A 114,912-nucleotide genomic window follows, 5' to 3' on the forward strand; every position below is an offset into this window, starting at 1 on the left:
GACAGCGCTCGCAGGGGTGGTCGCGGTGGCCAAACAGCTCGTGACAGGCCAAGGCCGTCTCGCCGCGTGTTTCGCCAAAATCGTGTCGAAAGCGGCGGTTGGCGTCCACAATCCTGAATTCCTCATCCACCACGGCAATGGTCGCCGGCACAGCGTCAAAGAGCCGCTGCCACTTTTCCCGGGCCGCGCGCAGATCCTCCTGCAGCCGGTTCACTTCCGAAACATCCACCGACAGCTCGATGACCAGCTCCACCAGCCCCTCTTGATTGAAAATGGGCGCGGTGTGCACGATGACCGGGATGACGGCGCCGTCCCTGTCCACCAGCCGCTCCCGGCTGCGCTGGGCCTTGCCGGTCTCGATGGTCTGCCAGACGGGGCAGGCGTTGCCGCTGCCCTCGCGGCCGTCGTAGGCCTCCCAGGAGTGCCGGCCCACGAGATTGCCCAGCCGTTCCTTGCAAAGCTGGTTGGCGGCCACCACTTCCAGGTATCTGTTATGGATGGAAATAAAGCACGGCAGTTCGTTGAAATAGCTTGGCCCTTCGTCAAAGGCCGCAGCCAGGCCCTTCATGGCCGAGGAAAGCCCCTCCACCACCTGCCCCACAGCCAGCTGGCGCTCCAGCTCCACCAGACGGGCGCTCTTTTCCCTGACAATGCGCTCCAGATTGCGGGTGTGCTCCCGAAGCTGGCGACGCATGGCGATCTTGTCCGCCGCGCGTCTGAGGGCGCTGATGAGCAGCTCGTCACGCACGGGCTTGGTGATGAAGTCCATGGCCTCAAGCTGCAGGCTCTTGATGGCCAGCTCCATGTCCCCATGCCCGCTGACCATGATCACCTCAATGTCCGGCCAGGCGGCCTTGATGCGCTTGAGCAGCTCGATGCCGTCCATGCCGGGCATTTTGATGTCCGTGAGCACGATGCCGGGCGCAAAGGTCTCGCAGAGCGCCAACGCCGCCTCGCCATGGGCCGCGGTCTGCACCTCGTAGCCCAGGTCGGCCACGGACAGCTCCAGCACCTCCCGGATGGGGGCTTCGTCGTCCACGATCAGGACGCGCTCGGACAACCCGTCATGCATGGTCAGCTCCAGGCTGGAGGGTGAACGGATGGTAGGGGGAACCCCTTTTTGGAGAAAGGGGTTCCCCCTACACCCCCCTCCCCAAAGACTTTTACCTGGGGTGATGCGTGACGCGGTGATCGCAACAGAAATGAATCCTTCGGGGAGGGCATTGAGAAACACGCTTGCATCACCAACACCTCAAATATCTTTGGAAGGGGGGTCTGGGGGGGGAAACCTTTCTTTAAGAAAGGTTTCCCCCCAGTTCTCCCAACTCCCTACATTCCCACCATTTCCTTGGCCAGGGCCAGGGTCTTTTGCGGGTCCACGGGCTTGGAGAGCACGGGGACGCTCTTGTTGAGTGCCGGCGGGCGAGGGCCGACGCCGGAGATGACAATGACCGGGATTTCGGCCAGGGAAGGTTCCTGGCGCAGTTTGACGTAGAACAGGGTGCCGCCACGGCCGGGCATGTCCATGTCCAGGGTGATGAGGTCGGGGTTGTGGACCTGGGCTTTTTCCAGGCCTTCCACGCCATTGTTCGCCACGAACGTGGTGAAGCCGGCCTCGTCGAACACGTCCTTGAGGTAGGACACGATATCCGGATCGTCGTCGATGATGAGCACTTTCTTAGACATATGCACCTCGTGATTCGCCTTAGAATCAGGCGGATTACTTCAGTTTCTGGAGAGACTTGGCCATTTGCAGGCCCACGCCCAGGCCTTCGCGCAGGGCTGGGTCGCGCATGGCGGAGACCATGCTCCTGAGGCCGATGGGCTCGGCGTCCTTCAGGTTCATGGCCGCCGGGAGTTCGGTGAGTTTGTTCAGAAACTCCATGAATTCCGGGCTGGACATCTTTTTGAGCAGGCCAAGCATCTCGACAAAGCTGTCGCCCATTTCGGCCAGGTCCTCGGGACCATACTGGGCAGCCACCTTGGCCCGCACTTCGAGCATGGCTTCATAGGTCCGGAACACGCCGCGGGTTTCCAGGGTGCCCAGGAAGCGGATGGCGTTGTGCATGGAGCTCTTGAGCATGGGCTCCATGGTGTGGAAGAGCTCGATGGCGTTTTCCATCTGGTCCAGCATGTAGGCGATGTTCTTCATGTTGCGCAGCAGGCGCTTGAGCATGAGGAACCCGTCTTCCAGCTCGAAGCCGTGATCCACCTGTCCGAGTTCGCGCAGCAGGTGTTGGAAGGACGACTTCATCAGGGGGCTCAAGTCGTCCTTGAGTTCCTGGATCTCCAGCCGGGACTTGCGCATTTCCATGAGCTCGGCTTCGATCGTCTCCAGTTTTTGCAGAATCAGGTCCTCGTTCTTCATGATGCAGGACCCTCCTTACAGGCTGCACGCGCCCATGCGCTTCTTGCCGGCCATGAACATCTGGGGTTCCAGAGGCAGTTCCTTGCCCTTGAGCATGAGGTTGAAGTACACCCACTTGAACATCATCTTGCCCATGTAGTTCATGAAGGACTCGCCCAGCAGATCCATGGGCCCCAGGCCGGGGAAGGGGTATTTTCCCGGCAGGGGTTCAATTTTGTAGTTGAAGTCGATGAGGGTGGCCTTTTCGTAGCCCGTGACGATGAAGCAGGTGGAGTGGCCGTCGAATTCAGGGCGCGGTTCCAGGCCTTCGATCTCGCGGTGCAGGTTCTCGGCCACCACGTCGGATTCAAAGTGGGCCACGGAGCCGGCCTTGGAGGTGGGGACGTTGGTCGCGTCGCCAATGACGTACATATTCTCGTACTTCTTGGACTTCAGCGTGTGGTGGTCCGTGTCCAGGTAGGCCATGGCGTCGCCGATTTCAGAATCCTCGATGACCTTGGAGCCGAAGTTCGGCGGAATGGAGACCAGCAGGTCGTAGTCCACTTCCTCGCCCTTGTGGGATTCGATGACCTTGCGGCCCACGTCCACGCTGCCGATTTCAAAGTTGGGCGTAATCTTGATGTTCTTGTCTTCGCAGAGCTTGCCCAGGATTTCCGCGGCCACGGGCTTGGTGAACGCCCCGGTGAGGGGGGTGACCAGTTCGATCTCGATATTGCAGCGCGAATCGTTGATCATGTAGAACCAGTCAGCCAGGAACACGAACTCCAGCGGGGCCACCGGGCACTTGATGGGCATTTCGGCGATGTTCAGCACCAGCTTGCCCTTGTTGAAGTGCTTGAGCTTCTTGGCCAGGGCCACGGCGCCGTCGGGGGTGTAGAAATCGAAGATGTCCTTGCGCCAGCCGTCGCTCATGCCGTCGATTTCATCAGGCACGATGCGGCAGCCGGTGCCCACCACCACCCAGTCATAGGTGTGGGTGCCGCCCTTGCAGGTGACCTTCTTGGCCACGGGGTCGATGTTCTCGATCTCGTCCTGCACAAACTCCACATTGGAGGGGATGAAGTCCATCTGCGGCTTGATGCAGTCCTTGAGGGAATAGATCCCAAAGGGAATGAACAGCCAGCCGGCCTGGTAGTGATGCTGCCAGGAACGGTCGATGATGGTGATCTTCCACTCTTTCGGATCCAACAGCTTGGCCATCTTCGCGGCGACCATGACGCCGCCGGCGCCAGATCCCAGGATCAACAGCTTTTTCATGTGGTTCACGGCTCCCTGATGAGGATGGTGATTGCAGTGGTGCGCGAGCCGCCTTCCCGGAGCAGCCGGGTGCCGGCCAGCGCATGGAGCCGTATGAGCAAGGGACGGGCCAAGAATTTCCGCATTGAATTTCAGCTTGTTGCGCCAATCTATCCCCCGAGCCCCCCAGCAGGCGCAACCTTTTTTTACTTCTGTTTTGGTATGAATTTAGTTTGGTATTTTATTCCAGTGTGTTGCAGGATCTGTCAACCCGGTGCAAGGCGTCAACCTGGGTTGACGTCGCCCAGGGTCTTGAGGCGCTTGTGCAGGGCCTGGCGGGAGATGCCCAGCAGTTTCGCCGCCTTGCTCTGATTGCCCCCGGCCTGCTTCAGGGCCTGGAGAATCACATCCTCGGCCACGCGAGCCTCAGCCTGCCTGAGGGTGGGCAGGACGCAGGCAGGGCCGCGCTGCAGCGACGGGAGCGGTGGCAACGGGCTCGCGGCCTGGTGCAACCCCTGCCGCACGGACTGCATCCAGTCCACCACCGGCCCAAGCCCCAATGGCCCGCCGCCCCGGTGCAGGGTGCAGGCGTGCAGGAGCATGGACTTGAGTTCGCGCACGTTGCCGGGGAAATCGTAGCGTCGAAGCTCGGCGTAGAGGGCCTCGGGAATCTCCGGCACCGACTGGCCGGTCTCCCTGGCTGCTTCCTCCAGAAAATGGGGGACCAGCAGCTCCAGATCCTCCAGCCGGTCCCGCAGGGGGGGCAGCACAATCAGGTGGGTGCGCAGACGGAAGAAGAGGTCGCGCCGGAAGACGGCGGGATCCAGCAGTTCGGCCACGGTCTTGTTGGTGGCCGCCACCAGCCGGCAGTCCATGGGTCGCGGTGCGTCCGAGCCCAGGGGATAGTATTCGCGCTCCTGGATGCAGCGCAGCAGCTTGAGTTGTGAGGTCAGGGAGAGGTCGCCGATTTCATCCAGAAACAGCGTGCCGTCGCCGGCTTCTTCCAGCAGTCCGCTGCGGCCGCCCTGGGCGCCGGTGTAGGCGCCTTTTTTGTGGCCGAAGAGGGTGTCCGAAAGCATGACATCATCCAGCCCGGCCACGTTGCAGCCGATGAAGGGCCGGTGGCGGGCGTCTCCCGCGCAGGCCTGATGAATGGCCCGGGCGGCCAGCTCCTTGCCCACGCCGGTCTCGCCCACGATGAGCGCCGGCTCGCGGGACCGGGCCACGGCAGCCAGCTGGGTCAGCACCTCGCGCATGGCCGGGCTGCGGGTCAGCAGCTGCGCCCCCTCCTCTGCCGCAACGGCAGCGCCAGGCTTTGCGCCGGCCACCAAGGCACCGCCCCCTGCAGTGAGGGAGGCCCTGTCCGCCTGCCCCCGCCGCTCCAGCGCCTGGGTCACGGCGGCCAGCAGCCGGCCGCGGTCCACAGGTTTGACCAGATAATCCAACGAGCCGGCCTGCATGCAGCGCACGGCCGTCTCCACCTCGTTGTGCCCGGTAAGGACGATGGCCGGCACGTCCAGGCCCTGCTCGCGGATGTGGGCCAGGATCTCCTCGCCGCTGGTGTGCGGCATGGACAAATCCAGCATCACCAGCGAAAACGGCCGGGTGGAGAGCAGCTCGGGCACGGTGCGGCTGTCTGAGCAGAGAATGGTGTTGGTGATGCCGGAAAAGCGCAGGTTCAGGGCATAGCTGGTCAGGGCCTGCTCCTCGTCGTCCACGATGAGGATGGGCGCCAGGGGATGCTTGGTGTCTGCGGCCATGGTCAGCCCCTTGCTCCAGGCAACGGTCCTGGAAAGACCACGGGCAAGGCCACGGGCAGGGCCAGCAGGGCCTGCGTGCCCCGACCGGGAGCGGATTCCAGCTCCAGCCGCCCGCCGTGCTCCCGGGCAATGGACAGGGAAATGGACAAGCCCAGCCCGGTGCCTCCCTGCTGACCTTTGGTGGAATAAAACGGCTGCGTCACCAGGGGCAGGGCCTCAGGCGCGATGCCCACCCCCTCGTCCGTGACCACGATTTCCACCGCGCCGGCCTCCGGGTCATGCCTGGTTTCCACCACAAGACCCTGCCCCTCGTGCTCCAGGGCGTGGCAGGCGTTCTGCAGCAGATTGACCACCACCTGCTCCAGTCGTTGGCGACGCCCGCGGACCAGGGGCAATCCAGAAGCATACCGCACGTCGAAACGCCTGGTGCGGCGGCCGATGTTCTTGTGCATGAGCAGGGTCGCGGCCTGGACCACTTCATTGACGCTCAGCAGCTCAAAGCCGCCATCCACGTCCTGTCGGCTGTATTGCTTGAGTTCCTTGACGATGCGATTGATGCGCGTGGACCCCTCAATCACGCCCTGTAAAAGCTGGGGGACAAAATCCACAATCTCCGGAATGCCCACCTCCCCCGCGCCCGGCTCCAGCTCCTCGCCGCGCAGTCGTTCCAGCGCCGGCTGCAGCCGCCACCAGAGATCCATGAGCAACGGAGCGTTGAGCATGATGAAGTTATTGGGATTGTTGATCTCGTGCGCCACTTCGGAGACCAAGGCCCCCAGGGAGAGCAGCCGGTCCGCATGCAGCACCCGGCTCTCGGCCAGCTTCTGATCGGAAATGTCCATGCCCACGGCCTGATACTCGCGCACGTGCCCGGTTTTATAGAAAAATCCCTGTACCACCCAACGAATCCACATGGGCCGGTCTTCCAGGGGCCCCAGGCTGCCGGCGTCTTCAAGGCGCTGTTCCACCTCGGCTACGGGGCGTTCGGGGCTGATGGAGGCCACGGCGGCGTGGAAGCCTTCCCGCACCGACGGCGGCAGGGCCAGCAGAAGATTCTCGCCCACACATTCATTGCGCCGCCGACCAACGCAACGGCAGCAGGAGGCATTGGCATAGGTGATGGAAAAATCAGGCAGGAAACAGCAAATCGGATCCGGGCGTTTTTCCAGGATGCTTTGGTATTTCTTTTTGCGGTTCAGGAGACCATCAATGCAATCCCGATACCTAGTCACATCTTCCACGATGAGCTGCTGCAGCGTTTGGCCTTCCACTTCCACTGCGCCGCAGTGGATGCGCACCCAGCCAATGGAGCCGTCGGCCCGGGCGATGGAGCGTTCCACATTGAGCCACTTGTTCCGCGGGCAGTTGATCTCCGGCATGGACGCGCACATGCCCAGGCAAAAGATGGACAGCACATCCAGAAAACACATGAATTCCAGGTCCCTGGGCGTCACTTCGGTCACGCGGTGGAACTCGCGGTTGACGAAGACGATATCATCGGCCTGATTGGCCAGGAGCACTCCCACGGGCAGGGCGTCGTACACGGCAGCCAAAGAGGGGGCCAAAGAAGCAGGTGGGGGAGCGCAGCGCATATCAGCCTCGTTTGGTATGAATTTGATCCCGTATCCCAGCCGGCCGCACTTGGCAAGGAGAAACCCCAGCCCCCGGCATCCCTATTTCACCACACCACCGGCGAAACACCTCACAGCCAGTTGCTGCACAACAAAAAGTGCAATAGGGTGTGACTGTGTTTTGCATGGACTTGTCAGGGGGGATGCATGCTGGGGTCGACTCGCTCACGCATTGTGCTGCTCACGGCACTATCCGCCCTGCCTGCGTTATGCATTCTCCTGTATAATGGCTGGGAGCAGCGCCAGCAGCGGGTCATCGACGCGAAAGCCAGCATGCTGCTTCTCGCCAAAGGCATTGCGGAGGTCCAGCAACGTCATGTGGAGTCCACCCGCCAGTTGCTGAACGTGCTGGCCCTGATGGATAGCGTGCGCGACCGCGATGCCGCAGCCTGCGCCAGATTGTTCGCGCAGATTCTGAAGACACATTCCGACTATACAAACATCGTGGCCGCAGATTCCACAGGGGATGTCTTTGCCTCGGGCGTACCTTTTGACCCCATCAACCTGGCCGACCGCAAGCACTTCCAGGAGGCACTGACCACCGGGAGATTCTCCGCCGGAGAATTCATCATTTCCAGGTCCACCCACGAAAATGCCTTTCCCCTCTCCCTGCCGGTATTCGACGAACAGGGCCAGGTTGTGGCCGTCATCACTGCCGCGCTCAAGCTTGATTCGTACGCGGGCTATCTGGATGAGGTCGGCGCACCACAGCAGGTTATCCTGGGCATCACGGACCATGAGGGCATCCGGCTGTTCTATCATCCGCCGGCCCCCACCAATGTACCTGGCAAGCCAATCAATCCAGTGGTCTGGGCGGGCATCTCCTCACCTGCAGCAGATGAAGGCGTCATGCAGCAGACAGGCTCGGATGGGGTGGAACGTTACTTGGGATGGAAGCGCCTGCGACTGCGGCCGGATGAGCCGCCCTACATCTACTGCGTGGCCGGTCTGCCCAAAACCGTGGCCTTGGAGACTACCAAGGAAATTTCCCGGCGCAGCATCGCCCTGTGGCTGCTGGTTGCCCTGCTCGGTTGTGGTGGCGCCTACCTGTATGGCAACGCCGCCGTGGTCCGCCAGCTGACGGCCATTTCCCGGGCGGCCACGGCGTTGGGCCGTGGCGATTTTTCCGCCCGCACCGGCCTGCCGCACCGCGAGGATGATCTTGGCCAGCTGGCTCGCACCTTCGACGCCATGGCCGAACGCATCCAGTCCCACGATGCGGACCGGAACAAGGCCGAGGAAGCCCTTCGTCTGAGCGAGGAACGCTTCCGCAAGCTGCTGGATGTGGTGGAGACCGTGGCCGTGCAGGGCTACTCCATGGACCGCAAGGTGGTGTACTGGAACAAGGCCTCCGAGTTGCTGTACGGCTACACCGCCGAGGAAGCGATGGGCAGGGATCTGGTGGAGCTGATCATCCCGCCGGCCATGCGGCCGCAGGTGCGCGAATTCGTACACCGCATGGGCACCACGGACTTCATCATCCCGGCGGCAGAACTGGAGCTCCAACGCAAGGACGGCACCCTGGCCCCGGTCTTTTCCAGCCACGTGCGCGTGGAGGTGGGCGACCGGCTGGAAATGTTCTGCCTGGATGTGGATCTGACCGGCCTCAAACAGGCCGAGGCCGAAGCCCGCAAGGCCCAGCGAGTGGCCGAGGAGGCCAACGCCGCCAAATCCATATTTCTGGCCAACATGAGCCACGAGATCCGCACCCCGTTGAACGGCATCCTCGGCATGCTGCAGCTGCTGCAGCTCACGGCCCTTTCGGCGGATCAGCACCTGTATGTGGAAAAAGCCATCCACTCCTCACGGCGGCTTACCCGCCTGCTCTCGGATATCCTGGATCTCTCCCAGGTGGAGTCGGGCCGCCTGGCGCTGCATCCGGCCCCCTTCCGGGTGCAGGATCTGCAGGACGCCGTGCTGGAACTGTTCACCGGCCCGGCCTCGCAAAAAGGGCTCTCCCTGTCCATGCGGGTGGACCCGGACCTCCCTGCGGTGCTGGTGGGAGACGAGATCCGGCTGCGGCAAATTCTGTTCAATCTGGTCAACAATGCCATCAAATTCACGGAACAGGGGCAGGTGCGGGTTGAGTTGACCGCCCTCTCTCCAAGCCAGGAGTCCCAGCCACGCATGCTCATCAGCGTTCATGACACAGGCATTGGCATTCCCCCGGATAAACTATCCGATCTGTTCTCCCCTTTTGCCCAGCTGGACGCCAGCACCTCCCTCACCACCCACAGCGCCGACCGGGGCGCCGGCCTGGGGTTGGCCATTGTCCGCCGGCTCACCGAGCTGATGGGCGGCCACATCACCGTGGATTCTCTCCCTGGCGAAGGCACCAGCATTCATGTAATGACTCCCCTGGCGCTGCCTGACCAGTCTGCGTCAGTCGAGACAGCGCCCGCCCTGCCGCCGCGCGAGCACAACCAGCCGCCTGCGGCCGCCCCGCTCTCGCCGGCCACGGCTTCCGACGAGACGCCGCTGCATGTGCTGGTGGCCGAGGACGATGACCTCAACCGCATGGTGGCCCACCGGCTGCTCTCCCAGGCCGGACACCTCGTCACCTGTGCGGAGAACGGAGCGCAGGCCCTGGAGCTGCTGCAGCGCACGCCATGCAACTGCATTCTTATGGATATTCAGATGCCCATGGTCGATGGACTGGAGGCCACACGGCGGATCCGGGCCGGCGAAGTCGGCGAGGCCCTGCGGGACATCCCCATCATCGCCCTGACCGCCCATGCCATGCGGGGCGACCGGGAGCGCTTCCTGCAGGCCGGCATGGACAGCTACCTGGAAAAGCCCCTGGCTGCGGAAAAACTGCTGGAGGCCGTGACCAGTTGCCGGCGCTGGACTCCGGGGGCATAACTGGCCGCCCTCAGGCCGCTGCGGGAGCCTTGCCCACGCCTGCCGGCGCAGCCCCGGGATGCGGGAGACGCACGAACTGGCTGAGCACCAGGGACACAAGCGCCATGCCCGCCCCGGCCAGGAAGGGAATGTGGTAATCGATGGTCCACAGCCAGCCGCCCAGTGCAGGAATGAACACGGCGGCAATGTGGTTGATGGTGAAGCCCATGGCGGAGGACGGCGCAATATCCGGCTTTTCCGCAATTTTTTGCAGATACGTCCGGATGCAGACCACAAAACTGAAGGCCATGTGGTCCAGCACAAACAGCACTCCAGCCACGTAAGGGGATTCTGTGTACGAATAACACAGGAACACCACAATCAGCATGGAGTATTCAATGGTCAGCAGCGTGCGTTCGCCGTACCGGTTGATCATGCGTCCGATAATCGGATTCACAAACCAGGCGATGACATTGTTGATCATGAACAGCCCACTGATGGCCATCAGGGACATCTCAAATTTCTTCACCAGCAGAAAAGTGGCAAAGACCATGAATATCTGCCGGCGCGACCCGGAGAGGAAGGTCAGGGCATAATACAGCCAGTACTTCCATCGAAACAGCATCTTCTTGTGTTGCGGCGGCATGTTCTTGTCTGACGGGTCTTGCAGCATGGCCCAGCAGCCGATTCCCGTCACCACCAGGCCAATGAGCATGAACAGCGCCGGGTAGCCCAGCCAGCCCGAGAGCGCAAAAATCACCCCGCCCACGGCGATGTTGGCCAGCGCCGTCACTGCCCGCAGCCGGCTGAGCATGATCGGCGCGGCCTCCAGACTGAAATACTGCAGGGACAGGGACTGATTGAGTGGCTCAAAGAAATGAAAGCCCGTGGACATGATCAGCGTGGAGAAGACAACCCCCCAGAAGCTGGGCAAAAAACCGGTAATGCAGACCCCAAGTCCCATCACCAGCACGGAAAGGGCCGCCGCCCGATGCTCGGTCATGAACAGCAGCAGGTAAATGACCAGCAGGGAAAGAAACCCGGGTATCTCCCGCACGGACTGGGTCAGCCCCATCTCAAAGGGCCCCAGGCCGGCGCTTTCCACGGCGAAGTTGCTCAGCAGGGTCACCCAGCCCATCATGCCGATGGTGGCGGCAATGGAGGTGACGAGCAAAAAGCGATACATGCGTTGTTGCGAGAAGGTCATGGCGGGAGAAATCCTGCAAAAAAGGAGGGGAACGAGGCGCGTGAAAAGGCCTCTTATCCCAAGCGAGTTGCATTCGCAACCATAAAGAGCAGCCCCCGACCAGCAGGGTGGAAAATCAGCCCAGCAACCGCGCAAACCCCAGCAACAGCCCGGCACACGCGCCAGCGGCCAAGTCATCGGCCATCACGCCCCAGCCAGCGGGCAGATGCTGCAGCCGGCCGATGGGGCCGGGCTTGACGATATCGAAAAAACGGAACAGGGCCAGTCCCGCCAGCAGTTCCCACCAGCCCAGGGTTGCAAAGGGTGCGTAGCCCAGCCACAAGCCCAGCCATTCATCAATGACAATCTCGCCCGGATCATGCCGGCCCAGCAGCACCTCCGCCCTGGTACAGGCCCAGACTCCGGCCCAGACCAGCAGCGGCAGCAGCAGGAGCCGTAGCCAGACCGGGAGGGGCATCCACACCAGCATCGCCGCCACCATGGCCGCCAGCGAGCCCCAGGTGCCCGGCGCCTTGGGGAGCAGTCCTGAACCGAACCCGCGCGCCACCAGCAGGGCTGTCCTATCCAGCGCATGTCCTTTCATCCCGTCCGCCTTGTGTCTTCTTCTGTTGCATGGGAGCGCCGGTGTTCCCGGCCGCATCGTGGCACAGCATACGAGAATGCCTGCCGAAGGCAAGAACATGCGGGCGGGACTTCCCGCCCCATTCTGGCAACAGCTTGTCACATTGCCCTTGATCCGGTATGGTCCAGGGCATGGACTGCCTGCCCTGCATCCGCTCCAGCGCTTCTCCCGGCCCGGTTCCCGATGCCGCCGGCGAGACGGATCGCGGCCTGGTGCGGCCCTCGAATCAGGATGCCTTTTTTGTGGATGCCGATGCCGGACTCTTCATTGTCTCCGACGGCATGGGCGGAGCCAACTGCGGCGAGGTGGCCAGCGCCATGACCGTGGCCTGCCTGCGCCGGGCCCTGCTGGCTGCCCCCGGCCGACTGCAGGAACTCTCCCCCCGCACAGGCCAGCGCCCCCCCCAGACGCTCCCGCCGGACCCGACCCTGCTCCTCCAGGCGCTGGCGCAGGCCAACGCAGCCGTCCTGGCCGAGGCTGAATCCATGCCCCGCTGCCACGGCATGGGGGCCACGGCTGCCGTGGTGCTCCTGTCCCAAGGCTACTGGCTGGCGGCCAATGTGGGAGACAGTCCCATTTACCTCCGACGTGAAAGCGCCGTGCTGCCCCTGTTCACACCGCACACCCTGGCCGCGTTGCTGGCCCGAGAAGACCTCCCGGCAGCTCCCGAGGTCCGGGCCCGGGCGCAGCATGTGCTGACACGCGTCATGGGCGTGGAGCCGGAGGTGGAGCCCGATGTGTTTGTGGTGCCGGCCCAGGAGGGCGACGTGCTGTGCCTGTGTTCAGACGGCCTGTCCAACACCCTGGCGCCGGAAGCCATCATGCAGGTGTGCGCCACCCTGCCCGCAAGCCAGGCCTGCAGCGCCCTGGTGGCCCTGGCCAAGGTCGGTGGCGGGGAAGACAACATCACGGCCGTGGTCTGCAAGCTCGGCACGCGCCCCCGCCACGGTGTGCGCGCCCTGGTGGGCCAGCTTTACACACGCCTGCACGCCGGCCTGCGGCGCGGTCCCCAGCGCCCTCCCGCTGTTGCCCGCCAGGCCGGGTGAAGCCCCGCCCCGCAGGAATGCCCACATGCCCTTCGCAAACACCTGCCGCCTGCATCCAGATCGGGGAACGCCCCTGGAGTTCCGCCTTGCCCCCGGCCAGGCCCTGACCATCGGCCGCAGCCACGAAAACACGCTTGTGCTTGACGATCCCGGTGTCTCGGCCCGGCATGCCCGCATCCTGCACCTGGACGAAGGCTGGCTGCTGACGGATTTGGACAGCAAGAACGGCAGCCTTGTCAACGGATTGCCCATCACCATACACTGGTTGTCGGCCGGGGAGATCCTGCAGCTGGGCGGGCAGCGGTTCCGCTTTGAACCGGTTCCGGAAAACACTGGCCAAGAACACCAATGATCGCTATCAGGTGGATCAGACTCGCGCCGACTCTGCCAGCGCCATCCTGTTTCAACGCTTGAACAAGGTCTGACACGCCCATGGACGAACGGCCGCAATTCGTGGTTCGCCACCACGGCATCACCGACATCGGCAACCGCCGCTCCCGCAATGAAGACTGTTTTCTTGTGGACGAGGCCCTGGGCTTGTATCTCGTGGCGGACGGCATGGGCGGCCACCAGGCAGGCGAGGTGGCGGCCACCCTCACCGCACAGACCATGCACCGCTGCATCCAGGCGGCCTTTGCTCCCGAAGGCCCCCCGCCCGAGGCCATGCTCTGGCCACGCGACCCCAGCTTGAGCGAGCAGGCTAATCTTGTCCGCGCCGCCATTCTGGAAGCCAATCAGGCCGTCAAGGCCAAGGCGCTGGAATCCGAAACCACGCAGGGCATGGGCTCCACCGTGGCCGCCGTCTTTCTGCACCGCAACGTTCTGGTGGCTGCCAATGTTGGCGACAGCATCATCTACCTGCTGCGCGATGACGTCATGCGCGAGCTTTCGGTGCTGCACACCGTGGCGGCCGAGCAGACCGCCCTGGCCAGAGCACTGCCCCCGCAGATGCGGAGCAGGCTGGCGCACATGCTGACCCGCGCCGTGGGCACCCGGGATGAAGTGGTGCCTGATTTCTTCGAGACCATCCCCCGCCCGGGCGATATCCTGCTGCTGTGCACCGATGGCCTCACGGACAAAGTCTCCCCCGAGGAACTGCAGCCCCTGCTGCAATCCCTTTCCCCGCAGGACGCCTGCAGCGCCTTTCTGGCCCTGGCCCTGGAGCGCGGCGGTGAGGACAATATCACCAGTCTGGTCTTGCATCTGCAGACGGCGTAACCCCCTCTCCCCTGGCGCGGTCCCGGCCTGCCCCCCCGGCCTGCCTGTCAGGCCCCCTTCGCCTCAGGCAATGGGCAGCCTGACGGTAAGCGTGGTGCCTGTGGCGGTTGAGGAGGAGAGGGCAATCTCCCCGCGCATGGTCTCAGCCATCAGCCGGGCCGAGTAGCAGCCCAGGCCCGTGCCCCCGGGTTTGGTGGTGACGAACTTTTCGAACAGGTGGTCCCGGATATCGTCCGGCACCGTACCCTGGTTGTGCACGGAGCAGACGACCCAATGCAGGCTGCGCTCCAGGCGCACGGTCACGGTCTGCCCGTTGTCCGAGGCTTCCAGGGCGTTGGTCACCAGATTTGACAGCATGGAGAAAATCAGCAGCTCCTCGCCCAGGGCCTTGAACCGGTCTTTGGCGGATGGCAGGTCACAGGCGCCTTCCTCGCAGAGCTGCACCAGCTGCAGGTTGCGCTCCTGGGCTGCGGGGCGGGCCTGGGCCAGCACGTCGGCGGTCACGTCCACCAGATCCACAGGCACCGGCGTGTACTGGTACACCCCGCGCTCCATCTTGAAGAGATCCAAGGACAGGTTGATCATCCGCAGCATGCGCCAGCCGGTGTCGTGAATCAGTTCCAGGGCCCGGCGCTGCTCCTGGTCCAGGCGGCCCTCGCCCTCCTCCAGCAGCAGCCGGGGCAGGCTGATGATGGCGGCCAGGGGGTTTTTGAGATCGTGCCGGGTGATGCGGTCCACTTCCTCACGCAGGGTTTCCGCTTCCTTGATAGCCGAGAGATCCTGTGCGCTGACCAGCACCTGCTCCCAGGTTTCCTCGCTGCCTTTGGCAATCTGCACCCGGATGCACACGTGCAGGGGCTTGCCCGCCACCGTCCGGTGCAGGGTTTCCACCTCGTGCGAGGTGGCCCCATCGAGGAAGGCGAGAACGGTTTCCAGCACCGCGCCGTACGTCGCCTCACAAAACACAGTCCCCAGGCTTTGCTGCAGGACATGCTCATCTGCCGCGCCCAGCAGCGAGAGGGTCATGGCGTTGACCTGCCGGATTTTCACCAGGGCCACCGCATAGCGCAGGGCCTGGGGCTGGGCCTCGAAATAGGCCCGGAAATCCTGGACACCCCGGGCCCTGAGGCCGTCGAGGTAGCGCTTGAGCTCGGACAAATCCTCATCCCAGAGGGAGACGGGAGAGTTGTGGAACAAAGCCCGGGCCCGCTGCTCGCTCTCCAGGAGGGCGAGCTCGGCCTGCTTGCGGGTGGTGATGTCCGTGAGCACGCCGGCCACCACCCTGGGCAGTCCTTCGGCATTCCATTCCACCACCCTGCCCCTGGCCAGCACCGGCAGCCAGATGCCATCCTTGCGCAGCATGCGCAACTCCAGGCGAAACCGGCCCTGTTCGTCCATGGCCCGCCCGGCGCGCAAGTCCTGCAGGAGCGACTGGTCATCAGGGTGCGTCAGATGTTCAAAGGCGCCCCAGCGGGCAGGCATATCGCCAGGGGTATAGCCCAGGAGGGCGTGCCAGCTGGAAGAAAAATGACAATGCCCGGAAGCGAGGTCGCACTGCCACAAGCCATCGCCGGTGGCGGCCAGGATCATGGAGAGCCGCGCCTCACTTTCACGCAAGGCGGCTTCTGCTTCCTTGCGAAAACGGATCTGCCGGCGCAACCACAAATTCCACAGGCAAAACAACACCAGGAACGCGCCCAGCAGGCTGGCGGCCACCAGCAGGGTGCGGCGGGAAAGGGCGCCCGGGCGCTCCGGAACATCCAGCTGCACTGCGGTCCAGCGTTCCAGAATGGCGGCCTGCTCCTGCGGGGTGATGGTCGCCAGGGTTTTGTTCAGGATGGAGACGAACAGCGGCCAGTCGCTGCGCACCCCCATGGTGAATTCATCCGTGTCGAATTCACTGCGCCCGGCCACCACAAGGTTGGTCAGGCCGTGCTTCTTGATCAGCTGTTCGGTGGTGGCCAGGTTTTCCAGGGCTGCTTCGGCCTTGCCCAGGGCCACGGCCTTGAAGGCCTCGCCCGGTGTGGCCGTGATGAGCAGGGGGATGCCAGGAAAGGTGCTGCGCAGCCGGTCGAAAGAATAGCCACTCTCCGCGGCAGCCATGGTGCGGCCTTGCAGGTCGGCCAGGGTCAGGGCCGGATGCGCCTTGGCCGTCTCCTCCCTGGTCACAATGACCGAGGGCGCGCGCAAGTACGGCTGGGTGACGGCCATGAAATCCCGCCGCCGGTCGGTCTGGATGACGCAGGGCAGCAGATCAAGCTGCCGGGCGCGCAGCAGGTTCACGGCGTCGTTCCACGAAACCCCGCGCAGCACCTGAAAATGCAGATCCAGCCGGGACTCCAGCAGCTGCAGGTAGGCCTGGGTCATGCCCTGAAGCTCGCCGTCCGGGCCGGCATATTCCATGGGTGGGAAGCCAGGATCGAAGCCGACCCGAATGGTCGGATGGCTGGCCAGCCAGGCCCGTTCCGAGGATGTCAGATTCAGGGACGGATCGTGCGCATGCGCCGTGGCGCAGACCATCCACAGGGCCGTCGTCCACAAGACGGCAGCCGTCATCCTCCGCCCCAGTCTGCGCACTGCCTTCCCCCTCTCGCTCATGAACATGTTACCGGCCTTACCCTGCCGCGCGCACAAACAGCCGGCAGCTTTCTACTTGTTGCCGGTCCGTCTTCGGTCTTGCCGCCTTGCCGCAGATACCCTAGTCTTGTGATGCACTGACGAAGGGGCGACGCATCCCTCTTGCGCGCCCGGAAGCCGCTTGTACCATCCCGCATGCCGGAGCGAAAGGGGAAGTTCCGTGTCGCGGCCGTCCGGCCTGTCCTCCTCCCCCATCCTCAACGACCGGACTGTTCATGCAGTTTTTCCAACTTCGATCCGTCCTTGCAGCGCGTCGGCTCAAGTCGCTGGTCACCTTGTTCATCAAATACGGCCTGGGTGAGCTGGCCAGCCTGCTGGGCCACCGGTACAAGATTTTTCCCCGCCGTGAGGAAGAGGCCGGCCCCGTGCCGCACCAGACCATCTGGGAGCGGCTGCGCAACGTGATGGAGGACATGGGGCCCACCACCATCAAGATTGGCCAGATCCTTTCCATGCGGCCGGACCTCGTGCCCGCGGAACTGTGCGATACCCTGCGCGACCTGCAGGAGGATGTGTACCACGAGGAGTACACATCCATCGTCAAGGTGGTGGAAGACAGCCTGAAACTGAAGCTGACCGACGTCTTCGCCTCCTTCAACGTCAGGCCCGTGGCTGCGGCGTCCTTGTCCCAGGTGCACAAGGCCGTGCTCAAGGACGGCCGGGTGGTGGCTGTGAAGGTCCGCCGGCCCAAGATCATGGAAACCATCGTCGCGGACCTGGAAATCCTTCGCTTTCTGGCTATACGCATCCACGAGCGGGCCCAGTCCCTGCGCATGTACAACCTGCCCGAGGTGGTGGCCGAGATCAGCAAAACCCTGACGCGGGAGATGGATTTTCGCAACGAGGCCCGCAACATCATCCTCTTCAACAAGATGTTCGAGGATGACCCGCAGATCATGGCCCCCAAAATCATCCCCGAATGGACCACCGACGCCGTGCTGGTCATGGAGTTTGTGGAGGGCGTGCGCATCGACGAATTCGAGGGCGACCTGGAAACCCGCCGGGCCCTGGCCGAAAAAGGGCTGGATGCCGTGGTCCGCCAGCTGATGGTCCACGGCTTTTTCCATGCCGACCCGCACATGGGCAATCTGAAAATCGTCGGCAAGGATACCCTGTGCTACATGGACTGGGGCATGGCCGGGCATTTTACCCGGGCTCAGCGCAGCGCCTTGGTGGATTATGTGCTGGCCATCGTGGAAAACGACGCGGAAAAGGTGGCCCGCGTGGTCATGACCATGGCCGTCAAGGTGCCGCCGCTGTTGGATAAGGAACGTTTTCAGGCCGATATCATGTTCATCCTGGATACCGTCCGCGCCCCGCTGCACGGCGAGGTGAACCTGGGCCGTTTTCTGCTGGAACTGACCGGGCTTTCCCGCAATTACGGTATCACCGTCCGGCCGGATTACATTCTCATGGCCCGGGCGCTCATTGCCACCGAGGCCGCAGGCCGGGCGCTGTATCCACCCTTCAATGCCGTGCAGTCCCTGCAGCCCGTGGCCCTGCGCTGGCTGGTCAAACGCTATACCCTGCTCTTTTCCGACAAGCCGGTCATCGAGGACATCCAGACGAATCTCAAAACCCTGCTGACCCTGCCCTCGCGTCTGGAACGACTCCTGAGCGTGGTGGAAAGCGGGCAGCTGGGCATGGACGTGCGCGTGGCTGACCATGAGGACATGATGACCAACCTGCGCCGGGTGGCCAACCGGCTGGCCGCGGCGCTCATCGCCGCCAGCCTGGTCATCGGCTCCTCCCTGCTCTTTCTCTCCAACATCGGCCCCCACTGGGGCGAGCTGCCCGTCTTCGGGCTCATCGGCTTTATCCTCTCGGGATTGTTCAGTGTCTGGCTGGTGCTGCACATGGTGACCAAGAGCGGCTAGCCGGGGTAGATTACAGAAACAAAACTCTTACACAGCGTGCATTGACAAGCGCCGCGGAAGCGATACACAGTCCTCCTGCACCATGAATTCCCGAGCGCAGGCGGCCGGATTGCGAGCCGCCGCATGGAGCGAGCCGTGTTCTATTTCTGGGTTTCCGCGGGCCTGTTTGTCGGCGCCATTTACCTGAGCGTGCGGCTGGTCTGGCCGTCCCGAATCTCCCTGCTGTGGAAGCTCCTGTGCATTGGCGTGCTGGCCTTCCTGGCCAGCCTGCCGGCCCTGGTGACGCATCTGCAATGGTATTATTCGGAATATTTTTACAACGATGCCTTTTACTGGGTCATGTACGGCGCCCTGGGCTACATGACCATGCTCACCCTGGCCCAGGCCCTGCGCGATACGCTGCTGCTGGCCCGCGGCGCCCACCGCCGCTGCACGGGCAAGACCTGCACCCTGCCCCCCCCGCGGCGGGCTTTCTTTCATGATATGGCCAGCCTGGGCGTGCTCGGCTCCTCGGTGCTCTTCACTGGCTGCGGCGTGGCCCAGGCCAAGGGCCGGCCCGAGGTGGTGGAGGTGGAAGTCCCCATCGCCAACCTGCCCAGGGAATTCGACGGCTTCACCATCGCCCAGCTCACGGACATCCACATCGGCCCCACCATCAAGCGGCCCCAGTGCGCCGATGTGGTCCGCCAATGCAATGACCTTGGCGCAGACATGATCGCCGTGACCGGTGACGTGGTGGACGGCCATGTCCACGCCCTGGAAAGCGATCTCGAACCCCTGGCCGAGCTCCGCGCCAAATACGGCGTGTACTTTGTTACCGGCAACCACGAGTACTATTCCGGCGCAGCCCACTGGGTGCAGCTGATGCAGACCATGGGCCACCGCACCCTGCAGAACGAGCACGAAATCCTCACCCGTGGCGAAGGCCGGCTGTGCATTGCCGGCGTGCATGACGTGCAGGGCGGCTGGTATCTGGAAAATCACTGGTCCAAGCCCGATGTGGCCCTGGAGAACACCGGCCGGCGCGATGCCACCATCATGCTGGCCCATCACCCCAGCTCCATCAATGATGTGTGCAAATACAACGTGGACCTGCAGCTCTCCGGCCATACTCACGGCGGGCAGTACTTCCCCGGCAACCTCCTGGCCCGCTTCACCCAGGGCTATGTGGCCGGCCTGTACCGGCATGAAGCGAGCTGGCTCTACGTCAGCCGCGGCACGGGCTATTGGGGGCCGCCCATCCGCCTGGGTATTCCCCCGGAAATGACCCTGATCACCCTGCGCCGCACGGGCACAGCCTAGGCATTTCGCTGTCGCCCAGGGCTGTTCCCTGGCCACGCACCCGTCCCCGCTCGATTCGCCATGCGTCTCGTCGGCCTGGCACAGGGTCGAAGAGTAAGACACAGCTCGCTGGAGGACCAGGATGTTCCTTTGGTCCCAGCTCGTTCAACCTGCCAAAGCAACAGGATGAGAAATGATACGTGCAACGAGCTTGCCGCAACACTATGCAACACGGTTCAGCAACGGACAGCAGGAAGGCATCGCCGACACCACCCAGGACAAGGGGGGAGGAAATGCCGGGTTTCGCCCGCATGATTTGCTGGAAGCGGCTGTTGCGAGCTGCATGAACATGACGCTCCGCATGGCCGCAGAAAAGCTCGCCATCGCCATGACCGAGGTCACCGTCATGGTATCCTTGCAGCGCGGCGCGCCTGCAGGGCCGACCTTCGAATACACCGTCGTATTTGCTGACACCATCCCCGAACACGCGAAAGAGAGGCTTCTCGAGGCACTCGAACACTGTCCGGTTCGCACGACACTGTCCATGCCCCTTCATTTTCACCGAAAAGAAGCGGACGCGCCTTGCTAGCCGGTCCACCATGACCTATTACCATGCACCACCTTGCGCAGGCCGCGGACATGCCCGGGCTGCTGGAATCACTTCTCTCCTCCGGCAATGGCGCGGCCGCCGGTTCTCTTCAGCTTCCAGCTGCCTATTCGTACCCGCACGGTGAAGACGCCTTCCGGCGCATCACCGTCTCGCCGCCATCCCCAGGCTCACGCCCCCAGGTCATCCCCGCCGACCGCCACCCTGCCGGCAGCAAGATCGAAGTACGCGCAGCCCACGGTCTTGACCACCGTCAGTCCGGATGATTCGCCAGTGGCACTGCCCGCCGCGCCGTCCAGCAATGCCTCCAGGGGCGTGACCATGGCCCAGTCCAGACCGGCCAGGATGATATCCCCGGCCTCGTGCCGCGCGGCCTCGGGGGCGTCCACCACCACCCGCGCCCGGCGCATGAGGGAGGCGGGAATCTCGGCCTGATCCGCATGAAAACTGCCCACAGCCACAATGCAGGCATCCTCCCGCACCCTGCCCGTGCCCGGCGTGCCTAGCGCATCTGGCGTAATTGGCATATCTGGCAGCACCGGCGTGGGGCTGGTGGTGACGGTGACCACCACCGGACACCGCGGCAGGGCCATCGCCGGCGCCGGCACCACCTCGGCCGCCATGCCCAGTTCCCGGGCGCGCGCCGCCAGAGCCTGCGCAGAGGCCGGAGAACGGGAAGCCAAGTAGACTTGCTCCACCCCCAGCACGTCCCGAAAGGCCTCCAGGTGCGCCGCGGCCTGTGCCCCTGCCCCCACCAGCAGCAACGGCCCGTTCGGATGCACTGCCAGCTGCCGCACAGCCAGCACGCTGACCGCCGCCGTGCGCCGGGCCGTGACCGTGGCTCCGTCCAGCAGCAGGAGCCGGCGGCCGGTGCGGGCATCCATGACGGTCATCTCGCCCTGAATCACCGGCAAACCGGCATCTCTGTTGCCAGGATGCACGGTGATGAGCTTGGTCACGGCCAGGGCTGCATCCGTGGCCGGCATGCACAGCAGCAGCCCGCCGGGCCTCGCATTTGGGGCAAGGGGAACCACCAGCCGTTCCGGAGCCTGGGCCGTGCCGGCCCGTTTGGCCCGCAGCACCGCGGCAATGGCCTCCACCAATGGGCCATAGGGCAGCCGGGCGGCGGTTTCGCTGGCATTGCAGAGAATCATGCCGGCCTCCTCAGGCTGGCGATGCGCAGCAGATTGGCCTGATGGGAATCGCGATAAAAGGGGTCCACGGCGTCCAGCGTGGCGGGGGGGACGGGATCGATACCGTCGCGCAGGGCAGTCAGGTAATGGATGGTCTCGTCCAGGGTTTCGGGACCGCCCATCCGGCCGTGGGACGGAAGCACCAGACGCACCCGCGGATCCTGCCGCCAGCAGGCCAGGGCCTGGATCCAGCGGTCGATGGCCGCAATGTCCGCCTTGGGCCAGTCCAGGCAGGGCCAGGGCGTCTCGGCCGTATCGCCAGCCAGGAGCAGGCCGTGCTCGGGCACAAAGCCCACCAGGCAATCCGCCGTGTGGCCGGGCACATGAAAGAGCTGCAGGGTCAGCCCGCCCAGGTCAAGGGTCAGGGCTCCGGGAAAGGTGATGTCCGGCGGGATAAGTTCCACCGCGTCATAGCGTCCGGGGAACTCGCTGCGCAACCTGGACAGGCGGGCCGGCACGTCATCGGCGAACCTTCTGGCGCAGGCGGCATGGGCCACCACGCCACACAGATCCGGCACGGCCGCCGAGCCCTGGACGTGGTCCCAGTCGCCATGGCTGTACACGGCCAGCACCTGGCGGGGCTCCTGCCCACTTCTCTGATTTCCCGGGCCGGCAGGCCGGGACAACAAAGGCAGAACCGGCGCCAGATCCGCCGGGGCGCAGCCTGTGTCAAAGAGGACCACCCGCCGGGCGCCGGCCAGCACCACCACGCGCACGGCAAAGTCCTCCAGCGGGAGGGTCAGCACATGCACGCCGGGGAAAAGGGTTTCCAGCGCCGCCACTTACTCCCCCTTCCAGACCGGCAGGCGTTTTTCCAGAAAGGCGCGTGGGCCTTCCTGGGCATCGGCAGAGTCGGTGATTTCGGTCCACAGGCGGTCATTCATTTCCCAGAGACTGGCTTCGTCCGCCGTCAGAGCCGCCCGGGCCAGACGCAGGGAGGCCGCCACACCTAGCGGCGCGCGTTCGGCGATTTCCTCAACCAGGGCCAGGGCGCCCTGCAGGGCCTGCCCGGCCGGGACCAGACGGGTCACCAGGCCCAGGCGCTGGGCTTCGGCAGCGTCCATGCGCCGGCCGGTGCAGAGCAAATCCATACCCACCCCGGGTGGCACCTTGCGCATGAGGCGAAAGGCGCCACCCGCCGCCGGGAACAATCCCACCCGCACCTCCGGCACCCCAAAGGAGGCGCCCTCGCCGGCCACGATCATGTCGCAGGCCAGGGCCATCTCAAAGCCGCCGGCCAGGGCCGGACCCTCCACCGCAGCGATGAGGGGTTTGTCCAACCTGTGGGCGGTGACGCCGGCAAAGCGGCCTTCGGCGTCGTTGATGGCCGGCCACTGCCCGTCGAGATAGGCGGCCAGGTCCATCCCAGCGGAAAAGCAGCTGTCTCCGCCAGTGAGAATAACGGCGCGCACGGCCGCATCCGCCTGCACCTCACGCAAAGCTTGCCGCATGGCTTCGGCCAGGGCGGCGTTCACGGCGTTGCGCCGCTCGGGCCGGGCCAGGGTCAGGATGGCCGCCGGTCCACGGCGCTCCACCCTCAGGAGGGAAGGGGATGTCATGAGCAATCCTCGCAGGCTGTAAAAGATTCAGGAGCCCAACGCCAGGCCAGGGTCAGGATACCGCCACCACCCCCCAGCTTTTGAGCACCTCCACCACCTCGGCCAGGGGCAGGCCGACGACGTTGGTGTAGGACCCGCGGATCTCCCGCACCAGGAAAGCCCCCTTGCCCTGGATGGCGTAGGAGCCGGCCTTGTCCATGGGCTCGCGGGTGGCCACGTAGGCGGCCAGCACCTTGTGTGTCTGAATGGCCATAACCACTTCCGTATCTACTGAAAATTCCAGCAAAAAAGGGGAGGGGCCGGGCTCGTCTCCGGCCTTGGGCCGGGCCAGGCAGCAGCCGGTGACCACATGATGACTGCGGCTGCGGCTGGGCTGGTGCGGGTCGCGACCGCAGAGCTTGTGCAGCATCTGCAGGGCGTCCTCCTCGTGCTTGGGCTTGCCCAGAATCTGCCCGCCCAGCGCCACCACGGTGTCCGCCGCCAGCACAATGCTGCCAGGGTACCGGGTGCTGACATCCAACGCCTTGACCCTGGCCGCGCGAATGGCATAGGCATCCGGCGGTTCCCCAGGGTGACGGGCCGGTTCCTCCACCTGGCTGGGCCGCATGGTGAACTCCACGCCAATACTGTTCAAATACGCCCTGCGCCGCGGAGACGCCGACGCAAGGATAAGGGGCAAGGTGGTGGCAAAAAGGGGGGAATGCGCAGTGGTGGACCCGGACACAGCGGCCTCCAGATTGTTTTTTCCAACATGCCGCAATTCTCCGTAAAATTCAACAAGCTGAAATCGCGAATCTTTTTTCTTGTTTGCAGCCCTAAAGACTCCGCTCATGCTGGACGATAGGCAGGAGAAGAGGAAAGAAAGCATGACGCTCAGATCGCTCTACATGCGCAACATGCTCCGGGGCTACGACCGGCAGCTCGTCACTGGCAGAAGGCTGGCTCGCTACACGCGCAGCCTGCACCCGCCTGGCACCGACGAGGAAGCCAACGTGGCCCGGGAACTGAAACGACGGGCGCTGGTGGAGCGGGTGGCACGCGAGATTGTGGAAAACCTGATCCTTTCCGGCAGCGACAACCCCTTGGTGGCGCAGATCACCTCACAGCTCAAACAGGAGTTCGGCAACGGCCTGTCCTTCGCATTCCCACCTTCGGAACAAGACTTGCAGGTGTTCTTCGACACGCCGAGCGGCCCACGTGAGGTGGCGCCGCATGAGAAGGTGCAGATCCTGAATCGTCTGTGGCAGATCACGCTGGACAAGGTTGACGAAACCATGCTGTAATGGAAAGGCCCCGTCGGCGTCATCCGCCGCGGAGGAGGAGCCGTATGGATATCAAAACACTGTTGTCAGGGCTGGATGCGTATGACCCGGCTCGGCTGGACAAGTCGGATGCCGATGCGACGCGCGTGCGGCGCTCCAAGGCCGACGCCGTGGAAAACGCCCGGGGCGACAAGGTGAGTTTCTCCGACGATGCGCGACTCCGGACTGAGGCCTTCTCGTCGGCAATGAGCGCCCCGGATATCCGCAAAGACAAGGTCGCCGCCATCAAAGCCCAGATTGCGGCGGGGGAATACACCATGGATTCCCAGAAAATCGCCGCAAAAATCGTGCAGGATGATCTGGATTTCTTCGGGCTGTAGTCTGGCTGCAGCCTGGCAGAAACAGGTTGAGGCGTGGGTTTCCTGACGCCGCGCCGAATAGTTGACGCCTTCCCGACGCCCTCCCGAAGCCTGAGCCTTCGGGAGGGCGTTTTTCGTGGCCAAGGCCTCACGCCCGGGATTTGCGAGTCGTTATGCCTGGGTTCGCAGGATATGACGCCTGATTCCGCAGGGCTCCCCTACTCCACCCAGTGCAAGGCCGACGGCTCGCGCTGCACAGTGCGATGGTATTCCACTGCCGGCAGGCCAAAGGCCATGGCATAGCCGAGGTCGTGGTCCTCTGGCACGCCCAGGTGGGTTCGCAACTGCGGCAGGGTGGTCAGGATGGCCATGAAAATGCCGTCCCACACCGTGCCCAGCCCGCGGGCCTGAGCCAACAACTCAAAGTACGACAAGGCGATGCAGCAGTCATACGGCCCGCACGGGGCATCCTTGGGCGCAGTGGTCAGCACCACATGCGGAGCCCCGCGGAAAACCATATCCTTGCGTCCGCCGCGCCAGAGCCGGATGGCGTTGATCATGTACGCGCCGCGCCGTCCTTCGGGAAGCGCCTTGCGGGCCGCCGCATCCTCCAGGCCCGTCACGAGCGTCTCCATCAGCCGCTCCAGGGCGACCCGGGTCTTGACCACCGTGAAGCGCACGCGGTGATCGTTGACTCCCGTGGGCGCGCAGGATGCCGCGCGAATCACTTCTTCAATCACCTCGGCAGGCACATTCTCCTGCTTGTACTGCCGCACGGAACGCCGGCCCAACGCCAGGGCCCGCATCTGCGCAAAGGACGGCAGCGCCCCGGCCAGGGGCAGGCTGTCCTCGGGCCGTTTTCCCTGCACGGTGATGGCGGCAGTGGGGCAGACCGTCAGGCAATGCTGGCACCCGAAACAGGCCTCTGGTTTGTGCATGACTGGCAGGCCTTCCCCCATGCTGAGGGCTTCGACAATGCAATCCTCCACGCATACGCCGCACTGGATGCAGCGCGAATCGTCCACGGAAAACTGAGGCATGCTCTTGCTCCTTACGGCCATTGCAGGCCGGGCTGGTCTGATCTGGATACACAGGGCCCACGGTGCGGCCTAATTTCAATACGATTCGTCTCGTATCATATTGCAATTCCCACGGCAATCACTTACATTGCTGTCCGGTAGGCGATGCCCGGTCGCCCCTTCCTGCAAATCTGAAGATCGAGAGCATTCGTGCAGCCATTGTCAGATCCGCATTCCCCCGACTCTTCCGAAGAGAAATCCTGCGGCCGGCCGCGTTGTCTGGAGGCACGGGCGGCCATTCTGGCCGCGACCCTGGAACTGATCAGCGAACAGGGGTTGTGCTCGCTGACCATGGAAGCCATTGCCCGACGCGCCGGCGCGGGCAAGCAGACAATCTATCGCTGGTGGCCAAGCAAGGCGGACGTGGTGCTGGAGGCCATGGCCGAGCGCATGGGCCGGGAGGCCCTGGCGGCGGATCATGGCTCGCTGGCGGCGGATCTGGAGGCGTTTCTCTTGCAGGCTGCGGAGGATGCGGCGGCGTGGTCCGCCCCGCACCTGCGCTGCCTGATGGTGGAAGCCCAGCGGGACGAGGCCTTCCGGCTGCGTTTTTTGGAAAAGCATCTGGCTGTGCGCCAGGAGGCGGCACGGGCGCTCTTTGCCCGGGCCGTGCAGCGGGGCGAGTTGCCGGCCCAGACTGCCCGGCAGCCGTCTGCCATCGGGGAGGAAGCCTGCTGTGCACGCGACACCGTGGACCGGGCGATTGAACTGCTCTTTGGCCTGCTATGGTTCCGGTTGCTGACCGCGCGCCCCCCCCTGGACCCTGCCCAGGCCGCGGCCTACGCCCGCATGCTGGCCCGCAGCGCGGGATGGGGAACTGCGGACAGCCCCCCCGAGATCTGAGACCGGGCTAGCCTTGTCCCTGTTCTTCCGTGCGCTCGTGCAGGAAGAGTTTGGCCGGGTACTTGCTGTCCGGCTGGGGCACCTGCAGGCCCAGGCGGGCGGCGTGGTTCACCAGGATGGGGCCGGCAAGGTGCAGGGCCGTCTTCTCCGGCGCACCGGGGGGGATGGACACCGTGACGAGCACCGCCATCTCCGCAACATCTTTCAGTTGCAGCAGCGCCTGTTCAGCCTCGCCCACCTTGATTTCGTACTCGTCCAGAAAGCTGTAGGGGTCTGCCACCAGCAGGCCCACCCGCGGGTCTTCCAGACTTTGCAGGATGAGAAACGGCGAATCGTCGCGCAGCTGCAGCAGCACGAATTCATGACGCCCTTCCATGCCCACCAGCCCCTTCGGGAACGTAAGTACCTTTTCCGGGGTGATGGTCCGTTCGCCAAGACGGGTCTGGATCACTTTTTCTTGGTGTTGTGCCATAATTGGGTCGCCGCCAGCAGGTCCTCGTCCTTGGATGCCAGGGCCAGTTGATTTTGTTCCTGCACGCGGAGGTAGATTTCCTCGCGATACACGGTCATGTCACGGGGGACCTCCAGGCCAAGCTTGATCTGCTTGCCCTGCACGCCGAGCACCGTGATGCGAATGTCGTCTCCAAGGTAGAGCGCTTCGCCTGGCCGTCGCGTCAAAATGAGCATGGCCTTGCCTGTGCCGTCTGCGCCGGATTGCTCCAGCCGGTTGATTGCGCCAATCCGGCGCGCCGATTCAATACATCGTCTTGCCCGCAACGAGCGTGCCGCCCCGGCAACCATGCGCGGGGTGTTTTCTTCCTCGCACATCGCGGCCGGGGCGTCCAGTGTCGTCTTGTCGGGCGGGTCACCGTGGCAGGTGAGGGGCTTAGATGTATTTCATCAGGCCCATCTGCAGAATCTGGGACGAGGTCTTGAGCACAGCCTGGTACACCAGCTGCTGCTGGGCCACCTTGGTCATCAGCTCGGTCACGTCCACGTCCTCCACGGTGCTCAACCGCTCTTCCTTGTTCAGTTTGAGGGAGCTGAGCATGTTGGCCGAGACTTCCAGCCGGTTTTCCCGGCCGCCCACGCGGGCCGCCTGGGTGAGCACGTATTCGCTCGCCCCGCGCAGCTCCTCCAGGGATTGGGCCACACCGCTCTGGTTGTTCGTTTCCACATAGCCCACCAGCCGGCCCACCACTTCGAACATGTTGCGTTCGTCCCCATCAAAGGGGATGGTGGCGGTGGTGGCGTACGGTTCGTAATAAATGCCCCCGAACACGTCCTTGCCGATGGCATTGACGGTAACGGATTCATTGGCCGAAATCTGGAAGTCCACATCCCCGCGTCGCGGTCGGATGACGAACTGCTGGCCGGGTTCCAGGGTGGCCGGCAAGGCGACATCGGTAATTTCCAGGGTGCCGCCGGGCACCACCAGATGCGCCGGGGTGCCGGGGTTGCCATTGGTGAAGCTGTTTCCAGTGATCCAGGATGCGCCACCATCGGTACTATAGGAATACTCGATGGGACCGTCGGTGTCGGTGGTGGCGGTGTTGTCGATGCGAACCATCACATCCTGCGGAAAATACCCCGCAGCCGAGGCGGTGACGGCAGAGTTGCCACCGTAATTGTCCACCTGGATAACGTCTTCATCGTCGCCCTGGTACACCGCTGTGGGGCGAACCCAGAGCCAGGTGCCGTTGTTTTCGGACGTGTCCTGCACGGTGGTATCCACGGTGGACACCACACTGCCCGCCACCATGGTCACGCGCGCACCGTCCAGATCCAGCACATTGTCCGTGGCCGCCAGGGTGGCGGTGGTCCAGGTTTGCCCGCCGTCTTTGGAATAGCGGTAGTCAAGGGCGTCCGTGCCCACGGTGCCGTTGCTGAGAAACTGCACCAGCGTGGTGGACTCCGAGGCGCCGGTCACATTGAACGAACCATTGGACAGGCCGGCGTCGTTGGTGATGACGGTCAGACCCTGCACAAAGGCGCTCTCGCCGGTCTTGTGGCCTGCGTAAATGTGCCGGCCTTCGTACTCGGTGTTTGCCAGCTGGATGAGCTGTTCGAACTGCTCGCGGATCTCAAAGCCGATCTGCTCGCGGTTGGTGGCATCGTACGTGCCGCTGGCGGCCTGCTCGGCGAGCTCCTTGATCCGGGTGAGCACGGTGTTCACCTGGGTCAGGGTATTGTCCTGCAGGCTGAGCCAGCCGCGGGCGGTGTCGATATTCTCTTCGTACTGAGAGATCTGGTTCAGCTGATGGCGATAGGACAGCACCTGGGCTGAGCCGGCGGGGTCGTCGGAAGGACGATTGATACGCTTCTGGCTGGAGGCCTGGATGTTCAACTCCATCAAAGACGCCAATGAGGAGTTCATATTGGATATATGATGCTGGAACAGCGTCTGCTGAGACACGCGCATGACAGCCATGTCCGCCTCCTTACTGCTTGAGTCCGAGGACGATCTGCAACATTTCGTCCGCTGTGGTGATGAGCTTGGCTGCCGCCTGGTACGAGCTCTGGAACTTGATCAGCGCGGCCATTTCCTCGTCCAGGTTCACGCCGGCGATGGCCTGCTGGCGTTCATTCAGATCGTCTGCCAGCGATTTGCTGTACTGCCAGCCGAACTCAGAGCTGGACGTATCCGCCCCCACGGTGGAAACCAGGGTGTTGTAGTAATCGCCCAGGGTCTGGTTGGAGCTGGAACTGAAGGTGCTGATGATCCTGACGTTGGTATTCTGGAGGTTGGTGATGGCCTGGGCAACGGCATTGTCCCCAATGTTGATCTCGCCCGCGCCGTTGACGTGACCGGCGTTGATGCGGTCCAGACTGCCCAGGATGGTGGGGTTGATGCCGATATCCGAGGCATCGGAGCCAACAAAATACGTATTCATCCCCAGCGCTGCGGCCAGACCGCTCGAATCCCCGCCCAGGGCGAAGGAATAGCCGCTCTGCGCGGTGACGCGCAGCTGGTTGTTGACCACCTCGGCCGTCAGATAACTGGGGAACGTGTTGTTGATGGCATCCCGGACATCATTGAGGCTGTGGATGCTGGGGTCGAAATTATCGATCTCAGGAGTGCCGGTATCGAAATCCAGCGGACCGAACGAGGCCGGCGCGGCATTGGAAGCCAGCTTGCCGTTGGCGATATCGTAAACATAAAAGCTCAGGTTGCCGGAGTTGCCCTTGAGATACTCCGCAAAGGCCAGGCCGGAAGAGTTCGAGCCCAAGGCCAGGGTGGGATCGTTGACAGTATAGGACCCGAGCATTTCCGTCACCTGGACCAGGCCCGCCCCCTGGCTGTGCTGGCGGTTCACATTCCAGATGAGGCTCTTGGCCAGGGCATCCAGCTTGTCCTTGTAGCTGCCGGCAGAGGGGCCGATGAAGTTCATCAGGCCGGCCAGGGAGCCGCCGGTAAGCCGGGAGCCATCCGTTGTGCCATCCCCACGCAGCACCGGGGTGATGTTCACCTTGTTGGACGTGTTCTCGTACCAGTAGATGCCATTGCGGGGCATGATGGAGAACTTGTCCCCGGCAGAGAGGTCCTGGGTGGCATTATCGAACCAGACCTCGATATCGCGGATCTTGACCTTGTTGGACTCGGGCCGGGCCTCGAAGACCATTTGCGCACCGGAGTCGTCAGTCAGCCAGGTCATGCCGCCGTCCAAGGAAACCCGGAACTGGGCGGCGGTGCTGCCTGTGGAGACATCGCCGTCGCTGATCACTTCGAGGGTATATTCAAAATCATCGGAGCCGGAAAATTTGATCTCGCCGTCAAAGGCAGAGGTGGTCAGCAGGGCCTGGGCTGCTTGCCCGCCCTCGAAGGAGATCTTATACGCCACGCCGCCTTCCACCAGGGTATGGCCCGCGCTGGTGGTGACGACCATGTTGCCGCCCAGACCGCCATCGCCGCCCCGATTGGCGATGTGGATGTCCATGTAGCCGGAGAGGTCGCGCAGGGCCTGATCGCGCTGGTCATACAGCGCATTGGCATTGTTCGAGCCCGGCACATCGTACATGCTGATCTGCTTGTTGAGCGCGGCAATGCGGTTCAGCAGCTCATTGACCTCGGTCACCTGCAGTTTGGCTTGTTCCTCGGCCAGGGTCTGAAGCTGGGTCAGGTCGCCGTCGAGGTTCTTGAACTGGCTGAGCAGGCTGGTGGTGTCGCCCACGAGCTGCTCGCGGGTGGCGTAATCTTCCGGACGCTGGACAAGGTCGTTCCAGTCGTTGAAAAAGGTGGCCAGGGCCGCGGAGAGGCCATTGGAATTTGATTCGTTGAACAGACCTTCCGCAGAAGTGAGGTTTTCGTTGAGCGTCTGGTAGTAGAGCTCGCGGGAGTGCTTGTCCAGGTACTGGGATTCGATGAATTCGTCAAAATTGCGGACCACTTCCTTGGCCACTGCCCCGGTGCCGAGCTGGCCGGGGGTGTAATCCAGGGAGATGTTTTCCTGAAAGACCACCGAGCGGCGGCTGTAGCCCACGGTGTTGACGTTGGAAATATTGGAGCCGGTGGTCTCGATGGCCGCCTGAGAGCCGAAGAGCGCCCACTTGCCCATATTGAGAATGGAACTGATGCCTGGCATGATGCGTATCTCCTGATCTCGAAGTGGCCGGGCGGAAGGTTACAGACGTCCCTGCACCAGGGCGGCGTCGGCGCGGCTTTTGCGCATGGCGCCGGAGCGGGAGTACACATCCTGGACATCGGGCTGGATTTCCCGATGCATGAACTCCAGCAGGCCCTTGCTCTGGTCATAGAGCCCCAGGGCCAGGGAAGTGTTTTTCTCCGCCTGCTTGGCGCAGGCCTGCTCCGCATCATCGGCCAGCGTCAGCAGGGTCTGGTACACCTCCACCAGGGGCACGTCCTTGGGGAAGGCCGGCAGCCCCTGAATCTTGTCGAAGTCATCCAGCAGGGTTCTGGCGCCCAGTTCCGCGGGCAGGTCAGCCATCAGCAGCTTGAGCCGCCGGCCCTGCAGCAGCTTGCGGACCTCGTGACGTTCGTCCACAATCTGGCGCATCAGTTCATGAATGGAAAATTCAATGCCGGCCACGGCGTGGGGCTGGCGGGCAACCAGCAGGGCAAATTCTTCCTGCTGCAGTTGATCCAACACCATCAGCGCTTTCCACTGGCGAAGCAGACGTTCGATGAGGGGACGATGCATGGCCGACTCCTGCGTAAATTGATGTATTCAGCTTGAAAATTTAACTCTTTTTTGCGCTGTCCAGCCCGGCGAGCAGGTGTTCCTTGACCTGCAACGGGTCCCAGGCCAGGCCGCCCTGCCGGATTTCAAAGTGCAGGTGCGGGCCTGTGGCTCGACCGCTCTGCCCCACTGATGCAATCCGCTCGCCAGCTTGCACCTTCTGGCCCACCTTAACGTTCAAGTCCTTGGCATGTCCGTAAAAAGTCCGCCAGCCGCCCGTGTGTTCCAGCACCACGGTGTTGCCATACTGCCCGCCATTGCCGGCAAAAATGACCGTGCCATCCCAGCAGGCGTTCACCGCCGAGCCTTCGGGGGCCTTGATGTCCAGGCCCGAGTGCCAGCTGCGCTTGCCGGTGATGGGGTCGTCGCGCCAGCCATAGGCCGAGGAGATCTCCCCCGAGACGGGATCCACAAGGGGCGGCATGCTGGAGCGGCGGCCCTCCGTGCGGGAGGATCGGTCCGCCTTGTCATACGCCTGGGCTGCGCGGCTCTGGGCAGGGTTCACCGCCGGCGGTGCGGCCTGGGCAGGAAGGCCCATGCCCATGCCCGGAGCAGCCTGTGCGGTCTGCTGCATCTGCTGGGCCTGCTGCGGGGGCACCACCGGCGCCCTGGCCAGGCGTTCGCCCAGGCTCAGGCCGTCCGTGTTGGCGGTTTCCGGATTCATGGCCCGCAGGTCCAGCGGCGTAGGCTGGCTGGCATCATGCGGGGCGTCCGGATCATACGAGGCCAGCCCGCTCCCCTCCCCGGCCTGGGAGTCCTGCTTTCCCTCCGGCTTGGAAAGATCAATGTGCGGCATGGGGATGGGCTTGAGCTGCGGCCGGGCCAGCGGCAGTCCCGGATTGGCGAGGTTGCCAAGCTGGGCCTGCGGCGTATCGGTCACGGTCTGTCCATCCACCCCGCCATAGGGCGCATAGGCCACCTGGGTCAGGCCGGGTGTTCCTGACTGGCTGGAGCCAGACGGGGCGGCCTGAAGGGGGTCTGCTGCGGCCAGTGGTTCCGTGGGCACCAGCCCCACTTCCTCCAGGCCGGCCCGCAGCTGGTGCCTGTCCTTGTCATTCAGGGGCAAGGGTTCCCGGGGGCCGATGGTGGCCGTGGTCCGGGAGGCGCGTTCCGAGCTTTCCTTCAGATGCTGATAGAGCATGTCCCCCAGGCCGATGCCGCCATTGCGGGACATCTTGTCCATCAGTTCCTTGTCGAACATCTGCTGGTAGAACTCTTCCTCCTTGCTGTGGAGGTAGCCTTCCTTGGGCAGACTCTGACGCATCTGGGACCAGATTTTGTTCAGGAAGATGGATTCGAAGCCCTGGCAGGCCTCGCGGAGCTTGGCGTCCTTGCGCCGGGCCGCGGCTTCGTCCCCCCCGGCGATCTCATGACGGATCTGATCCACCTGCCGCCGGCGCGCCAGCATGTCCGCGTGATCCGCCGAGGCCAGGGAAGACGACAGGGTAGATGTCAGGGACGTCGCCAGGGACGTATCAAGGGGGGCCTGGGGGCTGCTCATGTTAAATCACCTCCAATTCCGCATGCAACGCGCCGGCGCTCTTGAGCGTGCGCAGGATGGAAATCAGGTCGCGCGGCGTGGCGCCGATGGAGTTGAGCCCGTCCACCATTTCCTGCAGCGTGGCGCCTTCCATGATGACCAGACGGCGGTTGTCTTCCTTGATGCCGATGTTGCTTTCCGGCGTGACCACAGTCTGCCCCTGACTGAAGGGACCGGGCTGGGATACATTGGGATTTTCCTGGATGACGATCTGCAGGTTGCCGTGGGCCACGGCCACCTTGGTCAGCCGCACATCCCGGCCCACCACCACGGTGCCGGTCTTTTCATCCACCACCACCTTGGCCTTGGAATCCGGGGAGATCTCGATGTTCTCCAGGCTGGCCATCAGCGGCACCAGATTGCCCACGGCCGTGGGCGGCAGGTTCAGCTGGATGGTGGAGATGTCCTTGGGCCGGGCGAACTGCCCGCCCAGGGCCCGGTTGATCTGCTCCACAGCGTGCTGGGTGGTGGTGAAGTCGGCCACGTTCATGTGAATGGCCAGCTCTTCCTGATCGTTATAATTGAAGGGCACGGCCCGCTCCACCATGGCCCCGCCAGGGATGCGCCCCACGGTCACCACGTTTTTGGTGGCTGAGGCAGCCGCGGCCTCCACATTGAAACCGCCCAGGGCCAGGGCCCCTTGCGCCAGGGCGTATACGTTGCCGTCCACCCCTTTCATGGGCGTCATCAGCAGGACGCCGCCCAGGAGGCTGGACGAGTCGCCCAGGGACGAAACCGTGACATCCAGCGCGGTGCCCGGTTTGGCCGAGACGGGCATCTTGGTGGTGACCATGACCGCCGCCACGTTCTTGGGCTTGAGGCTCTTTTTGTCCACGGCCACGCCGAGCTGCTCCAGCATGTTGACCAGGGACTGAATGGTGAACTCGCTCTTGTTCGTATCCCCGGTGCCGGAAAGACCCACCACGAGCCCGTAGCCCACCAGGTCGTTGTGACGCACACCGCCGAAGGTGGCGATGTCTTTCAGGCGGACGGCATGGGCCGGCTCCGCAAACAGGATGGCGGACAGGACGGCCACTGCAACGGCGGCCAGAACGGCCGCCGCACCGGGCCGGGCGCATGAGGCAAACAGGTGGGACAATTTCATGACGATGCTCCTTCCTTGAATTCCAACGCAGCGAAGACCATGCCAGCAGGAGCGCCTAGAACGGCCAGGTGTTGTCCAGCAGCCGCGTCAGCCAGCCTGACTTCTGTTTGTCCGCCAGCACGCCCTTGCCGTAGTATTCGATTTTGGCATCGGCAATGTGGGTGGAGTACACGGAGTTGTCCGAGCCGATGTCGCGTGGCCGCACCAGGCCCCGCACCACCATGATCTGCGTTTCTTCGTTGATGCGCACTTCCCGCGCGCCTTCGATCTGCATCAACCCGCCAGGAAGGATCTTGACCACCCGGGCAGCCACGGTGGCGCTGACGTCGGCGTTGCGCTCCGTGGAACCGTCAGCCTTGAGTTCACTGGCGTCGGCATACTTGAGCAAGGGCGAGGTGCCCGTATCGCCGCTCAGCTTCAAGGGGTCAAAGCCCAGCAGCTTGCCCACACCCACGGTGGTGGCCCCGAAGGCGTTCTCCACGGACATATCCTTGGAGCTGTCCTTGCTGCTGTCCGTCTTGGCCTCCAGCTTGGAGGTGGAGCTTTCGGTGATGTTCACCAAGACGATGTCGCCAATGCGGCGGGCGCGGTTGTCGGAAAAGAGATACTGCGCATCGCCAGGGTTGAAGAGGGAGCCGGGGTTGCCGGCAGTCTGGGGGTCCATGTCCTCGGCCGGCGGCGGGGTGAGCGTCGGCATGGATTCCACCTGATTCTTGGAGGTAACGCAGCCCGTGGCCATGAGGCCCATGAGCATGAGGAAGGCGAGGCGGCGGTTCATGTCGCGCTCCTTATTGGACGGTGACCGTCCGGGCGTCCTGCACGGTGGCGTAGACGTCGCGGTTGCTTTGGGTATTTTTGACGAGGATGCGCTGGCCCACGGCGCCATCAGCCAGGGCTGTGGCCGGCACTCGCAGGGTCACATGCGCACCCCGGAAAATCATCTCCACCGACGCACCCTTGACGATGGCCGGCAGGGCTTCCACATCCATGCGGGTCAGGGGCTGCCCCTGGCCCACGCTGCGGGCCAGCCGCCAGGGACCATTGCCCTGCTCGGCGTCCGGGTTCCAGAGATCATTCTTGGCATAGGCCGCGTTCTTGCGGGCCGTGGTCAGCATGTCCGGGACAATGGGCTCGCCCTTGGAAAGCGGACGGGCAGCCACCACCATCTCCTGCCAGGCATCCATGAACACGCTGCCCGTGTAGCTGCGCAGGGTCCGGCCATCGAAGGTCAGTTCCGAAATGCGGAATCCGATGCGACCCGGCTGACAACTCTCCTGCACGGGCTCAATTTGCAGCCGGTGGGAGGTATCTTCCACAAAGATGAATTCAGGGCCCTTGACCTCGCGGAATTCCGCATCTGCCCCTGCGGCGGCGCAGAACTCTGTCAGTCTTTTGACGACCTCATCCTTGAGCCCGTCCTGGTCCAGAACATAACCGCCGCGCTGCAACACCAGCCGCTTGTTCACCAGCACCATGGAGGCGGCCTCGCCCAGATACTGGGCCACGGCCTGTTTGATGGCCTCCGCCTGCACGAACATGGGCTTGCCTGCTTCCGGCGGAGCCTGGAACAGCGGTGTGGCCGCAAGACGACGCCACAAGGCCTGATCCACCATGCCGATGGGTTTGCCGATGTCGCCCAGGGTCACCACGTCCGACGAGACCGCGGCAGCGTCCTTGATGACCACGCGCCAGGTCTCCCCGCCCGGTGGCGGCGACGCGCCCACGGCACACACGGCCGTGGCGAGAATGAGGATGAGGAAGCACAAACGCATGGGGCCCTCCGTTTACCGCTTGAGGTTGGTGGCGGTCTGGAGCATGGAATCCGAGGTTTGGATGGACTTGGAGTTCACTTCGTACGCACGCTGGCCAACGATCATGTTGACCATTTCATCCACAATCTCCACGTTGCTCATTTCCAGAAAGCCCTGGGAGATGGTGCCCACATTGTTTTCGCCGGGGGTGCCTTCCACGGCGTCGCCCGAGGCTTCTGTTTCCGTGTACAGGTTGCGGCCCAGGGCCTTGAGGCCGGCGGGGTTGGCGAAGGTGTACAGGGGGATATTGGCCGTGGCGAGCTCATCGCCGTTCTTGTCCAGGGCGGAGATGGTACCGTCCTGGGTCACGACCACATTCACGGTTTCCGCAGGCACGGTGAATTCCGGCTGCAGCACATAGCCGTTGGCCGTGACCACGGTGCCTTCGTTGTCCAGCTTGAAGGCGCCGGCGCGGGTGTAGGCATCCTCGCCATTGACATCCACGAGGAAGAACCCATCGCCTTCGATGGCCAGATCCAGGGCGTTCTCGGTGTTCTGATAGTCGCCCTGGGAGAAGATCTTGTGCACCGTGGTGGGGCGCACGCCCATGCCCACCTGGATGCCGGTGGGTATGCGGTTGCCGGCTTCGGTTTCCGTGCCGGCGATCTTCTGATCCTGGTAGAGCAGGTCTTCGAATTCGGCGCGGCTCTTTTTGAAGCCTGTGGTGTTCACGTTGGCAAGGTTGTTGGAGATGACGTCAATGTTGAGCTGCTGGGCGATCATGCCCGTGGCGGACGTCCAAAGGGAACGCATCATGGCGTGTTTCCTCCTGGGAAAGCGTGTGGGCCAGTTTGACCAATCAAATCAGTTACGTGGTGGACTTGCCCACTTTGGTGATGTTCTTGGTGCAGGTTTCGTTGGAGGTGGTCAGCACTTTGGCATAGGCCTCGAAGGCGCGCTGGGTTTCAATCATGTTGACCATGTCTTCGACGATGTTGACGTTGGCCATTTCCAGAAACCCCTGCACCACCACGGAATCTTCGGAAGGCTGTTCAACCACGCCGCCCGCGCCGTCCTGCTTGGGCCGGAAGAGGTTGCGGCCGTATTTTTCGAGGGACCCGCCGGGGTCGTTCACGTCCACCACCTGCAGCTGTCCCACGAGGTCGCCGTCGGCGTAGACCATGCCCTGTTCGTTGATGTCCACGCGGGTGTTGGGCGGAATGACGATGGCCCCGCCATCGCCCTGGACTTCATAGCCATCGGAATTGACCAGCGTGCCGTCGGCGGTGGTATGGAAGTTGCCATTACGGGTATAGAGCAGGCCTTCCTCGCTCTGCACCTTGAAGAAGCCGGTTCCCTGGATGGCCACATCCAGGGGGTTGTCGCTATTTTTCAGGGAGCCCTGGGAAAAGTCTGTCCGCACGCCGGCAATGCGCACCTTGGAAAGGTTCGTGGCCCTGGGGAAGAGCTCTTTCTCGCGGACGCTCAGCACAGGCTGGCGGATTTCATCGTGGGCGTAGGACACGAACACGTCTTCAAAAGCCAGCCGCTCGGGCTTGTAGCCGGTGGTGTTGGCGTTCGCCAAATTGTTGGCGATGATGTTCATGCGATTCTCGCATGTCAACGCGCCAAACAAACCGGAAATCATGTCATCGCGCATGGTTGTGTCTCCTTTTCGTCTGTGGGACGCAGGAGAGATTGCACAGCCCGTGCCAGCGCGAAAAGTCGGATATTTCTGTAATTATCTATCTGCTATTATTGCCTTAAAAAGAAAACGGCCGCCGTCAAGCTGACGGCGGCCGTACCGGGTTGCGAATAAACGCGCGGGCAACTGGCGGCTATGGCAGGCCCCACGCCGCACGCACACGGGCATAGGCGGCTTCCGGAAACTGGGCCAGCACGGGGCGGGCTTCGGGGAGGAGCCAGGCCAGCAGCGACTGGATGGCCTGGGTTTCCATGGCCGTGCAGCCTGCGGTGGGTTGTCCTGGGCCGCGAGCGATATGCAGAAAGATGCAGGAGCCTGCACCCGGGTCCACGGGGCTCTGATTGTGGGCCGCGAACAGTCCGAAGCGATACAACCCGTCTGGCCGAAGCATGTCCTCGGCACTTTGCCAGTCCTTGCCCTCCAGGGTACGGGGCTGGATGGTGTTGTAGTGCCGGGAGGCGATGTCATCCACGCAGACAAAGTCGGCGGTGGGCGTCAGCAGCGGCATGGCCGTGCCTGTGGCGGAGGCATCTTCCAGATCGGCAGGATCGGCGGCAAAAGCGCCGGGCAGGGCAAAGAGGCCTGTTGGGGCGCGGCCATCACCTTCCTGTTTGACCGGCTCGCCCAATCGTCCCGCCTCTGCAAGCAGTGCTGCAGGGTGCAGCCCCCTGCCCCACCCCAGCCCGTTACGGCCGAGGCTCACGGGAATGGCCGCCCCCACGGCCTGCCAGGCGGCAGCGTCCTGCGCCCGGGTGTACCGCTGCAGCGTGCCGGTGGTGCTGTTCCAGTCCGCTGCCCGCACCAGCAGCAGTTGCCGGACGCCCTGCAGGGGGGAGTGAGCGGCAGCAAATCCCGCAGACGCGCCTGCAAGTCCCGAAAACGCGACAGCCAGGACCGACACCAGCACCATGCCGCAGGCACTACCGATCAATTTCATGACACGCCTCCCGCCTGCGCATTCAGCGCGTGGCGATATTGTGTTTTTTGAGCAGGGCATAGAACCGCGACTGCGAAAGGCCGGAAAGGCGGATGGCCTCCTTCATGTTCCCGCCGCACACAGTCATCAGATATTTCAGATACCGCTGTTCGATGCGGCTCCAGGCGTCGTCCCGGAAGTGTTGCATGGAGGGCATGTCCGCCATGGTGAAGCCGGCGGTTTCCACATCCAGGGCCGGCTCCTCGCACACGGTGGGGGCCACGCGGGTGCGGGCCACCTTGGCCCGCAGTGCCGCCGGCAGATGCTGGGCCAGCAGATAGGAATCCAGCAGGGCCGCAGCCAGGGCGTGCTCCAGGGTGTGGATCAGTTCCCGGACATTGCCAGGCCAGGGATAGGCTTCCAGGGTCTCGAAAAAATCCGCACAAGCGCCCTTCTGGGGGGAATCATTGCGGGCGCAGATGCGTTCGATGAAGTGGTTGGCCAGGGGGCGGATGTCCTGCACACGGTCGCGCAGGGGTGGCAGGTGGATGGAAATGGACTGGATGCGATAAAGCAGATCGTTGCGGAAGGTTCTTTCCCCGACCATCTTTTCCAGATCCCGGTTGGTGGCTGCCACCAGGCGAAAATCCACGGGCCGTTCTTCCCGGCCGCCAATGGAGCGCACGGTGCGTTCCTGCAGCACGCGGAGGAAGACCTTCTGCAGGGAAAGGGGCATCTCGCCAATTTCATCCAGAAACAAGGTGCCGCCATCAGCCTGGAGCACCAGGCCCAGCTGGTCGCGCTCGGCTCCGGTGAAGGCGCCCTTTTTGTGGCCAAAGAGGATGGATTCCACCAGCGTTTCCGGCAGGGCGGCGCAATCCACAATCACAAAGGGCCCGTCCGCCCGGGGGCTGTTTTCGTGAATGGCCCGGGCAAAGAGTTCCTTGCCGGTGCCGGTTTCTCCGGTAATGAGCACATTGGAATTGCTCTGGGCGCCGCTGGCCACCAGATCCAGGGCCCGCATGAGGGGCGGACTATCGCCCACGATGTGCTCACGCCGCAACACCTTCACGGCCCCGGTCACCCGGCAGAGCTTGCGCTTGCGGTGAAAATCCAGGGCGCGGGTCAGAGTGAGGGTGATTTGCTGGATGGAATGGGTCTTTTCGATGTAGTCCCAGGCCCCGGCCCCAATGGCCAGCTCCGCGCCGTCCGGGTCGCCCTTGCCGGTGATGATGATCACTTCCGGACTGTTGGGCAGGGAAGTCAGCTCGGGCAGGAGGGTCAGGCCATTGCCGTCTGGCAGGCGCACATCCAGAAACACGATGTCAAAGGGCCGGCTCTGCGCCATGTGCAGCCCTTTGGCCATGGTTTCCGCGCACTCCGCCTCGCAGCCGATGCGGCGCACGGCCCGGCTGAGGGCGTGGCACATGGTGGCATCGTCATCAATAATCAGCACGCTGCCGCCGGCGGCAGGCTGGGGCAGGCCCTGCTCACTCATGCGGGATAGCCTCGAAGGAGCTGGCGGGGGCATGCGGGGTGCCGGGGAGATGATCCCCGGTGGCCGCCCTGCCCGGCTCGCGTTCCAGCAGACTGCGGATGGCCCTGCAGATTTCCCCGGTGTCGAACGGCTTGCGGAAGAAGAGGAACCCGGCGGAATTGGCCAGGGCCTTGGGGATGCGGTGCTGCAGAATGCGGCCATCGAAGCCACTGCACAGGATCACGGGCAGGTTGGGCCGCACGGCGCGCATTTCGTTGACCATTTCCGTCCCGGTCAACTCGGGCATGAGCTGGTCGGTAAACACCAGGTCGAACCGCTGGGGATTTTCCTTGAACAGTGTCAGCGCCTCCTTGCTGCGGCTGCGGCTTTCCACCACATACCCCAGCCGGCGGAAGAGTTTGGAGACCGAGCCCAGCAGATCCAAATCGTCATCCACCACCAGAATGGACTCCGTGCCTCCCGGCAAATCCTGCAGATTCTCCGGTGCCTCCAGCTCTTCCATATGATGCTCGCAGGGAATGAGCACGCTGAAGGATGCGCCCTTGCCGGGCACGCTCTTCACGTCGATGCCGCCGCCGTACATTTTGACGATACTCTTGGTCATGGACAGACCCAGGCCGGTGCCGCCGCTCTTCTTGCGGGTGGTGTAGAACGGCTCGAAAATGCGTTTGAGTACCACGGGCTTCATGCCGATGCCTGTATCCGAGACCACCAGCCGGGCGTACAGATCGGGCTTGAGGGCCTGGCGGCGGGCGGTTTCCTCGTCCAGTTCCACGGTGTCCAGCTCCACGCTAAGCACCCCGTTTTTGACGAAGCGCATGGCCTGTTCGGCGTTGGTGCACAGGTTCATGAGAATCTGGAGGAGCTGGTCCGTGTCCGCCATCACGCGGACATGTTCCACCTTGATGGATTCGCGGACCTGGATGGTGGCCGGCATGATGCTGCGCACCAGGTGCATGCACTCTTTGACCACGCGGCCCATGTCCACGGACTGGCGGGGCGTGTCCGCCTGATTGCTGAATTCCTTGATCCGCTTGACCAGACTCTTGCCGCGCTTGGCAGCCTTGAGCACGTGCAGCAGATCCTCATACACCGGCGAGTTTTTGTCCGTATCAAAGAGCGCCAGCTCCGTGCAGGAGGAAATGGCCCCGATGACGTTGCCGAAGTCGTGCGCAATGCCGCCGGCAAAGATGCCGATGGCCTCCATCTTTTGCGCATGTCTGAGCTCGCGTTCCATCTGCCGCCAGGGTTTGAGGATGGAGTTGATCATCACCAGACTGACCGGGATGACAAAGCAGACCAGGATCACAGCCACCCCGCTGCCCACGGTGAAGATGGCCCGGCGGTGGATGGTTTGAAAACTGTTGGAGATGTGGTCCAGTTCCTGTTCCACGTCATCCAGATAAATGCCTGTGCCAATCCAGTATTCCGTACCCGGAATAAGCTGGGCGTACACCAGCTTGGACGAAGGCGCCGCCTCGCCTGGCTTGAAGAAACGGTATGTCGAGAAGCCGCCGCCGGCAAGGGACTTTTCCGTCAGCTGGGCAATATAACGCGTGCCTTCCGGATCGGCCACGCCCAGGCGGTACTGGCCCTGGAACTCCGGATGGAACGGATGGACGATGTTCACGCCCTGGGTGTTGTAAATAAAGTAATAGCCGGAATCCTCATAATGGATACGCGGGATGATGCGTCGGAGCGCGGCCTCCATCTCCGGCTCCTTGCCGCCCTGCTCACGGATGGCTTTGAGCGTCTCCCCCAGGCTCATGGTCAGCGACTGGACGGAAACCTGCAACCTGTGCCTGTAATGCTTGAGCATTTCCCCATGGGCCGCACCCAGGGATTCGTCATGCGCCTTGTTCAGATAATAGCTGTACACCACGCTGATGCCCGTGGCGAAGAGAATGAGAAAGAGCAGCAGCAAGGCAATGCGGCTGACTACCTCATGATCACGGTGACAGGAAAACAGGGCCTTGAGCATTTGCCGCCAGCTTGTCGGTGTCGCGAGTTGTTCGCTCATGCAGAAACGGCAGCAAAATCGAAGCCATCTTGCACAAGCGGCCCATACTGCATGGAATTCGCAATTTTGACGCCACCATCCGCCACGCGCTGCACATCGTTCCTTTCCTCACGAGCGCAGATTTCTTCTTTTACAGGAAAACGGACCTGCCCGACAAGAAAGTCTTGTCCCGTCAAGCAGGAAAAAAATCCTTGCCTGCAATGATTCCTGCTTGTTATGCACATCGCTTCCGCTGGCATGGCATCTGCTCTTCAGGGACGTATGCGAGCCAGGGGGCTTTTGACACTCTTCTCGTTGCGATCGCTGCGGGGCCTTCGCCACGGGTCACAAGGATAGGACTGATTGCATGTCGAACAAAATCCTCCTCAAAGAGTCGTTGATCAAAGACCAGACCAGCCGACTCGTCATTCACGCCCCGGAGATCGCCGCCAAGGCCAAGCCGGGCAACTTCGTCATCCTGCGGGTGGATGAACGCGGGGAACGAGTCCCCCTGACCATCGCAGACGCCGACCCTTCCGCCGGGACCATCACCATCGTCTATCTCGTCCTCGGCAAAACCACAGCCATGCTCGAAGCCCTTCACCAGGGCGACACCATCCTGGACCTCTGTGGCCCGCTTGGCAAGGCCACGCATATTGAAAAGGAAGACACCGTCATCTGCGTGGGCGGCGGCACGGGCATTGCGGCCATGCACCACATTGCCAAGGGCCATCATCAGGCCGGCAACAAGGTGGTGGCCATCATCGGCGCCCGCAGCAAGGACCTGCTGCTCTTCGAAAAAGAACTCAAGCAGTTTGCCGATGAAGTCCTCGTCTCCACCGACGACGGCAGCTATGGCCACAAAGGCCTGGTGACGGAGCTTCTGGTCGATCGCCTCCGGCACGACAAGAGCGTGCGCGAGGTGGTGGCCGTGGGCCCGGTGCCCATGATGGCTGCCGTCTCTCGCGCCACGGAGCCTTTTGGCGTCAAGACCACGGTATCGCTCAACTCCATCATGCTGGACGGCATCGGCATGTGCGGTGCCTGCCGCGTGACCGTGGGCGGCAAGACCAAATTCGCCTGCGTGGACGGTCCCGAGTTCGACGGGCATCAGGTGGACTTTGCCGAACTCGGCATGCGCCTCAGGGCCTTCAAGCCCATGGAGAGCACCTCCATGGAGGCGTACCACGAGTGCCGTTGCAAGGCTGCCGAAGGCAAGCCGGCCAAGAAAAAGAAGGAACTCGCCCCTCGCGTGCCCATGCCGCATCAGGCTCCGGCGGAGCGGGTCAAGAACTTTAATGAAGTGGCCTTGGGCTACACCACCCAGCTGGCCATGGAAGAGGCCCGGCGCTGCCTGCAGTGCAAAAAACCCGGATGCGTGGAAGGCTGCCCCGTGGAGGTGCCCATCCCGCAGTTCATTGCCCACCTGGCCGAGGGACGCATCGAGGAAGCATACAAGACCATCAAGACCACCAACAGCCTGCCAGCCATCTGTGGCCGGGTCTGCCCCCAGGAAGTGCAATGCGAAGGCAAGTGCATCCTGCTTAAAAAGGGCCAGCCCATCGCCATCGGCCGGTTGGAACGCTTTGTGGCCGACGAATACCTGCATCGCGATGCCTGCGACCTGCTCTCCGACGAGGCCAAGGAAACCTGCCCGATGATCGACCCCGACAAGAAGGTCGCCTGCATCGGGTCCGGTCCTTCCTCCCTCACCGTGGCTGGCTATCTGGCCTCGCGCGGGTGCAAGGTCACGGTGTTCGAGGCCCTGCATGAGCTGGGCGGGGTGCTGGTGTACGGCATTCCGGAATTCCGGCTGCCCAAGAACAAAATCGTGCACAAGGAAATCCATGCCCTGCGGCAGCTGCAGGTGGATTTCAAGCTCAATGCCGTGGCCGGCAAGACCTTTACCATCCAGGATTTGTTCGACCAGGGATACAAGGCCGTGTTTATCGGCGTGGGCGCCGGGCTGCCGCGGTTCCTGAACATTCCTGGCGAAAACGCCATCGGCGTCTTCTCGGCCAACGAATACCTGACCCGCGTGAACCTGGGCCGGGCTTACGACTTCCCGAACTATGACACGCCCATCATCTGCGGCAAGCACGTCACCGTGTATGGCGGTGGCAACGTGGCCATGGACGCCGCGCGCACGGCCCTGCGCCTGGGTGCGGAAAGCGTGCGCATCGTCTACCGCCGCACCGTGGAGGCCATGCCCGCCCGGCATGAGGAAATCGAACATGCCATTGAAGAAGGCGTGATCATGGAGTGCCTGGCCGCGCCACTGGAATTCACCTGCAACGAGCATGGCCACCTCCAGAGCGTGAAGCTCCAGCGCATGGAACTTGGCGAACCGGACGACTCCGGCCGCCGCTCGCCCCGGCCCATTGAAGGCGCCTTCTACGAGCTGCCGACGGATCTGGCCATCATCGCCGTGGGCACCCGGTCCAACCCGGTCATGCTCGACAATGAGCCAAACCTGGCCACCAACAAGTGGGGGTACATCCAGGTGGATGAATCCACTTGTGAAACAAGCATCCCCAACGTCTTTGCCGGTGGGGACATCGTCACCGGCGCGGCCACGGTCATCCTTGCGGCCGGGGCGGGACGCACGGCAGCCAAGGAAATGGCCAGCCGGCTGGGCGTTGCCTGATGCGCATTGTATGACGAACGCTTCCTGGGGCATGTCCCCTGATGGACATTGCCTGAGGCTCGTCACCTGATTCGGACGGTCGATGCCCCTGCGTACCCCGGGGCATCGGCCACTCCCCAAAAAAGCCAACGGCCAGCCGTGCTGGCCAGAGGCGGACGGTCCCGGCACTCTCTCCCTTGGCCCCGCTGGGACCGTCCACTTACCAAGTCTCGAACGCACAGCGTTGCTTTGGCAAGGCCCCTGCCTTGGCAACACCCCTGAACCGCCGGGAGCGTGGACCAACCGCCGCGCTTCCGGCGTGCTTTTTCGGGTGTGCGTTCGTGCGGTCTTATATACAAGACGGGGATGCGGGCGCAAGCCCCGCATCCCCGACATGACGGAGGAAAACAAGACGTAACTACAGCTACTTGAATGGCCAGATCAGCGGAATGATCGTCACGCACATAATGAAGCTGATCACCTGCAGGGGCCAGCCGGCCTTGAAGTAATCCATGAACCTGTAGTTGCCCGGCCCCAGCACGATGGTGTTGGGCGGGGTGGCGATGGGCGTGAGGAAGCAGGCCGAGGCGCTCATGGCAATGCCCATGAGCAATGGCAGGGGCGACACCCCACCCTGGGTGGCAATGGGCACGGCCAGGGGCGCCATGAGGGCCGCCGTGGCCGTGTTGGACATGAAGTTGGTGACGATGGCTGTGAGCGCGCAGACCACGGCCATGAGCATGTACGGGTCGCTGACCTGGGAGACCACGGCCGTGGCGATGAGCTTGGCCGCGCCGCTCTTGTCCAGCGCCGTGGAGAGCGCCAGGGTGCCGGCAAAGAGGAAGATGGTGGTCCAGTCAATAGACTTGAAGGCTTCCTTCATGGTCATACAGCCGGTGATGACCATCAGACACGCGCCCAGCATGGCCGCGGTGACCAGGTCGATGAATTCCGAGGCCATCACCGCCACCACAAAGGCGAAAATGCCCAGGCAAATCCACATCTTGTTTTCGCGCTTGACCTTGGGCACCTGCACTTCCAGGCGTTCGTCGTCTTCCAGCTTGCCGCAGTCCGTGTTCGGCAAAAACTTTTTGCCGATGAGGGCAAAATACAGAATGCCGACAATGGTCAGGGGCACACCGAACAGCGCGAATTCAAAAAAGCCAAAGGGCTTGAAGCCGCCGTCGCCCATCTTGCTGAGCACGGAGTTCACCAGCCCGTTGGGCGGCGTGCCCACCAGGGTGATGCACCCGCCAAGCCCAGCGGCAAAGGCCACGGGCATGAGAATCTTGCTGGCCCGTATGCCAGCCGAGGCGCACATGCCCATGATCATGGGGATGGCCACCACGGTGGTGCCGGTGTTGGACAGAAAGGCCGACAAGCCGGCGATGGCAATCATGGAGAAGAGCAGCAGCTTCACTTCACTGCCGCCGGAGAGCTTGACCGTGAGCTGGCCGACCTTGTCCGCAAAGCCGGTGACGAAGGTGGCCTCGCCCACCACGAACATGGCCATGAAGATGACCACCCATTCGTTGCCAAAGTTGGCAAAGGCGGCCTTGGCCGGGATGATGTTGAAAAGACTCAGGGCTACCGGCACGAGCATGGCCGTGATCGGCAGCGGGACCAGTTCCGTAAAGAAGAGAACGCCGGCAACCGCAAGGATTGCCAAAGTGATGTACGCGTGGCTGGCTGGTGGCGGAGGGGGAGCTTCAGCAGCAAAGCAGATACCTGCAGTCACAAGCAGCGCGAACACAACGAAACCCAGCAAGGTAAGATACCTTTTCATAAATCCTCACTCCTATGGGAGCATGTGGATGCCACGAATCGCAATGCGCACGAACATTCCGCTTCACAAATAAGATCCGCCAGCCCCAATCTGCGATGGGCAAGCGGAACCGAGGCTGAGCCCTCCTGGGCGCTCTCTTTTTGGGTTGTACGCCGGTGCTCGTCCGAGCAGGCCGGCGCGAATCTGAACTGCTCGCTCCCTGCCCCGCGCCGCGCGTGGCGTGGCACGGGCGGGGCGGGGAGCGCTTGGACGCGTTGGATTGGGCGTTAGAAAGGCCAGATAAGCGGGACCAGCACGACGACCATGACGAAGCAGATCATCTGCAGCGGCCAGCCCGACTTGAAGTAATCGATGAACTTATAGTTGCCGGGCCCAAGCACGATGGTGTTGGGCGGGGTGGCCACTGGCGTGAGGAAGCAGGCCGAGGCGCTCATGGCAATGCCCATGAGCAGCGGCAGGGGCGACACGCCGCCCTGGGTGGCAATGGGCACGGCCAGGGGAGCCATCAGGGCCGCCGTGGCCGTGTTGGACATGAAGTTGGTCACGATGGCCGTCAACGCGCAGACCACGGCCATGAGCATATACGGCTCGCTGACCATGCTCACCACGTTGGCGGCAATAAGCTTGGCCGCACCGCTTTTGTCCAGGGCCGTGGAGAGAGACAGCGTGCCGGCAAAGAGGAAGATGGTGGTCCAGTCGATGGCGTTGAAGGCTTCCTTCATGGTCATGCAGCGCGTGGCCACGATGAGACAGGCGCCGAGCATGGCCGCCGTCACCAGCGGCATGAAGCCTGTGGCCATGGCCACCACCACAAAGAGGAAGATGGCCAGACAGATGGGCATCTTGTTCGTGCGCCGGGCCCGGGGGGCGTGCTCGGCGATATCTTCCGTAATGGTGCATTCACCCTGGGTGTCCGGCAGAAACTTTTTGCCGATAAGAGCATAATAGCCGATGCCCACCAGGGTCAGGGGGATGCCGATCTTGGCGAATTCAAAGAATCCAAATGGCTGCAGGCCATCACTGCCCATCTTGCCCAGCACGGAGTTCACCAGGCCGTTGGGCGGCGTGCCCACCAGGGTGATGCACCCGCCAAGGCCGGCGGCAAAGGCCACGGGCATGAGAATCTTGCTGGGGCGGATGCCGGCCGAGGCGCACATTCCCATGATCATGGGAATGGCCACCACCACGGTGCCGGTATTGGACAGGAAGGCCGAGAGCCCGGCCATGGCAATCATCGAGAAAATGAGTAATTTTGCTTCACTGCCGCCAGAGAGTTTGACTGTCAGCGCCCCGACCTTGTCGGCAAAGCCGGTGATGAAGGTCGCCTCCCCGATAACGAACATGGCCATGAAGATGACCACCCATTCGTTGCCGAAGTTGGCGAAGGCTGATTTTGCCGGAATGATGCCGAAGAGTCCCAAGGCCACCGGCACGAGCATGGCCGTGACCGGCAAGGGCACCATTTCCGTAAAAAAGAGGATGGCAGCCACACCCAGAATGGCCAGGGTGATATAGGCATGTTCAACCGGCGGCGGTGCCTTGTCCTGGGCAAAACACACACAGGCAAACGCCAACAGCATAATTGCGGTCAATCCAACTATTTTAAGATATTTGCTCACAACTCTACCCCCATACCAGTATGCTTTTCATGTGCGAGACACGCTCATGGCGAAACACACAATCACAGCGATTCCTGAAACCCCGCCCGGCCCATAACGGGCCGGGCGGCGCAAGTCTCAGCCAGTTGCTACATGGCTATTTGTAGCTCTCCACATATGCGTTGATACGTTTACGGGAGGCGGCCACACGTTCACGCAGGGCCACACGGTAGGCGTCCAGGTCGGCAATGGGCTTCTTGGCCACGCCGGTTTCCATGGCGGCCTTGGCCACAGCCACGGTTTCCCATTCCAGAATGCGGGAATCCAGCGGCTTGGGAATCACGTAGTCGATGCCAAAGGTGAGTTCCTTGACGCCGTACATGTCGCAGATTTCCGCCGGCACCGGCTCCTTGGCCAGCTGGGCCAGGGCCTTGGCGGCGGCGATCTTCATGGCTTCGTTGATTTCCGTGGCGCCCACGTCCAGGGCCCCGCGGAAGATGTACGGGAAGCCGGAGACGTTGTTCACTTGGTTGGGGTAGTCGGACCGGCCCGTGCCCATGATGCAGTTGGGGTTGGCGTCCTTGGCGTCATGGTAGGTGATTTCCGGGTCCGGGTTGGCCATGGCGAAGATGACCGGGGACTTGTGCATGCTCTGGACCATCTCCTTGCTCACCAGATTCTTGGTGGAGAGGCCCAGGAACACGTCGGCGCCCTTCATCACGTCAGCCAGGGACCCGAGGTCCTTGTCCTGGGCGAAGGCGTCCTTGTACTTGTTGCCCGTGGGGCGGCCCTTGTGGATGAGGCCCTTGGTGTCGAACATGAAGATGTTCTTGGGATCCACGCCCAGCTCGACGTAGAAATTGGAGCAAGCGATGCCCGCCGCCCCGGCGCCCACCACCACGATCTTGAGGTCTTCGAGCTTGCGATTGCAGATTTCGCAGGCGTTGATGAGGCCCGCGCCGGAGATGACGGCCGTGCCATGCTGGTCGTCATGGAAAACGGGGATGCCCATTTCCTTCTTGAGCGTTTCTTCGATGTAGAAGCACTCGGGGGCCTTGATGTCTTCCAGGTTGATGCCGCCGAAGGTGGGCTCCAGGGCCTTGACGATCTTGATCAGCAGTTCAGGATCGCCGCAGTCCAGGTTGATGTCGTACACATCAATGTCCGTGAAGGTCTTGAAGAGCACGCCCTTGCCTTCCATGACCGGCTTGCCGGCCAACGGGCCGATGTTGCCCAGGCCGAGCACGGCGGTGCCGTTGGAGACCACGGCCACCAGGTTGTCGCGGCCGGTGTACTGGCTGGCCTTGGAGGGGTCTTCCTTGATGGCCTTGCAGCACTCGGCCACGCCGGGCGAATAGGCCATGGACAGATCTTTCTGGTTGTTACAGGGCTTGACGGGCACCACCTCAACCTTCCCGCGGCGGGGAAACTCGTGGTAGTCCAGCGCTTCTTGCTTGGTAAACAAAGCCATGTCTTCTGTCTCCTTGCTGCTCCGCCCCCCCTGGAGACGGGGGGCGGGATTGATATCCGCAAAATTACAGCGGGTAATTGGGCTTGGCGTACAGTTCGCCGCCGTGGGCGTCGTTGATGACCAGGAGCGGGAAATCCTTGACCGTCAGCTTGCGGATGGCCTCGGGGCCCAGGTCTTCATAGGCGATGACCTCGGAGGCGGTGATGCATTCGGCCAGGAGCGCGCCTGCGCCGCCGGTGGCGCCGAAGTACACGCCATTGTGTTCCTTGAGGGCATCGCGCACGGCCTGGTTGCGCTTGCCCTTGCCGATGGAGGCCTTGGAGCCCAGGCTGTGCAAGCGGGGGGCATAGGTATCCATGCGGCCGGAGGTGGTGGGGCCGGCGGAGCCGATGGGCTTGCCTGGAGGGGCCGGGGTGGGCCCGACATAGTAAATGACCGATCCCTTGAGGTCGAAGGGCAGCTGCTCGCCGGCATCCAGGGCGGCAATGAGCTTTTTGTGGGCCGAGTCGCGGGCGGTGTAGATGGTCCCGGTCAGGTAGACCACATCGCCGGCCTTCAGCTTGGCCACGTCTTCGTCAATCATGGGGGCGTTCAGGTGGTAGGTGGCCATTAGAGCACAACCTCCTTGGTCCGGGCGGAATGGCACTGCACGTTCACGGCCAGGGGCAGGCTGGCGATGTGGCAGGGGTGCATTTCGATCTTCACGGCCAGGCTGGTGGTCTTGCCGCCCAGGCCCATGGGACCGATGCCCAGGTTGTTGATGGCTTCCAGGAGTTCCTTTTCCATGGCCGCGATTTCGGGGTCCGGATTGGGAACGTCCAGGGGGCGGAAGAGGGCCTTCTTGGCCAGGGTGGGCGCCAGATCGAAGCTGCCGCCGATGCCCACGCCCACGATGGTGGGCGGACAGGGGTTGGGGCCGGCCTCGGCCATGCGGCGGACGACGAAGTCCTTGATGCCTTCCCAGCCCTGCGCCGGGGTGAGCATGGTGCAGCGGGACATGTTTTCCGAGCCGCCGCCCTTGGCCATGAACTGGATCTTCAGCTTGTCGCCGGGAACCAGCTCAAGGTGGATGATGGCCGGGGTGTTGTCCCCGGTGTTCTTGCGCTGCAGGGGGTGGCACATGGATTTGCGCAGGTAGCCCTTGTCGTAGCCTTCCACCATGCCGGCGGTCAGCGCGGCCTTGAGGCCGCCTTCCACCCGCACATCCTCACCCATTTCCACAAACAGCACGGCAGAGCCGGTGTCCTGGCACAGGGGCATGTTGGTGGCCTTGGCCAGATCCGCGTTCTTGATCAGCTGGTCCAGCACCTCGCGGGCGCTGTCTGTGGTTTCAGAGTCGCGGGCCTCCTTGAAGGCCTTGTAGATGGGTTCCGGCAGAATGCGACAGGCCTCGATGATCATGTCGCGGACGGCCGTTTTCACGTCCTCAGCTTTGATGATGCGCATGGCAGCACCCCTTCTTCTTGATGGATTCAATGAGCGGCCGCGGCAGCACGCCCTTGACCGAGTGCATGGCCATCATGCGGCGCATGATGCCCAGCTGGTCCTGCAGGGGGATGCCCTTGGGGCACACATCTTCACACGCCAGGAGACCCATGCAACCGAAGACGCCCTGATCATTGCCAATCACGTCGTAGTAGTCGTCTTCGGACCGTTTGTCTCGTGGATCCAGGTAGAAGCGGGCCACGCGCATGATGGAAACCGCGCCCAGGAAGTCCGTACGCATCCGAGCCGTGCCGCAAGCGGCCACACAACAACCGCACTCGATGCAACGATCCAGCTCGAAGATTTCATTGGCCAGGTCGTTGTCCATGCGCATTTCTTCGGCCGTGGGGTCGAAGGCTTTGTCGTCGCTGTGGCACCAGGCTTCGATCTGCAGGCCGGTCTTGCGGAACCAGGTCCCCGTGTCCACGGAGAGGTCGCCCAGCAGCTTGAAGAACGGCAGCGGGTGCAGGGTGATTTCCGCGGGCAGGTCCTTGGTCTGGGTGTGGCAGGCCAGGCCCGGGCGACCGTTGATGACCATGGCACAGGAACCGCAGATGCCAGCCCGGCAGCAGAAGTCCACTTTCAGGGTCGGGTCCTTTTCATCGCGGATCTGCGTCAGGGCGATGAAGAGGGTCATGGAGTCGTACTCCTGGACGGTGAAGGTCTGCATCCGGGGCTGGGAATCCGGATCCAGCGGATTGTAACGGAAGATGTTCAACGTCAGCATGCGATTCATGAGACTTGCTCCTTGGTCCTACCGGCTTACAGCTTGGCCTTCTTGAGGTTTTCCTTCGCCGCTTCGGGGATGACGAACTTTTCGGGGGGCAGTTCGTTGGCGATGGTCACGCCGCCGCCGTAGCCGCGGTCTCCCGGAGGCATTTCGTAGTAGGGGGAGGCCTCTTCGTATTCCAGGGTGGGCATGCTGGCGCCTTCCTTCCAGTACGCCAGGGTGCGGTTCAGCCATTCCTTGTCGTTGCGTTCGGGGAAGTCCTCGCGGGTATGCGCGCCGCGGGATTCCGTGCGCATGAGCGCGCCGTAAGCCGTGCACTGGGCCAGCTTGACCATGCCGCGGATGCGCAGGGCCAGGGAGAGTTCCGGGTTCATGCCTTTGCAGGCGGAGGTGAGCCCGATCTTGTTGGAGCGGTCGTACAGCTCTTCCAGCTTGTTCACGGCCGTCTGCAGGTCCTTGCCATTGCGGAAGATACCCACGCCTTCCATCATGATGTCGTGCATTTCATCGCGGATCTTGATGGCGCTTTCCTTGCCCTTGCGGCCGGTGACCATATCCGTGATGCGTTCCTGCACCTGCTTGTGCGCGGCGTCCACGTACTGCATGCCAAAGGAGGTCGTCGCGCCCTTGGTGTATTCCACCATGCGCTTGCCGATGTAGCGGCCGGCCACCACGGTTTCGGCCAGGGAGTTGCCACCCAGGCGGTTGAAGCCGTGCATGTCCCAGCAGGCGGCCTCGCCGGCGGAGAACAGGCCCTTGAGCCCGTAGGCCGCGCCATCGCGGTTGGTGCGCACGCCGCCCATGGAATAGTGATGCGTGGGGCGCACGGGGATGAGCTGGTGGATGGGATTCACGCCCAGGAAGTTGGTGCAGATGTCGTACACTTCCCGCAGCTTGGTGGTGATGTGCTTTTCGCCCAGGTGGCGGATGTCCAGCCAGAGGTGGTCGCCGTAGGGGCTCTTGACGCCCAGGCCCTTGCGCATGTGTTCGGTCATGCGGCGGGAGACGACGTCGCGCGAGGCCAGTTCGGCCTTGTCAGGCTCGTAATCTGGCATGAAGCGGTACTGGTTCACGTCCAGCAGCGTGCCACCGTCACCACGGCAACCTTCGGTCACCAGAATGTCCGTGGGCACGGTGCCGGTGGGGTGGAACTGCACGGCCTCGGCGTTGCCCATGGGCACCAGGCCGGTATCCAGGGCGATGATCTGGCCGCCGCCGTCGCAGATCACGGCGTTGGTGGTGGCCTTGTAGATGCGGCCGTAGCCACCGGTGGCAATGAGGGTGGAGGTGGCCAGGTAGGCAACCAGTTCCCCATTGCGCAGGCAGCGGGCAATGCAGCCCAGGCAGGTTTCCCCGTCGTGGATCAGGGCCTCGGCCTGCATGCGGTCATGCACGGTGACGCCGTACTGCAGGCACTTGGTGTCCAGGGTATTGAGCACGGAGCGGCCGGTGCCGTCCGCGGTATAGCAGGTGCGCCACTTGGCGGTGCCGCCGAAGGCGCGGGCGTGGATGAGGCCGCCCTTTTCCGCCTTTTCCTCGGCTTCAAAGGGCTTGCCGCCTTTGTAGTAAGTGTGTTTGCCAGGCACGACACGGTTCCAGGGCACGCCCCAGTGGGCCACTTCGCGCATGACGATGGGCGCGGTATCGGCAAAAATACGGGCCACTTCCTGGTCGCAGCCCCAGTCGGAGCCTTTCACAGTGTCGGCAAAGTGCACGTCCGGGCTGTCGCCGTCACCCATGATGGCGTTGCCCAGGGCAGCCTGCATGCCCCCCTGCGCGGCGGAGGAATGGGAGCGGCGCGGCGGCACCAGGGAGAGCATGATGGTGTTCAGGCCAGCCATGGCGGCTTCCACGGCCACGCGCTCCCCGGCCAGGCCGGCGCCGATGCACAACACGTCGGTATGGTAAATCTGCATTGCCTCACCCTATCCTTGGATATTCAAGAGCATGAAGCGCACGAGGGTCAACAGGCCGATGGTGATGAAGCCGATCATCATGACATTCTCGGTCTTCTGGAACCACTTGCGCTTTTCCCGGCCGATGAAGCCATACTTGACGCCGATGCGATAAAAGCCCACACCCACATGCAGCTCGGCCATGGGCAGGAGCACGAGATACAGATACAGCCAGCCGCTCTGAATGCGGGCGGCGCTTTTGGCGGCGGTGATGGGCAGATCGGTCAGGACCACAAACATGTGCACCGCGCCGAGCACCAGGATAAGGATGGCGCTGACCACCTGGACCAGCCACATGGTGGTGTCCTTGTGGTGCAGCATGCAGGCATGCACGCGGAAGGTCTTCCATTCATCCTGCTTGAAGGGCATCTTGCGCGCCGCGAGGATGAAGTGCACGACCATGAGCACGAAGATGGCCGGGCCGCCAATCTGGGCCATGTACGTCGCCTCAAAGAACCATGCGATACCGTTCATGAGGCTGGGGCTCAAAATGACGCTGGAAACCAGCAGCATATGCGCCCACAGGAACAGAATCAGCAACACGCCGCTGGCCATCTGGAAAAAATCCATCCGGCCCGCGATCTTGCTGCGCTGGGGGACATGCAAGGTGATGGTGCTTGCATTCATGAAATCACGCCTCCCTTGGAACTGGGGTCGTTCGTTTCCCGCATGGCAAACAGCCCATGCACTCCTCTACCGCTGCTACAGAGTGTGTGTGCGAAAATTTTCATTCACCGGCAGGCTGCGAGCCACACTGCCACGTCTCACCAACCCCAAGCCATACTCCCGGCTCGCTCGCCACCGGCTGCAGCGCTGTAGCATGCCGCGTACCAATCCCGCTGCCAACAAAAATTTGATTTATTCTATGTTGGTACCAAGTTAGATTGATTGACCGATCAGCATTTTTCTTGTGACACAGGAATGAAACTTTCCTGTTCAAGAAGAATCCGGCCAGGCAAGAATCGTATTTGAGGCTATTGCCTGCAATGCGCCGGCGCGAGGCACTCTTCTGAACCCTGCCCGCGCCCCTTGACAGAACCATCCACAGCGGGTAAAGACTTCCGTTTGGAGAGCGGGTGTAGCTCAGTTGGTAGAGTACAAGCTTCCCAAGCTTGGTGTCGCGGGTTCGAATCCCGTCGCCCGCTCCAGGTCGTTCGTCTTCTCTTCTCAAAGAGAGTTCGCGCTGCGCCCTGTGTGCCTCACTTTCCATTTCGGGAAGATGTCGCCGCAGCAGCCGGACAGGGACGAGCAACCGCATCCTGGCCGTTTGCCGAAACGTCGGGGTGGGCGATTCGCCCCCCCTTTTTTTTCATTTGTCCGCCGTGGCAATAACCTGTGTGCAAGGATACGCGCCCTTGGCAGAGACGCATCCCGCCTCATCCAGCTCAGGCTCCGGCTCTGGTCCCGTTGTGGACCGCCTGGACCGCCTGGCCCGCTCCCTGGCCGTTGGCCTGGGCTACGCCATCTGGGGCGTGGAGTTCGCAGCCGGTCAGCACCGCGCCGTGGCCCGCGTCTATTTGGATTTGCCCGGCAATGAACACCTCGCCTCCGGTCCGGACCGTCCCGAAGTGGATGTGGACCAATGTGCCGAATTTTCCAGACACTTGAGCGTGGCCCTGGACGCTGAAGACACCATCCCCGGCGCCTACACCCTGGAAGTCTCCTCTCCGGGCATGGAGCGCCGGTTTTTTCAGGTGTCCCAGCTTGTGCCTTACGTGGGACGCGAGCTGCACGTGCAGCTGGAGCGCCCCTTGCAAGGACCGGCGTATCAAGACTCCTGGTATGCCGACCGCAAACGCCTGCGCGGCCTGCTCACGGCCGTGACCGGGGACAGCCTCACCCTCGAAAGCGAGGGGCGCGCCCCGGCCATCCCCTGGAGCCTGATCCGGCAGTGCAAGCTCATTCATGAATTCGAGGCGCCGCAAAAGCCCAAGGGCGGCTCTTCCAAAAAGAAGCCCAAGGCCACCGCGCCACTCGATCACTCTTTCCCCGATCCTACTGATGAGGAGGACGCGTCATGAGCTCCGAGCTCAAAAAAGCCATCGATCAGATCAGCAAGGACAAAGGCATCGACCGCGACCTGCTCATCGACACCCTGGAAGAAGCCGTGCGTTCCTCCATTGCCCGCAAATACGGGCATGCTGACGACTTTGAAGTCGGCTTCAATGAGGAAACCGGGGAAATCGAAGTGTTCCAGTTCAAGGTCGTCGTGGATGACGTGTATGACGAAGACAGCGAAATCCTGCTGGAAGAAGCCCGCGAGCATGATCCCAACGTGGAGCTGGACGACGAAATCGGCTTCCGCCTGAAGGTCGAGGATCTCGGCCGCATCGCCGCCCAGAGCGCCAAGCAGGTCATCATCCAGCGCATGCGCGATGCTGAACAGGAAATCATTTACGAAGAATACAAGGACCGCAAGGGCGAGATCGTCTCCGGCATCATCCAGCGCCGCGACCGCGCCGGCTGGATCATCAACCTCGGCCGCACCGAGGCGCTTCTGCCCAAGGAAGAGCAGATCCCCAAAGAACGCTTCAAGCGCGGGGACCGTGTCCAGGCCTTTATCGTGGAAGTGCGCAAGGAAGGCCGTGGCCCGCAGGTCATCGTCTCCCGCTCGCACCCGGATTACATGGTCTCCCTCTTCAAGCGCGAAGTGCCCGAGGTGGACGACGGCACCGTGCGGATCATGGGCGTGGCCCGCGACCCCGGCAGCCGGGCCAAGGTGGCCGTGCTCTCCAGGGACCGCGACGTGGACCCGGTGGGCGCCTGCGTGGGTATCCGCGGCTCGCGCATCCAGAACGTGGTCCAGGAACTGCGCGGCGAACGCATCGACATTGTGGTCTGGAGCCCGGAAATCGCCACCTACGCCGCCCATGCCCTCTCCCCGGCGGTCATCTCCCGCATCATGGTGGATGAGGACGAAAAACTGCTGGAAGTGGTGGTGCCGGACGATCAGCTGACCCTCTCCATCGGGCGCAAGGGCCAGAACGTCAAGCTGGCCTCCAAGCTCCTGGGCTGGAAGATCGACATCTACACCGAGTCCAAATACAACGAAATCAACGCTGGCCGCGAGAAGCTGGATCAGCTGGCCAGCGTCATCGATGCGCCCGCGGATATCTTCTCCACCGCCGGCTTCGCCAGTGTGGAAGAGGTGATCGAAGCCTCGGACGAAACCCTGGCCGACAAGCTGCGGTTGACGCCCGAGCGCGTGGGCAACCTGCGCTACGCGCTGCGCATTATGGGCTTTGAGCCTGCCAGGGAACAGGAGCCGGACGCCAATGACCAGCCTGCCGAAGATGTGCGGGCAGACGATGCGGCTCCCCAACCCGAGGGAGGCGAGACAGATGACGACTAAGGCCCCGACGCACACGGCCGATTCCTCGGCGCATGCGCCCCGGCGCAGCTGCGTCATTTGCAGGCAGACCCTGCCCAAAGCCGAGCTGACACGATATGTGGTCAGCCCGGCGCAGCTCGCCACCACGGGCTGCGCCCTGCTGGAAGACCCGCGCAAGCGGCTCCCCGGCAGAGGCTGGTATTGCTGCGCCGAAGAAGCCTGCCGGCGCAAAATCTCGGCATACCAGGGCTGGAGACGGCGAGCCAAGGCTGGAGGCGGCCAAACGGGGGTGCACCATGGATGAAATTCGAGTCAAAGAACTTGCGGATGAACTCCGCGTCAATGCCAAGGACATTCTCCAGGCCCTGCGTGAGCTTGGCCATCCTGCCAAAAGTCTGGTCCATGTGCTGTCCGAAGAGGACGTGCAGGCGGTGAAAATGCATTTGAAAGATCATGCCGGTGGCACCGAAGACGGCCGCCGAGTTTCCAATTCCGGCGTCATCGTGCGCAGACGGCGCAAGCCCAGCCCCGACGCCCCCAGCGAATCCCAGGCCGACGTCCACACCGAGGCCCAGGCTGACGCCACGGCTGAGGCCGCGACCGCCGGTGCCCCGGTGGCCGGCACGCAGTCCGGTGAGCCCCGTGCCGCCGAGCCGCAGGAAGCGCCGCGCCGCGAATCCCGTGGCCGTGACGCTGGTGCGCGTGATGCTGGCGGCAAGGCCCGTGCGGCCCGCACCCCCAGCGAGCCCACGCCCGCCGCGCGCATCATCTCCACGCCCGAATCCCAGGCCGCTGCGGAACGCAAGGCCGCGGAAGAACGCGCTGCCGCCGAAGCCGCCGCCAGGGAAGCCGCTGCCAAGGCCGAACGGGAAGCCGCAGAGGCCGCCCGCGCCGAGCGCGAAGCCCAGCAGGCCGCAGCGGAAGCTGAAAAGGCCGCCCCTGTGACGGCGCAGGCGGACCAGCCGCAGGAACCGGCAGCCACCACGGAACCGGCCCAGCCCGCGCGCGACGTTGAGGCCCCGGCCGCGGAAGCGCCGGCAGCCCCCAAGGTCGAGACCGCACCGGCTGCGTCCGAGGAAGACGCCCAGGCCGCACAGCGCAAGAAAAAGCCCCGCCCTGCCGAAGGCGGCCCCCAGGTGCGCATCATTTCCATGCCCGACCCGCAAACCCAGGCGCGGCAGCGGTCCGAAAGCCCCCGCCCTGCGGGTGGTGCGGGCGGTCCCGGTGGCTCTGGCGGTCCCCGCCAGGGACAGCGACCCTACGGCCCTCGCGGCGGCGCTGGCGCTCCCGGCGCGCCCGGCGCTCCGGCGGCGGGTGCAGCGCCGGGTGGCGCTCCGGGCGGCACAACCCCTGCCGCACCGGGCACCGAGTCCGAGGCGGATCGCAAACGCGGCCGCAAGGACCGTCGCGTGGTGGAATTTGTGGGCGGGGTGTCCGACGACGAGGATCGTCGTCGCGCCAGCCTGAACGCCAAAAAGAAAAAAACCTCCCCCCTGCGCGACAAGACCGGCGGCCGGGCCCGGCCCGGTGGCAAGCGCCGTCGCGACGGCATGGGCGATTATGAAATGGTCTCCACCACCATGGCGGAACAGGCTGCCCAGCCGCTCAAGCAGGCCAAGCGCAAAATTCGCGTGGATGAGGCCATCCGTGTGTCCGACATGGCCCATCAGATGGGCGTCAAATCCCAGAGCCTGATCAAGGTGCTGCTGGGCCTGGGCATCATGGCCACCATCAACAGCTCCCTGGACATGGATACCGCCACCCTGGTGGCCAACGAGTTCGGGTATGAAGTGGAACGAGTCGGCTTTACCGAAGACACGTACCTCATCAGCCAGGTGGAGGACGATCCCGAGGCCCTCAAGCCGCGGCCGCCCGTGGTCACCATCATGGGCCACGTTGACCACGGCAAGACCTCGCTCCTCGACGCCATCCGCGAGACCAACGTCACCGCGGGCGAAGCCGGGGGCATCACCCAGCACATCGGGGCCTATCACGTCACCACCCGCAAGGGCGACGTGGTCTTCCTCGACACGCCCGGCCACGAGGCCTTCACCGCCATGCGTGCCCGCGGCGCCCAGGTGACGGACATCGTTGTCCTGGTGGTGGCTGCTGATGACGGCGTCATGGACCAGACCCGCGAAGCCGTGAGTCACGCCCGCGCCGCCGGCGTGCCCATTGTGGTGGCTGTGAACAAGATCGACAAGGAAGGAGCCGACCCCGACCGCGTCAAGCGCGAGCTCTCGGATCTGGATCTCCTCCCCGAAGACTGGGGCGGCGAGACCATTTACGCCCACGTCTCGGCCAAGCAGCGCATCGGCATCGACGAACTGCTGGAACTCATCCTCCTGCAGGCCGAAGTGCTGGAGCTCAAGGCCAATCCGGAAAAGCCCGCCCGCGGCCACATCGTGGAAGCCCGGCTGGACAAGGGCCGCGGCCCCGTGGCCACCATCCTGGTGGCCGAGGGCACCCTGCGCCAGGGCGACGCCTTTGTCTGCGGCGTGTTCTCCGGCAAGGCCCGTGCGCTGTTCAATGACCAGGGCAAGAAGATGAAAAAGGCCGGCCCGGCCTGGCCTGTGGAAGTGCAGGGCTTTGAGGGCGTGCCCGAAGCCGGGGACGAGTTTGTGGTGGTGGAAGACGAAAAGGTCGCCCGCCGCATTGCCGAAACGCGCCTGATGAAGCAACGCGAAAAGGAACTGGCCAAGGAATCCCGCATCACGCTGGAAACCTTCCTGGCCCGCCGCGGCGATGTTGCCTCCCAGAACCTCAACCTCATCCTCAAGGCCGACGTGCAGGGCTCCCTGGAAGCCGTTTCCGAAGCCCTGGCCAAGCTCTCCACGGACGAGGTCAAGGTCAAGGTCATCCACAGCGGCGCAGGGGCGGTCAGCGAATCCGACGTCATGCTGGCCAGCGCGTCCGAAGCCATCATCATCGGCTTCAACGTCCGGCCCACGGTCAAGGCCAAGGATCTTGCCGAACGCGAGAGCATTGACATTCGCTTCTACGACATCATCTATCAGTTGGTAAGCGACATCAAGGACGCCATGAGCGGCATGCTCTCCCCCACGGTGCGCGAAGTGTACCTGGGTCAGGCGGAAGTCCGCGAAACCTTCAGCGTGCCCAAGGTCGGCACCATTGCCGGCTGTGCCGTGGTGGATGGCAAGATCGTCCGCAATGCCGGTGTCCGGCTGCTGCGAAACGGCGTGGTCATCTACACCGGCGCCGTGACCTCCCTCAAGCGCTTCAAGGACGACGCCAAGGAAGTGCTCAAGGGCTACGAATGCGGTATCGGCCTGGAGAAATTCAACGATATCAAGGTCGGCGATTACATCGAGGCCTTCGAACACGTGGAAGAGGCCAGAACGCTGTAACCATCGAATACCCAAGGCTGCGTGGCCGATCACGCAGCCACCCGTTGCAGGAAGCGGCAGGCAATGCCGCTTCCTGCAACATCCCGATCCGGCAGCACCGCAGGTCGGGACTGGCACTGCAAAATTGACGAAGCCCGCGGCTGCGCGGCAGGCATCATGGTTATCGGTACTCTGCTCCTTGAGTTCACGCTGCACGGCAACGACTCCCTCAAAGGCAAGCGCAACGTGGCCCAAAGCCTCAAGCGCAAGCTCAGGAACAAATTCAACGTTGCCGTGGCTGAGGTGGATTCCCTGGAGAGCCACACCCGGCTGGTGCTGGCCTGCGTCACAGTGTCCAATGAGGCTGCCCACGCCCAGGGCCTGTTGACCAAAGTCCAGAATATGGTGGAAGCTGCCACCGATGAAGAATTGACCGACAGCCAGATGGAAATCCTGCGCTGCGACGACTGACCACATGAAACGAACCGACTCCCTGCACGCCCGGCGCATGAGTGACCAGATTCTGCGCGAAGTGGCGGAAATTCTTGCCCGAGAAATGGGCGACCCGCGCCTGGAAGGTGTGGTGGTCAGCGGCGTGCGCATGAACCCGAACTTGCGCATGGCCGAAGTGCTCTATACCATGGAGCCGGACGAAGCCCGTCGTGAGGCTGCGGCCAAAGCCCTGCATCTGGCCACCGGACGCATCCGCTCCCTGCTCGGCCAGCGGCTGCGCTCCCGCGCCCTGCCCGAACTGCGGTTCGAGCTGGACAGTTTTCTTGAGGATGTCATCTATGCGAGACACCATGCTGAATCCGACGACAATGACGACGAAGCCGGAGACGACGGCACTCACGCCGGCGACTCTGATGCGGATCCGTCAGCTCATTGAAGCCGGCCAACGGTTCCTGGTGGCCTCGCACGCCAACCCGGACGGCGATGCCCTCGGCTCCATGGCCGGCCTGGGCTTCCTGCTCCAGACCCTGGGCAAGGAAGTGCGGCTGTACAACAGCACCGGCCGCCCCCGCTTTCTGGAATGGGTGACCCTGCCCTGCCCCCTGGTCACCACCCTGGAAGCGCTTGACGGCTTTGTGCCGGACTGGACCTTTGTGCTCGATTGCGGCGATCTGGCCCGCACCGGCATGGAGCTTCCGGCGGCGTCCCTGCGCATGGTGAACATCGATCATCACCTGGGCAATCCCCTGTTCGGGGAGGTCAACTGGGTGGACCCGGATCAGGCCGCCGTGGGCTGCATGATTGCGCGGCTGGCCAAGGAATTCGGCGTGCCCCTCTCCGGTGCGCTGGGTGAATCCCTTTATCTGGCCCTCATCAGCGATACCGGCCAGTTCGGCTACGGCAACACCACGCCGGAGGTCCTCTCCCTGGCTTCGGAAATAGTTGCAGGCGGCCTGGACGTGGGGGACTTTACCGCCCGCTGGCACAACCAGTGGACCCTTTCGCGGTTGCGGTTGTGGTCTCAGGCCCTGGCCAGCGTGCAGGTGTATGACAACGGGTCCATCTGTGTGGTGGGCATCACCCGGGCCATGATGGAATCGGCCCAGGCCACCAAGGAAGACTGCGAAGGGCTGGTGGAAACCGTCCGGCGCGTGCGCGGAGTGCGCATGGCCATTGCCCTGCGCGAGGAAGTGGCCGGACAGATCCGCGTGTCCCTGCGCTCCCAGGGCAACGACGATGCCCAGGCCGTGGCCCGGCAATTCGGCGGCGGCGGGCACCGCAACGCCTCCGGCGCAACCTTCATCGGCACCATGGAAGACGCCGTGCAGGCCCTGGTGGCCGCGGCCTCCGGAGTGCTGGCAACCATTCCGCCACGCGCCGTTGGCGGGGCTGCCCATGGCTAGGCGCGGCCGCAGACGCCCCTCCGAGCAGCAACAGCACGGCGTGCTGGTGCTGCACAAGCCCGAAGGCCCGACCTCCGCGGCCTGTCTGGAACGCATCAAGCGCGTATGCCAGCAGCCGCGCATCGGCCATGCCGGCACCCTGGATCCCCTGGCCACGGGAGTGCTTGTGGTGCTCCTGGGGCAGGCGACCAAACTTTCCAACTACCTGACCGGCGCCGACAAAACCTACGTTGGCGAGCTGGAACTGGGCAGAACTACGGACACCTACGACATCCAGGGTACCGTGACCAGCGAGGCCGACTGGTCCGCCCTCACCCCCGAGGACGTCGCCGCCGCCGTGGCCGCCTGGAAGCTCGATACCGTCCAGGAAGTGCCGGCCTATTCCGCAGCCAAGCATCAGGGCGAGCCCCTGTACAAGCTGGCGCGTGAAGGCCGCGATGCCCCGGTCAAACAAAAGGACATCACCATTTTCGAGGCAGAGGCGCTCACGCTTGCTCTGCCCCGATGCATCTTTCGGGTCCGCTGCAGCGCCGGCGTCTATGTCCGGTCCCTGGTCCACAGCCTGGGGATTCGGCTGGGCTGCGGCGCTGTGATGACGGCGCTGACCCGAAGCGAGAGCCACCCTTTCACCCTGGACATGGCCGTCTCCCTGGACGAGATCCTGGCCGAGCCCGAACGCTTGGGGGAACGCATCATTCCCTTGGAGGACGCGCTGCCGCACTGGCCCCGCGTGACCCTCGACGAGCGGCGGGCTGAGGATCTCAAGCGCAGCGGCAGGCTGCCCTGGGAGCTGGAACCCCACGGAACCATGGATGCGTCGGCGTTTGTTCCCGGCCAGCGCGCCCTGTTCCTGGACCAGCATGGCAAGGCCCTCGGGCTCATGGAAACAGGGATTGAGAAATCGGGTGGCGCCGCGGTCTGGACTGTGCTCAGAGGCCTGTGGGAGGCCTGAGACAGTGCAGCCGTGCAACACTACCGGCGCACGACGCCCAAGGAGGTTGACGCTGTGGTCATGACGACGGACGACAAGGCCAAGGTCATCGAAACGTACAAGACGCACGAAGGCGACACCGGTTCCCCGGAAGTGCAGATCGCACTGCTTTCGTCCCGCATCTCGTACCTCACGGAGCACTTCAAGGTGCATTCCAAGGACTTCCACTCCCGCACCGGCCTGCTCAAGCTGGTCGGCCAGCGCCGGAAGCTCCTCAACTATCTTAAGAAGAAGGACATTCAGCGCTACCGCGAAATCATCGCGCGCCTGAACCTGCGCAAGTAGCTCGCGCCGGGGGGACGTCTTGTCGGCGTCCCCCCGTCTTGCCCCGAGCCGCGCATCACCCCGGCCGGCTGCCCCCTCGCGCAATCTGGCGCTGCATGGAGCACCCTCCTTGCACTCCCAGATTGCGGGACAGGACCAGCGGCCCTACCCCAGGAGTTTTCCACTCTATGCAAAGTGCTTTCAATCCCTTGCGTCTTACCACCACCGTTGCTGGTGTCACTTACACCATGGAAACAGGGCGTCTGGCCAATCAGGCCGACGGCGCCGTGTGGTTCCAGTGCGGCGGCACCGTGGTGCTGGTGACCACCGTCACCCAGACCACCGACCGCGACATGGGCTTCTTCCCCCTGGTAGTGGACTATCAGGAAAAGATGTATGCCGCCGGCCGCGTGCCCGGCAGCTTCTTCCGCCGCGAAATCGGCCGCCCCAGCGAACGCGAAACCCTCTGCTCCCGGCTCATCGACCGGCCCATCCGCCCGCTCTTCCCCAAGGGCTTCAAGGATGAGGTGCAGGTCATCGCCACGGTGCTGTCTGCCGACCAGGAAAACGACCCCGACGTCCTGGCCATCACGGCCGCCTCTGCTGCCCTGCACATGAGCCGCGTGCCCTTCCTGGGCCCCATCGCCGGCGCGCGCATCGGCTGTGTGGATGGCGAATTCGTCTTCAACCCCACCGGCGAAGTCCTGGAAAAGTCCACCCTGAACCTGGTCATGGCCGCCTCCCGCGAGGCCGTGGTCATGGTGGAAGGCGCGGCTTCTTTCATCCCGCAGGATGTCATCGCCAGCGCCCTGCAGTGGGGCCATGCCCAGCTGCAGCCCCTGCTCGACCTGCAGGAGCAGCTGCGCGAGCAGGTCGGCGTGGAAAAAATGGCCTTCACCCCGCCCGTGGAAGACACGGAACTGAAGGACGCCGTCGAGGCCCTGGCCACTGCCGGTATGACCGAAGCCCTCTACGTGCCCGAAAAGATGGCCCGGAAAAAGGCCAAGGCTGCCGTCAAGGAGCAGGTGCTCAAGGCCCTGGCCGAGGACGCCCGCTTTGCCGAGGCTCCCGAGCGTCTCAAGCGCGCCAGCGAAGTCATCTCTGCCCTGGAAAAACGCATCGTGCGCCAGCGCATCAAGAATGAAGGCGTGCGCATTGACGGCCGCAACACCTCCACCGTGCGCGAAATCAAAATCGACATCGGCCTCTTGCCCCGCACCCACGGGTCGGCCCTCTTCGCCCGCGGAGAGACCAAGGTGCTCTGCGTGGCCACCCTGGGCTCCAGCCGTGACGAACAGCGCGTGGAAGGCCTCATGGGCGACGGCGCCAAGCGCTTCATGCTGCATTACAACTTCCCGCCCTACTCCGTGGGCGAAGTGAAGATGCTGCGCGTCTCCCGCCGCGAAATCGGCCACGGCGCCCTGGCCGAACGCGCCCTCACCCCCGTGCTGCCCGCAGCCGAGGACTTCCCCTTCACCATGCGCGTGGTGGGCGAAGTCATGGAATCCAACGGCTCCTCCTCCATGGCCACGGTGTGCGCCGGCTCCCTGGCGCTCATGGACGCCGGCGTGCCCGTTTCCGCACCGGTGGCCGGCATCGCCATGGGCCTGATCAAGGAAGGCGACGAGTACTTCGTCCTGACCGACATCCTTGGGGATGAAGACGCCCTGGGCGACATGGACTTCAAGATTGCCGGCACCCGCGAAGGCGTGACCGCGTTCCAGATGGACATCAAGATCGCCGGCATTCCGCCCGAAGTCATGGCCAAAGCCCTGGCCCAGGCCACGGACGCCCGCCTGCACATCCTGGGCGAGATGGACAAGATTCTGGCCGCACCGCGCACCCAGCTCTCCGAATTCGCGCCGCAGCTGGAAGTGGTCCAGGTCAATCCGGACATCATCCGCATGATCATCGGCCCTGGCGGCAAGAACATCAAGGCCATCACCGCGGACACCGGCGCGGACATCGACATCGAGGATTCCGGCAAGGTCTCCATCTTCGCCCCCACCCTGGAAGCCCTGCAACAGGCCAAGGAACGGGTGATGCACTTTGACCAGCGGCCGGAAGTGGGCAAGATCTACGAAGGCCCGGTGCGCAAGATCCTGGAAATCGGCGCTATTGTCGAAATCCTCCCCGGTGTGGAAGGCTTGGTGCACATCTCCCAGCTGGCCCTGGAACGCATCGACAAAGTCACCGACGTGGTCAAGCTGGGCGACACCCTCAAGGTCAAGTGCCTGGAACTGCTGGATGGCGGCAAGATGCGCCTCTCCCGCGCCGCGGTGCTGGCTGAGGAGCAGGGCATTGAGTTCAAGGACTCGCCCCCGCGCTCCGGCCGGCCTCCGCGTCGCGACGGCGAACGGGGTGATCGGGGCGGGGACCGCGGCCGGGGCCGTGGCGAGCGGAGCGACCGGCCCCGCGGCAACCGCGAAGGCGGCGGTGACCGCAACCGTGGCGGCAGCGGCGGTGGCGGCTTCACGGGCTTTGACGAATAGTCTGCCCCTGCAATCGACCCAACAAAAAAGCGCGGTTTCGGCCGCGCTTTTTTTGCCCCCAACTTGACGCCCCTGGCCCACCATGGCACAGCCCCGCCATACCACCCCCGTGCCGCAAACCCGGAGCCTGCGTCATGCCTTATCGCCTCGTCGCTGTCGTCGCAGCTGTGCTGCTTGTGGTCGGGCTCGTCCCGCCGGCGCTCCAGGCCCAGCAAGTCCAGACTCAGCAAGTCCAGCCCCCCGCCTCTGCCGACCTGCAGCAATGCGACCTGCAGCAATGGGTCGGGCGCCTCACGCAGGAGATTCCGGATTCGCCAGAGGGCGTGCCGCTCCATGCGGATCCGCAATTCCTCAAGGCCCTCAGGGTCACTGTGGGGGAAGCGATCTACGCGCAATACACGGCCATTCTCGCCCAGCCGAATCCGGCCTTGCGTATGGTCCGGAACAGGCCTGCCATGGGACACCTCGTCGTCGCCGGCATCCTGCATCTGGGCGATCCGGCCTTTGAGGCCACCTGCTTCCTCACCCCGGCCCGGAACACCCTGGATGTCTGCTGGGAAACGCCGGCCGAGCCTGCGGCCAGCAGGTTCTACCTGCACAACGGCACGGCCCTGCCCATCCAGCCCGGGGACTGCCAGCACCTGGACTACGACATGCTCACCTCGCCCGACTATCCCGCCCTGCTGGCCGAGCAACAGAACAGGGTGCTGGGTATCTGGAAAGGCACGGGGGGCGGCAGGCTGGGGGAACAGGAACTGGCCAGGGTCGAGGTCAGCCTGCGCTTTTTCCGCGACGGGCTGACCACCACGCGGTTTCAGGAAAAGCTCAGACTGGTCCTGCCCGAAGGCCAGTGCTTCGGCAATGCCACAGCGGCCAGGAACATCGCCGACATCGAGGTGGAGGGTCTGGCCAAAATGGAATACGGCCTGGTCCGCCTGATGGTCAAAGCCGTCAGCAACCCGGCCTTGTACAAGACCCTGTCCCCCGGAGCCCTGTCCCTTGATCAGGACCGCCTGCGCTGGCAGCTGGACAAGAACTCCCCCTGGATGACGCTGGAACGGGAGATGTGACCCGGCGCGGGCTATCATGAAGCCTGACGGTGGTGCTTCCCCAGGCGCCGCTTGAGGCGCAACCGGTGCCAGTAGGTCAGCGGCGCCCTGGCGACCCGGCTGCGGCCGGCCAGGGCGCGTTCAGGATCAAGATATATTTCCGCCAGATGCACGGTAGGCGCTATGCGGCCAAGATACCCGGCACAGCCGGCGCAATACGTGGCAATGCGGTCCGTACCGGCCAGTTCCGCCCGCCGCGCCGTCCAGGCCCTGGCCAGATCCGGCCGGTGAAAGCCCAACCCGCCGCCCTCGCCGCAGCAGAGTGTGCGTCTCCCCGTATGCTTCGTCTCCCGCACGGCCACGCCGCGGCTGGCCAGGAGCGCGCGCACAGCACCATGAATCGCCACCTCGCCGCGCAGGGGGCAGGGATCGTGCACGGCCACGGTGGTGTTGGAAAGAGCGCCAGCTGGCGTCGCCGTCTCGGCCAGCACCTCATACACTGTGCGCACCTTGAGGGAACCGCCGTAGCGGGCAAAGACCTTGTGGCAGTTGGGGCAGGCCGTGAGCACCTGCTCCACGCCCAGGCCCTGCAGCCGCTCGCGAATCCCTTTGAACTGCTCCAGGAAAAACGCCTGCCGGCCCAGATCATGCGACGGTTTGTGGCAACATTCCAGGACCATGGCCAGATCCGGAATGTGGGATTGCAAGGCGGTGTAGAGCCCCCAGGTCACCGCAGGCCGCGTGCCCGGCAGGGTGCAGCCGGGAAAAAACACCGTGCGCGCCGGGGTCTCTGAGGGCGGCGGATACCAGGTGAACCGCGGCGAGTGCCCGCGGCGTTCGTAGCCCAGGAGGATGCCATAGCGGGCAAGCTCCACCTCCCCACGCGCCACAGCCTGCCGACGCAGCTCCAGGAACAACGCCACCGGGGCCAGTTGCGCAGGGCAGACGGCTTCGCACAGGCCGCACAGGCTGCAGGCAAACGGATCGACAGTGCCCCGCCGTGCTGCATGGTCCTGCAGCACGGCGCGGGCAATGGCGCCAGGGGTCCCATATTCCTGCAGGAACTGGCATTGCCGGACGCAGGCCTGGCAGTCCGTGCAGGCCTCGGCCAGGGCGTGGGCCTGACGGGAGACATCTTCGGATGGCGGCTCGGCGGAATCGGCGGAACTGGAGGAACTGGAGGAACTGGAGGAACTGGAGGAACTGGAGGAACTGGAGGAATCGGGCGCCATCGCGCCGGTTCCCTGGCCACTTGAACCATCCGAACCCCCTGATACTCCGGTAGATTTCATCCCCTTTTTCCGACGGTACCAGGCCAGGCCCTTCTTGCCGGCCAGGGGCAGCAGCCCCAGCAACGCCAGGGAGATCAGCAGTCCCGGGGAAAAGGCATCTGCCGGCGAGTTGAGCTTGCCCAGTTCGCTGCCGGCGTTCACATACACGATGGTCCCAGGCAGCATGCCCACCTGCGAGACCCAGTAAAAAGTGCGCAGGGGGATGGCCGTCAGCCCCATGCCCAGGTTGATCACAAAAAACGGCACCACCGGAATAAGCCGCAAGGAAAACAGATAAAACGCCCCCTCACGCGCCATACCCTCATCCATGGCCGCCACGGCCCTGGGGAAGGTCCGCTGCACCCAGCCGCGCAGCAGGGTGCGGGAGAGCAGACAGGCCAGGGTGGCCCCGATGGAGCTGGCAAAAGACACCGCCACCGTGCCCACCACCCCGCCAAACACCGCCCCGGCCAGCAGGCCCAGAATGGTCCCGCCGGGCAGGTTGAGCGTCACAGCCAGCAGATAAAAGGCCACAAATCCGCCCAAAACGGCGACGGGATTGGCCTGGTAGGCCGCCTGAATCCGGGCCTGCGACGCCTTGACGGCCTCGAATGTCAGCCGGTCCTGCAGGCCAAGGCCGAAAAACGCGACCACCACGGCGACCAGCGCCGCCACCAGGAGCAGTTTTTTCCAGGGCACGGGCATGTTCCTTGCAAGTGACAGGTTCGGCGGCAGAATACCCTGGTTGCGGGGGAAAAAGAAATCGATCCCGGCACAATATTTTGACTGATTGGATCAACATTATTGATTTTGTCGATAACCAAACCCCGGATAAGGTGATGCAACATTCCAATTCAGGAGGAATCCCGATGCTGCATCCCCGTTCCCGTGTTTGGCGTAGCTCCCTGGTCCTGGCTCTGCTTGTGCTCGGCCTGAGCGTGCTCCTCGCCTCAAGCGCCGCCCTGGCCGAAACGCCGTACAACTTCATCGCCCCGGACGTGCTGCACAAGCGATTGGAGGCCAAGGAAGCCCTTGTTCTGATCGATATCTGTGTGGTGGAGCAATTCAAGACCGGGCACATCCCCGGCTCCCTGGAAACCAACGCCTATCCCGTGGAGACCGACGCAGAACGGGCCCGGCTGGCTGAAAAACTACCAAAAATCAAGGAATCCGGCGTTGATGTCATTATCGTCTGCCCCCGTGGCGGTGGTGGCGCCAAGCGCGCCGTGGACTACTACCTCTCCCAGGGTGTGGACGCCAAGCGGCTGCTGATCCTGGAAAAAGGCATGGACGGCTGGCCCTACGAAAAAGAAGCGAAATAACGAGGCGAAGGCCTCAAGGGACACTGCCGGCCCTGATCAACAGGATCAGGGCCGGCAGAAATTTTTGTGGAGCAGTATGGTGCGCCCGGAGAGATTCGAACTCCCGGCCAAGAGCTTAGAAGGCTCCTGCTCTGTCCAACTGAGCTACGGGCGCACGGTGTGGCGAGATGACGCTGGCAGCACCGCAGGCGGCGCGCCTTGAAACATGGGACTTTACCCCGAACTCCGCTTCTTGTAAATCTGGTTTCCTTTCCCGCACCTGTTTCGCGCTGGCGGAGTTCGCGGTTTTTCATGACAGACTCTTCCCCCTCCCACGAGCACACCACTCCTCCCGGTCTGCCCCCTGTCCTGCCGCTGGCCACCCCGGCCGAGGCGGACGCCTGGCTGGCTTCCCGGGGGTTCTTCCACATGGAACTGACCCTGGACCGCGTCCGGAGCTGCCTGGCAGAGCTGGAGCTGCACGAGCCGCGCATCCCCACGGTGCAGGTGGTCGGCACCAATGGCAAGGGATCCACAGCCACGTTCCTGGCCCACATCGCCGCCGCCCAGGGCCTGCAGGTGGGGCTGTTTACCTCGCCTCATCTGTTGCACCCGCGCGAGCGCATGGTACTGGTGGATGACTTTGGCCTGGAACCCATTGACGCGGAAAGCTGGCTGGCCGCGGCCAACACCGTGCTGGGCACGGACGCCGGCCCCACGCTGACCTACTTCGAGCTGACCCTGGCCATGGCCCTGTGGTGGTTTGCCCAGGAGGAAGTGGATTTGATCGTCCTGGAAGCCGGCCTGGGCGGCGCGGGCGACGCCACCACCGCCGCGCCCAGGGAAATGCTGCTGGTGACGCCCATCGGCCTGGACCACCTCGGCGTGCTCGGCCCGAACATCTCGGCCATTGCCGCGGACAAGGCCGGCGCCATTCCAGATGAGGGCATCGTCCTCTCCCTGCCGCAGGATCCGCGGGTCATGTTCCGCCTGGAACGCGTGGCCGAGACGCGCAAGGCCCAGCTGTTCGAAGTGCGGATGCCCAGGGCCTTTGACCCGGATTTCGGCTTTTATCCTCTGCCAGACCCCCTGGCCGGCGAGGGCCCCGCGCCCATGACCCTGGGGCTGGCCGGGCCGCATCAGGCCCTGAACGCCCGGCTGGCCATGGCTGCCTGGGTGGTCCTGGCCGCCTCCCACGGCTGGCCCAGGGACTTCACCGGCTCTCGAGAGGGACTCGCCCGGACCTGGATTCCCGGCCGGCTGCAGTGTGCCCCGGCCGCGCCCGGCAGGCACCCGGCCATGCTGCTGGACGCCGCGCACAACCCTCCGGCCCTGGCCATCCTGGAGCAGGCCCTCACCCGCCGCCAGCAGCGGCCGGCCCAGCTCGTCTTCACCTGCCTCAAGGACAAGGATCTCGACGCCATGCTCCCTGCCCTGGCCCGGCTGACGGACGGCCCCTGCCACGTGCCCGAACTGCCCGAGAACTCCCGGTCCATGCCCGCGGCCGAGGTGGTGGCCCGGCTGGTTCCGGTGTTTGGGGAACGCGTGCGCCCGGCCGGCCCCCTGGACACCTTGCTGCCGGCCCTGGCCGGACCATCCGCCCCGCAAGGCGTCACGGTCTGCTGCGGCTCCTTGTATTTGCTGGCCGAGTTCTTTAAGCTCAATCCCCACCTGCTGGGACCCTGGCAGGCCGGTCCCTAGAGAACCGCGTGCGTTCTTCCGCAAACCTTGCGAGATCTGCGCCATCATGCCCAATACGTCTTCCTCATCGTCCGCCGCGCCGCCCCCTGCCCAGGCAGCCCAGGCAGCCCAGCAGGCTTTGTTCCGCCACCTGCCCTCCATGGACGCGGCCCTGCAGCATCTGGAGGCCGATCCCCTGCTGGCCGCCCTGCCGCGGGAACTGCGCAAGGATGCGGCCACGGCTTTTTTCGACCTGCTGCGCGCCGGTATCAGGGACGGCCGCGTGGACAGCGCCGACCAGCTGGCCGAGGCCATGCTTTTTCCGCAACTCAGCGCCTTTGTCCGCCGGGCCGGGCAGCCGCATTTCTGCCGGGTGATCAATGCCACCGGGGTGGTGGTGCACACGAATCTGGGCCGTTCCCTCCTGGCCGAGGAGGCCATCCAGGCCGTGATCCAGGCTGACCGCTACTATTCGAACCTGGAATTCGATCTGGACTCTGGCGAGCGCGGCAGCCGCTACAGCCACGTGGAGGCCCTGGCCTGCCGGCTTACCGGGGCCGAGGCCGCCCTGGTGGTGAACAACAACGCCGCCGCCGTGCTGCTCATGCTGGCCACCCTGTGCCAGGGCCGGGAGGTGATCGTCTCCCGCGGGCAGCTGGTGGAAATTGGCGGTTCCTTCCGCATTCCGGACGTCATGGCCCGTTCCGGAGCCATCCTCAGGGAGGTCGGCGCCACCAACCGCACCCATCCGCGGGACTACGAGCAGGCCATCACCGAACAGACCGCCGCCCTGCTCAAGGTCCATTGCTCCAACTTCCGGGTCATCGGCTTCACCAAAGAGGTGAGCATGCCCGAGCTGCGGCAGATTGGCGACCGCCACGGCCTGCCCGTACTGGAAGATCTGGGCAGCGGCACGTTTTTCGATTTCTCCACCATCGGCCTGCCCGGCGAACCCACGGTGCGCGAAGTCCTGGCCCAGGGCGCGGACGTGGTCACCTGCAGCGGGGACAAGGTCCTGGGCGGGCCACAGGCCGGGCTGATTCTTGGCCGCAAGCGCTTTATCGATCCCATCAAAAAGAACCCCCTCAACCGGGCCCTGCGCATCGACAAGATGACCCTGGCCGCCCTGGAAGCCACCCTGCGGCTCTATCTGGAGCCGGCCCGGGCCAGGGAGCGCATCCCCACCCTGCGCATGATGGCCATGACCCACGAGGAACTGGCGGCCAAGGCAAACAGGCTGGCCCGCCGGCTGCGCAGGGAACTGGGCGAGACGGCCAGAATTTCCACCTGCCCCGGCGCGTCCCGCGTGGGCGGCGGGGCCTTTCCCGAGCGCGACCTGCCCACCACCCTCGTGGAACTGCACACAGGCAAGATGTCTCCAGACGCCCTCCAGGGCCGGCTGCTGGAAGCCGAACCACCCCTGGTGGGCCGCATTGAACGCAACCGCTTCTGCCTGGACCCGCGCACCCTGCTGGACGAGGAACTGCCCCTCGTCGCCACCGTGCTGCGCGCGGCCCTCACCACATAAGGAACCATCATGGCTGACAATCCCCTCTTCTACACCGCAAAAAACGCCTGGGAGCGTTACGCCGCCCCCGAAGACCGCCAGGCCATGGAAGATCTGGCCCAGCGCTATCTGACGTTTCTGACTGCCTGCAAGACCGAACGCGAAACCGTCCGCTATCTCGTGGACCGCAGCGCCGCGGCCGGCTATGTTGAGAATCTGTCCTCCGACCTGTACCTGCGCCCCTGGCGCGGCAAATGCGTCTTCCTGGCCCGCAAGGGCCGGCGGCCGCTCTCCGAAGGCTTCCGCCTCGTGGCCGCCCATGGCGACACCCCCCGGCTGGATCTCAAGCAGCACCCCTTCACCGAAGACTGCGACCTCCTGCGCGCCAAGACCCACTACTACGGCGGCATCCGCAAGTATCAGTGGCTGGCCATCCCCCTGGCCCTGCATGGCGTGGTGGCCCTGGCCGATGGCCGCCTGGTGGACGTGACCCTGGGCGAGGAGGACGACTTTGCCTTCGCCATCCCGGATCTGCTCCCCCATCTGGCCCAGAAGCATAACGAGCTGAAGATTTCCGAAGGCTTTGACCCCGAAAAGCTGAACATCATCCTGGGCCATGAGCCTGCCCTCAAGGACTCTCCCGAGGCCGAGGCGCCCAAGGATCCCGTCAAAATCAAAATCCTCGCCCTGCTCCACGAACGCTACGGCATCACGGAAAGCGACTTCCTCTCCGCAGAGCTGCAGGCCGTGCCCGCCGGGCCGGCCCGATGCATCGGACTGGACAAGGCCCTCATCGGCAGCTACGGCCAGGACGACCGTTCCTGCGTCTTCTGCGCCATCGAGGCCCTGCTCCAGGCCCAGCCGCCGGAATACACCGCCGTGGTGATGATCTGGGACAAGGAGGAAATCGGTTCCGATGGCGCCACGGGCGCGCAGTCCCGCTTTCTGGAATACTGTCTGGAAGATCTCCTCGCCGCCTGGGATCCCGGCACCCCCCTGCGCACGGCCATGCTGGCCGGCAAGGCCCTTTCCGCCGACGTCCACGCCCCCGTGGATCCGGACTTCCAGGAACTGCACGACGCCAAAAACAGCGCCCGCCTGGGCTTTGGCCCCTGCTTCGTCAAGTACACCGGCCACCGCGGCAAATATGGCGCCAGCGAGGCGGACGCCGAATACGTCGCCTGGCTCCGGGGCATTCTGGATGCCCGGGCCATCCCCTGGCAGCTGGCCGCCCTGGGCAAGGTGGATCTGGGCGGCGGCGGCACCGTGGCCAAGTTCCTGGCGCAGTATGGCATGGACGTCATTGATGTCGGTCCCTGCGTGCTCTCCATGCACAGCCCCCTGGAACTGGCCAGCAAGGCGGACATCTTTGCCACCGTGGAGGCCTTCAAGGCCTTTTTGGAAGGATAGCGCATGCGTCCCGTGATCATGGGCACAGCCGGGCATATCGACCACGGCAAGACCACCCTGGTGAAGGCGCTGACCGGCATCGACTGCGACCGACTCGTTGAGGAAAAAAAGCGCGGCATCACCATTGAGCTGGGCTTCGCCTACCTCGACCTGGACAAGACGCCGGGCGGGCAGCGGCTCTCCATCGTGGACGTGCCGGGGCACGAAAAATTCGTCAAAAACATGGTGGCCGGAGCCACGGGCATCGACTTTGTGCTCCTGGTGGTGGCCGCGGACGAAGGCGTTATGCCCCAGACACGGGAGCATCTGGAAATCTGCCAGTTGCTGGGCATCTCCGGCGGCCTCGTGGCCCTGACCAAGTGCGACATGGTGGATGAGGACTGGCTGGCCCTGGCCACGGAGGACGTGGCCGGCTTTCTCCAGGGGACCTTCCTGGAAAACGCGCCCATCTTCCCGGTCTCGGCCCATACCGGGCAGGGCCTGCCCGAGCTCAAGGCCGCCCTGGCCGCGCAGGTGGCCGCCTTCGCCCCCACCCGCCGGCCGGATCTGGCCCGCCTGCCCATCGATCGCGTCTTTACCATGAAAGGCCACGGCACCGTGGTCACAGGCACGCTCATTGCCGGGCAGTTGCAGCTCGGCGAGGATGTTGTCCTCTATCCATCTGGCAAAACATCCAAAATCCGCAGCCTGCAGTCCCATGGCGCATCCGTGGAGCTGGCCCCGGCCGGCCGGCGTACGGCTGTGAATCTGGCCGGTCTGGAAGTGGCGGACATCGACCGCGGCGATATCCTGGGCCGGCCCGGCCAGCTCTTCCCGCATCTGGCCTGGGATGTGGAGTTGACCTGCCTTTCCTCCACGCCCAAGCCCCTCCGGCACCGCGTGGAGGTCCACTTCCATCATGGCGCTCGGGAAACCCAGGCCCGGCTGCACCTGTTTGACCGCGACCGCCTGGCCCCGGGCGAAACCTGCGTCTGCCAGATCCGTTTCGAGGAGCCCATGGTCGGCGTGCATGGGGATCGCTTCGTCATCCGCAGTTTTGCCCCCCTGCGCACCGTGGCCGGCGGCCGTGTGCTCAATCCCCTGCCCCGGCCGCGGACCTTCAAGGTCCGCCGCTTCAACGAGGCCGATCTGCAACGCCTCGCCCCCCTGCTGGCCGGCGAGGCCGAGGGGCTCGTGGCTGTCCAGCTGGCCATGGCCGGCGTGCTGGGCCGCAGTCTGGCGGAGCTGAAGGTCGGGACCAATCTGGACACCAAACAGCTCGACGCCGTGCTGCAGGCCATGTCCGGCCGGCAGACGGCCCTGCTCTTTGACAAGGAAGAGCGGCGCTCTGTGGCCGGGGAGACAGCCCAGCAGCTGGCCGCGGCCACGGTTGCGTTCGTCCAGGCCTTCCACGCCCGCGAGCCCATGAAGACCGGCATCTCCCGCGGGGCCCTGGCTGCGGCCTGGCCCGCGGCCACGCCCACCAAGCTGGGACATCTGGTGGTGGAACGGCTCCTCAAACAAAAGGAGCTCGAGACCGAGGGCGACGTGCTCAGGCTGGCCGGGCACACCGTGTCCATGGCCTCGGACGTGTCCGGCTTCTCCAAGACCATCCTGGAGGCCTACACCGCCGGCGGCCTGACCCCGCCCAACCTCAAGGACGTGCTCGATCCTCTGGCTGTGACCGCCAAACAGGCCCAGCCCGTGCTCACCCTGCTGCAGGACCAGGGTGTGCTGGTGAAAGTGAAGGAAGACATGTACTTCCACGCCCCGGCCCTGGCCGGGCTGGTGGCCAGGGTCCGCGCCTGGTTCCAGGACCCCGCCGCCCCGCGCGAGGAGATGGGGCCGGACAATTTCCGCGAGCTGACGGGACTGACCCGCAAGTACCTGATCCCGCTATTGGAATGGCTGGACAAGGAAAAGATCACCGTCCGCGTGGGAGACAAGCGCCGGCTCCGCCGCCAATAGTCATCACCAGTCGCCGTCGCCAGGGATTGTCGTCAGAAATTACCGCCCGCCTTGCCCATTGCCAGCGACCGGCCGGCCGCGGTAGAATCCCTTTTTTCTTGCCACCTTTTTTCAGGAATCCCCCATGCTCCCGCACTTCCGGCACATTCTTTTCGCCACGGATCTTTCCGACGTCTGCCGCCATGCCATGGGCTTTGCCTTTTCCATGGCCGCGACCTTCCGCGCCCGCCTGACGGTGTTGCACGTCATGCCGGATCTGGCCGCCGAACTCTCCCAGCGCATCGCCCTGGACCCGGCGTCCCTGTCCCTGTCCGGCGACACGCCAAGCCTCGACTGGCTGGACCAGGAGCAGCACGCCACAGCCCTGGACATCCGCACCCGCCTGACCGCCCTGTGCAACGACCTGCTGGCCCAGGCCGCGGAGCAGGATCCTGAGCTGACCAACCGCCTGACCCTGCTCATCAAACCCGGCGACCCCGTGGAAACCGTCCTGGAAACCGCTCACGACGGTGACTTCGACTGCATCGTGGTCGGCTCCCACGGCCAGGGCATGGTCTCCCGCCTGCTCGTGGGCAGCGTGGCCGAGGGCGTGGTCCGCGCCAGCCGCATCCCCGTGCTGGTGACCCCGGTGTATGAGGAAGAGGACTCTCACTAAGACAGGCCAGACAGCCCGCCCGCAGGCGCGCATCCAGGCTGCCTGACCGGGGACGCCGCCATTGGTTCCCAGCCGAAATACTCGGTAAAAAAAATATTCCCGTTTTCCGCCCTGCAGCCCTTGTATTCCCCTCCCCGCAGGCGTAACTTTGGTCCGTTTTTCTCACGTAAACGGAGAGCGAATACCATGGCGGATGATGCAACATGCGAGAAATGTGAAACATTTCTCCCCAAGCTCGTTGATGTGTTAAAGAAGGGCTACTCTGGCAAGCACGCCCTGCAGGATGTCTTCGCCGGCCTCACCGTAGGGGTGGTGGCCCTGCCCCTGGCCATGGCTTTCGCCATCGCCTCGGGCACCACGCCGGAACGAGGGCTGTTCACAGCCATCGTGGCCGGCTTCATCATTTCCGCCCTGGGCGGGAGCCGGTACCAGATCGGCGGCCCCACCGGCGCCTTCGTCATCATCGTCTATTCCATCATCGACCGCCATGGCTACGACGGCCTCGTGCTTTGCACGCTCATGGCCGGGGTGATCATGCTGCTTTTTGGCGCGTTCCGCATGGGCTCGCTGATCAAGTACATCCCTTACCCGGTCACCACGGGCTTTACCGCCGGCATCGCCGTGCTCATCTTTTCTTCGCAGATGAAGGACTTCTTCGGCCTGCCACTGGCGGAAGTCCCGCCGGATTTCATCGATAAATGGGCGGAGTATCTGGCCCATGCCGGGCAATTCAGCCAGCCCACCCTCATTGTTTCCGGCGTGGGGCTGGCCACCATCATCCTTATCCGCCGCTTCATCCCCCGGGTGCCGGCACCGGTGGTCAGCGTGGTCCTGGCCACGCTGATCGCCGCGGTTTTCAACCTGCCCGTGGAAACCATCGGCACCAAATTCGGTGGCGTGCCCGACGCCCTGCCCAGCCTGACCCTGCCCATGGTCACCCTGGGCCGGCTGCACGATCTCATCCCGGACGCCTTGACCGTGGCGCTGCTGGGCAGCATCGAATCCCTGCTCTCCTGTGTGGTGGCCGACGGCATGACCGGGGACAAGCACAAATCCAACACCGAGCTGATGGCTCAGGGCGTGGCCAACATCGCCTCGCCCCTGTTCGGCGGCATCCCGGCCACCGGCGCCATCGCCCGCACCGTGACCAACATCCGCGCCGGGGCCTTCTCCCCCGTGGCCGGCATCCTGCACGCCGCGGTGCTGGCGGCCTTCGTGCTCTTCCTGGCGCCGCTGGCCTCGTACATCCCCTTGGCCTCCCTGGCCGCGGTGCTGGTGGTCGTGTCCTACGACATGAGCGAGTACCACAAGGTGCTGCGGCTGCTCAGAGCGCCCAAGTCCGACATGATGGTCATGCTGCTGACCCTGTTGCTGACCGTGATCATCGACCTGACCGTGGCCGTGAACGTGGGCGTGGTGCTGGCGGCGCTGCTCTTCATGCGCCGCATGAGCGAGACCACAGCCATCGAGGACTGGGGCCACAACTGCTGCTCCTGGAAGCCAGACCTCCAGCGTGCGGACTTCCTCGAACTGCCCCATGGATTGATGGTGTACGAGATTGACGGCCCCTTCTTCTTTGGTGTGGCCGACCGCTTCAAAACCGTGCTCCACGCCACAAACACCAAGCCCAAGGTTATCGTCCTGCGCATGGGCAAGGTGCCGGCCATCGACGCCACTGCAGACAACGCCCTGGAACTCTTCGCCAAACGCTGCCAGCACGAAGGCACCCGGCTCATCCTTGCCGGCGTGCGCCCCCGCGCCCTGGACAACCTCAAGCGCCTGGGCACCATCACCCTCATTGGCGAGGAGAACATCTTCGACAACTTCGGCGAAGCCCTCGACCGCGCCCGGCGCATTGTGGCTTTTGAGTAGGGAAGAGAGGCAAAAACGAACAGGGGGTCCAGGGGGGATTATCCCCCCTGGTTCCTGCTCATTGTTGCTTTCTTCTCTCCCCTCCCGCGCCTATCTCTTCGCGCATTCTTCCCAGCCTGTGCACATGGCCTTGACGTGGGCGAAGACGCTGTGCCCCGTGGTGGTCATGTACACATGCACCACCAGGAACTGCAGGATCAGGAACGCGCCGACGGTGTGCAGGGCCGCGGCCGTGCCCAGCTCCATGACGATGCCCATGGCATTCCAATCATTGTAGAAATAATAGAGAAAACCGGTGAGCATCTGGAAAGGCAGCAGTGCGGAGACAATGCCCAGGTAGGCCAGCCGTTGCAGGGGGTTGTGCTTGGCGTCAGGCTGTTTTTGCACGGGATGGGGTTCGCCGTGAAAGATGCCCCACAGATAATGGCGGAGGACAGCCACCAGCTTTTTGGCTGTGGGGGTGTACTGCTTCCATTCCCCGGTGGTGACGAGCCAGAACACCCCGAAACTGAACAGCACGAACCAGGCCAGTCCGCACCAGATGTGCAGTTCGTGGGCCAGCTTGTACCCAAAAAGGTGATAGGTGCCGTGCAGTTCGAAGCCGGTGATGAGCAACGAGATCACCAGTGCGGCCTGGAGCCAGTGGTTGATGCGTTCAAAGCGCGTGTAGCAGTAAAATCGCGTGGCGCTCATACTCAGCTCCTTCTCTTGGATGCAACGATGCGGGCCAGACCATGCAGGAGCACACCGCCCAGGGACAAGCCCACCAGGGCCCAGCCAAACTGGTCGATGACGGAAACACTGTCCCGCCCCGGCATGTAGAAGCCGGCCAGCTGCTGCAGGCGACTGTTGTCGCGGGTGTGGCAGGCCTCGCAGGCCAGACTCTGCTCCTTGGGGGCGACCATGTGCGTGGTCTGGAAGACGTAACTCGTCTCCACAAAGCCGTATTCGCCTGAGTATTGCTGATTCACATACTGCATGCCCGCGGCGATGGAGGCATTCCAGTTGAAGCTCTTCCAGTAGGCTGCGTCGTCCTTGCCAAACAGATGCGGCACCACAAAGCGGTTCAGCTTGCTGTCATAGGGCTGTTTGCCGGTGTGCATCTTGAAGGGATAAATGCGGGAATTGGCATCCGTCCGCGCGCCCACGGGCTTGTTGATGGCCACCCGCGTGGCCGGGTCAAAGGTATCCTCGATGGTCAGGTATTCCATGGTACCGTTGAACCACGCGTACACCGGGACCACATTCTTTTCCCAGACGAAGTCGCCCTTCTTGCTGTCATAGGACGAAAAGCCGAATTCCCCCTTGGTCTTGAAGGGCTTGCCATCCTTCATCTGCCCGGCTGTGGACCAGTCCCAGCGCATCTTGGTGGGCAGCTCGCGGGCAAAGGCCGGGATGTGGCAGGTCTGACAGGCGACCTTGTCCGTGTGGTCGTTGGCCTTCACACCGGGCTTGTGCGGGGTGCTGGTGTGGCAGGATTCGCAGGTGATGCGCGAGGTGGTGTCGTCCTCCACCAGACTCTTGCGGGAGGTGGCGGCCGGCGTCTTGTAGCAGCGGCCGGCGATGCGGTGGGCCTCGGTGGTGTGGCAGCGGGCGCAGGTGAAATTGCCGCCGTCCTGGGACATGTGCACGTCCAGGCTGCGGCTGGGGTTGAGGATGGAGGAGTCCAGATCCCCGTGCTTCACGGCGTCGCCGCCGCCGCCGTAAAAGTGGCAGTTGCCGCAGTTGTTCCGGTCAGGCCGGCCCACACCCTGGGCCACCTTGTTCCAGTCCGGCGGCAGGTAGGTGGTGTTGTCATCGGGAAAGACCGTAGGTTCGGTAACCGGATTGCCAGCCATGGTCGGGAATTTTTTATAGGTGCCGGTGCGGTCGTGGCACACGAGGCAATCGACCTTGTTGGCGTCGGAAAAGTCGAAGGTCTTGTCCTTGAAGCCGTAGCCAATGTGGCAGGAGGTGCAACGCGGCTCGTTGGATGGCACGGCAACGCAGAAGTTATTGAGTGTCTTGCCATACTTGCCCATGGTGCCGGTGGGATCGTGCGGGCACTTCCAGGTCCAGTGGATGGTCTTGTGGATCTGGCTGGCGGCCTCGGTGTGGCAGGAGAGGCAGGCCTTGGTCACCTCGGGGCCAGACGTGAAATTCCCCTGCAGGGCCGGAAACTTGGAATGATCCGCCGTGATCCATCTGGTTTCCGTCGGGGCATGCGCCAGGGGTTGTGGCTGGGCTCCCTGGGCAACACTGCCGCCCAGGAGGTTCATGGCCGCGGCCCCCTGCTCTGCCTGGGACAACGGTGTGGTGGCCCAGCCTGCCCCGGCCAGCAGGACCAGGGCAATCATCAGTGGCCCGGCCCGCCAAAGCCAGTGCCCGTACCCGTACCAAGCCCGAAGCCCGTACCCGTGCCAGGTCCGAAGCCCAGGCCGGGATCTGGACCTGGACCGCAGCCGGGACTGGGACCGCAACTGCTGTGTGGTCCTGCCAAACGTGTTTCGCATACCTCTCCTCCCTTTCCGCTATGGTGCAAGGCGGCCCGCGCTGCGCCGCCGGATGATCCAGGCCGCCAGGGCCAGCCCGCCCCAGGCCGCCGCCAGGACGAGGTGCCCGATATCCACCGTCATGCCCGTGCCCTTGGTCACGTCGCCGCCGGGCAGGTTTTTCCAGACGCGGATGAAGCCCGTCAGGATTACCCCGACCAGCACGGCTGCCTGGGCCCAGGCCAGGCCGTTCAGCGAAAGCCGGCGCGAAAACAGGGCCTCGCCTCCGCGCAGGGTCACAAGCCCCAGAAATACCGCAGCGGCGATGTAGTGGATGACATGGGTCACGTAAAAGTCCGCCGTCCAGGCCAGGCCGGGGATGTCGGCGATGTAGTAGCGCTTGAAGATGGGCATCTGCCCCACGCCGGAAATGGCCAGGGCCACCACGGCCAGGACAAACAGCCAGCGTTCCAGGGGATGTCGGCGGCTAGTCATGAGCCCCCTCCTTTTTGTTCCGGCTCACGGCGCGCAGCGCCGCCCCGGCCAGACCGGCCAGGGGGGCGGCCACCAGGGCAGCGGCCAGCATGGTCTGGTTCTCGAACGGATCCCCCACGGCGGCCAGGTGCGGCCGGCCGGGTCCCTTGGCGCGGACTGCCTCCAGGGCCTCGAACGGCACGGGGGAGACATACACGGTGTTGGTGCCGCCATTCTCGTCCAGGCCATAGAGGTAGCCCTGCATTTCCGCAGCAAGGGCCTTGGCCTTGGCCACGATCTCGTCACGCGGGCCGATCTGCTGCACCTCATACGGACAGGCCTCGACACAGGCCGGCAGCTGGCCCTGGTCCAGCCGGGTGGTACACCGGTCGCACTTGTACATCACGCCGTTGCCGGCGAGGCGGGGAAGAAGGTCCAGATACAGCCCCACCCCGGTCTGCCGCTGTGGAATGGACCAGGGGCAGACGTCCCGGCACTTGGCCCCGCCCAGGCAGGTGCTGGCATCGATTTCAACGATGCCGCGGGCATCCTTGGAACAGGATCCCCAGGGGCAGAGGTTCACGCAGGGCGGGTTCTGGCAGTGCATGCAACGCCGGGGCATGTGCAGCTCAAAGGCCTGGCCATTGTGCGTGCCTTCAAAATGATCAATGAACAGCCATGTGTAAGGCGTGAGGCGATCATCCGCATCGCGCTTGTCGGACCAGTCTTCCGCCTTCACACGCTTGGGCAGCATGGGCGGGAAGGGCTTCTTCGGTTCGGGAAACTTGGCGGCGTTGGCCTCCTTGCAGGCCTCGGCACAGGCGCCGCACCCTACGCATTTGGACAGGTCAAGCAGGGTGGCCAGTTCGCCGGAAGGCTGGGTGGTGGCCCGGGCCGCAGCGGGCGCCGCCGGTACGGCAGCGCCGGCGCCCAGCAATGCCAGACCACCCAGGAACCGACGGCGGGAAAGTGCTTTTTTCATGGGATCATACATCCTTATTATTCCAGTACCCCGGAGCGGGGTTTTGGTACAGTATAAGCAGATACCGTGCCGGAGACAACACAGGAGGGAAATTAATCCATAATCACCTAGAACAACAGGAACGTGCTCATCCTGCGCTTGCGAAATCCGGAGGGGATGGCTATGCTCATGTCGAACCACTTAGACACTTGTCGAAGCACCTTGTGCATCTGGTTTGAGGACGCCATGTTCAAAACACCCCAGCTCTCCGCCGTGTGCAACACCCTGCAGGAAGGCCTCATGCTCATCGGGGCCGACGGGCGTATCCAGGCCGTGAACCCGGCCATGGAAAAACTCACTGGCTACACCGCCGACGAGCTCATTGGCCAACCCTGCACCATCATTCAATGCGATGTGTGCGAGAAATCCCGCCGCGAAGGCCGCGACCACTGGTGCCGCCTGTTCGATACCCGCCAGGAACACCGCCGCCGCTGCCGCATCCTGCGCAAGGACGGAGCCAGCGTGCCCGTGCTCAAAAACGCCTCCCTGGTCATGGAGGGCGATCAGGTGGTGGTGGCCGTGGAAACGCTCACCGACCTGACCGAGCTGGATGAACGGGACCGCAAAATCGAGGAACTGACCAGACGTGTGGAGGAAGCGCCCGGATTCCACGGCCTTGTGGGCCGCAGCGAGCCCATGCGCAGACTCTTTCGCGCCATTGAACGCGCTGCCGGCAGCGAGGCCCCCGTGCTCATTCTGGGTGAATCCGGCACGGGCAAGGAGCTGGTGGCCCAGGCCCTGCACAGCCTGGGTGCGCGCCGTGACGGGCCGTTCATTCAGCTCAACTGCGCGGCGCTCAACGAATCACTGCTGGAAAGCGAACTCTTCGGGCATGTGAAGGGCGCCTTCACCGGGGCAGTGCGCCACCGCCAGGGCCGTTTCGAGGCGGCGCACGGTGGGGATTTGTTTCTGGATGAAATCGGGGATATCCCTGTACCGATGCAGGTAAAATTGCTGCGGGTGCTGGAAACCAAGGAGGTGGAACGCGTGGGGGATAATCTCCCCATGCCTGTGGATGTCCGGTTCCTCTCGGCCACCAACCGCAACCTGCCGGCTCTGGTGGCGGAAGGAAAGTATCGAGAGGACTTCTTTTATCGTATCAATGTTATTCCCATTCATGTTCCCTCATTGCGCAGCCGGCTGGAAGATGTCCCGCTCTTGGCCGAACACTTTCTGCAGGTCATTGCCGCCCGCTCTGGCCGCTGCCGGTTTTCCCTGGATCGCGGCGCGCTGGAGGCCATGCTCCACCACACCTGGCCCGGCAACGTCCGCGAACTCAAGAGTGCTCTGGAGTTTGCCGCCATCCATGCCGAGGCGGAAACCGGCGGACGCATAGAACGCTGCCATCTTCCGCCGGTGCTGCAAGGCGAGCCGGTCTGCCCCCCGCTGTCCCTGACCGCCACGGCAAGCTTCCCCGCGGGGCCCTCCCACGGCGGCCTGACTCTGGCAGAGTACGAGGAACGGCGCGCCCTGGTCGCCGCGCTCCAGGAAGCCGGCGGCAACAAAAATGCCGCCGCACGTCTGCTGGGCGTGCACAGGGGGACAATCCTCAACAGAATGCGAAAATACGGGATTGATATCCATAGATCTGTCTTAACATAATCGGCAATTCAATTTATCTGGCTGATATTCTTGCATTCATTGATTCCAACAATTATCTGACGCATTTGACACATACCATGAGTTTTTGTACTCCTCCGGTACGGGCAGCCGTGTGGAATCGCTCCACACGAACAGGGGGAGAATAACTCATGCGCGTCATTGTTGGTTTGTGGGCACCGGCACTCCTGCTGGCGCTGGTGTTCTGTTGCGCTGCGGCCAGGTCAGGAGCAGAGGAAGGACCACGCTACATAGGCTCCAAGGCCTGTGCGGACTGCCATGCCGAACAGTACGATCGCTTTATGGAGCATTCCAAGAAGGCACGCTCCTGGAAAAGCGTCGAGCTCATGCGCCCCAAGCTCAAGCCGGCGGAACTGCAGGGCTGTTACGACTGCCACACCACCGGCCATGGCAAGCCCGGTGGCTTTGTCAGCTACGAGCAAACCCCGCAGCTGGCGGATGTGGGCTGCGAGACCTGCCACGGCCCCGGCAGCGCCCACGCTGAAACCGGGGATACCAGCCTCATCACGCGCACCCCTGCCATTGAGAGCTGCAAAACCTGCCACAACGAATCGCGGGTGCGGGACTTCCACTTCAAGCCGCTGCGTTTCAGCGGCGCACACTAAAGGAGCGCGTCATGCTCGCTCGCATCCGCTCCTCCCTGGCGTTCAAGTTGTCTTTGCTGGTTGCCGTGTTGTGCCTGGTGGTGTTCACCGTGCTCGCCTGGATGAACAATTCCAGCCAGCGGCAGAACATGCTCCAGCAGCTGGCACTCGCCTCCCAGCACGTTGCCGAGCTGTTGTATCTTTCCATTGAGAAGCCCATGATCGTTGGTGACAACGAGTCAACCCGCAAGGAATTCGAGACGCTGGAGAAGAAATTCCCCCGCGCCACCCTGTACATGACCGACTACCGGGGCAACATCACTTACAGCACCGCCGCTGCCCATGTCCGCAAGGATTTCGGCGCGGCAGTGGCCATTCCGGCCATCGCGGCCATGGTGGAGAAAAGCCTCAAGGCCCCCATCCGCGAGGGGCAGCTGGTACAGGCAACCACGCAGGCGGGCCAGCAAAGCTACTTCGTGGAGATTCTCTCCGTGGAAAACCGGCCGTCCTGCCATCACTGCCACGGGGCTTCCGAGCCGATTCTCGGCTCCATGGTCATCATGGACGAGGTCAGTCCGGCCATGGCCGCCATCGACAAGCAGGCCCTCCGCTCCGCCCTTTCCAGCGCCGCCGGCGGCGTGCTGCTGGTGCTGGTGCTGTTGCTGTTCATCCGGCGTGTGGTGCTCAAGCCCGTTTCGCGCCTGAGCGAGGCCTCCACCGCCGTGGCCCAGGGTGACTACAGCCGGCATTTTATCGAGGCAGGCACCGATGAAGTGGCCGCCCTGGGCCGCAACCTGGAATCCATGGTCCGGGAAATCAAAACCCGCCTCGGCTTTGCCCAGGGCGTGCTCAAGGGCGTAACCCACCCCTGCATTCTGGTGGACCCCCAGAACCGCATCCTGCACCTGAATCAACAGCTGATTGCCCTGTTCCACAAGACTGGCACACCGAAGGACTTCCTTGGCACAGACGCGTCCGTCTTTTTCTACAACGACAAGAACAAACCAAACATCCCGTTCCGGGCCGTGAATGAACAGCGCGCCATTGCCCAGGAACTGACCTGCCAGGTTGCCGGTGGAGAGATGGTCATTGACGTCAACGCCTCTCCCATCACGGACCTGGACGGCAACCCCCTGGGCGGCTTTGCCCTGTATTTCGACCTGACTGCCATCCGGGCCCAGGAAGCGCGCATCGCCGCCCAGAATATCCAGATGCAGGAGATTGCGGCCCAGGCGCGGATCATCATGGACCGGCTGGTCGCGTCTTCCGAAGAACTGGCCAGCCAGGTGGAAGAAACCTCCCGCGGCGCGGAAGACCAGCACCAGCGCACGCGGCAAACCGCGGCCGCCATGGAAGAAATGAACGCCACCGTGCTGGAGGTGGCCAGCAGCGCCAGCGCCGCCGCGGAACTTGCCGAAGACATGCGCCAGCAGGCCGCGGGCGGGGAAAAAGTGGTGGACGAAACCGTGGCCGCCATCGGCAGCGTGGCCCGGGAGACCCAGAGCCTGCAACAGGCCATGGACGAGCTGGACCACCAGGCCGAAGGCATCGGCAACATCATGCAGGTAATTCAGGATATTGCCGACCAGACCAACCTGCTGGCCCTGAATGCGGCCATCGAGGCGGCGCGCGCCGGCGAGGCTGGCCGCGGGTTTGCAGTGGTGGCCGACGAGGTTCGCAAACTGGCGGAAAAGACCATGAGCGCCACCAAGGACGTGGCCCAGTCCGTCTCGGCCATCCAGCTCGGCGTGCGGCAGAACTCCCAGGCCGTGCACACGGCGGCCGCCTCCGTGGACAAAGCCACAGGCCAGGCCCGGCACTCCCGCGACGCCCTGGAACGCATCGTCACCCTGGCCGGCCAGGCCTCGGATCAGGTCCGCAGCATCGCCACGGCCAGCGAGCAGCAGAGTGCGGCCAGCGAGGAAATCACCCGTGCCGTGGAGGCCATCCACGCCATTGCCAACGAAAATTCCCTGGCCATGACCGAGGCTGCCAAAGCCCTGGGTATTCTGGCCGGCCTGGCTTCGGAACTGGAAGGACTCATCCAGAAGCTGCACAGCGAGTAGCCCGCTGCGCTTTTCCGCAAGAAACGGGGGTGCCTCAGTGAGGCACCCCCGTTTTTTTTGCGGCAAGGCTGCCTACCGGAGCATGCCATAGGAGATGAAGCTGATGACTGCCCCCTGGGGGTCGCGAATCACCGCAAAGCGGCCCACTTCCGGGATATTGCGCGGTGCAATGACGATCTGCGCCCCCAGCGCCTGGGCCTTGTCCGCCACGACGTCCACGTCATCCACCGTGATGTAACACCCCCAATTGGGCGGCGCGCCCAGCTGCAACGCCTCCGGGGGCATGCCCATGATGCCCGCCACGACGCGATCTCCAATTTTGACAAGCGAATACGGGATTTCGCAGGCGGAATAGTCCTCAAAGGTCCAACCCAGCAGGGCTCCATAAAAGGCCCGGGCCTGAGCAGGGTCATTTGTCATGAGTTCATTCCAATTAATCATGCCATGCGAAACATCCTGGCAAGTCACATCGCGCCTCCGGATTTTCATGTGTTTCAAACAGGTTAACAGTCCCAAGCATTACAAAAAATTTTGTAGAATTATTCTTGCCGGCTTGGCAAGGTAAAACATTTGTTTCAGGGATCAGTTCCACCCTTGCGCCTCTTGACCGGGGACTTAATTAGCCACATACTCGCCCCGCATCGCAACCACCATCCCCTCACAGAGGTTTGAAAAAATTATGGAACTTTTGGTCGTTATCTACATCGTCTGTGCGACCATCCTGACCATCTACGGCACCAACTGCCACGTGATGACGCATCTGTTTCAGCGTCGCGTGGCCGAAGCCCGCAAGCGTGACGCTGCCGATCTGGACGCCTTTTACGGCGGCCAGGAATTGGCCCTGTCCAACCCGGCCTGCGCCCGCCTGCCCCGCGTGACCACGCAGGTCCCCATCTATAACGAAGCCAACGTCATCGCCCGGTGCATCGACGCCTGCGCGGCCATGGAATACCCCGCCGGCATGCACGAAATCCAGGTGTTGGACGACTCCACCGACGAAACCCGCGACATCGTGGCCGCCAAGGTTGCCGAATGGCGCGCCAAGGGTGTGGATATCGTCCAGGTGCACCGCCCCGACCGCAAGGGCTTCAAGGCCGGCGCCCTGCGCTATGCCCAGGAATTCTGCAAGGGTGACTACATCGCCATCTTCGATGCCGACTTCGTGCCGCCCAAGGACTTCCTGCTGCGTTCCATTCCTTACTTTGTGGATCATCCCGAAATCGGCTTTGTCCAGGGCCGCTGGGACCATCTGAACCGCGATGAAAGCCTGATCACCCAGCTGCAGGCCGTGGGCATCGACGGGCACTTCATGATCGAGCAGAGCGCCCGCAACTACAACGGCCTCTACCTGAACTTCAACGGCACCGCCGGTGTGTTCAGCAAGCAGGCCATCTACGACGCCGGCAACTGGCAGGACGACACCCTGACCGAGGACATGGACCTTTCCTACCGCATTCAGCTGGTGGGCTACACCTGCCGCTTCCTCATCGACCTGGCCGTGCCTGCGGAAATCCCGGCCGACATGGCTGCCTTCAAGGCCCAACAGTTCCGCTGGGCCAAGGGCTCCATCCAGACCGCCATCAAGCTCATGCCCCAGGTCATGCGGCACGAAGCCTCCCTGTTCAAAAAGTTCCAGGCCTTCATGCACATGAGCCACTATGGGGTGCATCCCATCATGCTGTTCCTGGCCATTCTGGCCATGCCCGTGATGGCCATCGGCAACATCGGCATTGAAGGCATGCCCTTCATGGTCTTCATCACCATGCTGCTGCTGTCCTGCTCTGGCCCCAACCGGCTGTACATCACCGCCCAGCGCGCCTTGGGACGGCCCTTCTGGAAAACCTTCTCCCTCATTCCCGCCATGGTGCTCTTTGGTTGCGGCCTGGCCGTGAACAACACCAAGGCCGTCATTGAAGCCATCCGCGGCAAGCAAAGCGCCTTCATCCGCACGCCCAAGGCCGGTGTGAATGGTGGCGTCAAGCAGTACAAGGCGTCCCGCAGCAAGCAGCACATGTGGGAACTGCTGGCCGGCTCCTGGTGCATGATCGGCGTAGTCTGCTACTTTGCCGACGGGCACTACGCCGTTGGGCCCTTCCTGCTGATCTACGCCCTGGGCTTCCTGGGTGTGGGTGCCCTGACCGTGGGACAAGCCTTCAAGTGGCTGCGGAACAAGTAACCAGCCGTACCCTGCCCCTGCCTCTTCTGGGCCTGGCCGCCACCCTGGCGGCCATGGCCCATGCGGGCGAAATAGGCCGGAATGCCCCGGCCATGGCCTGCCTCTGGCTGGCGGCCTTTGCCCTGCTCATTCTGTTCTGCTCGGGGACCGTTCACAAGGACGGTCCCCGTCTTTTTTGGCCCATCCTGGCCCTGGGCGTGCTGCTGCGGGCGGTGTTCTTCCTGCAGATGGACGCCGGCAACGACATCTACCGCTATGTCTGGGAAGGCTGGCTTCAGCTCCAGGGCGTCAACCCTTACGCCTTTGCGCCGGATGCCCCTGCCCTGGCCCCCCTCAGGGGAGAGGCTGGCGGCCCGATGGCCGGAATTTGGCCGCTGATCAATCACAAGGATCTCAGTGCGGTTTATCCGCCGCTGACCCAGCTCATCTTCCGCGCCGCTGCTGCCGTTTCCCCCACCGTCGCCTCAGCCAAGGGCGCGGTGCTGGGCTTCGAACTTCTGACCCTGGCCTGTGTGGCTCTGCTGGTACGGCGCAGAAACCTCCCGGACCACGCCATCGCCCTGTATGCCCTTAACCCGCTGGTGCTTTTGTACTTTGCCGGGGAAGGCCATGTGGATGCCATCATGGCCGGCTGCACCGCCCTGGCCTATGTATGCCTTGACACTGCAGCCCGCCACGAACGTCCGGACGCCAGGGTCCGGTGGGAATGCGCCGGCTTTCTGCTGTTTGGCCTGGCGGGCATGGCCAAGTATCTGGCCGTTGCCCTGCTGCCGTTTTTCGTCACCCGGCACAATATTCGCCGGCTGTGGTGGGCTGCTCTTCCCCTGCTCCTGTACGTGCCCTTCGCCGGCGCCGGGACTGCGGTACTGGGCCCGGTCGTGCAATTCGGGCAGGTGTTGCATTTTAATGATGTGCTTCCCAGCGTCCTGCGCGGGTGGTTTGGCGGGGCAACGCCCCTGGCCCTTGCCCTGGGCCTGCTGCTGACCCTGGCTGGCATCTGGCTCAGCGTGCAGGAACGGCTCAGGTCCGCCTTTCTGGCCAGTCTTGCGGTGCTGGTGTGGCTGCCAACCCTGCACCCCTGGTATCTGCTGCTGCCAGCCATCCTGCTGCCCCTGTTCCCCTCGCGGACCGCGCTGGCACTGATGGCCGTGCAGGTCTGGACCTTTGCCGTCCTGCAGGGGGAATTCCAGACCGGCGTTTTTCAGGAAATTGTCTGGCTGCGCAATCTGGCGGCCCTGCTGCCGCTGGCCTTGCTGTTGCGGGCGCTTTGGAAGCGGGACACGCTGACACCGGCGCGGACCTACCCGGTTCCTGCCCGGCTCAGCGTGATCATCCCGGTGCTCAACGAAGCCGAACGGTTGCGCGACTGCCTGGAAGCCCTGCATCAGGCGGTGCGCGTCCTGCAGGCCGAACGGACGGTGGCGGTGGAGGTGCTGGTCAGCGATGGCGGATCGTACGATGACACGCTGGACCTGGCCCGGGCGCAACGGTGTCTGATACTGCACGCCCCCCGGGGCCGGGGCCGGCAGATCGCGGCGGCAACCCTTGCGGCCAAGGGAGAGGTGTTGCTGATCCTGCACGCCGACACGCGCCTGGAGCGCCGCGCCCTGCTGCGGCTGATTCAGTCCCTGGAAGCCCGCCCCGATGCCGTGCATGGTGCCTTGGGCATGCGGTTTTCCGCGCCGGCACAGGCTTCTCCGGCGCCCCGAACCTTCGATTGGATTGCCTGGCTCAATGCGGTCCGGGCCCGGCTCACGGACATCGCCTTCGGGGACCAAGGTCAATGGATCCGGCGTGACGCGTTGGCGGATCTGGGTGGTTTTCCTGAGCAATGGCTCATGGAGGATGTGGAGCTCAGCCTGCGGGCCAAGGCGCTTGGTCCGGCCCATATGGAACGCTGGACCGCAGCGGGATTGACCGTTTCCCGGCGCGCCTGGCGGGAACGCGGAGCGGGGCCCGGCGTCCGCATGGTGCTGCAACTCTTCTTCCGCTACCTGCTGGAGCGCCGTCTGGGCATGCTGGCGGACGATCCCCAGGCCCGGGGCTATTACGAGCGCTATTATGGCCGCGAAGCCCGGGAGCCCTGGGATATGCTGCGGGAAGACTGCGAATGGTAGCCGCTCCCGCGGGCGTCAGTCAGTATACGCCTTCGATGCCGGCTGGCCCCAGATCCCACCGTTCGCCGTACACATGCAGTTTGTTGGTGGGGTGCCCCTGGGCGTCCACCAGCGTGCCACCCGCATGCACCCAGTCCAGCATCCCGGCATACAAATTGAGCACACTCACTCCCTGCCCGGCCATTTTTTTGGCCAACATCCCACTGCGGTAGCCGATGGTGCAATAGGCCACCACAATGGCCCCGCGCCGCAGCTCGGGATCCGCCTCGAACTGCGCTTCGGTCACCGCGCCGGGCAGGATGGAGACGGCCCGCTCGGCGGGAGCGCGTGTGTCCACCAGCAGCACCCGGACCCCGTGCTGCTGCAGTTTCAGCACCTCTTCGGCGTGAATATCGGCCACCTGCGCGAAATCCTCGGCTTTGGAGGCTTCGAACATGGCCTGGGCCTGCTTGCGGCGGGACTCGTCATCCGCCGCCCATACCGTCATGACGCCACAGGCCAGCAGAATCCAGCAAAGCAGTATTCTAGCGGAAAAAATCATAAAGCACGTTCTTGAGCAGAGGGACATAGCGCAGGTACGCCCACAGGCCTGCACCGCTGCAAGTAAGGGTCAGCAAAGAAAAAAAGACCACATTCACCCAGGGGAAACGTACCAGCCGCAACACGCCCTCCAGCAGGGTGGCCACCATCAGGGCCAGCAGGAAGAGGAGCAAGGAGCCGGAAACAGCCATGGCCCAGTGCAGCAGCATGGCGTAATAATTGACATCCACCCCCTGAGGCATCACACCGCGGACGAGTTTGGCCACATCGGCAATGTCCACGATGCTGTGATCGTGAAACACCTTGGCGTTCATCACCAGGGTGGCCACAAAAATCACGGTGGCCAGCAGTGTCCGTTGCAGCCCATCCACCGCAGCCTTGCGTCGCGCGCGGGCAGAAAGTCCGGCTCTGTCTTCTGCCTCTGTGGCCAGGGTTGTCAGTTCCTCACTCATGGCCTGCATCGCGGCGGCGTTCAACGTAGTGGGGTCCAAGACGGCGATCCGGTCCGCCTGCTGGCGCAAGGCCGCGCAGAGCTTGAGAAGTTCCTTGCCGGGAGTGGAAGCCATGGGCAGGGTCCCTTTGCGGTTGAGGTTCCAGGACGCGCAACGCACATGCAATTGACTGCTCGATCCGCAACAGACAGCACACCGACCATAAAGGATGAATGCCCATCCATCAATCACGAAAACAAATAGCCCGGCAACCACGTGGTAAGCGGCGGCCAGAAGGCCACCGCTGCCAGGACCGCCAGCAGGGCGGCCACATAGATCACACTGGCCCGGCTGGCTGCCCCCATGCCCTCCCCGGCCATGGCGCTGGAGAGCATCAGGCACACCCCCATGGGCGGCGTGAGCATGCCGATGGCCAGATTCAACACCACCATCACGCCCATCTGCTCCGGTGCAAGGCCGGTCACTGCCGCCAGAGGGGCCAACAAAGGCACAAAGAGCAGCAGGCAAGAGGTGGTCTCCAGAATGGCGCCTGCCAGAAGCAACACCAGATTCACGGCCAGAATGAGCGCCACCGGCGAGCCGGCCGCCTCGGTCATGAGCGCCCCGACCCGCGCCGGCGCATGATCCATGGCCAGAATCCAGGTCAGCGGCGTGGCTGCGGCGATGATGCACAACACCTTGGCCGAGGCCACCCCGGCTTCCAAAAAGCACTGCGGCAGCTGACGCAGGGGAAGTTCCCGGGTGCCAATAAGCCCCACGCCGACCACATAGGCCAGCCCCAGGGCTGCGGCTTCCGTGGCCGTGGCCATGCCCAGGAAAATCGTCCCCACCACCAGCACCGGTGCAGGCAGAACCCAGGCAGCGCGTCGCAGCGCCTGGGCCAGAGACTGGCGGGGGATGCCGTCATCGGTGCTGGTCGGGTGCCGATCTCCAGACTCCGAAACCCAGGCCACGCCAGCCAGCACCAGGGCCATCAGCAGGCCGGGAAAGAGGCCGGCGGTGAACAGCCGCCCCACGGACACGCCAGTGATGGCGCTGTACACGATCATCGGGATGCTTGGCGGGATGACGATGCCCATGGCCCCACCCGCAGCCTGCAGCGCCGCAGCCCTGGCCGGCCGCACCCCGCGGGCCAGCATGGCCGGGATGAACAGGGCCCCCACGGCGCTCACATCCGCCGCTGCCGAGCCGGACACCCCGGCAAAGAGCATCGAGGCCAGCACGCAGGCCAGCACCACGCCCGCCTTGCCCCGGCCAAGCGCCGCCAGGGACAGATCCAGCAGCCGCGTCAGCAGGCCGCCGGCCTCCATCACCTTGCCCATGGCCATGAACAGCGGCACGGCCAGGAGCGCCTGCAGGCTGGCTCCGCCGTGCAGGCGTTCCACCAGCAGCGCCATGGGGTACTCTCCCCACCACAGCCCCGCCGCGCCGGCCGCGCCCATGGCCACAAACACCGGCGCGCCCAGCGCCACCAGGGCCAGGAACAGGCCCAGCGCCAGCAGGGTCATTGCCGCTCCGAAGGGGCCTGCCGCGACGCCAGCAACCGCGCCAGGCTATGCGCCAGGCTATGCAGCAGCAGCAACCCCGCGCACACCGGAATGGCTGCATACGAGATCACCTTGCTCACCCCCAGGGACGGGTACTGCTGCGGCCAGAGCATGCCGCAGAGCAGACTGCCCTGATACAACAGCACTGCGAAGAAAAGCATGCCCACGGCCAGACAGATTCCCTGTGCCAGCACTGCTGGTCCCGGGCCGATGCGCTCGGAGGCCCAGTCCATGAAAATGTCGATGCCCAGATGCGCCCCGCGCCGCCAGGCCACGGCGCCGCCCAGGAAGGTCAGCCAGACCAGGAGCACCTGCGCCAATTCATCGGGCCAGGGTAGGGAATGATTGAAGGCATACCGACACACGGCCTGCAGGCACAAAATGGCGGCCACGGCCAGACACAGCAAGGCCAGAAGCAGTTCCGACACCCCTCCGCCCCATCGGGAGGCCCGGCTGAGCCACCGGCTTGTGAGGGCGATTGCCTGCTGCAGCCCGTGGGGGGTCGCCCGTCTCGCGCTCACTGCCCACCTGCCGGCCGAGTTGCCGCCAGCACGCGTTGCAACAACACATGCACATCCGGATCCTTGAACACGGGCGAGTCCTGCATGCCTGCGGCACGGCGGCGGAAGCCCTCCAGATCCGGCTCGGTCACGATCATGCCGGAGGCCTTGAGCGTTTCAAGGTAGGTCGCCTCATGCTCTCGGGACCAGACCCGTTCCTGCACCGCGGCCTGGCGCATGGCGGTCTCCACGGCCTGTTGCAACGCCGGGTCCAGCCTGGCAAACCAGCGCGCCCCCGCCAGGCAGACATGGGCCGAGTAGACGTGCCGGGTCAGGGCCAGATGCTTCTGGACTTCATAGAGCCGGGCCTCGGCCACCACCCAGAGCGGATTCTCCTGACCATCCAGCGCGCCCTGGGCCAGTTCGGTATAAATGGGCCAGCCCATGGGCGTGGGGTTTGCGCCGAGCATGCGCCACAGGGCGTGGTGCATGGCCGAGCGCATGACCCGGATCTTCAGTCCGGTCACGTCCTCCACCCGCTGCACCGGCCGGGTGCCGGTGGTCAGATGGCGAAAGCCGTTTTCCGAAAACGCCAGCCCCTTGAATCCCACCGAGGACAGCCGGCCCAGCAGTTCCCCCCCCAGCGGGCCGTCGAGAATCGCGTCGGTCTGGGCGTGGTCGGCAAAGAGGTAGGGGTAGCTGATCACGGCCATGGACGGCACAAATTCTTCCAGGGGACCGGAAGTGATGATGGCCAGCTCCACCGCGCCAAGCTGGACCTGTTGCAGGATGGCCGTTTCATCCCCCAACGAGCCGGAATGCTGGATATTCACCGTGAGCGCGCCGGAGGTGGCCTGCTCCACCAGGGTCTTGAAGGCCGTGGCCGTGACGTGCTGGGCCGAGCCGGGCGCGGTGACGATGGCCAGGGAAACCGGACGCCCCGCCCCCCAGGCCAGAGCAGGCAGCACCAGAGCAGGCAGCACCAGACTGGACAGCAAAAGACACCACAGCAGCAGCCCCGCCGCGCCCCAGCGCAGGCGGATGCGGCGAGTTGCCCGGCAGGCGGGCTTGCCCAACACCGCCAAAGGACCTATAGATAGCTGACGGGAGTCTGTCATGTTCACACTCAATGGCGTTGTCATCGACACATCCACCTTTGTGCACACGGGGCCGGCAGCCATTGAAACATGGACCGGGCCCCCTGCCCGTGAATTGTGGACCGGCCCGGCGGCCCGGGAAGTCTGGACCGCGCCGGCAGGCCGGGAAGTCTGGACCGGCCCGCCCGGTCAGGTGGTGGTTGGCGGCAGCGGGCACACCATCGCCAGCCCGGCCACGCAACCTTTCGTCACCACCGGGGCCGGCATTCTGCTGGTGGACCGCGCCACCAACCCCGATTTCATCGAACGCGCCGGCGGGGCCATCGTTTACCGCCGAGTCTAGCGACGGCGATATCTAGCGACGGCGGTATCTGGCGACGTCGAAATCTGGCCTCGGCGCGCTTGACACATCTTATTGTTTGACGGTCTTGGGCCGGGGCTGTGCGCCCTGACCCATTTTTTTCTGCCCTTGCTTATCCTGCAGCTGGCTGGCGCTGGGCGGCTTTTCCGCACCGCACGGGGCCGGGCTCAGGGCCGGGAGCCGCGCCGCCGCGCCCAGGACGGGCATGAGCTGCTGCAGGGCGGCCAAGCCCTTGAGCTGCTTGCCATATCGATCCCACGGTGCGCCGGCCTGGATAAAATCCGCCTCGAACCGGGCCAGATCCGGCCGGGCGCCGGCGGCCAGCCAGGCCGCGGCCAGGGGGGTCGCCTCGCCCGCCGCGGCCAGCGCTTTCAGGCGGGGGGTCAGCGTCTGGGCCACCCACTGCGGATCCGCCCCGCGCCCCTGGGCCACAATGATGAAGGCGTGAAACTCCGCATCCGGCCCGGCCAGGCCCTTGGTCGGCCAGCCTGCGTCCTTGAACAAGGGTGATTCCAGCATGCCGCGCAGCAGGACCAGATTCTCCGCCCCCACGCGCTGGGCCAGGCCGGGCGTGTCGCCCGGTGCGAGGAAATAGTCCACATAGGCCCGCTTGACCTCGTCAGGCCAGGAGACGGTCGCCACTTCGTACAAGGCGTCGCGGATGCGCAGATTCTCCTCGGCCATGGCCCGGAGCGTGGCCGTGGCGCCAGCCATGTCCGCTGCCGGGGTGCGTTTGGTTTTCCCGAACGGCTCCAGCTCCTTGCGCAGGGTTTCCAGGCGGTCCTGGGCCTGACAAAGGGCGGCGTCCAGATCGGCCGGAGCCGGCTGGGCCAGGGCCACAGAGGGCCAGCACACACACAGCAACACGAGCATCCTCAGCGCCAGCAACGAACCACGCATGGCGGGTACCTCCGGTGTTCGGTGACGTCGGGGACGACAGGCCAGCCTCAGACAGCCTGATGTCGGTCGAGCGTCCGATAGTTGATGGCTTCAGCCAGATGCTCCACGCGCAGGGCGTCGGCGTCTTCCAGGTCGGCAATGGACCGGGCAATGCGCAGCACCCGCGTGAAGGCCCGGGCCGAAAGCCCCAGCCGCTGCACGGCCTTTTCCATGAAGGCCCGGTGCGCAGCTTCCAGGGGACAAAACTGTTCCAGCCATTTGCCGGAAAGATCCGCATTGGTCCGGCAAGGCGTGCCGGCATAACGGGCGGCCTGGCGTTCCCTGGCGGCGAAGATACGCCGGCGCATGGTGGCCGAGTCCACCCCCGAGGCGCGCTCGAGCAGGTCGCCATGCGGCACGGCCGGCACCTCCACGTGCAGGTCGATGCGGTCCAGCAGGGGCCCGGAAAGCCGGCCACGATAGCGCTGCCGTTGCGCGGGATTGCAGGTGCAGGGGTGGCGGGCATCGGTCAGGTAGCCGCAGGGGCAGGGATTCATGGCCGCCACGAGCATCATGTCCGCAGGGTAGGAAAGGCTCACCGCGGCGCGGGAGATGGTCACCTCGCCATCCTCCAGCGGCTGACGCAGGACCTCCAGCGCACTCTTCTTGAATTCCGGCAGCTCGTCCAGGAAGAGCACGCCGCGGTGCGAAAGGGAGACCTCACCCGGCCGCGGATACGTCCCCCCGCCCACCAGACCGGCGTCGGAGATGGTGTGGTGCGGACTGCGAAACGGCCGGGACACCACCAGGGCCTGCCCCGAGCCCAGCCGGCCGGCCACGGAGTAAATCTTGGTCACTTCCAGAGCTTCGTCAAAGGTCAGCGGTGGCAGCACCGAGGGGATGCGCTGGGCCAGCATGGTCTTGCCCGAGCCGGGCGGTCCCACAAAGAGCAGATTATGCCCGCCGGCCGCGGCAATCTCGATGGCCCGTTTGGCGTGCTCCTGGCCTTTGACCTCGGCGAAGTCGATGTGGAACACCTCGCGCTCGCGCCACAGGGTCGAGAGATCCGTCTGCACGGCCGCGATGGGCCGTTCGCCGCTCAGGTGGGCCACGGCCTCGCCCAGGCTGGCCACGGGATGCACGGCCAGTCCTTCCACCACGGCCGCCTCGGCCGCATTGGCGGCCGGGCACAAAAAGCCCCGCGCCCCCTCCTCCCTGGCCCGGATGGCCAGGGGCAGCACACCGGGCACGGCCCGCAATTCGCTGGTCAGGGACAGTTCGCCGCAGGCATGCCAGCCGGCCAGCGCCTCGGGCGGCAGCACTTCCGCCGCAGCCAGCAAGGCCAGGGCCAGGGGCAGATCAAAGCCGCTGCCTTCCTTGCGCCGGTCGGCAGGAGCCAGGTTCACGGTGATGCGCGCTGGCGGCAGCCGGTAGCCGGCATTTCTGAGCGCCGCAAACACCCGCTCCTTGGACTCCCGCACCGCCCCCTCGGCCAGACCGACCATGGAGAAGCTCGGCAGGCCCTGGCGGGCGCAGTCCACCTCCAGGGAGACGGCAAAGGCGTCGATGCCGTAGAGAGCGGCGCAGGCGGCAGCGGCGATCATGCCGGCGTCAGTGCACGACGTTCCCGATGCGGTTCCAGCGGATGGAGCCCATGCTCTCCCAGGACCAGTAAATCATCCAGGCCTTGCCCCGCAGGTTGCCCTCGGGCACAAAGCCCCAGAACCGCGAATCCAGCGAGTCGTCCCGGTTGTCACCCATCACAAAATAGTTGTCGTCAGGCACGACGATGGGGTCCTTGTGGTCCCGCGGCCCCTGGACCACGTTCGGGTCCATGAACTGGGTGTAGGATTCCTCAAGGGGCTGGCCGTTACGGTAGACCTTCTTGTCCTTGATCTCGATGGTGTCCCCGGGCACGCCGATGACGCGCTTGATGAAATCCTTGGACGGATCATTGGGATTTTCAAAGACAATGATGTCGCCGTGTTGCGGCGTATTCCACATGGCGGCGTAGCTGTGCGTGAAGGGCACCTTGATACCATAGGCCAGTTTGGAGACGAGCAGATAGTCGCCAATCTGCAACGTCTGGAGCATGGAGCCGGACGGGATGGTGAACGCCTGAACGACAAAGGCGCGGATGAACATGGCCAGAACGAAGGCGATGATCAGCGCCTCCGCGTATTCCTTGAGCATTTTTTGCCAGCGAGGTGTCATGCACGTGTCCTTAGTTGAATGCCGAACGCCGCCGCGCCGAAGTGAAGTGTGAGGGAAGAAGCCGGAAAGGAACCGAGAAACCAGGGGGAAACCTTTCTGGAGAAAGGTTCTCCCCCTGGCCCCCCTTCCAAAGACTTTTACTTTGGGGAACCCATTGTAACTATCTGGAGGAGGGAACCTCTTTCAAGAGGTTCCCTCCTCGGTTCCGATTCTGTTAGTCGTCTCCCACTTTCAGGGCGGCGAGGAAGGCTTCCTGCGGAATTTCCACGTTGCCCATGCGCTTCATGCGCTTTTTGCCTTCTTTCTGCTTTTCCAGCAGTTTCCGTTTACGAGTAATGTCCCCGCCGTAGCACTTGGCGGTGACGTTCTTGCGCATGGGCGCGATGCGCTCGCGCGCGATGACCTTCATGCCGATGGCTGCCTGAATAATGACTTCAAAGAGCTGCCGGGGGATGGTGCTCTTGAGTTTGGAGGCCACGCCCCGGCCCATGCGGTAGGCGTTGTCGCGGTGGACGATGGTGGAGAGCGCGTCCACGGGGTCTGCATTGATCATGATGTCCAGCTTGACCAGATCCGCGGGCCGGTAGTCGATGATCTCGTAATCCAGGGAGGCGTAGCCCTTGGTGCAGGACTTGAGCTTGTCGAAGAAGTCAAAGACGATTTCCGCGAACGGCAGCTCATAAGTGATGATGACTCGGGAGGAGGTCAGGAAGCGGACATCCTTCTGGATGCCGCGGCGCTCCTCGCACAGGGCGAAGATGGCCCCCACGAACTCATTGGGCACGTGAATTTCCATGCGCACGTAGGGTTCGGCAAAGGAGGCGATTTCTCCGGGCGGCGGCAGGGAGGCCGGATTGTCGATTTCGATGACCTTGCCCTTGGTCGTCTCCACCCGGTAAGCCACGGTGGGCGCGGTGGTGATGAGCTGGGCCTCGAACTCGCGTTCCAGCCGTTCCTGGATGATTTCCATGTGCAGCATGCCCAGAAACCCGGCGCGGAAGCCGAAGCCCAGGGCCTGCGAGGTCTCCGGTTCAAAGCTGAAGGCCGTGTCGTTGATCTGCAGCTTTTCCAGGGCGAATTTCAGGGACTCGTATTCCGCCGGCTCCGTGGGGTACAGCCCGCAGAAGACCATGGGCTTGATCTTTTTGAAGCCGGGGAAGGGATTATCCGTGGGGTTGAGGGGATCGGTGATCGTATCCCCCACGTTGGCGTCGTGCAGATTCTTGATGTTGGCTGTCAAAAAACCCACCTCGCCCACGGAAAGCTCCTGCACGGCCAGGGCATCGGGCGAAAAGACACCCAGGCGGGTCACTTCAAAGTCCTTTTTGGTGGAATGCATGCGGATTTTCTGGCCCACCCGCACGGTGCCGTCCAGGATGCGGAAAAGCACCACCACGCCCTGGTAGCTGTCGTGCCAGGAGTCGAAAATGAGCGCGCGCAGCGGGGCGTTCGGATCGCCCGTGGGCGGCGGCAGCTTGGAGACGATGGACTCCAGCACCTTTTCCACGTTGAGCCCGGTCTTGGCCGAAACGGCAATGGCCTCGGCGCAGTCCAGCCCGATGCTCTCCTCCACTTCCTGCTTGACGCGGTCGGCGTCGGCACTGGGGAGGTCCACCTTGTTGAAGACGGGGATGATCTCCAGATTGTGGTCCAGGGCCAGATAGACGTTGGCCAGGGTCTGGGCTTCCACACCCTGGGTGGCGTCCACCACCAGCAGTGCGCCCTCGCAGGCAGCCAGAGACCGGGAGACCTCGTAGCTGAAGTCCACGTGGCCGGGCGTGTCGATGAGATTGAGGATATAGCGGTTCCCATCGGCAGCCTTGTACGGCAGACGTACGCTTTGGGCCTTGATGGTGATGCCGCGTTCGCGTTCCAGCTCCAGCCGGTCCAGGTACTGCTCGCGTTTGTCGCGGTCAGTGATCAGGCCCGTTTTTTCCATGAGCCTGTCGGCCAGGGTGGACTTGCCGTGGTCGATGTGCGCGATGATGCTGAAATTTCGTATGAATTTTGGATCGGTCATTCGGTATATCTGACACAGTGTATGGCGTTGAGTCCGGCTTTGAATCCGGTCGGATACTGACGCGTCTGGCAATGCAGATGCCCGGCGGAACCGGCCACAGGGGACCAGCCGCAGGGCTGAGATCGCACCGGCGCGTTGGAGCCCCGCTGCGGGCATCCCCTGGCGCGTCCGGCGCTGGACCTCTCTTACTGGAAAGCCCCGGCGAAGTCTAATGCAAAGGCCCATGGGCAGATGAAAAAAAGGTCAGCCTGCAAGGAGAGGGAGCGCTCACAGCCAAACGGCAGCCGCCGGGCACCCTCCCCCCTCCCCCCCCCTTGACGGAGACCCGCCTCTTCTAGATACCTTGGGCCATGTCGCGCACCCGTCTGAACGCCCTGTTGCTGCACACGGATCCTCAGATCCGCCATACCCTGCGGGAGTTGCTGACCCGTTCCGAACTGGTGCGCGTGCTGGGCGAGGCCGTGCGTGGTGAAGAAGCCCTGGCCCTGCTGGAGGCGCTCCGGCACGATGTCTGCTTTCTTGCCGTGGATCTGGAAACGCCCGGCGGCGGGTTCGAGCTGGTCCAGCATCTGGCCCGCCTGCCGCACCGGCCGGCCCTGGTCTTTCTGGCCGAGGACGAATCCCGCGCCTTCCAGGCCCTGGAACTCGGGGCCACGGATTACCTGCGCTGGCCCTGCCCGGCCGCCCGGCTGGAAAAAACCTTCGAACGTCTGGCGCTCTATAAATCGCGCAGCCGCCTTGTCCCGCCACCGCAAGAGGATTGGGGCAACTGGGAACCCGGCCGGGGTGAGGACGATTCCTACCCCGCCGCCTCCCACGCCCCCAGCCTGCAGGACGAACGCGAGCAGACCCTGCAGCTGCCCCTGGAGGAAGACGAGCAGGACCGCTTCCTTTCCGCCCTGCACGAGGCCTGGGACCACCAGCGCACCGTGCCCGCCGGCCCGCCCGTGGAGCTGGAAAAGCTGGCCATTTCCCTGGAAGGTCGCACCATTCTGCTGCCATACAGCCAGATTATCTTTGTGGAGGCTGTGGAGGACTATACCTACGTCCACACTGCATCCCAGAAATTCCTGACCTCGTACCGCCTCAAGCACCTGGAGGAGCGGCTCCGGCGGCGGCGCTTTTTTCGAGTCCACCGCAAATATCTGGTGAATCTGGAGATGGTCACGGAAATCGCTTCCCTGCCCGGCTCCAATTTCATGCTGCGCACCACCGGCAAAACACGCATCGAACTCCCCATCAGCCGCCGCAGGGTGGGCGAACTCAAGGAAATGCTCGGCCTGTGAGACGTTCGCCGACAGATCTGCACCGTTCGCCGATTTCGGACCGCCCTGGGCTGGTCCTTCCCCCACGAGCGCGCTAGAGGAAGCGGCATGGTAGGCCTACCTAAGAACTCCGGCTTCGCCCCCCTTGATTCCCTGTTGCACGAAGAGCGGGTCTTTCGACCGCTGCCCGAAACCCTGGCCACAGCCCTGATCCCCCCTGCCCGCCTCCGCCAGGCCCGGGAGCAGGCTGCCGAAGACATCCTGGGCTTCTGGGAAGAAGCCGCCGAAGAGCTGGACTGGTTCGAGCGCTGGAGCAAGGTGCTTGATGATGCAGACGCTCCCTTCTACCGCTGGTTCCCGGGCGCGCGCTGCAACATCGTCTACAACGCCCTGGACCGCCACATCCAGACCGCAGCCAAGAACCGCCTGGCCCTGATCTGGGAAGGCGAACCCGGCGATTGCCGCACCTTCACCTACTACGAACTCTTCCGCCACGTGAACCGCTTTGCCAACGCCCTCAAATCATTGGGCGTGCGCAAGGGGGATCGCGTGGTCCTGTACATGCCTTCCCTGCCCGAGACGGTCATTGCCATGCTGGCCGTGGCCAAGATTGGCGCGGTGCATTCCCTGGTCTTTGCCGGCTATTCGGCCAAGGCCCTCAAGGACCGCATCGACGATTCCAGGGCTGTCTGCGTGGTGACCGTGGACGGGTTCTACCGCAACGGCCGGGTCATGCAGCTCAAGCAGGTCCTGGACGATGCCCTGCTCCTGGGTGGGCACGCGCCGGAAACCATCGTCGTCTGCCACCGCGTGCACGTGGACGTGGAAATGCAGGACGGCCGCGATTACTGGTACGAAGAACTGGTCCGCGCCGAGCGGCCCCAGTGCCCCTGCGAGGTCATGGACTCGGACGACATGCTCTTCATCCTGTACACCTCCGGCGCCACGGGCAAGCCCAAGGGCGTGGTCCACACCCACGGCGGGTACATGGTGGGCGTCTCACGGACCTTCCGCTGGGTCTTCGACATCAACCCCACCGATATTTACTGGTGTACCGCGGATCTGGGCTGGATTACCGGCCACAGTTACGGCATCTACGGCCCGCTCATGGCCGGGGCCACCACGGTGCTTTATGAGGGCCACCCCCTCTACCCCCAGGCCGACCGCCTCTGGTCCACCATCGCCCGCTACGGGGTGACCATCCTCTACACCGTGCCCACGCTGATCCGCATGCTCATGCGCTTTGGCAAGGAGCTGCCCCGCCGGCATGATCTCTCCACCCTGCGTCTGCTGGGTTCCGTGGGCGAACCGCTCAACCCCGAGGCCTGGGTCTGGCTGCACAAACACATCGGCCGCCAGCAATGCCCCCTGCTGGACACCTGGTGGCAGACGGAAACGGGCATGATCATGCTCAGCCCCCTGCCCGTGTCCCTGCTCAAGCCCGGCTCCGTCACCCGGCCCTTGCCGGGCATTGAGGTGGATGTGGTGGACGCCGCCGGCGCCCCCGTACCGCCGGACAAGGGCGGGCTCCTGGTCATCAGGACGCCCTGGCCGGCCATGCTGGCTGGGATATACAATGATCCCGACCGCTACGTGGAAGAATACTGGTCCACCATCCCTGGCGCGTACCTGACCGGCGACGTGGCCCGCAAGGACGAGGATGGCTATCTCTGGATGCAGGGCCGGGCCGACGACGTGCTGGTTATTGCCGGGCACCGTATCGGCGCGGCCGAGCTGGAAAGCGGGCTGGTCTCGCACAAGGCCGTGGCCGAGGCCGCCGTGGTGGGCGTGCCGGACGCCATCCGGGGCGAGGTGGCCAAGGCCTTCGTCATGCTCAGCGAGGGCTACGAACCCTCCGCCACCCTGATCAAGGAACTCAAGGACCACCTCAAACGCGAACTCGGCCCCGTGGCCGTGCTGGGCGCCATGGAATTCCCCGCGAGCCTGCCCAAGACACGAAGCGGCAAGATCGTACGGCGGATTTTGAAAGCGCGGGAACGAGGGGAAGAGGTGGGGGATGTTACCGGCGTCGAAGAGTGAGGGGATTCAGGCAACTTTGCCTCGATGCCACTGCCTTTCCAGCGGAATACGGATAATGATGCGTCATGTGAGGATACAGGATATCAAAGGCGGATCTATCCTGTTGCTCATAGCGTCGCCACACCAGATGCGCCAGATAGTCAGCCACCTGAACGCTCTTGTTCGATACGCTTTCGAGAAAACGGCAAGTCAATTTCGTTTCACTATCAGTCTCTGCAAGGCATGATTTGAAGTATAGTTCAAGACCGTTGGCATATTTCATCTTTATTGATCTGTTGTCCGGAAATAGCGCCACCTGCTTATGCTGCATGGCCAGCTGCAGCAACATTCCTTTTACCGTGATGTTATAAAGAACATCCTGATTATCCCGAATATTTGCCCTGACAAATTGCTTTTCAATAGTTGTGGCAAAGAGTTTGATCCGGCCTCGCCGAGCCAACCCTGCCAGCTTGTTCGCGACATGGACTCTATCTGCCATGTCCAGATGGTGCCCCTTGAGCTCAGTTCCCTTTTCCCAGGCTTTGCGACGGTGCATATCCTTGGCGAGCCTGCCAAGATACTTCGCATTGTCATGAGAAACAACTATTGCAGAAACGGTAAAGAACCTGCTTGACCCTCCTTTTTTATACGGCGCATCGAACTTCCAGCCCAGATCGCCACTTTCGTCGATATACACCTGCACAACTCTCCCCACACAAAAAAAGGGCTACACGCCCTTATTGATGGCGCCTGGAGACCGGTGCAGTTACACTACACTTATGATGCCGGCAGGCGTCACGGTCATCCAGGACTTACCCGTTGAAAAGAAAATAAACGTTTTCCCGGATTGAGTCAACCCGGCCCCGTGATTCCGGGACGCTCCTCGCCCCCTAGAAAAACACCCGCTCGTACACCCGGCACAGCCAATGGGCCAAGACAGCGCTCACTCCCAGGTTGCGCAGGCGGCAGTAGACGTGGAGTGGGTTGCAGTGGTGCTGAATGGCGTTGCGGATGGCGTCCATGCGGGTCCTCCTTGACGGCTGCCTCGCGCCGGGCAGTTGCTTCCTTGCGAGCTGCGGCATGCGGCGGAGGCGGGAAACGGGTACGTCCTTGCTGATCGGCCGGAGGCGGGAAAGGTTTACCCCTCTGGCTCATGTGAAGTCATTGCAGAAATCAAATGCAAGCCGCGTGCCGCGCTGGGCAATCCGCGTGCCGCGTCGGGCGCTTCATTCCCCTCGCCTGCCACATTTCCGACCGCATCGGTTCCTTCCCGCTGTTTTCGCTGGGTCTTGCGGCCGAATTCCAGGATGGTCTGCACCTCCACACCGTGCTGCCGCGAGGGGGTCAGTCCCAGGATGCGGTCGGCCTTGAGGGCAAAAAGATCCATGGGGTGATGGCTGATGACCAGCACCTGCAGGCCCAGGGCCCGGGCCGTGCGGGCCACCAGATCCATGAAGCGGGGGACGAGATCCGGCTTGAGCCAGCAATCCCCCTCGTCCAGCACCAGGAACGGCCGGTGTCTGGCCGGGTCCAATTGGGACAGGGCGATGAGCCGCAGGCCGGCGGAGACGATGTTGCACACCGAGCCGCCCTGGCCGCGGCGGATGTCCTCGTCGCCGTCCGGACTTTCGATGTAGAACTCAATGGCCAGACGGCCGTCCTTGACGCTGCGGCGGGTCCGGGCCTGGCGTTCCTGCCCCAGGATCTCGCGGATGGCCTGGGTGAGCGTCGATTCCACGTCACCAAACATCTGGTCAAAGAGCCGGCGCGTCAATTCGTCCAGAAGCTCCTGGGCTCGCGGGGCCGCGTCCAGAAAGGCATCCTGGGCCGCAAGGGCCTGCCGCTGTTGGCCAAGGCGGGCGTGGGCCTGATCGGCGCGGGCTTCCAGGCGGTCCAGACGCCGGCCCAGTTCGCGCAGCTGGCGGGAGAGGGCCGTCAATTCGGCGTCGCTTCCGCCGGCGGAGGTCATTCCCCGGCTCCCGCGGCCTGCTCCACCTCGCGCAGCCGGGCCTGCACGCCGCTGATGTGCTCGCGGTAGGCAGCCACGCGGCGCTCGTTCTCGGCCCGGCGTTCGTCAAGCAACTTCTGCAACGATTCCGGATCACTGACGCCATATTCCCGCAGGGCTTCCTCTTCCAGTTGGGTCAGCTGGGCCTCCAGGCTGGCCAGCTGCTCTTCGGCGCGGACTTTTTCTTCCTTGAGCCGTTCAAAGCCGCTGCGCAGCTGGGCCAGCTCCTGCTCCAGGGCCGCGTCACGATCAGGCGTTCTCGGTGCCGCCATGGCTGATCTCCTCGTACAACTTAAGAATAATAGTGGATTCCGGCAGGGCCGGGTCGAGATTGTCTTCCAGAAACTGCCTCAGGCCCGCGCCCTCATGGGTCCGCCGCCAGGTCAGGCGCTCCAGGCCCTTTAGGAACAGGGACTCGCCGCCCTCCTTGACCTGCATCTCCGGGAAGGGCTGGTCCGGGAAGACTTCCTCAAAGGGCAGGAAAGGCACCTCCAGGCGCTCCAGTGCCGTCGCGCCCGGGCGCCAGATGGCCGCCGCAGGCCGGCGTTCCTTGACGCGGGGGGCGAAGCTCATGCGGGTCAGACTGCCGATGTTGACCCAGGTGGTCATGCCGCGCCGCTGGGGCGGCTGGGGCTGATGAAGGTGGCCGTTGATCAGCCAGTCCACGCCCGGCAGCTCGCGCAGGGGCTGGCGCTGGTCGGCGTAATCCGGAAAACCCAGCCCGTGGTGCGAGACCCACAGGACCGTGTCTTCGCCATGACGCTCCACGGCCTTGGGCAGGGGCGACATGTCTGGCGAGGCGCCCAGCAGGGCCAGCTGCCCGCCGGCGGCGAGGCGGCATTGCGGTCCGGCGGTCTTCATGACGTGGATCACCCCGGCGCTCTCCAGCACGGCCATGGAGACGTCATCCGTGTAATTCGCCTGCCATTTGTCGTGGTTTCCCACCAACACCCAGCATTTGAGCGGTGTTTCGGCCAGGGGCTTGAACAATTCGATGCAGCGGATCAGCAGCGTGTTCGGATTCTCCCGCGGCCAGTGGAAGAGATCCCCGCAGATGACCGGCAGCAGATCGCGGGCCACGGCCTGCTCCAGGCAGAACGCCAGCTTGGCCAGGGTCTGCTCGGTGTAGCCCGGCAGGCGCTGTCCTGGCGGGGTCCCGGCCAGATGGATGTCCGTAAAAAAGAGGATCCCCGAACAGGCGATGGTTGGAATCTCAGGATATTCAGAAGGATGCTCAATGCCCATGGCTGCCCTCCAGAAATTCGCGCACGGTCTCGCGGCCCAGGGTCTGGCCGCAGGTGGGGCAATGGCCCAGGGTCTCCAGCCGGGTGGCGATGGTTTCGCGACACGCCAGTAACGCTGTCTCCGCGGCCTGCACGCGCGCCTGCAGCTGCTCGCGTTGGAGACGCAGGCGGACCTGCGTTGCCAGCAACTGCGCCAGAGGCAAGACGGGGGCAAGCACCGGCGCCATCTGCACCTCGCCCAGGGCTGCGGCACGCCGGGCTGCGACGGCCCGTTGCCGGCCGAGGGCCTGGAGCTGCCGGCACAGGGCGGCGGGATGGAGGGTGTCTTCCAGCACGGGAGGCGGCAGCAGCGCCGCCACGGCTTCGCGTCGGGCCGTGAAGGCGCGCAGCGCCCTCCCGATGCCCCGCAATTGTTGCGCAAGCTGCCGCAGCCGCAGCACCTCCTGCAATGCCGGCGGCCCGGCCAGGGGCTGCAGGACGTTGGCCCGACTGGCCTGCACACGCCGGCGACGCTCCAGGGAACGGCGCATCTCCGTCAGCCGGACCAGTTGTCGCACCGGCTCCAGAGCCGGCGGCGCAAGCAGGGGCGTTAGAGACTCGCGACGCCTGGAGGTCAGCGCCTGGGCCTGTTCCAGGGTCACTCGTCGGGTCAGGGTCCGGGCCAGGCGGTCCACTGGCTCCAGCGCCGGCGGGGCGGCCAGGGCCTGCAGGGCTGCGCCACGGGCCTGCAACCGGGCGCGGCGGACGCGCAGTCCGTTCAACACCTGCACCCGACGCGCCAGCTGCGGCAGGGCCGCGGCCTGGGCGGCCAGGGCGGATTCTTCAGCCTCGGCGGCCTCCAGGGTCAGGGCGATGTCCGGCAGCGGGGCCAGGCGGTCCAGCAGGCCGCGCTCAACCTCCTGCTGCTGCTGCAGGGTCTGGCGCTCCTTTTTGGTGTCCCGGACCTTGGCCTTGAGCAAATCCTGCATGGCCAGCAGGTGCGCGCCCTCGCTGGAAGCGGCAAAGAAATGAGCGATCTGCCCGGGGGGCCGGTCAATAAGAAAGATTGGCGAGCGCTGGTCGCCCAGGTGTACGTCCACCGTGTTTTTATCATCAATGGCCACGGGTTGGATCTGCAACAGCTCCAGCACCTGGGGCGGGGCCTTGCCCTGGCCGGTCTTGTAGAATGTCTCCGGCTCTTCTCCCTCCTGGCGGCCGGGGCGGTCTATTTCGTACCAGGATGTGGTCTTTTTGCGATGCCAGCGCAGGACCGTGCCATCCTCCAGCTCCACAGCCACAGTGGCCTGCCTGGCGCCGTGGCGGATAAAGGCCCGGCCCAGGGCGGGATTCTCGCTCAGGCAGCGCAGAGCCTCCACCACGGCGGACTTGCCGGTGTTGTTCGGCCCGGTAAGCACGGTCACGCCCGCGGCCAGGGTGATTTCGCTGTGGCTGTGGGCCATGAAGTTGTGGAGGATGATTTTTTTAATCATGACAACGCATTCCCCGCATTGCAGGCCAGCCAGGGGCAGAGCGCCAAGACGTCTTCGGATAGCGGCGCACGGCCGCTAGCGGAAAGCGGCGCACAACCGTCAGCTGATTCGCAGACCGGCGCGTCGGCCGCGTCGGCGTACAGCACCAGCGGCGGCTCGACGAGTAACTCCCGCCCCGAGCCCTTGCGGGCCTCCAACAGGATCAATCGCGCCGGCCGGCCAGCCCGCGGGTGGAGGCAGCGCAGGCGCTTGGGCTCCAGGCCGGCGGCCACGCAGGCCGTCATCAGTTCGGCCAGGGCATCGGCCCGGTGCACCAGACAGCAGCGCCCCCTGGACACCAGGGCATGGCCGGCCAGACGCAGAAAATCAAGCAATTCGACCCCATCCACATAAAATCTGGCTGCCTGCCGGGCTGAAGCCGCCGGCCGGCCCGTACCCGGCGCACGCCAGGGCGGATTGCAGACCACCAGATTGACGCTGCCGGCAGCAAGGCACTCCCGCCCGTCCCGCACGTCGGCCTCCACAAATTGCCCCCGCGATTCCAGCCCCAGCCGCCGGGTATTCTCCCTGGCGCAGGCGAGCATGGCAGGATCGGCATCCAGGCCGATGAGGGTGGCCGATTCGTCCTGCAACAGCATTCCCAGGCCGATGACACCGGATCCGCAGCCCAGATCCAGAATCCGGTCGCCTCGCCGCAAACCATGCCCTGCCCAGGCGGCCAGGAGCAGGGAATCCATGGCAAAGCGGAACCCGCCCTCGGGCTGGGCCAAACCGCGGGGGAACAGGCTGGGCGGCGGCGTGGACATGGGAACAGCCCTGCGGGGAGGGCCACAATTTCGCAGCCCTCCCCGTCAAGCATGCCAATGTGTTACATGGCCGCGAGCAGCAGATCGCCAAAGGCCGTGCAGCCCACGGTGGTTGCGCCCTGCATCTGGCTGGCCAGATCCACGGTGACGGTCTTGTTGCCGATGACCGTATTTACCGCGGCGTGGATGGCCTGGGCGGCCTCGTGCCAGCCGACGTGCTCCAGGAGCATGGCCCCGCACAGCACTAGGCTGCAGGGGTTGGCCTTGTCCTGGCCGGCGATGGTCGGGGCGGTGCCGTGGGTGGCTTCGTAGAAGGCCAGGCTGTCGCTCATGTTCACGCCGGGAGCCATGCCCAGCCCGCCGACCTGGGCGGCCAGGGCGTCGGAGATGTAGTCGCCATTCAGGTTGGGCGTGGCCAGGACGCTGTACTGCTCGGGGCGGATCAGGGCTTCCTGGAACATGGCGTCGGCGATGCGGTCCTTGATGACCACCTTGCCGGCCACGGGATCTTTTTCCGTGCAGGTGGCGTCGGCGAATTCCTCGGCGGCCAGTTCATAGCCCCACAGACGGAAGGCGCCTTCGGTGAACTTCATGATGTTGCCCTTGTGCACCAGGGTCACGGAGGGCTTGCCCTGGGCCACGGCGAATTCGATGGCCTTTTTGACCAGCCGCTTGGAGCCTTTCTCGGTCATGGGCTTCACGCCCACGCCGGCGGCCAGATCCACCCTGGCGCCCATCTCATCCCGCAGAAAGGCCAGGAGTTTCTTGGCTTCCGGGGTGTTGGCCTGGTACTCGATGCCGGCGTACACGTCTTCGGTGTTTTCGCGGAAGACGGTCATGTCCACCAGATCCGGCCGTTTGACCGGGGACTCGATGCCCGTGAAATACTTGATGGGGCGGATGCAGGCGTAGAGATCCAGGGTCTGGCGCAGGGCCACGTTCAGGGAGCGGATGCCGCCGCTGACGGGCGTGGCCAGGGGGCCCTTCATGGCCAGCTCAGCGGTCTTCAGGGCCGCCAGGGTGGCCTCGGGCAGATAGGAGCCGGTTTCGGCGTTGGCTTTTTCACCGGCGAGCAGCTCGGACCAGTCCAGGCCGCGGCCGTCGGAATAGGTCTTGGCCACGGCGGCGTCAATGACCTGCCGGGCAACGCGGAAGACCTCGGGCCCGATGCCGTCGCCTTCGATGAAATACACAGTCTTGCGCATGGAACAATGCCTCCGGAAGCGAAGTGGGTTGCCGCGTTGTACGGGAGGCAGGGGGCTTGCGCAAGGGGCGGCTACGTGGGAACAGGAGGATGTTCCACCGTGCGCCTCCCTGCTCAGGCTTCGGCCACAAATGGCAGATTGATGAGATTTTCCTTGTTGTAGCGGATGGGCCGGCCCTGAAGGTCCTGTACTGTGCCGCCCGCGCCTTCCACGATGGCCTGGCCGGCGGCGGCATCCCATTCGTAGGTGGGGTACAGGCAGGGGAAGAGGTGCGCCTCGCCCTTGGCCAGCAGGCAGAACTTCACCGCCCCGCCACGGCAAAACCGCCGGGCCACGGGCTTGTTCAGCAAAAACGCATCCAGCTTGGGCGTTTCCCGGCTCTGGCTGCAGAGCACGGTCAGCCCTTCGCCCGGGGCGGGCTTGCGGGTGCGAATAATTTCGAGGGCTCGGCCAGGGACCTGCATCCGGCTGCCCAGGCCCGGGCCACCGGCATAGAGCACATCCTCCGTGGGGATGTGGATGCAGCCGGCGGTGCTGCGCCCGTGCTGCACCAGGGCGATGGCCACGCAAAAATCACCGTTGCGGCGCAAAAAGCCTTTGGTCCCGTCCAGAGGGTCCACCAGAAAAAATTGCGTCCAATCGCACCGTTGTGCGTAGGGAATGTCCTCCCCTTCCTCGGAGAGCACGGGCACGCCGGGGAACTCCCTGGCCAGAAAGGCAGCAATGCAGGCATGGGAGGCTGTGTCCGCCTCGGTAACGGGCGAGTTGTCCGGCTTTGTCCATTGCGCCAGGGGTTTGCCGTAGTGTGAAGCGACAAGCTGACCAGCCGTGCGGCCAATTTCCTGCAAGGCTGGCAGCACGCTGGCGGGGTCGAGAAGAGGGTTGGATGGCATTGCTGATTTCTAGGAGAATGTCTGCGGCTTGGCAAGTTCGGCCTCCCGGCGCAGCCCAGGTGTCCCGCGGCGGGGACCTGTTTGCAATACTGCAAATTTCCGATATGCTTGAGCCAGACATCTTGTGTGAAATGCACCTCGACCACGGCGCATCCAGGCGCAGCATGTTGCATGAGTTCAACGCCAAGAAACACCACGCCCAGCAGCGGCACATCCGCTCCGACCGCCGCCCCGGGCGACGGCGCGGCGGTCGCAGTGGTTGACGCGTTGTCTGCAACCCAACAGGTGGAGCAACTCCAACAGCAGGTGGAGCAGCTCCGGGCCCAGGTGGAGCGGCTGACCCTGGAAAAAATCGCGTCGCTGGATGCCCTGGAAAGCGCCGTGCTCCTGGGCGTGTTCCGCCCGGATACGGACGAGGAATCCGGGGTGCAGCACATCCTGCAGCAGACCATGGCCAAGCTGGAGGAACTGCTGCCCTTCCAGGCCATGGCCATGTACCTGGTGAACGAAGAAGATGCCTCCTTTGAGCTGAGCCTGTGCACCCCACCGGAACTGCGTGAGGCTCTTGATGCGGAAACTGAAGATTTAATTAACGAAAGCGCCTTTGCCTGGGCGCTTTCCTCGCGCAAGCCGCGCCTGCTGACGGCCCGCAGGCTCCCCGGCCGGCTTTTTTTACACCCCCTGGCCACGGCCTCACGCATACGGGGCATGTTCATCGGCCTGCTGGATCAGGCGCTTTCCGGCTTGCAGGACATCAATCATTCCCTGGCTTCCATTGTCTTGCTGACCAGCGCCGCAGCCATTGAAAGTTACGAAGTCTATGCCTACATCAAGTCCCTGAACCGGGCGCTGGAATCCAATGTTGCCCGGCTGACCGACTCCGAGCGCCATCTGCTGGACCGTCGATCCCAGCTGCAGCAGGAGGTGGAGGCCCGCACCACGGCCCTGTTCCTGGAAGTGCAGGAACGCCGGAAAACGCAAAAAGCCCTGCAACGCGAACGCGACTTTATCCAGACCATCTTTGACACCGCCGGCGCGCTCATTGCCGTGATGGACGTCAACGGCCGGCTGCTGCATTGCAACCATGCCTTTGAACTTGTCACGGGGTATCAGTCCCAGGACCTGAAAGACCATCCCTTCCAGGAACTGCTGGCCATCCAGGACGCCGGTGTCTCCTTTTCCGCCAGCCTCAAACGTCTGGCCAGCCATGGCGACGTGCTGCGCGAGGAACTCCCCCTGCGCACCCGCACCGGCGCGCGGCGTCATGTCAGCTGGTCCATCACCGCCATGCACCTTGGCGAGGGCGAGGCCGTGGGGCACATTGTGGCCACGGGCATGGATATGACTGAAAAACGCAGCGCTGAAGACGCCCTGCGTGATAGCGAAGCCCGTTTTCGCGCCGTGTTCACCGAGGCGGGCATGGGGATTGCCCTCTTCGATGTCTCCGGCTTCTGCCTGGACGCCAACCCCTGCCTCGCCGCCATGCTCAAACGCTCCTCCCACGAGCTGCCCGGCACCCTGCTCATCCGCCATGCTCATCCTGGCGACGCCCAGGCCCTTGGCGAGGCCATCAAGGACCTCTTCCGCAACCCCGGCCCCACCAAGCGCCTGGACATCCGTTTTGTGGACAGCACCGGCCGCCGGCTCTGGACCCAGTGCGCCCTGAGTCTGGTCGCCGCCCGCGGCGGCCGCACCACCTACGGCTTCGCCACCATCGAAGACGTGACCCGCCGGCACGAAATGGAAGAAGCCCTGCGCTCCGCCGAAGCCACCTACCGGACCATTTTCGAAAACGCCGTGGAAGGCATCTTCCAGGCCGAGCTGGACGGCGGCTTCCGCCGCATCAATCCGGCCATGGCCCTGATGTTCGGCTACCCCTCCCCGGCCCTGATGGCCCAGGAGGTCTCCAGCGCCCTGGAGCTGCTCTGCCAGCGCCCCGAGACCCGCGCCGCGCTCCTGGAACTCCTGAACACCCAGGGCCATGTGGCCAACTACGAAACCCAGGCCCGGCACCGCGACGGGCACACCATCTGGGTGAGCCTCTCCGCACGCGCCTTGATGGATGACACCCGCACCGTGCGCCACCTGGAAGGCCTGGCCGAGGATATTACCGAACGAAAAGCCTGCGAGCTCATTCTGCACCAGAAAGCCACCAGGGATGAGCTTACCGGCATTCCCAACCGCTACCAGTTCATGGAGCGTTTTGAGCAGCAGCTGGCGCAAAGCCGTCGCACCAAACAGCCCATGGCCGTGTTGTACATCGACCTGGACGGCTTCAAGCAGGTCAACGACACGCATGGCCACCACGTTGGCGACCATGTGCTTGCCGAGGCAGCCCAGCGTCTGGATGATCGCGTCCGCAAGTCCGACTTCGCGGCCCGTCTTGGAGGCGACGAGTTCGGCGTGCTGCTCATGGGCATCTCCAGCAATGACGTGACCCACGCCTGCCAGAGCATCATTGAGGCGCTCTCGCGGCCTTACAATCCGCAGTCCCCCAGTGGTCCGGTGGAGTGCGTCATCGGCGCCAGCATCGGGGTCAGCACCTTCCCCGAGCACGGCACCGATACCACCACCCTGCTGCGCAAAGCGGACGCGGCCATGTATCAGGCCAAACAACGCGGCGGGAACAGCATGCAGCTGTATGCAGAGCCCGAGGCCGGCCCTCCTGCCGCCAAACCCTGAACCCACTCCACGCCGCCAGCAGCCACGCCGTGACAGCGCGGCTTTTCAGAGGCGCCCCCCGCCATGTCCACTCCCCCTTCCCGCCTTTTCGGCCACGCCGTGTGGCCACTCTTCCTGTGGGCCAGGCCGTACAAGGCCCGCTTTGGGCTGGGGCTGGGTTTTAACGCCCTGGCCCGCTTCTTCGATCTGGTGCCCATGGTCCTCATCGGCCGGCTGGTGGATG

100 protein-coding genes, 2 tRNA genes and 1 pseudogene (2 of these 103 cut by a window edge) are annotated in these 114,912 nt (G+C 64.0%); 41 read left to right on the forward strand and 62 right to left on the reverse strand.

Going from position 1 to position 114,912, the window contains the following annotated elements:
* From ACYQ00_RS03230 to ACYQ00_RS03255, 6 genes are all read right to left on the reverse strand, one after another.
* Positions 1-1,072, reverse strand: partial view of a response regulator gene (locus ACYQ00_RS03230; RefSeq protein ID WP_460030741.1) — the 5' portion only. Its footprint begins 893 nt before the window's first position; only the first 1,072 of its 1,965 coding nucleotides appear in the window; it begins with the start codon at positions 1,070-1,072; its stop codon lies beyond the left edge, outside the window.
* A 257-nt stretch (positions 1,073-1,329) separates the two neighbouring features.
* On the reverse strand, positions 1,330-1,686 hold the full coding sequence (locus ACYQ00_RS03235; RefSeq protein ID WP_460030742.1) for a response regulator: 357 nt from the start codon (positions 1,684-1,686) through the stop codon (positions 1,330-1,332).
* Between the two features lie 34 nt (positions 1,687-1,720).
* Complete coding sequence (locus tag ACYQ00_RS03240) at positions 1,721-2,368, reverse strand: DUF1641 domain-containing protein (RefSeq protein ID WP_460030743.1); 648 nt, start codon at positions 2,366-2,368, stop codon at positions 1,721-1,723.
* 15 nt (positions 2,369-2,383) lie between these two features.
* Positions 2,384-3,625: a type III sulfide quinone reductase, selenoprotein subtype gene (sqr, locus tag ACYQ00_RS03245; protein ID WP_460030744.1), complete on the reverse strand. Its 1,242-nt coding sequence runs from the start codon at positions 3,623-3,625 to the stop codon at positions 2,384-2,386.
* A gap of 263 nt (positions 3,626-3,888) precedes the next feature.
* Positions 3,889-5,364 carry a sigma-54-dependent transcriptional regulator gene (locus tag ACYQ00_RS03250; RefSeq protein WP_460030745.1) on the reverse strand — a complete coding sequence of 492 codons (1,476 nt, stop codon included), beginning with the start codon at positions 5,362-5,364 and terminating at the stop codon, positions 3,889-3,891.
* Between the two features lie 2 nt (positions 5,365-5,366).
* Positions 5,367-6,956, reverse strand: coding sequence for a PAS domain-containing sensor histidine kinase (locus ACYQ00_RS03255; protein ID WP_460030746.1), 1,590 nt, complete (start codon positions 6,954-6,956; stop codon positions 5,367-5,369).
* 186 nt (positions 6,957-7,142) lie between these two features.
* Here ACYQ00_RS03255 and ACYQ00_RS03260 point away from each other — a divergent pair, with 186 nt between their 5' ends.
* A complete protein-coding gene (locus tag ACYQ00_RS03260; protein WP_460030747.1) occupies positions 7,143-9,857 on the forward strand; it encodes an ATP-binding protein in 2,715 nt (904 codons plus the stop codon).
* A gap of 10 nt (positions 9,858-9,867) precedes the next feature.
* On the opposite strand, the gene ACYQ00_RS03265 is transcribed toward ACYQ00_RS03260, so the two are convergent.
* Together ACYQ00_RS03265 and ACYQ00_RS03270 are read right to left on the reverse strand one after the other, a co-directional pair.
* Positions 9,868-11,043, reverse strand: a complete 1,176-nt coding sequence (locus tag ACYQ00_RS03265; RefSeq protein WP_460030748.1) for an MFS transporter — start codon at positions 11,041-11,043, stop codon at positions 9,868-9,870.
* A gap of 115 nt (positions 11,044-11,158) precedes the next feature.
* Positions 11,159-11,626 (reverse strand): phosphatidylglycerophosphatase A family protein, encoded by a 468-nt coding sequence (locus ACYQ00_RS03270; RefSeq protein ID WP_460030749.1) that lies wholly within the window; start codon positions 11,624-11,626, stop codon positions 11,159-11,161.
* A 170-nt stretch (positions 11,627-11,796) separates the two neighbouring features.
* On the opposite strand from ACYQ00_RS03270, the gene ACYQ00_RS03275 reads away from it, so the two are divergent.
* The 3 genes from ACYQ00_RS03275 to ACYQ00_RS03285 all read left to right on the forward strand — a co-directional run bounded on the left by ACYQ00_RS03275 (position 11,797) and on the right by ACYQ00_RS03285 (position 13,929).
* Complete coding sequence (locus ACYQ00_RS03275; RefSeq protein WP_460030750.1) at positions 11,797-12,711, forward strand: PP2C family protein-serine/threonine phosphatase; 915 nt, start codon at positions 11,797-11,799, stop codon at positions 12,709-12,711.
* A 25-nt stretch (positions 12,712-12,736) separates the two neighbouring features.
* Positions 12,737-13,063: an FHA domain-containing protein gene (locus tag ACYQ00_RS03280; protein WP_460030751.1), complete on the forward strand. Its 327-nt coding sequence runs from the start codon at positions 12,737-12,739 to the stop codon at positions 13,061-13,063.
* A gap of 80 nt (positions 13,064-13,143) precedes the next feature.
* Positions 13,144-13,929 (forward strand): PP2C family protein-serine/threonine phosphatase, encoded by a 786-nt coding sequence (locus tag ACYQ00_RS03285; protein ID WP_460030752.1) that lies wholly within the window; start codon positions 13,144-13,146, stop codon positions 13,927-13,929.
* A 63-nt stretch (positions 13,930-13,992) separates the two neighbouring features.
* Here the strand turns inward: ACYQ00_RS03285 and ACYQ00_RS03290 are convergent, their stop codons facing one another.
* Complete coding sequence (locus ACYQ00_RS03290; protein ID WP_460030753.1) at positions 13,993-16,485, reverse strand: ATP-binding protein; 2,493 nt, start codon at positions 16,483-16,485, stop codon at positions 13,993-13,995.
* Between the two features lie 296 nt (positions 16,486-16,781).
* Between ACYQ00_RS03290 and ACYQ00_RS03295 the strand changes: the two genes are divergently transcribed.
* The 3 genes from ACYQ00_RS03295 (at position 16,782) to ACYQ00_RS03305 (ending at position 20,313) form a co-directional block, all read left to right on the forward strand.
* On the forward strand, positions 16,782-18,443 hold the full coding sequence (locus ACYQ00_RS03295; RefSeq protein ID WP_460030754.1) for an ABC1 kinase family protein: 1,662 nt from the start codon (positions 16,782-16,784) through the stop codon (positions 18,441-18,443).
* 135 nt (positions 18,444-18,578) lie between these two features.
* The gene (locus ACYQ00_RS03300; protein ID WP_460030755.1) at positions 18,579-19,745 is read left to right on the forward strand and encodes a metallophosphoesterase; all 1,167 of its coding nucleotides are present in this window, start codon (positions 18,579-18,581) and stop codon (positions 19,743-19,745) included.
* A gap of 172 nt (positions 19,746-19,917) precedes the next feature.
* Complete coding sequence (locus ACYQ00_RS03305; RefSeq protein ID WP_460030756.1) at positions 19,918-20,313, forward strand: OsmC family protein; 396 nt, start codon at positions 19,918-19,920, stop codon at positions 20,311-20,313.
* 188 nt (positions 20,314-20,501) lie between these two features.
* Here the strand turns inward: ACYQ00_RS03305 and ACYQ00_RS03310 are convergent, their stop codons facing one another.
* The 4 genes from ACYQ00_RS03310 to ACYQ00_RS03325 are packed head-to-tail and all read right to left on the reverse strand — an operon-like array spanning position 20,502 to position 23,807.
* The gene (locus ACYQ00_RS03310) at positions 20,502-21,485 is read right to left on the reverse strand and encodes a delta(1)-pyrroline-2-carboxylate reductase family protein (protein ID WP_460030757.1); all 984 of its coding nucleotides are present in this window, start codon (positions 21,483-21,485) and stop codon (positions 20,502-20,504) included.
* Positions 21,482-22,306: an MBL fold metallo-hydrolase gene (locus tag ACYQ00_RS03315; protein WP_460030758.1), complete on the reverse strand. Its 825-nt coding sequence runs from the start codon at positions 22,304-22,306 to the stop codon at positions 21,482-21,484. The genes ACYQ00_RS03310 and ACYQ00_RS03315 overlap by 4 nt, the downstream gene beginning before the upstream one ends.
* Positions 22,307-23,083, reverse strand: coding sequence for an enoyl-CoA hydratase-related protein (locus tag ACYQ00_RS03320; RefSeq protein ID WP_460030759.1), 777 nt, complete (start codon positions 23,081-23,083; stop codon positions 22,307-22,309).
* A 52-nt stretch (positions 23,084-23,135) separates the two neighbouring features.
* Entirely contained in the window at positions 23,136-23,807 is a 672-nt protein-coding gene (locus tag ACYQ00_RS03325; RefSeq protein WP_460030760.1) for a Maf family protein, read from the reverse strand.
* Between the two features lie 142 nt (positions 23,808-23,949).
* On the opposite strand from ACYQ00_RS03325, the gene ACYQ00_RS03330 reads away from it, so the two are divergent.
* Positions 23,950-24,366 carry a DVU0524 family FlgM-associated protein gene (locus tag ACYQ00_RS03330; RefSeq protein WP_460030761.1) on the forward strand — a complete coding sequence of 139 codons (417 nt, stop codon included), beginning with the start codon at positions 23,950-23,952 and terminating at the stop codon, positions 24,364-24,366.
* Between the two features lie 44 nt (positions 24,367-24,410).
* A complete protein-coding gene (flgM, locus tag ACYQ00_RS03335; protein ID WP_460030762.1) occupies positions 24,411-24,725 on the forward strand; it encodes a flagellar biosynthesis anti-sigma factor FlgM in 315 nt (104 codons plus the stop codon).
* 197 nt (positions 24,726-24,922) lie between these two features.
* Here the strand turns inward: flgM and ACYQ00_RS03340 are convergent, their stop codons facing one another.
* Positions 24,923-25,744 (reverse strand): nitroreductase family protein, encoded by an 822-nt coding sequence (locus ACYQ00_RS03340; protein WP_460030763.1) that lies wholly within the window; start codon positions 25,742-25,744, stop codon positions 24,923-24,925.
* Between the two features lie 189 nt (positions 25,745-25,933).
* Here ACYQ00_RS03340 and ACYQ00_RS03345 point away from each other — a divergent pair, with 189 nt between their 5' ends.
* The gene (locus ACYQ00_RS03345; RefSeq protein ID WP_460030764.1) at positions 25,934-26,623 is read left to right on the forward strand and encodes a TetR/AcrR family transcriptional regulator; all 690 of its coding nucleotides are present in this window, start codon (positions 25,934-25,936) and stop codon (positions 26,621-26,623) included.
* Between the two features lie 7 nt (positions 26,624-26,630).
* Here the strand turns inward: ACYQ00_RS03345 and fliW are convergent, their stop codons facing one another.
* The 15 genes from fliW to ACYQ00_RS03420 form a co-directional block, all read right to left on the reverse strand.
* Positions 26,631-27,095, reverse strand: a complete 465-nt coding sequence (fliW, locus tag ACYQ00_RS03350; protein ID WP_460030765.1) for a flagellar assembly protein FliW — start codon at positions 27,093-27,095, stop codon at positions 26,631-26,633.
* Positions 27,071-27,310, reverse strand: coding sequence for a carbon storage regulator CsrA (csrA, locus tag ACYQ00_RS03355; protein ID WP_460031316.1), 240 nt, complete (start codon positions 27,308-27,310; stop codon positions 27,071-27,073). The genes fliW and csrA overlap by 25 nt, the downstream gene beginning before the upstream one ends.
* A gap of 199 nt (positions 27,311-27,509) precedes the next feature.
* A complete protein-coding gene (flgL, locus tag ACYQ00_RS03360) occupies positions 27,510-29,054 on the reverse strand; it encodes a flagellar hook-associated protein FlgL (protein WP_460030766.1) in 1,545 nt (514 codons plus the stop codon).
* Positions 29,055-29,064: 10 nt separating this feature from the next.
* On the reverse strand, positions 29,065-31,206 hold the full coding sequence (flgK, locus tag ACYQ00_RS03365; protein WP_460030767.1) for a flagellar hook-associated protein FlgK: 2,142 nt from the start codon (positions 31,204-31,206) through the stop codon (positions 29,065-29,067).
* Between the two features lie 39 nt (positions 31,207-31,245).
* Positions 31,246-31,782 (reverse strand): flagellar export chaperone FlgN, encoded by a 537-nt coding sequence (gene flgN, locus ACYQ00_RS03370; protein WP_460030768.1) that lies wholly within the window; start codon positions 31,780-31,782, stop codon positions 31,246-31,248.
* A gap of 40 nt (positions 31,783-31,822) precedes the next feature.
* Positions 31,823-33,322: a peptidoglycan DD-metalloendopeptidase family protein gene (locus ACYQ00_RS03375; protein ID WP_460030769.1), complete on the reverse strand. Its 1,500-nt coding sequence runs from the start codon at positions 33,320-33,322 to the stop codon at positions 31,823-31,825.
* A gap of 1 nt (position 33,323) precedes the next feature.
* Entirely contained in the window at positions 33,324-34,466 is a 1,143-nt protein-coding gene (locus ACYQ00_RS03380; RefSeq protein WP_460030770.1) for a flagellar basal body P-ring protein FlgI, read from the reverse strand.
* A 55-nt stretch (positions 34,467-34,521) separates the two neighbouring features.
* A complete protein-coding gene (locus tag ACYQ00_RS03385) occupies positions 34,522-35,244 on the reverse strand; it encodes a flagellar basal body L-ring protein FlgH (protein ID WP_460030771.1) in 723 nt (240 codons plus the stop codon).
* Positions 35,245-35,254: 10 nt separating this feature from the next.
* On the reverse strand, positions 35,255-36,238 hold the full coding sequence (gene flgA / locus ACYQ00_RS03390; RefSeq protein ID WP_460030772.1) for a flagellar basal body P-ring formation chaperone FlgA: 984 nt from the start codon (positions 36,236-36,238) through the stop codon (positions 35,255-35,257).
* Between the two features lie 12 nt (positions 36,239-36,250).
* Positions 36,251-37,033, reverse strand: coding sequence for a flagellar basal-body rod protein FlgG (gene flgG / locus ACYQ00_RS03395; RefSeq protein ID WP_460030773.1), 783 nt, complete (start codon positions 37,031-37,033; stop codon positions 36,251-36,253).
* A gap of 52 nt (positions 37,034-37,085) precedes the next feature.
* Positions 37,086-37,877, reverse strand: coding sequence for a flagellar basal-body rod protein FlgF (gene flgF, locus ACYQ00_RS03400; protein WP_460030774.1), 792 nt, complete (start codon positions 37,875-37,877; stop codon positions 37,086-37,088).
* A 178-nt stretch (positions 37,878-38,055) separates the two neighbouring features.
* Complete coding sequence (locus ACYQ00_RS03405) at positions 38,056-38,859, reverse strand: L,D-transpeptidase family protein (protein ID WP_460030775.1); 804 nt, start codon at positions 38,857-38,859, stop codon at positions 38,056-38,058.
* 22 nt (positions 38,860-38,881) lie between these two features.
* Positions 38,882-40,336 (reverse strand): sigma-54-dependent transcriptional regulator, encoded by a 1,455-nt coding sequence (locus tag ACYQ00_RS03410; protein ID WP_460030776.1) that lies wholly within the window; start codon positions 40,334-40,336, stop codon positions 38,882-38,884.
* Positions 40,329-42,356 (reverse strand): cache domain-containing protein, encoded by a 2,028-nt coding sequence (locus tag ACYQ00_RS03415; protein ID WP_460030777.1) that lies wholly within the window; start codon positions 42,354-42,356, stop codon positions 40,329-40,331. The genes ACYQ00_RS03410 and ACYQ00_RS03415 overlap by 8 nt, the downstream gene beginning before the upstream one ends.
* Positions 42,353-42,595, reverse strand: coding sequence for a hypothetical protein (locus ACYQ00_RS03420; protein ID WP_460030778.1), 243 nt, complete (start codon positions 42,593-42,595; stop codon positions 42,353-42,355). Before ACYQ00_RS03420 ends, ACYQ00_RS03415 begins: the two co-directional genes overlap by 4 nt.
* Positions 42,596-42,702: 107 nt before the next feature.
* Between ACYQ00_RS03420 and ACYQ00_RS03425 the strand changes: the two are divergent.
* A pseudogene (locus ACYQ00_RS03425) lies at positions 42,703-43,548 on the forward strand (sulfide/dihydroorotate dehydrogenase-like FAD/NAD-binding protein); the annotation flags it as partial.
* Between the two features lie 45 nt (positions 43,549-43,593).
* Positions 43,594-44,982, forward strand: a complete 1,389-nt coding sequence (gltA, locus tag ACYQ00_RS03430) for an NADPH-dependent glutamate synthase (RefSeq protein ID WP_460031317.1) — start codon at positions 43,594-43,596, stop codon at positions 44,980-44,982.
* Between the two features lie 403 nt (positions 44,983-45,385).
* Here the strand turns inward: gltA and ACYQ00_RS03435 are convergent, their stop codons facing one another.
* The 8 genes from ACYQ00_RS03435 to ACYQ00_RS03470 form a co-directional block, all read right to left on the reverse strand.
* Positions 45,386-46,747, reverse strand: a complete 1,362-nt coding sequence (locus ACYQ00_RS03435) for an SLC13 family permease (RefSeq protein ID WP_460030779.1) — start codon at positions 46,745-46,747, stop codon at positions 45,386-45,388.
* Positions 46,748-47,013: 266 nt separating this feature from the next.
* Complete coding sequence (locus ACYQ00_RS03440) at positions 47,014-48,327, reverse strand: SLC13 family permease (protein ID WP_460030780.1); 1,314 nt, start codon at positions 48,325-48,327, stop codon at positions 47,014-47,016.
* Between the two features lie 175 nt (positions 48,328-48,502).
* Positions 48,503-49,816 carry a malic enzyme-like NAD(P)-binding protein gene (locus ACYQ00_RS03445; RefSeq protein ID WP_460030781.1) on the reverse strand — a complete coding sequence of 438 codons (1,314 nt, stop codon included), beginning with the start codon at positions 49,814-49,816 and terminating at the stop codon, positions 48,503-48,505.
* Between the two features lie 64 nt (positions 49,817-49,880).
* The gene (locus tag ACYQ00_RS03450; RefSeq protein ID WP_460030782.1) at positions 49,881-50,426 is read right to left on the reverse strand and encodes a Fe-S-containing hydro-lyase; all 546 of its coding nucleotides are present in this window, start codon (positions 50,424-50,426) and stop codon (positions 49,881-49,883) included.
* Positions 50,426-51,262 (reverse strand): fumarate hydratase, encoded by an 837-nt coding sequence (locus tag ACYQ00_RS03455; protein WP_460030783.1) that lies wholly within the window; start codon positions 51,260-51,262, stop codon positions 50,426-50,428. Before ACYQ00_RS03455 ends, ACYQ00_RS03450 begins: the two co-directional genes overlap by 1 nt.
* Entirely contained in the window at positions 51,243-52,037 is a 795-nt protein-coding gene (locus ACYQ00_RS03460; protein ID WP_460030784.1) for a fumarate reductase iron-sulfur subunit, read from the reverse strand. Before ACYQ00_RS03460 ends, ACYQ00_RS03455 begins: the two co-directional genes overlap by 20 nt.
* A gap of 26 nt (positions 52,038-52,063) precedes the next feature.
* Entirely contained in the window at positions 52,064-53,947 is a 1,884-nt protein-coding gene (locus tag ACYQ00_RS03465; protein WP_460030785.1) for a fumarate reductase flavoprotein subunit, read from the reverse strand.
* Positions 53,948-53,956: 9 nt separating this feature from the next.
* Positions 53,957-54,613 carry a fumarate reductase cytochrome b subunit gene (locus tag ACYQ00_RS03470; RefSeq protein WP_460030786.1) on the reverse strand — a complete coding sequence of 219 codons (657 nt, stop codon included), beginning with the start codon at positions 54,611-54,613 and terminating at the stop codon, positions 53,957-53,959.
* A 445-nt stretch (positions 54,614-55,058) separates the two neighbouring features.
* On the opposite strand from ACYQ00_RS03470, the gene ACYQ00_RS03475 reads away from it, so the two are divergent.
* The 12 genes from ACYQ00_RS03475 (at position 55,059) to ACYQ00_RS03530 (ending at position 67,337) form a co-directional block, all read left to right on the forward strand.
* Positions 55,059-55,134 (forward strand) — tRNA-Gly (locus ACYQ00_RS03475).
* A 207-nt stretch (positions 55,135-55,341) separates the two neighbouring features.
* Complete coding sequence (locus ACYQ00_RS03480; RefSeq protein ID WP_460030787.1) at positions 55,342-56,007, forward strand: ribosome maturation factor RimP; 666 nt, start codon at positions 55,342-55,344, stop codon at positions 56,005-56,007.
* A complete protein-coding gene (gene nusA, locus ACYQ00_RS03485) occupies positions 56,004-57,338 on the forward strand; it encodes a transcription termination factor NusA (protein ID WP_460030788.1) in 1,335 nt (444 codons plus the stop codon). Before ACYQ00_RS03480 ends, nusA begins: the two co-directional genes overlap by 4 nt.
* Positions 57,328-57,621, forward strand: a complete 294-nt coding sequence (locus ACYQ00_RS03490; RefSeq protein ID WP_460030789.1) for a YlxR family protein — start codon at positions 57,328-57,330, stop codon at positions 57,619-57,621. The genes nusA and ACYQ00_RS03490 overlap by 11 nt, the downstream gene beginning before the upstream one ends.
* On the forward strand, positions 57,614-60,685 hold the full coding sequence (gene infB, locus ACYQ00_RS03495) for a translation initiation factor IF-2 (protein ID WP_460030790.1): 3,072 nt from the start codon (positions 57,614-57,616) through the stop codon (positions 60,683-60,685). Before ACYQ00_RS03490 ends, infB begins: the two co-directional genes overlap by 8 nt.
* Before the next feature lie 156 nt (positions 60,686-60,841).
* Positions 60,842-61,135 (forward strand): DUF503 domain-containing protein, encoded by a 294-nt coding sequence (locus ACYQ00_RS03500; RefSeq protein ID WP_460031318.1) that lies wholly within the window; start codon positions 60,842-60,844, stop codon positions 61,133-61,135.
* Positions 61,136-61,139: 4 nt separating this feature from the next.
* Positions 61,140-61,553, forward strand: coding sequence for a 30S ribosome-binding factor RbfA (rbfA, locus tag ACYQ00_RS03505; RefSeq protein ID WP_460030791.1), 414 nt, complete (start codon positions 61,140-61,142; stop codon positions 61,551-61,553).
* Positions 61,531-62,520 (forward strand): DHH family phosphoesterase, encoded by a 990-nt coding sequence (locus ACYQ00_RS03510; RefSeq protein WP_460030792.1) that lies wholly within the window; start codon positions 61,531-61,533, stop codon positions 62,518-62,520. Before rbfA ends, ACYQ00_RS03510 begins: the two co-directional genes overlap by 23 nt.
* Complete coding sequence (gene truB, locus ACYQ00_RS03515) at positions 62,513-63,472, forward strand: tRNA pseudouridine(55) synthase TruB (RefSeq protein WP_460030793.1); 960 nt, start codon at positions 62,513-62,515, stop codon at positions 63,470-63,472. Before ACYQ00_RS03510 ends, truB begins: the two co-directional genes overlap by 8 nt.
* A 54-nt stretch (positions 63,473-63,526) precedes the next feature.
* Entirely contained in the window at positions 63,527-63,796 is a 270-nt protein-coding gene (rpsO, locus tag ACYQ00_RS03520; protein ID WP_460030794.1) for a 30S ribosomal protein S15, read from the forward strand.
* A gap of 167 nt (positions 63,797-63,963) precedes the next feature.
* Positions 63,964-66,267: a polyribonucleotide nucleotidyltransferase gene (gene pnp, locus ACYQ00_RS03525; protein WP_460030795.1), complete on the forward strand. Its 2,304-nt coding sequence runs from the start codon at positions 63,964-63,966 to the stop codon at positions 66,265-66,267.
* A gap of 134 nt (positions 66,268-66,401) precedes the next feature.
* Positions 66,402-67,337: a hypothetical protein gene (locus ACYQ00_RS03530; RefSeq protein ID WP_460030796.1), complete on the forward strand. Its 936-nt coding sequence runs from the start codon at positions 66,402-66,404 to the stop codon at positions 67,335-67,337.
* Positions 67,338-67,351: 14 nt separating this feature from the next.
* Here the strand turns inward: ACYQ00_RS03530 and ACYQ00_RS03535 are convergent, their stop codons facing one another.
* Positions 67,352-69,286, reverse strand: a complete 1,935-nt coding sequence (locus ACYQ00_RS03535) for a VTT domain-containing protein (RefSeq protein WP_460030797.1) — start codon at positions 69,284-69,286, stop codon at positions 67,352-67,354.
* 170 nt (positions 69,287-69,456) lie between these two features.
* On the opposite strand from ACYQ00_RS03535, the gene ACYQ00_RS03540 reads away from it, so the two are divergent.
* A complete protein-coding gene (locus ACYQ00_RS03540; RefSeq protein WP_460030798.1) occupies positions 69,457-69,909 on the forward strand; it encodes a rhodanese-like domain-containing protein in 453 nt (150 codons plus the stop codon).
* Positions 69,910-69,986: 77 nt separating this feature from the next.
* Here the strand turns inward: ACYQ00_RS03540 and ACYQ00_RS03545 are convergent.
* A tRNA-Arg gene (locus ACYQ00_RS03545) sits at positions 69,987-70,063 on the reverse strand.
* A gap of 137 nt (positions 70,064-70,200) precedes the next feature.
* On the opposite strand from ACYQ00_RS03545, the gene ACYQ00_RS03550 reads away from it, so the two are divergent.
* The 6 genes from ACYQ00_RS03550 to ACYQ00_RS03575 all read left to right on the forward strand — a co-directional run bounded on the left by ACYQ00_RS03550 (position 70,201) and on the right by ACYQ00_RS03575 (position 78,959).
* Entirely contained in the window at positions 70,201-71,589 is a 1,389-nt protein-coding gene (locus ACYQ00_RS03550) for a bifunctional folylpolyglutamate synthase/dihydrofolate synthase (RefSeq protein WP_460030799.1), read from the forward strand.
* A gap of 46 nt (positions 71,590-71,635) precedes the next feature.
* Positions 71,636-73,096 (forward strand): L-seryl-tRNA(Sec) selenium transferase, encoded by a 1,461-nt coding sequence (selA, locus tag ACYQ00_RS03555; RefSeq protein ID WP_460030800.1) that lies wholly within the window; start codon positions 71,636-71,638, stop codon positions 73,094-73,096.
* A 9-nt stretch (positions 73,097-73,105) separates the two neighbouring features.
* Entirely contained in the window at positions 73,106-74,485 is a 1,380-nt protein-coding gene (locus tag ACYQ00_RS03560; RefSeq protein ID WP_460030801.1) for an aminopeptidase, read from the forward strand.
* Positions 74,486-74,488: 3 nt separating this feature from the next.
* Positions 74,489-76,432: a selenocysteine-specific translation elongation factor gene (gene selB, locus ACYQ00_RS03565; protein WP_460030802.1), complete on the forward strand. Its 1,944-nt coding sequence runs from the start codon at positions 74,489-74,491 to the stop codon at positions 76,430-76,432.
* A 124-nt stretch (positions 76,433-76,556) separates the two neighbouring features.
* Entirely contained in the window at positions 76,557-77,087 is a 531-nt protein-coding gene (locus ACYQ00_RS03570) for a universal stress protein (protein ID WP_460030803.1), read from the forward strand.
* Between the two features lie 186 nt (positions 77,088-77,273).
* Positions 77,274-78,959 carry a SulP family inorganic anion transporter gene (locus ACYQ00_RS03575; RefSeq protein WP_460030804.1) on the forward strand — a complete coding sequence of 562 codons (1,686 nt, stop codon included), beginning with the start codon at positions 77,274-77,276 and terminating at the stop codon, positions 78,957-78,959.
* Positions 78,960-79,049: 90 nt separating this feature from the next.
* Here ACYQ00_RS03575 and ACYQ00_RS03580 read toward each other — a convergent pair whose 3' ends face one another.
* The 4 genes from ACYQ00_RS03580 to ACYQ00_RS03595 form a co-directional block, all read right to left on the reverse strand.
* Positions 79,050-79,652, reverse strand: a complete 603-nt coding sequence (locus ACYQ00_RS03580; protein ID WP_460030805.1) for a cytochrome b/b6 domain-containing protein — start codon at positions 79,650-79,652, stop codon at positions 79,050-79,052.
* Between the two features lie 2 nt (positions 79,653-79,654).
* Positions 79,655-81,295 (reverse strand): tetrathionate reductase family octaheme c-type cytochrome, encoded by a 1,641-nt coding sequence (locus ACYQ00_RS03585; RefSeq protein WP_460030806.1) that lies wholly within the window; start codon positions 81,293-81,295, stop codon positions 79,655-79,657.
* A 174-nt stretch (positions 81,296-81,469) separates the two neighbouring features.
* A complete protein-coding gene (locus ACYQ00_RS03590) occupies positions 81,470-81,925 on the reverse strand; it encodes a hypothetical protein (RefSeq protein WP_460030807.1) in 456 nt (151 codons plus the stop codon).
* Positions 81,918-82,886, reverse strand: a complete 969-nt coding sequence (locus tag ACYQ00_RS03595) for a 4Fe-4S dicluster domain-containing protein (RefSeq protein ID WP_460030808.1) — start codon at positions 82,884-82,886, stop codon at positions 81,918-81,920. The genes ACYQ00_RS03590 and ACYQ00_RS03595 overlap by 8 nt, the downstream gene beginning before the upstream one ends.
* Before the next feature lie 225 nt (positions 82,887-83,111).
* On the opposite strand from ACYQ00_RS03595, the gene ACYQ00_RS03600 reads away from it, so the two are divergent.
* From ACYQ00_RS03600 to ACYQ00_RS03610, 3 genes are all read left to right on the forward strand, one after another.
* Complete coding sequence (locus ACYQ00_RS03600) at positions 83,112-84,527, forward strand: sigma-54 interaction domain-containing protein (protein WP_460030809.1); 1,416 nt, start codon at positions 83,112-83,114, stop codon at positions 84,525-84,527.
* 149 nt (positions 84,528-84,676) lie between these two features.
* Positions 84,677-85,150 carry a cytochrome c family protein gene (locus ACYQ00_RS03605; protein WP_460030810.1) on the forward strand — a complete coding sequence of 158 codons (474 nt, stop codon included), beginning with the start codon at positions 84,677-84,679 and terminating at the stop codon, positions 85,148-85,150.
* 11 nt (positions 85,151-85,161) lie between these two features.
* Positions 85,162-87,195, forward strand: coding sequence for a methyl-accepting chemotaxis protein (locus tag ACYQ00_RS03610; protein WP_460030811.1), 2,034 nt, complete (start codon positions 85,162-85,164; stop codon positions 87,193-87,195).
* 72 nt (positions 87,196-87,267) lie between these two features.
* Here the strand turns inward: ACYQ00_RS03610 and ACYQ00_RS03615 are convergent, their stop codons facing one another.
* A complete protein-coding gene (locus ACYQ00_RS03615; protein WP_460030812.1) occupies positions 87,268-87,636 on the reverse strand; it encodes a VOC family protein in 369 nt (122 codons plus the stop codon).
* A 238-nt stretch (positions 87,637-87,874) separates the two neighbouring features.
* On the opposite strand from ACYQ00_RS03615, the gene ACYQ00_RS03620 reads away from it, so the two are divergent.
* Both ACYQ00_RS03620 and ACYQ00_RS03625 read left to right on the forward strand, forming a co-directional pair.
* Positions 87,875-89,371: a glycosyltransferase gene (locus ACYQ00_RS03620; RefSeq protein WP_460030813.1), complete on the forward strand. Its 1,497-nt coding sequence runs from the start codon at positions 87,875-87,877 to the stop codon at positions 89,369-89,371.
* Positions 89,353-91,488 (forward strand): glycosyltransferase, encoded by a 2,136-nt coding sequence (locus ACYQ00_RS03625; RefSeq protein WP_460030814.1) that lies wholly within the window; start codon positions 89,353-89,355, stop codon positions 91,486-91,488. Before ACYQ00_RS03620 ends, ACYQ00_RS03625 begins: the two co-directional genes overlap by 19 nt.
* A gap of 19 nt (positions 91,489-91,507) precedes the next feature.
* On the opposite strand, the gene ACYQ00_RS03630 is transcribed toward ACYQ00_RS03625, so the two are convergent.
* From ACYQ00_RS03630 to dctP, 5 genes are all read right to left on the reverse strand, one after another.
* Positions 91,508-92,029, reverse strand: coding sequence for a rhodanese-like domain-containing protein (locus tag ACYQ00_RS03630; RefSeq protein ID WP_460030815.1), 522 nt, complete (start codon positions 92,027-92,029; stop codon positions 91,508-91,510).
* A complete protein-coding gene (locus ACYQ00_RS03635) occupies positions 92,013-92,594 on the reverse strand; it encodes a hypothetical protein (RefSeq protein WP_460030816.1) in 582 nt (193 codons plus the stop codon). The genes ACYQ00_RS03630 and ACYQ00_RS03635 overlap by 17 nt, the downstream gene beginning before the upstream one ends.
* Before the next feature lie 113 nt (positions 92,595-92,707).
* Positions 92,708-93,988 (reverse strand): TRAP transporter large permease, encoded by a 1,281-nt coding sequence (locus ACYQ00_RS03640; RefSeq protein ID WP_460030817.1) that lies wholly within the window; start codon positions 93,986-93,988, stop codon positions 92,708-92,710.
* Positions 93,985-94,455, reverse strand: a complete 471-nt coding sequence (locus ACYQ00_RS03645; RefSeq protein ID WP_460030818.1) for a TRAP transporter small permease — start codon at positions 94,453-94,455, stop codon at positions 93,985-93,987. Before ACYQ00_RS03645 ends, ACYQ00_RS03640 begins: the two co-directional genes overlap by 4 nt.
* 89 nt (positions 94,456-94,544) lie before the next feature.
* Positions 94,545-95,645 carry a DctP family TRAP transporter solute-binding subunit gene (gene dctP, locus ACYQ00_RS03650; protein WP_460030819.1) on the reverse strand — a complete coding sequence of 367 codons (1,101 nt, stop codon included), beginning with the start codon at positions 95,643-95,645 and terminating at the stop codon, positions 94,545-94,547.
* Between dctP and ACYQ00_RS03655 the strand changes: the two genes are divergently transcribed.
* Positions 95,644-95,967 carry a hypothetical protein gene (locus ACYQ00_RS03655; protein WP_460030820.1) on the forward strand — a complete coding sequence of 108 codons (324 nt, stop codon included), beginning with the start codon at positions 95,644-95,646 and terminating at the stop codon, positions 95,965-95,967. The two genes, dctP and ACYQ00_RS03655, sit on opposite strands and share 2 nt — an antisense overlap.
* 69 nt (positions 95,968-96,036) lie before the next feature.
* On the opposite strand, the gene ACYQ00_RS03660 is transcribed toward ACYQ00_RS03655, so the two are convergent.
* From ACYQ00_RS03660 to lepA, 4 genes are all read right to left on the reverse strand, one after another.
* Positions 96,037-96,885 (reverse strand): hypothetical protein, encoded by an 849-nt coding sequence (locus ACYQ00_RS03660; RefSeq protein ID WP_460030821.1) that lies wholly within the window; start codon positions 96,883-96,885, stop codon positions 96,037-96,039.
* Between the two features lie 47 nt (positions 96,886-96,932).
* Positions 96,933-98,468, reverse strand: a complete 1,536-nt coding sequence (locus ACYQ00_RS03665; protein ID WP_460030822.1) for a YifB family Mg chelatase-like AAA ATPase — start codon at positions 98,466-98,468, stop codon at positions 96,933-96,935.
* A gap of 7 nt (positions 98,469-98,475) precedes the next feature.
* Positions 98,476-99,078, reverse strand: a complete 603-nt coding sequence (lepB, locus tag ACYQ00_RS03670; RefSeq protein ID WP_460030823.1) for a signal peptidase I — start codon at positions 99,076-99,078, stop codon at positions 98,476-98,478.
* Positions 99,079-99,292: 214 nt separating this feature from the next.
* A complete protein-coding gene (gene lepA / locus ACYQ00_RS03675) occupies positions 99,293-101,098 on the reverse strand; it encodes a translation elongation factor 4 (protein ID WP_460030824.1) in 1,806 nt (601 codons plus the stop codon).
* Between the two features lie 350 nt (positions 101,099-101,448).
* Here lepA and ACYQ00_RS03680 point away from each other — a divergent pair, with 350 nt between their 5' ends.
* On the forward strand, positions 101,449-102,384 hold the full coding sequence (locus ACYQ00_RS03680) for a LytR/AlgR family response regulator transcription factor (protein ID WP_460030825.1): 936 nt from the start codon (positions 101,449-101,451) through the stop codon (positions 102,382-102,384).
* Between the two features lie 87 nt (positions 102,385-102,471).
* Complete coding sequence (gene acs / locus ACYQ00_RS03685; protein WP_460030826.1) at positions 102,472-104,403, forward strand: acetate--CoA ligase; 1,932 nt, start codon at positions 102,472-102,474, stop codon at positions 104,401-104,403.
* Here the strand turns inward: acs and ACYQ00_RS03690 are convergent.
* The 9 genes from ACYQ00_RS03690 to ACYQ00_RS03730 all read right to left on the reverse strand — a co-directional run bounded on the left by ACYQ00_RS03690 (position 104,384) and on the right by ACYQ00_RS03730 (position 112,007).
* Complete coding sequence (locus tag ACYQ00_RS03690; protein ID WP_460030827.1) at positions 104,384-105,079, reverse strand: DUF3800 domain-containing protein; 696 nt, start codon at positions 105,077-105,079, stop codon at positions 104,384-104,386. The two genes, acs and ACYQ00_RS03690, sit on opposite strands and share 20 nt — an antisense overlap.
* Before the next feature lie 193 nt (positions 105,080-105,272).
* A complete protein-coding gene (locus ACYQ00_RS03695; protein ID WP_460030828.1) occupies positions 105,273-105,404 on the reverse strand; it encodes a hypothetical protein in 132 nt (43 codons plus the stop codon).
* Positions 105,405-105,520: 116 nt separating this feature from the next.
* Positions 105,521-106,351: a P-loop NTPase family protein gene (locus ACYQ00_RS03700; RefSeq protein WP_460030829.1), complete on the reverse strand. Its 831-nt coding sequence runs from the start codon at positions 106,349-106,351 to the stop codon at positions 105,521-105,523.
* The gene (locus ACYQ00_RS03705; protein WP_460030830.1) at positions 106,348-106,662 is read right to left on the reverse strand and encodes a hypothetical protein; all 315 of its coding nucleotides are present in this window, start codon (positions 106,660-106,662) and stop codon (positions 106,348-106,350) included. Before ACYQ00_RS03705 ends, ACYQ00_RS03700 begins: the two co-directional genes overlap by 4 nt.
* A complete protein-coding gene (locus ACYQ00_RS03710) occupies positions 106,640-107,635 on the reverse strand; it encodes a metallophosphoesterase family protein (protein ID WP_460030831.1) in 996 nt (331 codons plus the stop codon). Before ACYQ00_RS03710 ends, ACYQ00_RS03705 begins: the two co-directional genes overlap by 23 nt.
* Positions 107,625-109,103, reverse strand: a complete 1,479-nt coding sequence (locus tag ACYQ00_RS03715) for an ATP-binding protein (RefSeq protein WP_460030832.1) — start codon at positions 109,101-109,103, stop codon at positions 107,625-107,627. The genes ACYQ00_RS03710 and ACYQ00_RS03715 overlap by 11 nt, the downstream gene beginning before the upstream one ends.
* Positions 109,100-109,909 (reverse strand): tRNA1(Val) (adenine(37)-N6)-methyltransferase, encoded by an 810-nt coding sequence (locus ACYQ00_RS03720; RefSeq protein ID WP_460030833.1) that lies wholly within the window; start codon positions 109,907-109,909, stop codon positions 109,100-109,102. The genes ACYQ00_RS03715 and ACYQ00_RS03720 overlap by 4 nt, the downstream gene beginning before the upstream one ends.
* A gap of 62 nt (positions 109,910-109,971) precedes the next feature.
* Entirely contained in the window at positions 109,972-111,114 is a 1,143-nt protein-coding gene (gene icd, locus ACYQ00_RS03725) for an NADP-dependent isocitrate dehydrogenase (RefSeq protein ID WP_460030834.1), read from the reverse strand.
* 113 nt (positions 111,115-111,227) lie between these two features.
* Positions 111,228-112,007: a 3'(2'),5'-bisphosphate nucleotidase CysQ family protein gene (locus ACYQ00_RS03730; protein WP_460030835.1), complete on the reverse strand. Its 780-nt coding sequence runs from the start codon at positions 112,005-112,007 to the stop codon at positions 111,228-111,230.
* A 171-nt stretch (positions 112,008-112,178) separates the two neighbouring features.
* Between ACYQ00_RS03730 and ACYQ00_RS03735 the strand changes: the two genes are divergently transcribed.
* Together ACYQ00_RS03735 and ACYQ00_RS03740 are read left to right on the forward strand one after the other, a co-directional pair.
* On the forward strand, positions 112,179-114,689 hold the full coding sequence (locus ACYQ00_RS03735; RefSeq protein WP_460030836.1) for a sensor domain-containing protein: 2,511 nt from the start codon (positions 112,179-112,181) through the stop codon (positions 114,687-114,689).
* Positions 114,690-114,752: 63 nt separating this feature from the next.
* Positions 114,753-114,912, forward strand: partial view of an ABC transporter ATP-binding protein gene (locus ACYQ00_RS03740; protein ID WP_460030837.1) — the 5' end (the start) only. It continues 1,652 nt past the right edge of the window; the window shows 160 of its 1,812 coding nt (coding positions 1-160); the start codon lies at positions 114,753-114,755; the stop codon falls past the right edge of the window.

The organism is Megalodesulfovibrio paquesii (assembly GCF_054653055.1).

Coding starts and splice junctions, on each gene's coding strand:
- csrA (WP_460031316.1), bottom strand. CDS start 27,310: ATGCTCATTTTGACGCGACGGCCAGGCGAAGCGCTCTACCTTGGAGAC.
- ACYQ00_RS03700 (WP_460030829.1), bottom strand. CDS start 106,351: ATGACCTCCGCCGGCGGAAGCGACGCCGAATTGACGGCCCTCTCCCGC.
- ACYQ00_RS03330 (WP_460030761.1), top strand. CDS start 23,950: ATGACGCTCAGATCGCTCTACATGCGCAACATGCTCCGGGGCTACGAC.
- ACYQ00_RS03635 (WP_460030816.1), bottom strand. CDS start 92,594: ATGGCTTCCACTCCCGGCAAGGAACTTCTCAAGCTCTGCGCGGCCTTG.
- flgM (WP_460030762.1), top strand. CDS start 24,411: ATGGATATCAAAACACTGTTGTCAGGGCTGGATGCGTATGACCCGGCT.
- lepB (WP_460030823.1), bottom strand. CDS start 99,078: ATGACACCTCGCTGGCAAAAAATGCTCAAGGAATACGCGGAGGCGCTG.
- ACYQ00_RS03640 (WP_460030817.1), bottom strand. CDS start 93,988: ATGACCCTGCTGGCGCTGGGCCTGTTCCTGGCCCTGGTGGCGCTGGGC.
- gltA (WP_460031317.1), top strand. CDS start 43,594: ATGCCGCATCAGGCTCCGGCGGAGCGGGTCAAGAACTTTAATGAAGTG.
- ACYQ00_RS03510 (WP_460030792.1), top strand. CDS start 61,531: ATGCGGATCCGTCAGCTCATTGAAGCCGGCCAACGGTTCCTGGTGGCC.
- ACYQ00_RS03720 (WP_460030833.1), bottom strand. CDS start 109,909: ATGTCCACGCCGCCGCCCAGCCTGTTCCCCCGCGGTTTGGCCCAGCCC.
- ACYQ00_RS03600 (WP_460030809.1), top strand. CDS start 83,112: ATGTTCAAAACACCCCAGCTCTCCGCCGTGTGCAACACCCTGCAGGAA.
- ACYQ00_RS03415 (WP_460030777.1), bottom strand. CDS start 42,356: ATGAGCGAACAACTCGCGACACCGACAAGCTGGCGGCAAATGCTCAAG.
- ACYQ00_RS03470 (WP_460030786.1), bottom strand. CDS start 54,613: ATGAATGCAAGCACCATCACCTTGCATGTCCCCCAGCGCAGCAAGATC.
- flgN (WP_460030768.1), bottom strand. CDS start 31,782: ATGCATCGTCCCCTCATCGAACGTCTGCTTCGCCAGTGGAAAGCGCTG.
- ACYQ00_RS03735 (WP_460030836.1), top strand. CDS start 112,179: ATGAGTTCAACGCCAAGAAACACCACGCCCAGCAGCGGCACATCCGCT.
- ACYQ00_RS03540 (WP_460030798.1), top strand. CDS start 69,457: ATGCTGCATCCCCGTTCCCGTGTTTGGCGTAGCTCCCTGGTCCTGGCT.
- ACYQ00_RS03575 (WP_460030804.1), top strand. CDS start 77,274: ATGGCGGATGATGCAACATGCGAGAAATGTGAAACATTTCTCCCCAAG.
- ACYQ00_RS03275 (WP_460030750.1), top strand. CDS start 11,797: ATGGACTGCCTGCCCTGCATCCGCTCCAGCGCTTCTCCCGGCCCGGTT.
- flgL (WP_460030766.1), bottom strand. CDS start 29,054: ATGGCTGTCATGCGCGTGTCTCAGCAGACGCTGTTCCAGCATCATATA.
- ACYQ00_RS03590 (WP_460030807.1), bottom strand. CDS start 81,925: ATGACTAGCCGCCGACATCCCCTGGAACGCTGGCTGTTTGTCCTGGCC.
- ACYQ00_RS03715 (WP_460030832.1), bottom strand. CDS start 109,103: ATGATTAAAAAAATCATCCTCCACAACTTCATGGCCCACAGCCACAGC.
- ACYQ00_RS03235 (WP_460030742.1), bottom strand. CDS start 1,686: ATGTCTAAGAAAGTGCTCATCATCGACGACGATCCGGATATCGTGTCC.
- ACYQ00_RS03550 (WP_460030799.1), top strand. CDS start 70,201: ATGACAGACTCTTCCCCCTCCCACGAGCACACCACTCCTCCCGGTCTG.
- ACYQ00_RS03705 (WP_460030830.1), bottom strand. CDS start 106,662: ATGGCGGCACCGAGAACGCCTGATCGTGACGCGGCCCTGGAGCAGGAG.
- truB (WP_460030793.1), top strand. CDS start 62,513: ATGGCTAGGCGCGGCCGCAGACGCCCCTCCGAGCAGCAACAGCACGGC.
- ACYQ00_RS03630 (WP_460030815.1), bottom strand. CDS start 92,029: ATGATTTTTTCCGCTAGAATACTGCTTTGCTGGATTCTGCTGGCCTGT.
- pnp (WP_460030795.1), top strand. CDS start 63,964: ATGCAAAGTGCTTTCAATCCCTTGCGTCTTACCACCACCGTTGCTGGT.
- ACYQ00_RS03435 (WP_460030779.1), bottom strand. CDS start 46,747: ATGAAAAGGTATCTTACCTTGCTGGGTTTCGTTGTGTTCGCGCTGCTT.
- flgK (WP_460030767.1), bottom strand. CDS start 31,206: ATGCCAGGCATCAGTTCCATTCTCAATATGGGCAAGTGGGCGCTCTTC.
- ACYQ00_RS03270 (WP_460030749.1), bottom strand. CDS start 11,626: ATGAAAGGACATGCGCTGGATAGGACAGCCCTGCTGGTGGCGCGCGGG.
- ACYQ00_RS03465 (WP_460030785.1), bottom strand. CDS start 53,947: ATGCAGATTTACCATACCGACGTGTTGTGCATCGGCGCCGGCCTGGCC.
- ACYQ00_RS03280 (WP_460030751.1), top strand. CDS start 12,737: ATGCCCTTCGCAAACACCTGCCGCCTGCATCCAGATCGGGGAACGCCC.
- ACYQ00_RS03660 (WP_460030821.1), bottom strand. CDS start 96,885: ATGCGTGGTTCGTTGCTGGCGCTGAGGATGCTCGTGTTGCTGTGTGTG.
- icd (WP_460030834.1), bottom strand. CDS start 111,114: ATGCGCAAGACTGTGTATTTCATCGAAGGCGACGGCATCGGGCCCGAG.
- dctP (WP_460030819.1), bottom strand. CDS start 95,645: ATGACAGACTCCCGTCAGCTATCTATAGGTCCTTTGGCGGTGTTGGGC.
- ACYQ00_RS03380 (WP_460030770.1), bottom strand. CDS start 34,466: ATGAAATTGTCCCACCTGTTTGCCTCATGCGCCCGGCCCGGTGCGGCG.
- ACYQ00_RS03340 (WP_460030763.1), bottom strand. CDS start 25,744: ATGCCTCAGTTTTCCGTGGACGATTCGCGCTGCATCCAGTGCGGCGTA.
- ACYQ00_RS03570 (WP_460030803.1), top strand. CDS start 76,557: ATGCTCCCGCACTTCCGGCACATTCTTTTCGCCACGGATCTTTCCGAC.
- infB (WP_460030790.1), top strand. CDS start 57,614: ATGGATGAAATTCGAGTCAAAGAACTTGCGGATGAACTCCGCGTCAAT.
- ACYQ00_RS03730 (WP_460030835.1), bottom strand. CDS start 112,007: ATGCCATCCAACCCTCTTCTCGACCCCGCCAGCGTGCTGCCAGCCTTG.
- ACYQ00_RS03255 (WP_460030746.1), bottom strand. CDS start 6,956: ATGCGCTGCGCTCCCCCACCTGCTTCTTTGGCCCCCTCTTTGGCTGCC.
- fliW (WP_460030765.1), bottom strand. CDS start 27,095: ATGGCACAACACCAAGAAAAAGTGATCCAGACCCGTCTTGGCGAACGG.
- ACYQ00_RS03490 (WP_460030789.1), top strand. CDS start 57,328: ATGACGACTAAGGCCCCGACGCACACGGCCGATTCCTCGGCGCATGCG.
- ACYQ00_RS03585 (WP_460030806.1), bottom strand. CDS start 81,295: ATGATTGCCCTGGTCCTGCTGGCCGGGGCAGGCTGGGCCACCACACCG.
- ACYQ00_RS03410 (WP_460030776.1), bottom strand. CDS start 40,336: ATGAGTGAGCAGGGCCTGCCCCAGCCTGCCGCCGGCGGCAGCGTGCTG.
- ACYQ00_RS03460 (WP_460030784.1), bottom strand. CDS start 52,037: ATGAATCGCATGCTGACGTTGAACATCTTCCGTTACAATCCGCTGGAT.
- ACYQ00_RS03530 (WP_460030796.1), top strand. CDS start 66,402: ATGCCTTATCGCCTCGTCGCTGTCGTCGCAGCTGTGCTGCTTGTGGTC.
- sqr (WP_460030744.1), bottom strand. CDS start 3,625: ATGAAAAAGCTGTTGATCCTGGGATCTGGCGCCGGCGGCGTCATGGTC.
- lepA (WP_460030824.1), bottom strand. CDS start 101,098: ATGACCGATCCAAAATTCATACGAAATTTCAGCATCATCGCGCACATC.
- selB (WP_460030802.1), top strand. CDS start 74,489: ATGCGTCCCGTGATCATGGGCACAGCCGGGCATATCGACCACGGCAAG.
- ACYQ00_RS03680 (WP_460030825.1), top strand. CDS start 101,449: ATGTCGCGCACCCGTCTGAACGCCCTGTTGCTGCACACGGATCCTCAG.
- ACYQ00_RS03420 (WP_460030778.1), bottom strand. CDS start 42,595: ATGCCAGCGGAAGCGATGTGCATAACAAGCAGGAATCATTGCAGGCAA.
- acs (WP_460030826.1), top strand. CDS start 102,472: ATGGTAGGCCTACCTAAGAACTCCGGCTTCGCCCCCCTTGATTCCCTG.
- ACYQ00_RS03710 (WP_460030831.1), bottom strand. CDS start 107,635: ATGGGCATTGAGCATCCTTCTGAATATCCTGAGATTCCAACCATCGCC.
- ACYQ00_RS03285 (WP_460030752.1), top strand. CDS start 13,144: ATGGACGAACGGCCGCAATTCGTGGTTCGCCACCACGGCATCACCGAC.
- ACYQ00_RS03595 (WP_460030808.1), bottom strand. CDS start 82,886: ATGAAAAAAGCACTTTCCCGCCGTCGGTTCCTGGGTGGTCTGGCATTG.
- ACYQ00_RS03240 (WP_460030743.1), bottom strand. CDS start 2,368: ATGAAGAACGAGGACCTGATTCTGCAAAAACTGGAGACGATCGAAGCC.
- ACYQ00_RS03655 (WP_460030820.1), top strand. CDS start 95,644: ATGTTCACACTCAATGGCGTTGTCATCGACACATCCACCTTTGTGCAC.
- ACYQ00_RS03500 (WP_460031318.1), top strand. CDS start 60,842: ATGGTTATCGGTACTCTGCTCCTTGAGTTCACGCTGCACGGCAACGAC.
- ACYQ00_RS03295 (WP_460030754.1), top strand. CDS start 16,782: ATGCAGTTTTTCCAACTTCGATCCGTCCTTGCAGCGCGTCGGCTCAAG.
- ACYQ00_RS03445 (WP_460030781.1), bottom strand. CDS start 49,816: ATGGCTTTGTTTACCAAGCAAGAAGCGCTGGACTACCACGAGTTTCCC.
- ACYQ00_RS03605 (WP_460030810.1), top strand. CDS start 84,677: ATGCGCGTCATTGTTGGTTTGTGGGCACCGGCACTCCTGCTGGCGCTG.
- ACYQ00_RS03580 (WP_460030805.1), bottom strand. CDS start 79,652: ATGAGCGCCACGCGATTTTACTGCTACACGCGCTTTGAACGCATCAAC.
- ACYQ00_RS03310 (WP_460030757.1), bottom strand. CDS start 21,485: ATGATTCTCTGCAATGCCAGCGAAACCGCCGCCCGGCTGCCCTATGGC.
- flgA (WP_460030772.1), bottom strand. CDS start 36,238: ATGCGTTTGTGCTTCCTCATCCTCATTCTCGCCACGGCCGTGTGTGCC.
- ACYQ00_RS03450 (WP_460030782.1), bottom strand. CDS start 50,426: ATGGCCACCTACCACCTGAACGCCCCCATGATTGACGAAGACGTGGCC.
- ACYQ00_RS03290 (WP_460030753.1), bottom strand. CDS start 16,485: ATGACGGCTGCCGTCTTGTGGACGACGGCCCTGTGGATGGTCTGCGCC.
- nusA (WP_460030788.1), top strand. CDS start 56,004: ATGAGCTCCGAGCTCAAAAAAGCCATCGATCAGATCAGCAAGGACAAA.
- ACYQ00_RS03305 (WP_460030756.1), top strand. CDS start 19,918: ATGATACGTGCAACGAGCTTGCCGCAACACTATGCAACACGGTTCAGC.
- ACYQ00_RS03620 (WP_460030813.1), top strand. CDS start 87,875: ATGGAACTTTTGGTCGTTATCTACATCGTCTGTGCGACCATCCTGACC.
- ACYQ00_RS03455 (WP_460030783.1), bottom strand. CDS start 51,262: ATGCGCATCATCAAAGCTGAGGACGTGAAAACGGCCGTCCGCGACATG.
- ACYQ00_RS03610 (WP_460030811.1), top strand. CDS start 85,162: ATGCTCGCTCGCATCCGCTCCTCCCTGGCGTTCAAGTTGTCTTTGCTG.
- flgF (WP_460030774.1), bottom strand. CDS start 37,877: ATGCGCGATGACATGATTTCCGGTTTGTTTGGCGCGTTGACATGCGAG.
- ACYQ00_RS03615 (WP_460030812.1), bottom strand. CDS start 87,636: ATGATTAATTGGAATGAACTCATGACAAATGACCCTGCTCAGGCCCGG.
- selA (WP_460030800.1), top strand. CDS start 71,636: ATGCCCAATACGTCTTCCTCATCGTCCGCCGCGCCGCCCCCTGCCCAG.
- ACYQ00_RS03320 (WP_460030759.1), bottom strand. CDS start 23,083: ATGACATCCCCTTCCCTCCTGAGGGTGGAGCGCCGTGGACCGGCGGCC.
- ACYQ00_RS03405 (WP_460030775.1), bottom strand. CDS start 38,859: ATGAAATTGATCGGTAGTGCCTGCGGCATGGTGCTGGTGTCGGTCCTG.
- ACYQ00_RS03440 (WP_460030780.1), bottom strand. CDS start 48,327: ATGCTGTTGGCGTTTGCCTGTGTGTGTTTTGCCCAGGACAAGGCACCG.
- ACYQ00_RS03260 (WP_460030747.1), top strand. CDS start 7,143: ATGCTGGGGTCGACTCGCTCACGCATTGTGCTGCTCACGGCACTATCC.
- ACYQ00_RS03385 (WP_460030771.1), bottom strand. CDS start 35,244: ATGAACCGCCGCCTCGCCTTCCTCATGCTCATGGGCCTCATGGCCACG.
- rbfA (WP_460030791.1), top strand. CDS start 61,140: ATGAAACGAACCGACTCCCTGCACGCCCGGCGCATGAGTGACCAGATT.
- ACYQ00_RS03560 (WP_460030801.1), top strand. CDS start 73,106: ATGGCTGACAATCCCCTCTTCTACACCGCAAAAAACGCCTGGGAGCGT.
- ACYQ00_RS03695 (WP_460030828.1), bottom strand. CDS start 105,404: ATGGACGCCATCCGCAACGCCATTCAGCACCACTGCAACCCACTCCAC.
- flgG (WP_460030773.1), bottom strand. CDS start 37,033: ATGATGCGTTCCCTTTGGACGTCCGCCACGGGCATGATCGCCCAGCAG.
- ACYQ00_RS03665 (WP_460030822.1), bottom strand. CDS start 98,468: ATGATCGCCGCTGCCGCCTGCGCCGCTCTCTACGGCATCGACGCCTTT.
- ACYQ00_RS03250 (WP_460030745.1), bottom strand. CDS start 5,364: ATGGCCGCAGACACCAAGCATCCCCTGGCGCCCATCCTCATCGTGGAC.
- ACYQ00_RS03265 (WP_460030748.1), bottom strand. CDS start 11,043: ATGACCTTCTCGCAACAACGCATGTATCGCTTTTTGCTCGTCACCTCC.
- ACYQ00_RS03375 (WP_460030769.1), bottom strand. CDS start 33,322: ATGAGCAGCCCCCAGGCCCCCCTTGATACGTCCCTGGCGACGTCCCTG.